84 protein-coding genes and 15 pseudogenes (2 of these 99 running past the window's edge) are annotated in these 115343 nt (G+C 55.4%); 59 read left to right on the top strand and 40 right to left on the bottom strand.

Annotated elements, in window-relative coordinates:
* The 4 genes from pstC to JCM17844_RS00980 form a co-directional block, all read left to right on the top strand.
* Positions 1 to 404, top strand: partial view of a phosphate ABC transporter permease subunit PstC gene (pstC, locus tag JCM17844_RS00995; RefSeq protein WP_210431094.1) — the end only. It extends 454 nt beyond the left edge of the window; only the last 404 of its 858 coding nucleotides appear in the window; its start codon lies off the left edge, out of view; the stop codon is at positions 402 to 404.
* Positions 401 to 1252, top strand: a complete 852-nt coding sequence (gene pstA, locus JCM17844_RS00990) for a phosphate ABC transporter permease PstA (protein WP_149999259.1) — start codon at positions 401 to 403, stop codon at positions 1250 to 1252. The genes pstC and pstA overlap by 4 nt, the downstream gene beginning before the upstream one ends.
* Positions 1242 to 2030: a phosphate ABC transporter ATP-binding protein gene (locus JCM17844_RS00985; protein ID WP_149999258.1), complete on the top strand. Its 789-nt coding sequence runs from the start codon at positions 1242 to 1244 to the stop codon at positions 2028 to 2030. The genes pstA and JCM17844_RS00985 overlap by 11 nt, the downstream gene beginning before the upstream one ends.
* 61 nt (positions 2031 to 2091) lie before the next feature.
* Positions 2092 to 2391, top strand: coding sequence for an ArsR/SmtB family transcription factor (locus tag JCM17844_RS00980; RefSeq protein ID WP_149999257.1), 300 nt, complete (start codon positions 2092 to 2094; stop codon positions 2389 to 2391).
* A 44-nt stretch (positions 2392 to 2435) separates the two neighbouring features.
* Here JCM17844_RS00980 and JCM17844_RS00975 read toward each other — a convergent pair whose 3' ends face one another.
* Both JCM17844_RS00975 and JCM17844_RS00970 read right to left on the bottom strand, forming a co-directional pair.
* Positions 2436 to 3266: a purine-nucleoside phosphorylase gene (locus tag JCM17844_RS00975; RefSeq protein WP_149999256.1), complete on the bottom strand. Its 831-nt coding sequence runs from the start codon at positions 3264 to 3266 to the stop codon at positions 2436 to 2438.
* Between the two features lie 50 nt (positions 3267 to 3316).
* The gene (locus JCM17844_RS00970; protein ID WP_210431093.1) at positions 3317 to 4012 is read right to left on the bottom strand and encodes a GntR family transcriptional regulator; all 696 of its coding nucleotides are present in this window, start codon (positions 4010 to 4012) and stop codon (positions 3317 to 3319) included.
* Between the two features lie 332 nt (positions 4013 to 4344).
* On the opposite strand from JCM17844_RS00970, the gene JCM17844_RS00965 reads away from it, so the two are divergent.
* The 13 genes and pseudogenes from JCM17844_RS00965 (at position 4345) to JCM17844_RS00915 (ending at position 21583) form a co-directional block, all read left to right on the top strand.
* Complete coding sequence (locus tag JCM17844_RS00965; RefSeq protein WP_149999254.1) at positions 4345 to 5556, top strand: phosphopentomutase; 1212 nt, start codon at positions 4345 to 4347, stop codon at positions 5554 to 5556.
* Between the two features lie 98 nt (positions 5557 to 5654).
* Positions 5655 to 6601: pseudogene (gene deoC, locus JCM17844_RS17000) on the top strand (deoxyribose-phosphate aldolase).
* Between the two features lie 9 nt (positions 6602 to 6610).
* A pseudogene (locus JCM17844_RS16995) lies at positions 6611 to 8013 on the top strand (aldehyde dehydrogenase family protein); the annotation flags it as partial.
* Positions 8014 to 8055: 42 nt separating this feature from the next.
* Positions 8056 to 9000 carry an aldehyde dehydrogenase family protein gene (locus tag JCM17844_RS16990; RefSeq protein ID WP_371864733.1) on the top strand — a complete coding sequence of 315 codons (945 nt, stop codon included), beginning with the start codon at positions 8056 to 8058 and terminating at the stop codon, positions 8998 to 9000.
* A 196-nt stretch (positions 9001 to 9196) separates the two neighbouring features.
* Positions 9197 to 10666 carry an AMP nucleosidase gene (locus tag JCM17844_RS00950; RefSeq protein ID WP_149999563.1) on the top strand — a complete coding sequence of 490 codons (1470 nt, stop codon included), beginning with the start codon at positions 9197 to 9199 and terminating at the stop codon, positions 10664 to 10666.
* A gap of 266 nt (positions 10667 to 10932) precedes the next feature.
* A pseudogene (locus tag JCM17844_RS00945) lies at positions 10933 to 14406 on the top strand (indolepyruvate ferredoxin oxidoreductase family protein).
* Between the two features lie 92 nt (positions 14407 to 14498).
* Complete coding sequence (locus JCM17844_RS00940; protein WP_149999253.1) at positions 14499 to 15617, top strand: Glu/Leu/Phe/Val family dehydrogenase; 1119 nt, start codon at positions 14499 to 14501, stop codon at positions 15615 to 15617.
* A gap of 102 nt (positions 15618 to 15719) precedes the next feature.
* A pseudogene (gene speB / locus JCM17844_RS00935) lies at positions 15720 to 16657 on the top strand (agmatinase).
* Between the two features lie 33 nt (positions 16658 to 16690).
* Positions 16691 to 17035 carry a tRNA-binding protein gene (locus JCM17844_RS00930; protein WP_149999252.1) on the top strand — a complete coding sequence of 115 codons (345 nt, stop codon included), beginning with the start codon at positions 16691 to 16693 and terminating at the stop codon, positions 17033 to 17035.
* 57 nt (positions 17036 to 17092) lie between these two features.
* Entirely contained in the window at positions 17093 to 18700 is a 1608-nt protein-coding gene (locus JCM17844_RS00925) for a carboxyl transferase domain-containing protein (RefSeq protein ID WP_149999251.1), read from the top strand.
* Between the two features lie 56 nt (positions 18701 to 18756).
* Entirely contained in the window at positions 18757 to 19299 is a 543-nt protein-coding gene (locus JCM17844_RS16260; RefSeq protein ID WP_210431084.1) for an enoyl-CoA hydratase-related protein, read from the top strand.
* Positions 19202 to 19552: an enoyl-CoA hydratase-related protein gene (locus tag JCM17844_RS16255; protein ID WP_210431083.1), complete on the top strand. Its 351-nt coding sequence runs from the start codon at positions 19202 to 19204 to the stop codon at positions 19550 to 19552. Before JCM17844_RS16260 ends, JCM17844_RS16255 begins: the two co-directional genes overlap by 98 nt.
* Positions 19553 to 19558: 6 nt before the next feature.
* The gene (locus tag JCM17844_RS00915; protein WP_210431082.1) at positions 19559 to 21583 is read left to right on the top strand and encodes an acetyl-CoA carboxylase biotin carboxylase subunit; all 2025 of its coding nucleotides are present in this window, start codon (positions 19559 to 19561) and stop codon (positions 21581 to 21583) included.
* A 138-nt stretch (positions 21584 to 21721) separates the two neighbouring features.
* On the opposite strand, the gene prfB is transcribed toward JCM17844_RS00915, so the two are convergent.
* The 4 genes and pseudogenes from prfB to JCM17844_RS00895 all read right to left on the bottom strand — a co-directional run bounded on the left by prfB (position 21722) and on the right by JCM17844_RS00895 (position 26759).
* Positions 21722 to 22850, bottom strand: a protein-coding gene (gene prfB / locus JCM17844_RS00910; RefSeq protein WP_149999250.1) for a peptide chain release factor 2 whose coding sequence is annotated in 2 segments (ribosomal slippage) — positions 21722 to 22780 and positions 22782 to 22850 — 1128 coding nt in all. Because the reading frame shifts where the segments join, the coding sequence is not laid out codon by codon here.
* Between the two features lie 41 nt (positions 22851 to 22891).
* Positions 22892 to 25283: pseudogene (locus JCM17844_RS16985) on the bottom strand (penicillin-binding protein 1A).
* Between the two features lie 250 nt (positions 25284 to 25533).
* The gene (locus JCM17844_RS00900) at positions 25534 to 26544 is read right to left on the bottom strand and encodes an N-acetylmuramoyl-L-alanine amidase (protein WP_149999249.1); all 1011 of its coding nucleotides are present in this window, start codon (positions 26542 to 26544) and stop codon (positions 25534 to 25536) included.
* Positions 26541 to 26759, bottom strand: coding sequence for a hypothetical protein (locus tag JCM17844_RS00895; RefSeq protein ID WP_149999248.1), 219 nt, complete (start codon positions 26757 to 26759; stop codon positions 26541 to 26543). The genes JCM17844_RS00900 and JCM17844_RS00895 overlap by 4 nt, the downstream gene beginning before the upstream one ends.
* Positions 26760 to 27312: 553 nt before the next feature.
* Here JCM17844_RS00895 and JCM17844_RS00890 point away from each other — a divergent pair.
* The 5 genes and pseudogenes from JCM17844_RS00890 to JCM17844_RS00870 all read left to right on the top strand — a co-directional run bounded on the left by JCM17844_RS00890 (position 27313) and on the right by JCM17844_RS00870 (position 33988).
* Positions 27313 to 30272: pseudogene (locus JCM17844_RS00890) on the top strand (Rne/Rng family ribonuclease).
* 185 nt (positions 30273 to 30457) lie between these two features.
* Positions 30458 to 31816, top strand: a complete 1359-nt coding sequence (locus JCM17844_RS00885) for a M48 family metalloprotease (protein WP_149999247.1) — start codon at positions 30458 to 30460, stop codon at positions 31814 to 31816.
* A gap of 12 nt (positions 31817 to 31828) precedes the next feature.
* On the top strand, positions 31829 to 32626 hold the full coding sequence (locus tag JCM17844_RS00880; RefSeq protein WP_149999246.1) for a DsbA family protein: 798 nt from the start codon (positions 31829 to 31831) through the stop codon (positions 32624 to 32626).
* A 123-nt stretch (positions 32627 to 32749) separates the two neighbouring features.
* Positions 32750 to 33205, top strand: coding sequence for a MaoC family dehydratase (locus tag JCM17844_RS00875; RefSeq protein WP_149999245.1), 456 nt, complete (start codon positions 32750 to 32752; stop codon positions 33203 to 33205).
* Positions 33206 to 33215: 10 nt separating this feature from the next.
* Positions 33216 to 33988 (top strand): annotated as a pseudogene (locus tag JCM17844_RS00870) (SDR family NAD(P)-dependent oxidoreductase).
* Positions 33989 to 34066: 78 nt separating this feature from the next.
* Here JCM17844_RS00870 and JCM17844_RS00865 read toward each other — a convergent pair.
* A complete protein-coding gene (locus JCM17844_RS00865; RefSeq protein ID WP_150001866.1) occupies positions 34067 to 35116 on the bottom strand; it encodes a 1,9-bis(guanidino)-5-aza-nonane synthase in 1050 nt (349 codons plus the stop codon).
* A 22-nt stretch (positions 35117 to 35138) separates the two neighbouring features.
* Entirely contained in the window at positions 35139 to 36392 is a 1254-nt protein-coding gene (locus JCM17844_RS00860; protein ID WP_149999243.1) for a type III PLP-dependent enzyme, read from the bottom strand.
* 560 nt (positions 36393 to 36952) lie between these two features.
* On the opposite strand from JCM17844_RS00860, the gene JCM17844_RS00855 reads away from it, so the two are divergent.
* Complete coding sequence (locus JCM17844_RS00855; RefSeq protein WP_149999242.1) at positions 36953 to 37969, top strand: isoaspartyl peptidase/L-asparaginase family protein; 1017 nt, start codon at positions 36953 to 36955, stop codon at positions 37967 to 37969.
* Here JCM17844_RS00855 and JCM17844_RS00850 read toward each other — a convergent pair.
* From JCM17844_RS00850 to JCM17844_RS00835, 4 genes are all read right to left on the bottom strand, one after another.
* The gene (locus tag JCM17844_RS00850) at positions 37957 to 38886 is read right to left on the bottom strand and encodes an MFS transporter (RefSeq protein WP_149999241.1); all 930 of its coding nucleotides are present in this window, start codon (positions 38884 to 38886) and stop codon (positions 37957 to 37959) included. The genes JCM17844_RS00855 and JCM17844_RS00850 overlap by 13 nt on opposite strands.
* Positions 38865 to 39221: an MFS transporter gene (locus tag JCM17844_RS00845; RefSeq protein ID WP_149999240.1), complete on the bottom strand. Its 357-nt coding sequence runs from the start codon at positions 39219 to 39221 to the stop codon at positions 38865 to 38867. Before JCM17844_RS00845 ends, JCM17844_RS00850 begins: the two co-directional genes overlap by 22 nt.
* A gap of 140 nt (positions 39222 to 39361) precedes the next feature.
* Entirely contained in the window at positions 39362 to 39853 is a 492-nt protein-coding gene (locus tag JCM17844_RS00840) for an RNA polymerase sigma factor (protein ID WP_188873353.1), read from the bottom strand.
* A 262-nt stretch (positions 39854 to 40115) separates the two neighbouring features.
* Positions 40116 to 40706, bottom strand: coding sequence for a superoxide dismutase (locus JCM17844_RS00835; RefSeq protein ID WP_149999238.1), 591 nt, complete (start codon positions 40704 to 40706; stop codon positions 40116 to 40118).
* Positions 40707 to 41090: 384 nt separating this feature from the next.
* Here JCM17844_RS00835 and JCM17844_RS00830 point away from each other — a divergent pair, with 384 nt between their 5' ends.
* Both JCM17844_RS00830 and JCM17844_RS00825 read left to right on the top strand, forming a co-directional pair.
* The gene (locus JCM17844_RS00830) at positions 41091 to 41375 is read left to right on the top strand and encodes an ElaB/YgaM/YqjD family protein (RefSeq protein ID WP_149999237.1); all 285 of its coding nucleotides are present in this window, start codon (positions 41091 to 41093) and stop codon (positions 41373 to 41375) included.
* 2 nt (positions 41376 to 41377) lie between these two features.
* Complete coding sequence (locus tag JCM17844_RS00825) at positions 41378 to 41827, top strand: hypothetical protein (protein WP_149999236.1); 450 nt, start codon at positions 41378 to 41380, stop codon at positions 41825 to 41827.
* On the opposite strand, the gene JCM17844_RS00820 is transcribed toward JCM17844_RS00825, so the two are convergent.
* From JCM17844_RS00820 to folK, 6 genes are all read right to left on the bottom strand, one after another.
* Positions 41824 to 42597: a M48 family metallopeptidase gene (locus JCM17844_RS00820; protein ID WP_210431075.1), complete on the bottom strand. Its 774-nt coding sequence runs from the start codon at positions 42595 to 42597 to the stop codon at positions 41824 to 41826. The two genes, JCM17844_RS00825 and JCM17844_RS00820, sit on opposite strands and share 4 nt — an antisense overlap.
* Positions 42598 to 42701: 104 nt before the next feature.
* Positions 42702 to 43439, bottom strand: a complete 738-nt coding sequence (locus tag JCM17844_RS00815) for a 2-oxo acid dehydrogenase subunit E2 (RefSeq protein ID WP_149999235.1) — start codon at positions 43437 to 43439, stop codon at positions 42702 to 42704.
* Positions 43440 to 43471: 32 nt separating this feature from the next.
* Positions 43472 to 43957 carry a biotin/lipoyl-containing protein gene (locus tag JCM17844_RS00810; RefSeq protein WP_149999234.1) on the bottom strand — a complete coding sequence of 162 codons (486 nt, stop codon included), beginning with the start codon at positions 43955 to 43957 and terminating at the stop codon, positions 43472 to 43474.
* 11 nt (positions 43958 to 43968) lie between these two features.
* Positions 43969 to 44946: an alpha-ketoacid dehydrogenase subunit beta gene (locus JCM17844_RS00805; RefSeq protein WP_149999233.1), complete on the bottom strand. Its 978-nt coding sequence runs from the start codon at positions 44944 to 44946 to the stop codon at positions 43969 to 43971.
* A complete protein-coding gene (pdhA, locus tag JCM17844_RS00800; RefSeq protein ID WP_210431074.1) occupies positions 44939 to 46102 on the bottom strand; it encodes a pyruvate dehydrogenase (acetyl-transferring) E1 component subunit alpha in 1164 nt (387 codons plus the stop codon). Before pdhA ends, JCM17844_RS00805 begins: the two co-directional genes overlap by 8 nt.
* 110 nt (positions 46103 to 46212) lie before the next feature.
* Entirely contained in the window at positions 46213 to 46743 is a 531-nt protein-coding gene (gene folK / locus JCM17844_RS00795) for a 2-amino-4-hydroxy-6-hydroxymethyldihydropteridine diphosphokinase (RefSeq protein ID WP_210431073.1), read from the bottom strand.
* A gap of 120 nt (positions 46744 to 46863) precedes the next feature.
* Here folK and JCM17844_RS00790 point away from each other — a divergent pair, with 120 nt between their 5' ends.
* Together JCM17844_RS00790 and JCM17844_RS00785 are read left to right on the top strand one after the other, a co-directional pair.
* A complete protein-coding gene (locus tag JCM17844_RS00790) occupies positions 46864 to 47484 on the top strand; it encodes a LabA-like NYN domain-containing protein (RefSeq protein ID WP_149999232.1) in 621 nt (206 codons plus the stop codon).
* Entirely contained in the window at positions 47481 to 48155 is a 675-nt protein-coding gene (locus JCM17844_RS00785) for a uracil-DNA glycosylase (protein WP_149999231.1), read from the top strand. Before JCM17844_RS00790 ends, JCM17844_RS00785 begins: the two co-directional genes overlap by 4 nt.
* Before the next feature lie 49 nt (positions 48156 to 48204).
* Here JCM17844_RS00785 and JCM17844_RS00780 read toward each other — a convergent pair whose 3' ends face one another.
* The 4 genes from JCM17844_RS00780 to proB all read right to left on the bottom strand — a co-directional run bounded on the left by JCM17844_RS00780 (position 48205) and on the right by proB (position 52853).
* Complete coding sequence (locus JCM17844_RS00780; protein WP_149999230.1) at positions 48205 to 48870, bottom strand: CGNR zinc finger domain-containing protein; 666 nt, start codon at positions 48868 to 48870, stop codon at positions 48205 to 48207.
* A gap of 290 nt (positions 48871 to 49160) precedes the next feature.
* Positions 49161 to 50330, bottom strand: coding sequence for an LL-diaminopimelate aminotransferase (locus JCM17844_RS00775; RefSeq protein WP_149999229.1), 1170 nt, complete (start codon positions 50328 to 50330; stop codon positions 49161 to 49163).
* A 79-nt stretch (positions 50331 to 50409) separates the two neighbouring features.
* Positions 50410 to 51699 carry a glutamate-5-semialdehyde dehydrogenase gene (locus tag JCM17844_RS00770; RefSeq protein WP_149999228.1) on the bottom strand — a complete coding sequence of 430 codons (1290 nt, stop codon included), beginning with the start codon at positions 51697 to 51699 and terminating at the stop codon, positions 50410 to 50412.
* On the bottom strand, positions 51696 to 52853 hold the full coding sequence (gene proB, locus JCM17844_RS00765; RefSeq protein ID WP_149999227.1) for a glutamate 5-kinase: 1158 nt from the start codon (positions 52851 to 52853) through the stop codon (positions 51696 to 51698). Before proB ends, JCM17844_RS00770 begins: the two co-directional genes overlap by 4 nt.
* A gap of 111 nt (positions 52854 to 52964) precedes the next feature.
* On the opposite strand from proB, the gene JCM17844_RS00760 reads away from it, so the two are divergent.
* The 12 genes and pseudogenes from JCM17844_RS00760 to JCM17844_RS00715 all read left to right on the top strand — a co-directional run bounded on the left by JCM17844_RS00760 (position 52965) and on the right by JCM17844_RS00715 (position 63572).
* On the top strand, positions 52965 to 53147 hold the full coding sequence (locus tag JCM17844_RS00760; RefSeq protein ID WP_149999226.1) for a hypothetical protein: 183 nt from the start codon (positions 52965 to 52967) through the stop codon (positions 53145 to 53147).
* A gap of 76 nt (positions 53148 to 53223) precedes the next feature.
* Complete coding sequence (gene ilvD, locus JCM17844_RS00755) at positions 53224 to 54912, top strand: dihydroxy-acid dehydratase (protein WP_149999225.1); 1689 nt, start codon at positions 53224 to 53226, stop codon at positions 54910 to 54912.
* 4 nt (positions 54913 to 54916) lie between these two features.
* Positions 54917 to 55933, top strand: a complete 1017-nt coding sequence (gene ilvC, locus JCM17844_RS00750) for a ketol-acid reductoisomerase (RefSeq protein WP_149999224.1) — start codon at positions 54917 to 54919, stop codon at positions 55931 to 55933.
* Positions 55930 to 57641: pseudogene (gene ilvG / locus JCM17844_RS00745) on the top strand (acetolactate synthase 2 catalytic subunit). Before ilvC ends, ilvG begins: the two are co-directional and overlap by 4 nt.
* Complete coding sequence (locus JCM17844_RS00740; RefSeq protein WP_149999223.1) at positions 57638 to 57973, top strand: ACT domain-containing protein; 336 nt, start codon at positions 57638 to 57640, stop codon at positions 57971 to 57973. Before ilvG ends, JCM17844_RS00740 begins: the two are co-directional and overlap by 4 nt.
* Entirely contained in the window at positions 57970 to 58719 is a 750-nt protein-coding gene (locus tag JCM17844_RS13960) for a hydroxymethylglutaryl-CoA lyase-like TIM-barrel protein (protein WP_210431072.1), read from the top strand. Before JCM17844_RS00740 ends, JCM17844_RS13960 begins: the two co-directional genes overlap by 4 nt.
* Entirely contained in the window at positions 58716 to 59546 is an 831-nt protein-coding gene (locus tag JCM17844_RS13955) for a homocitrate synthase/isopropylmalate synthase family protein (protein WP_210431071.1), read from the top strand. Before JCM17844_RS13960 ends, JCM17844_RS13955 begins: the two co-directional genes overlap by 4 nt.
* Positions 59543 to 60508, top strand: a complete 966-nt coding sequence (locus JCM17844_RS00730; RefSeq protein ID WP_371863772.1) for a branched-chain amino acid transaminase — start codon at positions 59543 to 59545, stop codon at positions 60506 to 60508. The genes JCM17844_RS13955 and JCM17844_RS00730 overlap by 4 nt, the downstream gene beginning before the upstream one ends.
* Before the next feature lie 12 nt (positions 60509 to 60520).
* A complete protein-coding gene (gene leuB / locus JCM17844_RS00725) occupies positions 60521 to 61417 on the top strand; it encodes a 3-isopropylmalate dehydrogenase (RefSeq protein ID WP_149999221.1) in 897 nt (298 codons plus the stop codon).
* Positions 61414 to 61584, top strand: a complete 171-nt coding sequence (locus JCM17844_RS13950; protein WP_210431070.1) for a hypothetical protein — start codon at positions 61414 to 61416, stop codon at positions 61582 to 61584. The genes leuB and JCM17844_RS13950 overlap by 4 nt, the downstream gene beginning before the upstream one ends.
* Before the next feature lie 55 nt (positions 61585 to 61639).
* The gene (locus tag JCM17844_RS00720) at positions 61640 to 62980 is read left to right on the top strand and encodes a homoserine dehydrogenase (RefSeq protein ID WP_149999220.1); all 1341 of its coding nucleotides are present in this window, start codon (positions 61640 to 61642) and stop codon (positions 62978 to 62980) included.
* Between the two features lie 79 nt (positions 62981 to 63059).
* A complete protein-coding gene (locus JCM17844_RS00715) occupies positions 63060 to 63572 on the top strand; it encodes a lipid-binding SYLF domain-containing protein (RefSeq protein ID WP_210431069.1) in 513 nt (170 codons plus the stop codon).
* Between the two features lie 142 nt (positions 63573 to 63714).
* Here the strand turns inward: JCM17844_RS00715 and JCM17844_RS00710 are convergent, their stop codons facing one another.
* From JCM17844_RS00710 to JCM17844_RS13945, 4 genes are all read right to left on the bottom strand, one after another.
* A complete protein-coding gene (locus JCM17844_RS00710) occupies positions 63715 to 65886 on the bottom strand; it encodes a methyl-accepting chemotaxis protein (RefSeq protein WP_149999219.1) in 2172 nt (723 codons plus the stop codon).
* A gap of 165 nt (positions 65887 to 66051) precedes the next feature.
* The gene (locus JCM17844_RS00705; RefSeq protein WP_149999218.1) at positions 66052 to 69429 is read right to left on the bottom strand and encodes a TonB-dependent receptor; all 3378 of its coding nucleotides are present in this window, start codon (positions 69427 to 69429) and stop codon (positions 66052 to 66054) included.
* A 617-nt stretch (positions 69430 to 70046) separates the two neighbouring features.
* Positions 70047 to 71711, bottom strand: a complete 1665-nt coding sequence (locus JCM17844_RS00700) for a TonB-dependent receptor (RefSeq protein WP_210431068.1) — start codon at positions 71709 to 71711, stop codon at positions 70047 to 70049.
* Positions 71702 to 72355 (bottom strand): TonB-dependent receptor, encoded by a 654-nt coding sequence (locus JCM17844_RS13945; protein ID WP_210431067.1) that lies wholly within the window; start codon positions 72353 to 72355, stop codon positions 71702 to 71704. Before JCM17844_RS13945 ends, JCM17844_RS00700 begins: the two co-directional genes overlap by 10 nt.
* A 403-nt stretch (positions 72356 to 72758) precedes the next feature.
* On the opposite strand from JCM17844_RS13945, the gene JCM17844_RS00695 reads away from it, so the two are divergent.
* The 8 genes from JCM17844_RS00695 (at position 72759) to cdd (ending at position 82560) form a co-directional block, all read left to right on the top strand.
* Positions 72759 to 74120, top strand: coding sequence for an NAD(P)-dependent oxidoreductase (locus JCM17844_RS00695; protein ID WP_149999217.1), 1362 nt, complete (start codon positions 72759 to 72761; stop codon positions 74118 to 74120).
* A 2-nt stretch (positions 74121 to 74122) separates the two neighbouring features.
* Entirely contained in the window at positions 74123 to 75403 is a 1281-nt protein-coding gene (gene preA / locus JCM17844_RS00690; protein WP_149999216.1) for an NAD-dependent dihydropyrimidine dehydrogenase subunit PreA, read from the top strand.
* Between the two features lie 61 nt (positions 75404 to 75464).
* Positions 75465 to 76784 (top strand): omega-aminotransferase AptA, encoded by a 1320-nt coding sequence (gene aptA / locus JCM17844_RS00685; protein ID WP_149999215.1) that lies wholly within the window; start codon positions 75465 to 75467, stop codon positions 76782 to 76784.
* On the top strand, positions 76781 to 78277 hold the full coding sequence (locus JCM17844_RS00680; RefSeq protein WP_149999214.1) for a CoA-acylating methylmalonate-semialdehyde dehydrogenase: 1497 nt from the start codon (positions 76781 to 76783) through the stop codon (positions 78275 to 78277). The genes aptA and JCM17844_RS00680 overlap by 4 nt, the downstream gene beginning before the upstream one ends.
* A 30-nt stretch (positions 78278 to 78307) precedes the next feature.
* Positions 78308 to 79177 (top strand): nitrilase-related carbon-nitrogen hydrolase, encoded by an 870-nt coding sequence (locus JCM17844_RS00675; protein ID WP_149999213.1) that lies wholly within the window; start codon positions 78308 to 78310, stop codon positions 79175 to 79177.
* 32 nt (positions 79178 to 79209) lie between these two features.
* Positions 79210 to 80703 carry an NCS1 family nucleobase:cation symporter-1 gene (locus tag JCM17844_RS00670; protein WP_149999212.1) on the top strand — a complete coding sequence of 498 codons (1494 nt, stop codon included), beginning with the start codon at positions 79210 to 79212 and terminating at the stop codon, positions 80701 to 80703.
* A 2-nt stretch (positions 80704 to 80705) separates the two neighbouring features.
* Positions 80706 to 82148 (top strand): dihydropyrimidinase, encoded by a 1443-nt coding sequence (gene hydA / locus JCM17844_RS00665; RefSeq protein ID WP_149999211.1) that lies wholly within the window; start codon positions 80706 to 80708, stop codon positions 82146 to 82148.
* Between the two features lie 10 nt (positions 82149 to 82158).
* Positions 82159 to 82560 (top strand): cytidine deaminase, encoded by a 402-nt coding sequence (cdd, locus tag JCM17844_RS00660; protein WP_149999210.1) that lies wholly within the window; start codon positions 82159 to 82161, stop codon positions 82558 to 82560.
* Positions 82561 to 82620: 60 nt separating this feature from the next.
* Here the strand turns inward: cdd and JCM17844_RS00655 are convergent, their stop codons facing one another.
* Positions 82621 to 83724 (bottom strand): LysM peptidoglycan-binding domain-containing protein, encoded by a 1104-nt coding sequence (locus JCM17844_RS00655; RefSeq protein WP_210431066.1) that lies wholly within the window; start codon positions 83722 to 83724, stop codon positions 82621 to 82623.
* 192 nt (positions 83725 to 83916) lie between these two features.
* Here JCM17844_RS00655 and JCM17844_RS00650 point away from each other — a divergent pair, with 192 nt between their 5' ends.
* Both JCM17844_RS00650 and JCM17844_RS00645 read left to right on the top strand, forming a co-directional pair.
* Positions 83917 to 84501, top strand: a complete 585-nt coding sequence (locus JCM17844_RS00650) for an LOG family protein (RefSeq protein ID WP_149999208.1) — start codon at positions 83917 to 83919, stop codon at positions 84499 to 84501.
* Between the two features lie 147 nt (positions 84502 to 84648).
* Positions 84649 to 85863: an NADP-dependent isocitrate dehydrogenase gene (locus tag JCM17844_RS00645; RefSeq protein ID WP_149999207.1), complete on the top strand. Its 1215-nt coding sequence runs from the start codon at positions 84649 to 84651 to the stop codon at positions 85861 to 85863.
* A gap of 69 nt (positions 85864 to 85932) precedes the next feature.
* Here the strand turns inward: JCM17844_RS00645 and JCM17844_RS00640 are convergent, their stop codons facing one another.
* The 3 genes from JCM17844_RS00640 to JCM17844_RS00630 form a co-directional block, all read right to left on the bottom strand.
* Complete coding sequence (locus JCM17844_RS00640) at positions 85933 to 86355, bottom strand: class I SAM-dependent methyltransferase (RefSeq protein WP_210431065.1); 423 nt, start codon at positions 86353 to 86355, stop codon at positions 85933 to 85935.
* A gap of 384 nt (positions 86356 to 86739) precedes the next feature.
* Positions 86740 to 89481, bottom strand: coding sequence for a M16 family metallopeptidase (locus JCM17844_RS00635; RefSeq protein ID WP_210431064.1), 2742 nt, complete (start codon positions 89479 to 89481; stop codon positions 86740 to 86742).
* Between the two features lie 132 nt (positions 89482 to 89613).
* Entirely contained in the window at positions 89614 to 90543 is a 930-nt protein-coding gene (locus tag JCM17844_RS00630) for an agmatinase family protein (RefSeq protein WP_210431063.1), read from the bottom strand.
* A gap of 88 nt (positions 90544 to 90631) precedes the next feature.
* Between JCM17844_RS00630 and hutI the strand changes: the two genes are divergently transcribed.
* The 9 genes and pseudogenes from hutI to JCM17844_RS00585 all read left to right on the top strand — a co-directional run bounded on the left by hutI (position 90632) and on the right by JCM17844_RS00585 (position 101639).
* The gene (hutI, locus tag JCM17844_RS00625) at positions 90632 to 91861 is read left to right on the top strand and encodes an imidazolonepropionase (protein ID WP_149999205.1); all 1230 of its coding nucleotides are present in this window, start codon (positions 90632 to 90634) and stop codon (positions 91859 to 91861) included.
* Positions 91858 to 92124 (top strand): GntR family transcriptional regulator, encoded by a 267-nt coding sequence (locus tag JCM17844_RS00620; RefSeq protein WP_149999204.1) that lies wholly within the window; start codon positions 91858 to 91860, stop codon positions 92122 to 92124. Before hutI ends, JCM17844_RS00620 begins: the two co-directional genes overlap by 4 nt.
* Positions 92091 to 92591 carry a UTRA domain-containing protein gene (locus JCM17844_RS00615; RefSeq protein WP_210431062.1) on the top strand — a complete coding sequence of 167 codons (501 nt, stop codon included), beginning with the start codon at positions 92091 to 92093 and terminating at the stop codon, positions 92589 to 92591. The genes JCM17844_RS00620 and JCM17844_RS00615 overlap by 34 nt, the downstream gene beginning before the upstream one ends.
* Before the next feature lie 105 nt (positions 92592 to 92696).
* A pseudogene (gene hutU, locus JCM17844_RS00610) lies at positions 92697 to 94368 on the top strand (urocanate hydratase).
* Positions 94369 to 94371: 3 nt separating this feature from the next.
* Positions 94372 to 95907 (top strand): histidine ammonia-lyase, encoded by a 1536-nt coding sequence (gene hutH / locus JCM17844_RS00605; protein ID WP_149999202.1) that lies wholly within the window; start codon positions 94372 to 94374, stop codon positions 95905 to 95907.
* Between the two features lie 94 nt (positions 95908 to 96001).
* Entirely contained in the window at positions 96002 to 96460 is a 459-nt protein-coding gene (locus tag JCM17844_RS00600) for a hypothetical protein (protein WP_149999201.1), read from the top strand.
* 1 nt (position 96461) lies between these two features.
* Positions 96462 to 97307, top strand: coding sequence for a sterol desaturase family protein (locus tag JCM17844_RS00595; protein ID WP_210431059.1), 846 nt, complete (start codon positions 96462 to 96464; stop codon positions 97305 to 97307).
* 248 nt (positions 97308 to 97555) lie between these two features.
* Positions 97556 to 100422, top strand: a pseudogene (gene uvrA, locus JCM17844_RS16980) (excinuclease ABC subunit UvrA).
* A gap of 176 nt (positions 100423 to 100598) precedes the next feature.
* The gene (locus JCM17844_RS00585) at positions 100599 to 101639 is read left to right on the top strand and encodes a methyltransferase domain-containing protein (RefSeq protein WP_149999200.1); all 1041 of its coding nucleotides are present in this window, start codon (positions 100599 to 100601) and stop codon (positions 101637 to 101639) included.
* A gap of 87 nt (positions 101640 to 101726) precedes the next feature.
* Here the strand turns inward: JCM17844_RS00585 and JCM17844_RS00580 are convergent, their stop codons facing one another.
* The 10 genes and pseudogenes from JCM17844_RS00580 to JCM17844_RS00540 all read right to left on the bottom strand — a co-directional run bounded on the left by JCM17844_RS00580 (position 101727) and on the right by JCM17844_RS00540 (position 114519).
* On the bottom strand, positions 101727 to 102449 hold the full coding sequence (locus JCM17844_RS00580) for an RNA methyltransferase (protein ID WP_149999199.1): 723 nt from the start codon (positions 102447 to 102449) through the stop codon (positions 101727 to 101729).
* Positions 102442 to 103783: pseudogene (gene cysS / locus JCM17844_RS16975) on the bottom strand (cysteine--tRNA ligase). The gene JCM17844_RS00580 and the pseudogene cysS overlap by 8 nt, the downstream one beginning before the upstream one ends.
* Positions 103780 to 105119: pseudogene (gene gltX / locus JCM17844_RS00570) on the bottom strand (glutamate--tRNA ligase). Before gltX ends, cysS begins: the two co-directional pseudogenes overlap by 4 nt.
* A pseudogene (locus tag JCM17844_RS00565) lies at positions 105110 to 106797 on the bottom strand (NAD+ synthase). Before JCM17844_RS00565 ends, gltX begins: the two co-directional pseudogenes overlap by 10 nt.
* 42 nt (positions 106798 to 106839) lie before the next feature.
* Positions 106840 to 108227 (bottom strand): annotated as a pseudogene (locus tag JCM17844_RS15625) (class II 3-deoxy-7-phosphoheptulonate synthase).
* Between the two features lie 87 nt (positions 108228 to 108314).
* A complete protein-coding gene (gene gor, locus JCM17844_RS00555; protein WP_149999198.1) occupies positions 108315 to 109673 on the bottom strand; it encodes a glutathione-disulfide reductase in 1359 nt (452 codons plus the stop codon).
* A 97-nt stretch (positions 109674 to 109770) separates the two neighbouring features.
* A pseudogene (locus JCM17844_RS00550) lies at positions 109771 to 111743 on the bottom strand (BCCT family transporter).
* A gap of 259 nt (positions 111744 to 112002) precedes the next feature.
* Complete coding sequence (locus JCM17844_RS00545) at positions 112003 to 113292, bottom strand: ATP-binding protein (protein WP_210431050.1); 1290 nt, start codon at positions 113290 to 113292, stop codon at positions 112003 to 112005.
* Positions 113187 to 113813, bottom strand: coding sequence for a hypothetical protein (locus JCM17844_RS13905; RefSeq protein ID WP_210431049.1), 627 nt, complete (start codon positions 113811 to 113813; stop codon positions 113187 to 113189). The genes JCM17844_RS00545 and JCM17844_RS13905 overlap by 106 nt, the downstream gene beginning before the upstream one ends.
* On the bottom strand, positions 113767 to 114519 hold the full coding sequence (locus JCM17844_RS00540; protein ID WP_210431048.1) for a tetratricopeptide repeat protein: 753 nt from the start codon (positions 114517 to 114519) through the stop codon (positions 113767 to 113769). Before JCM17844_RS00540 ends, JCM17844_RS13905 begins: the two co-directional genes overlap by 47 nt.
* Positions 114520 to 114761: 242 nt before the next feature.
* Here JCM17844_RS00540 and JCM17844_RS00535 point away from each other — a divergent pair, with 242 nt between their 5' ends.
* Positions 114762 to 115343: the 5' portion of an HAD-IA family hydrolase gene (locus tag JCM17844_RS00535; protein WP_149999195.1), read on the top strand. Its footprint extends 114 nt past the window's final position; the window shows 582 of its 696 coding nt (coding positions 1-582); its start codon is at positions 114762 to 114764; the stop codon falls past the right edge of the window.

Here is a 115343-nt window from a genome sequence, read left to right as displayed (position 1 = left end):
TCGCCCCCACCTTGACGGTGTTTTCCCTGCTGGCCATTAAAAGTGTGCCAATGGCAACGGTGCAAAGCGGGCGCGCTCTCGGACTGGGGCGCGGCACAATCCTGCGCACCATCATTCTGCCCCAGGCCCGCCCCGGTATTGTTACCGGCATATTATTGGCCCTTGCCCGCGCTTTGGGAGAAACCATGGCCGTGATGATGGTGGCCGGCAATGTGGTGCATATTCCCGCATCGCTTTTGGACCCTGTCCGCACATTGACCGCCAATATTGCCCTTGAAATGGGCTATGCGCTGGATGCACATCGCGCGGCTTTGTTCATGAGCGGGCTTTTGGTGATGCTGATAACATTGATCATTGTCATGGCGGCAGGATTTAAAAGCGACGGTACGGACAAAGCCCCATGAAGCGCTCTGTTTCCAACCGCATTCTTGCCACCTCTTTTGCCGGCGGAGCGTTCTTGCTGGCGGCCTTGTTCCTGTGGATTTTGGGCGACATTTTATGGCGTGGTCTGGCGGGGATCGATCTGGCGTTCCTTATCCAGAACCCGCTCAATGCCGGACGCAGCGGCGGCATCCGCAGTGTGCTGGTGGCGACCCTCTATATCATCAGCCTCAGCATCGTGATTGCGGCCCCTTTGGGGTTGCTTGCGGGCATGTTCCTGAGCGAATTATGCCATGTCTATCCGCGCATTTCCCGATTGATCCGCCAAAGCCTTGATACCCTTGCCGGTGTGCCCTCCATCATATTCGGGCTGTTTGGCAATGCTGTCTTTGCCCAATATCTGGGGCTTCGCGTTTCCATCTTGACGGGTGCTTTGACTTTGGCAGTCATGATTTTGCCGTTTCTCATCCGCTCGGTTGAACACAGCTTGCGCAGCCTGCCCGCTTATTATCACCGCTCGGCGCAAGCCTTGGGATTATCGCGCACCACCATAATGGGGCACATCTTGCTGCCTGCCGCCCTGCCCGGCCTTGGCACCGGGCTTGTTTTAGGCATTGGTCGGGCTTTGGCGGAAACCGCCGCCTTGGTGTTTACCAGCGGCTATGTTGCCCGCATGCCCGGATCGGTGTTCGATTCCGGCCGCGCTCTTTCCGTCCATATTTTCGATCTGGCCATGAATGTGCCCGGAGGATCGACCAATGCCTATAAATCTGCTGCTGTATTGGTGGCACTGTTGCTGATCATCAATCTGGCGATCATGGCCCTTGGCCATATGCGCAATCGCCGTCGTGGAGAGCCCAATGGTTGCTGATGCCCCCGCCGGTCCTTATGCACTGGAAACCAGCGCGTTAAATGTTGCCTATCACGGCAAACGTGCATTGTGCGATGTGTCTTTAAAGGTGCGCCCCAACAGCATCACCGCCATTGTCGGGCCTTCGGGCTGCGGCAAATCCAGTTTTCTGACGGCACTGAACCGCCTTGATGAAACGGTGCCGGGCTGCACGGTTAGCGGCGATGTGCGGTTGTTTGGCACCTCTTTGCACGATCATCCCATGCCCTTGGAGGATCTGCGCAGGCGGGTGGCAATGATCTTCCAAAGACCCACGCCTTTTCCTTTGTCCATCCGCCGCAATATGGAAATCCCCATTTTTGAACATTTCGGGCCCAATCGCGCCCATTGTGCCCAGCGGATGGAAAGCGCACTTGAAGCCGTGGGGCTGCTGGATGAAGTGAAAGACCGCTTGGATTGTAACGCCACCCTTTTATCCGGCGGCCAACAACAAAGGCTGTGTCTGGCCCGCGCCTTGGCGTTAGAGCCGCATATCCTTTTGCTGGATGAACCATGCAGCGCGCTCGATCCCTTGGCCACGGAAAAGGTGGAAACGCTGCTGAAATCGCTTAAACAACGGTTGAGCCTGGTGTTGGTGACGCATAACATGGCGCAGGCTCAGCGCCTTGCCGACGATATGGCATTATTCTGGGTGAAAAATGGCTGTGGATATGTCGCAGAAGCGGGGCCGGCAACGGCTTTACTCCACACCCCTCAAAGCGCCGAAGGTCGGGATTATTTTTCGGGCCGCCTTGGCTAATGTCATGGCCAACCGGGCGACATAATCGGGCGGATGCGCCCTATGAAAGAACGGGAACCTGATGACAACACCATCCCTGCCCACCACTGCCTGCGTTGATCGGCTAAAGCTGCTGGCCGATCCCACCCGCCTTGCCATTGTGCGGCTATTGACCGATGGCCCGATGATCGTCAAGGACATCAACGAACATCTGGCGATGGAACAGAATTTGCTGTCCCACCACCTGAAGGTTTTGCGTGAAGGCGGGTTATTGGAAAGCGAACGGCAAGGAAAAGCCGTGGCTTACCGCCTGACCAAAGGCGTCCATAATGCAACCGAAGGCGATGCCATTGATCTGGGCTGCTGCAAACTCAGCTTCTAGCATCAAATCCCAGCTCCCTTCGGCTTCATCCTTCCCTGTGCCGATTACGCAGCCTTATGGCCATCGGCAAAGAAACGCGCCAAAAGACGCTGCATATTTTCAAAGGCCTTGTTGGCTTCCGTAATGGTTTCATCATGGCTCAGGGCATGTTTGGCAATGCCTGCGGCCAGATTGGTCACCACTGAAATGCCCGCCACTTTCATCCCCGCATGATGGGCCACAAGACATTCCGGCACTGTGGACATACCAATGGCATCGGCCCCCCATTGCGCGAACATGCGCACCTCTGCTGGCGTTTCAAAATTCGGCCCCGCCACTTGCAGATACACACCGGAATGAAGCGTTACATCTTCGGCTTTTGCCGCCGCCTGCAACTGGCCGCGCAAATCGGCATTCCACGCATCGGACATATCGAAAAACCGGTCGCCAAAACGATCATCATTGGGGCCGATCAACGGATTCTGGCCCGAAAAATTGATATGATCCTCGATCATCATCAAAGACCCCGGCCCCATATCCAGATGGGTGCTGCCCGCGGCATTGGTGATAACGATCTGTTCCACCCCAAGGGCCTTCAACGTGCGGATGGGAATGGCCAGCCGATGGGCCGGATATCCTTCATAAAGATGCATGCGCCCCTGCATACATACCAGCGGCGCCCCATTGATCGAGCCAATCAGCAATTTGCCCGAATGGCCGGCCACGGTGGACACGGGAAAACCGGGAATGTCGCCATAAGGAATGACGCTATCCATCTGCATGGTTTCGCCAAAGCGCCCCAATCCACTGCCCAAAATCAGCGCGGATTTGGGAAAAGGCCCGGAATGGCGTTCACGAATGGCACGCACGCAGGCGTCGATATCATAGTCTGTCATAGGGAATGTCTCCAAAAGCAGTGGTCTTGTGGGCCACCGAAGATCCGGCGTTATGAAGAAAGAGTGTTGTAATGGCGCTGGTCCATAAAAATAGACCGAAGGTCGGTGCTGTCATTTTCTTCTGCAAAAGACAGGCTGGAAAGGCAGGAATCCAGATGGGCGCAGATGCGCTTCACAGCGCTTTCTGAATCTTTTTGGGCAATGGCTTCTACAATGCGCGCATGGTCATCATCGCACAGACTTTCATCATTTTTGCCATAAAGGCTGATGATCAGCGATGTTTGCGCCACCAATTCCTCTAGAAAGCGCCGCATCCGGCTGTTTTTGGTGATATTTGCCAATTCCAGATGAAACGCGCCGGACAGACGAATCACATGCAGCCGATCGCCAGACCGTCTGGCCTCTGCCTCCATCGCAACATGGGCGTGCAGATGCTCGATATCCGAAGGACCGGCGCAGGCCACACACTGGCGCGTGATCCATTCTTCAACGGCACGGCGGGCTTCAAAAATCTGGCGGGCATCTTCCGGGCTTGGGCTGGCCACAAAGGCCCCGCGATTGGGGCGAATATCCACCAGAGTTTCATAAGACAAACGCATCAGGGCGCGGCGGATCACCGGACGATTAACGCCGAAAATCTCGCACAGCATCTGCTCTCCCAGCTTGGTGCCCGGTTTCAAGCGCTGTTCGAAAATAGCGTTAGAAATATCAAGATAGACCCGTTCCGACGGTTCTTGCTTACCCATTGTCTCTTTTTTGATCACCATATCCGGGCTGCGTGCAGATTGTTTCAGGGGTGGTAAATCCCTCTCCTCACGCTTTTCCATGGTTCAAATATCCGTTCGCAAATAATTTTGCTGTCAAAACTCTCAAAGATTGTTAACAAAAAAACGGTTCTCTGGACAAGCCTTGTGTTTTGGGCGCACATTTGCGAGATCGTGAACTCATAAATAGCGATAACCGTGATTGCCCTTGGCTTGACGCTGCATTGACTGTGCGAATCCAATTTTGACTTTTCGGTCAAATTTTGGCACTGTTCGGTATTGTCGCTATATTTTTCTCGTTGCAAGGAATTGATGTGCGCGCGATCGTGGCTGTTCTTGACTCATTTGGCATCGGCGAAGCGCCTGATGCCGCCCAGTTCGGTGATGTGGGGGCGAACACCTTTTGCCATATCGCCGCCCAATGTGCCGAAGGCCACGCCAATCAGGCCGGCTTGCGACGTGGCCCCTTGAATATCCCCAATTTGCTGGATCTTGGCTTGGGCCATGCGGCCCGAAATGCGGGGGGGCAGCTGCCCTTTGATCTGCCCACAGCCCCCAAGGCCCGCTACGGTGCTGCGGCAGAGCGCAGCCGCGGCAAAGACACACCCAGCGGGCATTGGGAAATGATGGGCCTGCCCGTCCTGTTCGAGTGGGGATATTTTTCGGAAGAGGTCCCCTGTTTTCCCGATGCGCTGATTGAAGCGCTGGTGCGTGAAGGGGATCTTCCCGGCGTTTTGGGCAATTGCCATGCCTCTGGCACCACCATCATTGCCGAACTGGGGGAAGAGCATATCAAAACCGGCAAGCCCATCGTTTATACATCGGCTGATAGTGTGTTCCAGATTGCGGCCCATGAAACCCATTTCGGGTTGGACCGGCTTTATGATCTGTGCGCCATCGCCCGGCGTCTGGTGGACGAGTATAATATTGGCCGCGTCATTGCCCGCCCCTTTTTGGGGGAAAGCCCGGAAACATTCGAGCGCACAGGGAACCGCCGCGATCTCGCCACCCCGCCCCATGAAGATACGCTTCTTGATATTGGCAAAAAAGCGGGCCGCGAGGTAATTTCCATTGGCAAGATCAGCGATATTTTCGCCGGGTCCGGCATCACCCGATCCGTAAAGGCCCATGGCAATGATGCGGTGTTCGATGCCTTGATGGCGGAAATGGAAACCGCCCCCGATGGCGCGATCATTTTTGCCAATTTCGTCGATTTCGACATGCTTTATGGCCATCGGCGAAATGTGGCGGGCTATGCCGCTGCTCTGGAAGCCTTCGACAAGCAGTTGCCCATCTTGAAAGCCGCCATGAAGGACGACGACATCGCGGTGCTGACCGCCGATCATGGCTGCGATCCCACATGGCCCGGCTCGGATCACACCCGCGAATATATTCCGGTCCTTGCCTTTGGGCCACATATTGCCCCTGCCGATATTGGCTTGCGTGAAAGCTTTGCCGATATTGGACAATCTTTAAGCCAGCATCTTGACCTGCCGCCTCTGGCCGCAGGCAAAAGCTTTTTGTGACGACCGCCAAGGAAAGGTCTGCTTTCGTGAGTGAACAAAAGGTCACGCATCTGACACCCCATGACAATCGCCAACCCTATGGCGTTGGGCATAACCTTATTGTCCGCAATGAAGGCATTCCCTTTGATGCCGGTCTTGTGGAAGATATCCGTATCAACCTGTCGGCGGTGGAACGCCGCGTCGCAAGCCTGAAGGGCCGCCGGACCGTCAAGAAAGACTGGCAGGCCGCATGGCTTTTGAAGGCGATCAGCTGCATTGATCTGACCACTTTGTCTGGCGATGACACGCCGGGCCGGGTGCGCCGCCTGTGCGCCAAGGCCAAAGCGCCGATCCGCGCCGATCTGGTGGAAGCGTTGGGCGTTGCCGATAAAAACATCACCGTTGGTGCTGTCTGTGTTTATCATGAAATGGTGGCCACCGCTGTTGAGGCTCTGGCGGGCACCAATATCCCTGTAGCGGCGGTTTCCACCGGCTTTCCGGCGGGGCTTTCGCCCTTCCATCTGCGGCTGGCGGAAATTCAGGAATCCGTGGCGGCAGGGGCGAAAGAAATTGATATCGTCATCACCCGCCGTCATGTGCTGACCAGCAATTGGCAAGCGCTTTATGAAGAGGTGAAAGCCTTTCGGGATGCCTGCGGCGATGCCCATATCAAGCCATTCTGGCCACCGGCGAATTGGGCTCGGCCAGCAAAGTGGCGAAAGCCTCGATGGTGGCAATGATGGCCGGGGCGGATTTCATCAAAACCTCGACGGGCATGGAAAAAGTCAACGCCACGCAGCCGGTCAGCCTGATCATGATGCGCGCCATCCGCGACTATTATGAACGCACCGGCTTCAAGATCGGATATAAGCCCGCAGGCGGCATTTCCACAGCCAAGGATGCGGTGCAATATCTGATTATGGTCAAAGAAGAATTGGGCACGGATTGGCTCGATCCGGATCTGTTCCGTTTTGGCGCCTCCCGCCTGCTTACCGATATCGAGCGTCAGCTCGAACATTTCGTCACTGGCCGTTATTCGGCCGCTCACCGTCACCCGATGGGATAAGGGCTCGTTATGTCCACAAAAGTAGCCGAGATTTTTGAGACCATGGCCTATGGTCCCGCGCCGGAACAATCGGATTATGTGCAAGAATGGCTCGATGGCCATCCCGATGGTTTCGATCTGTTCATTGGCGGCAAATGGGTTGCGCCCGAAGATAAGAAAAAAACCATTGAAAGCCGAGATCCGGCCACAGGAGAGCCCTTGGCGCGCTTTTCTATCGCCGGCAAGGCGGACGTGGATAAAGCCGTTGAAGCGGCTCAAAAAGCTTTGCCAAATGGTCGAGACTTTCCGGCCATCAAAGGGCGCGGCATCTTTATGCGCTGGCCCGCCTGATCCAGAAAAACAGCCGCTTTCTAAGCGTTCTGGAAAGCATGGACAACGGCAAGCCGATCCGCGAAACCCGCGATCTGGATATTCCGCTGGCCGCCCGGCATTTTTATCATCATGCGGGCTGGGCGCAATTGATGGACAGCGAACTGGCGGGCTATGAACCGCTGGGCGTTGTGGGCCAGGTCATCCCGTGGAATTTCCCGCTTTTGATGATGGCGTGGAAAATTGCGCCTGCCATTGCCGCGGGCAATTGCGTGGTGCTGAAACCCGCCGAATATACCAGCCTCACTGCTCTTTATTTTGCCGAAATGTGCCGCGAAGCGGGCCTGCCCGATGGCGTTGTAAACATCATCACCGGCGCGGGCGACACCGGCGAAATGCTGGTCCGCCATGAAGCAGTGACCAAAATCGCATTTACCGGCTCCACCGATGTGGGCCGCCTGATCCGCAAGGCCACCGCAGGCACAGGCAAAAAGCTGACACTGGAACTGGGCGGAAAATCGCCATTTCTGGTCTTTGACGATGCGGATCTCGACAGCACCGTTGAAGGGCTTGTGGATGCTATCTGGTTCAATCAGGGGCAGGTATGCTGCGCCGGATCGCGGCTGCTTGTTGAAGAAGGTGTGGCAGACCGGCTGATTGAAAAGGTAAAACACCGGCTCAATCATTTCCGGCTGGGGTCGCCCTTGGATAAGGCGGTGGATATGGGGGCCATTGTCGATCCCGTCCAGCGGGACCGCATCGACAGTCTGGTGAACCAGTCGGTTACGGAAGGCGCCGTCAAATGGCAGCCCGATGTCTCCTGCCCGACGGAAGGATGCTATTATCTGCCCACCCTTCTTACCGATGTGTCACCGGCCAATGTGGCGGCACGGGAAGAAATTTTCGGCCCGGTTCTTACCGTCACCACCTTCCGCACCTTGGCGGAAGCCACCGAGCTTGCCAATAATTCCCGCTATGGCCTGTCTGCCAGTGTCTGGTCGGAAAATATCAACCGGGCTTTGGAAATTGCCGGTATGGTCAAGGCGGGTGTGGTGTGGATCAACTGCACCAACCAGTTCGACGCCGCGTGCGGTTTCGGCGGCTATCGGGAAAGCGGCTTTGGCCGGGAAGGCGGCCGGGAAGGCATGTTTGAATATCTCAAACGGTCTGATGAATGGCGCAAATCCGGGTCCGACATTATAGACAAGGCCAAACTGCCGGAAATTTCCACAAAGCATGTGGATGTGATCGACCGCACGCCGAAAAATTATATCGGCGGCAAGCAAAAACGCCCCGATGGCGGCAATAGCCTTACTGTTGCGGGCCATGACGGAAAATTTGTGGGCCGCGTTGGCGATGGTAACCGCAAGGACATCCGTGATGCGGTGGAAGCCGCCTTCAAGGCCGAGGGATGGTCGAAAGCCACCGCCCATAACCGCGCACAAATCCTTTATTATATTGCGGAAAATCTATCGATCCGCGAAGAGGAATTTGCCCGGCGTTTAAGCCTGTTGACCGGTGCATCTGCCAAGGCCGCCAAAGCCGAGGTGGACGCCTCTATCACCCGCTTGTTCAGCTATGGGGCATGGGCCGATAAATTCGATGGGCTGGTACACACACCGCCCATGCGCAATATCGCCCTTGCCATGAACGAGCCTTTGGGTGTGATGGGCGTTGTTTGCCCCGATACCGCCCCGCTTTTGAGCTTCATTTCGCTGATCGCGCCCCATCTGGCCATGGGCAATCGCTCGGTCGTGATCCCGTCCCAGCGCTATCCGCTCATCGCCACCGATTTCTATCAGGTTCTGGAAACATCGGATGTGCCCGGTGGGGCCATCAATATCGTTACCGGGGACCGTGAAGGGTTGGCAAAAGTGCTGGCCCAACATGATCAACTGGATGGCATCTGGTATTTCGGCAGCGCAGAAGGCAGCGAAATGGTGGAACGCCTGTCCGCCGACAATTTGAAACGGACATGGGTGAACAATGGCAAGGCCCGCGACTGGGCTTCAAGCAACCAAGGCGAAGGCCGCCAATTCCTGCGGGAAGCGACGCAGGTGAAAAATGTCTGGCTGCCCTACGGCGATTAAGACCATTCCAGCTATAGGCTTGGGCGGGCATGTTCGTGAATGAATGTCCGCCCAAGCAATGAATATCGCCATCCGTGTCCACATGATCGGGGGATATGGTCAAGCGGATAGAGCATGGCTCTTGCCAGCATCCTGTTATCACTTTAGCACTCATAAAAAGAGGCCTAGAGCTTAAAGGAATAGCGTGATGGATCTGATGCCGACTGACGATGCGCTTTTGAATACCTTTCCGGCTACGGAGCTTGTCCGCTGCAACACGGCAGACGAAGCGATGGATCAGCTGACCGCGCTCTATGAAGATGCGATCGCCCTGATCAAGGAAGATTTCGAAGCCTTTCAGGAAAATCGGCTGGAAGGCCCGTCACGCCCCGCATTCTATCCGTATCTGGCCGCCATTGTTAAGCCGGAGTCTTTATCGCGCACAAGCAATCTGGCTTTCGGCAATATCAACGGGCCGGGCTTTCACGGCATGCAGATCACCCATCCGCATGTGTTCCGTGATTATCTGATGGATCAGATGTCCTCTTTGATCCGCAAACATGATGCTGTATTTTTTGTGGGGAAAAGCACCACCCGTATTCCGCTGACCTTTGCTTTGGAACGCGCCGCTTCTGCCCTCACACCCGAACGCCGGGTCGAGATCAAAAGCCGCTTCAATCTGCCCAATCTTATTGCCACGAATGACGATATCGTCGATGGCAAACGCATTAGCGGGGTAGAAAGCGTTGCCCCTCTGTCGCTGTTTTCCGCAGAGCGCATTGATTATTCATTGCACCGCATCCGGCACTATACCGCCACCGATCCGCAGCACTTCCAACATTTCGTGTTGTTTACCAACTATCAGCGCTATGTGGATGAATTCATTGAGTTTGGCCGCGCGGAGGTGGAAGCAGGACGCTATCAGATGCTGATAGAACCGGGGGAGCGGATCACGCGCCGCGGCAAGCCCCCATCGAAAGATGTGATCGCCAAGCCGCCGCAAATGCCGGCCTATCATCTGGTACGCGAAGGGCGCACCGGCATCACCATGGTCAATATCGGCGTTGGTCCGTCCAATGCCAAAACGGTCACCGATCATCTGGCGGTGCTCCGCAGTCATGTCTGGTTGATGGTGGGCCATTGCGGCGGTCTGCGCGGCAGCCAAAGGCTGGGCGATTATGTGCTGGCCCATGCCTATCTGCGTGACGATCATGTGCTGGATGGCGCTTTGCCCACCGCCATTCCCCTACCCACCATCGCCGAAGTGCAAGTGGCGCTGGCCGCCGCTGTATCCAGTGTTACCGGATTGAACGGGCGGCTGTTGAAAGAACGCCTGCGCACCGGCACCGTTGTCACCACCGATGACCGGAACTGGGAATTGCGCATTGACGAATTGGCCTTGCGGTTCAATCAATCCCGCGCCATTGCCATCGATATGGAATCCGCCACTATCGCAGCCAATGGATATCGCTTCCGCGTTCCCTATGGCACCTTGCTGTGCGTGTCGGACCGCCCTTTGCATGGCGAGGTCAAGCTGCCCGGTATGGCCGATGCCTTTTACGAACAAAGTGTCAGCCAACATTTGCAGATCGGTATCCGGGCCATGGAGCTATTGCGGGACGAAGCCGCCATAGGAACCCTGCATTCACGCAAATTGCGCAGCTTCGACGAGCCGGGCTTCCGTTAAACAAAGAACGCCGCATACTGGCTTTCTTGCAGTCTGATTGCGGCTGGAAACCTTCTGTCCGTCCTTGAATTTCAGGGGCGGGCATTTTTTTGCAGTGCCCTATATTTCAAATATTGCGTCTGCGGGATACATTATTACGCATATTCCCCCCAAACAACGAAAGCTCATTTCGAACACCACATGGCATAATGCACTTTGATCGGGCTTCCAGGATTTGTTGCCCGAAGCGCAATAGACAAGGCTCACACAGGCCCGGGAACCCGTCGATGTATATGCAAAACGTCACACTTGACGACAAATACCAGCTTAAATCCGGCCGGGCATTTTTGACCGGCATTCAAGCATTGGTCCGCCTGCCCATCGTCCAGCGCTGGCGGGATATGGAAGCAGGGCTGGATACCGGCGGCTTCATTTCAGGCTATCGTGGATCACCCCTTGGCACCTATGATCTGGAACTGATGCGCGCCAAGCGGTTTCTTGATCCCTTGAATGTGCATTTCGAGCCGGGCTTGAACGAAGATCTTGCCGCCACCTCTGTTTGGGGCAGCCAGCAATCCAATCTGGCAGGCCAAGGCAAGCATGATGGTGTCTTCGGCATCTGGTACGGCAAAGGCCCCGGCGTGGACCGCTCCATGGATGTGTTCAAGCATGCCAATGCTGCAGGCACCATGGAACATGGCGGCGTTTTGGCCATTGCGGGCGACGATCATGCGGCCAAATCCTCCACCCTGCCCCATCAGACCGATCATAATTTCATGTCGGCAATGATGCCGGTTCTCTATCCTGCCGGGGTGCGGGAATTTGTGGAATTCGGCCTTTTGGGCATCGCCATGTCGCGCTTCACCGGCGCATGGGTGGCCTTCAAAACCACCTCCGATACGGCAGAAACATCGGCCTCCATTGATTTGAATGGTGAACGCCGCAAGATCATCATGCCAACGGATTTCGAGATGCCCCAAGGGGGCCTGCATATCCGCTGGCCCGATCCGTGGCGCGGTCAGGACACCCGTTTGCAACGCTATAAAGGCTTTGCCGCCCATTCTTTTGCGCGCGCCAATGGTATTGACAAGATGATCTGGGACAGCCCCAATGCCCGCTTTGGCATCATTGCTTCGGGCAAGGCATATCTTGATGTGCGCCAAGCCCTTCATGAAATGGGCATCACCGAAGACGTGGCCCGCGAGATCGGCCTGCGTCTTTACAAGGTGGGCATGGTATGGCCGCTAGAGCCGCAAGGCGCGCGCCGCTTTGCCGAAGGGCTGGATGAAGTTCTGGTTGTGGAAGAAAAGCGTGAGATGATCGAGTATCAACTCATGCAGCAACTTTACAACTGGAAGGAAAATGCCCGTCCGAAAATTGTTGGCAAATACGACGATGAAGGCCGGTGGCTGTTGCCTCCCGATAACGAGCTGGATATTTCGCTGGTGGCACATGCCATTGCTGCCCGTCTGGCACGGTTCCACGACACACCATTGATCCGCGACCGTCTTGCCTGGTTTGAAGCGCGGAAAGCGGCGGCGGAAAGCTATGAGCCGACAACGGCGCGCACGCCCTTCTTCTGCTCTGGCTGTCCCCATAACAGTTCCACCAGATTGCCCGAAGGCAGCCGGGCACTGGCGGGCATTGGCTGTCATATCATGGCCATCAATATGGATCGCCATAATGAAACCTTCACCCAGATGGGCGGCGAAGGAACACCGTGGATCGGCACCCACCGATTCACCAATGAAAAGCATATTTTTGCCAATCTGGGCGATGGCACCTATTCCCATTCGGGGATCTTGGCCATTCGCGCCTCTGTGGCCGCCAAGGTGAACATCACTTATAAAATCCTTTATAATGATGCGGTGGCCATGACCGGCGGTCAGGAAGCCGAAGGACATCTGAGCGTGCCGCAGATCGCCGCTCAATTGGTGGCGGAAGGTGTGGGCCGTGTTGTGATCGCGTCGGAGCGCCCGGAAATTTACACAGAAGCCAGCCTGCCCGCGGGTGTTGATGTGTTCGACCGCAGCCATATGATGCGCCTGCAGACAGAACTGCGCGACGTCAGCGGTGTGACCGCCATCATTTACGATCAAACCTGTGCCGCGGAAAAGCGCCGACGCCGCAAACGTGGCAAGATGGAAGATCCCAATAAGCGCGTGGTCATCAATGAACTGGTCTGTGAGGGCTGTGGCGATTGCTCCGTTCAATCCAATTGCGTCTCGATAGAACCTTTGGAAACGGAACTGGGCCGCAAACGCCAGATCAACCAATCCACCTGCAACAAGGATTTCTCCTGTGTGAAGGGTTTTTGCCCGTCTTTTGTTACCGTTGAAGGCGGGGCTTTGAAAAAATCCAAAGCGGGCGGCTCCGGCACCGATCTTCCCGATGTGCCACTTCCCACCCTGCCCGCATTGGACGACAGCTACTCCATTTTGGTGACCGGCATTGGCGGCACCGGTGTTCTCACCATCGGGGCACTGCTGGGCATGGCCGCGCATCTGGAAAACAAGGGCTGCTCGGTTCTGGATATGGCCGGTCTTGCGCAAAAAGGCGGGGCGGTTCTATCGCATATCCGCCTGTTCGCCGATGCTGACCGCGAAGCCAGCGCCAAAATCATCACAGGAGGCACCAATCTTTTGCTGGCTTGTGATAGCGTGGTGGCTGCAGGCAAGGATGCCCAAACCACCTTGTCGGAAGAGCGCAGCCATGCGGTGATCAACACCACCCTGACCCCGGTTGCGGATTTCGTGCGCAACCGCGATCTGGATTTCAAGGAATTGGCGGTTCAAAAAGCATCAAGGACCGTACTCTGGAAGGTGGCCGATACAGCCTTCCCGCTACCGAATTGGCCTCCGCTTGATGGGGGATTCCATTGCCACCAATATTTTCATGCTCGGCTATGCGTGGCAAAAAGGCCTGATCCCGCTCACTTTGGAAAGCATCACACAAGCCATTCATCTCAATAAAGTGGCCATCGAAAGCAATCTGCGCACCTTCCATTGGGGCCGTGTAGCCGCCCATGATCTGGACGCCATCAAAACCGTGATCGACGCAGTTGATACCGGAGCCACGCGCTTCAAGGCCGAAACGCTGGATGATGCGATCAATTACCGGGCAGATTTCTTGAAAGGCTACCAGAATGGCCGCCTGGCCAAGCGCTATCGCGCCTTGGTGGCTTTTGCACGCAAAGCGGAAGAAAAAGCCCGCCCCGGCTCAACGGCATTGACGCAGGCTGTTATGCGGAATTACTTCAAGCTGCTGGCCTATAAGGATGAATATGAAGTGGCCCGCCTTTATACATCGGGCGATTTTGAAAAACGGATCAGCGCCCAGTTTGAAGGCGATGTGCGCTTGAAATTCCATATGTCGCCGCCCATCTTTTCGCGCCCCGATCCCTTGACCGGGCGCCCGAAGAAAAGCGAATTCGGACCGTGGATGTTCAAAGGCTTCAAGCTGCTGGCCAAATTCAAGGCCTTGCGCGGCACGCCCTTTGATCCATTTGGCTATGCCGATGAACGCAAAATGGAACGGCGCCTGATCAAAGACTATGAAGCATGATGCAAGATGTTCTGGCGCGTATGGATAATGACACGCTGGATGTGGCTGTGGCCCTTGCCTCCGTTCCCGACCAAATTCGCGGTTATGGACCGGTGAAGGCAGACAGCGTGGCAATCGCGGAAAAGAAAAAAGCCGAACTTCTCGATGCCTTCCGCTCTCCCGGGGCGGAAAACGCACGGATCATGGCTGCGCAATAATTTCGGACAAGATAATTGATCCAAGGCCAATGAACGACATTCAGACGCAGCATGAAAGCATATGGCTGCGCACATTATGGAAAGGGAGCTCCATGCCTGTATTTTCGACACGCGCCTTCAATAAACACGAGCAGGTCGTGTTCTGCAGTGATCCGCTCACCGGGTTACGGGCGATCATTGCCGTTCATTCTACCGTGCTTGGCCCGGCCGTTGGCGGCTGCCGCTTTTGGGATTATGCAGCAGCGCACCGCAATGCCTCTTTGGATGTGGCGGATGTCCGCGCGGAAGAAGATGCCATTTTCGATGTGCTGCGCCTGTCGCGGGGCATGAGCTATAAAAACGCCATGGCCGGCTTGCGTTTGGGCGGCGGGAAATCTGTAATCATCGGTGATCCGAAAACCATCAAGACCCCTGAGCTTCTGCAATCCTTCGGAAACTATATCCAACGTTTGGGCGGGTCTTATTACACCGCCGAAGATGTGGGAACGAAGCCGCAGGACATGGAAACCATCCATGGCACCACCGATTATGTGGTTGGCCTTGAAAGCGGGGAATTCGCCACGGGCGATCCCTCTCCCCATACTGCCAAAGGGGTGTTCACGGGAATTCAGGCCGCTGTTCGCCACAAGCTGGGCCGCACGGATCTTGACGGCCTTACCGTGGCCATTCAGGGCGTCGGCAATGTGGGCCGCGATGTGGCCAACCATCTGCGCGCCGCCGGGGCCAAAATCATCATCACCGATATCGTGCAGGAAAATATCGAGCGTGTTCTGGCGTCCGGTGAAGCCGAAGTGGTTGCAGGCGACAAGATCCACGCCGTGGATGCCGACGTATTTGCCCCTTGTGCGCTGGGTGGTGTGTTGAACGCCAAAACCATCCCGCAGATCAAAGCCAAAATCATCGCAGGGGCCGCCAATAATGTGCTGGATGATGAAGTTGCCGATGATCGGGAATTGATGAAGCGCGGCATTCTTTATGCCCCCGATTATATCATCAATGCCGGCGGGATCATTTCGGTGGAATCAGAGGTGCATAAAGAGCATCTCGACGATGCGGCGCGGGCCCGCAAAGTTGCTCATATCGCAGAGACGCTGACCGAAGTTTTTGAAGCCAGCGACAAGCAAAAACAGCCCACTGGAAAAATCGCCAATGAACTGGCTGAAAAACGCATCGACGATAAACGTCGGGCCTTGCGTTCAGCAGCCGAATAAGGCGCAATACGGAGGGCACGGCCTCTTGCCTATTTGATCGACTGTTGTAGATAGCCATGCAGAATGCCGCTGCATGGCTTTCTTTTCCAAAGGATTCTTGTGATGACAGACCTTCGTTACCTTCCTTCCGAAGACGGCTTTTTAGGCCTTGACGATGAAGACGGCATAGCGCTTGAAAATGCTCGTGCGGTCATCGTCCCTTCGGGCTTGAGGCTACGGTTTCCTACGAAGGCGGAACCGCAAAGGGACCACAGGCCATGCTGGACGCCAGCCACGAGGTCGAGCTCTTTGATGAAGAATTCTGGATGGAGCCGGTGCACCATTATGGCGTGGCCACATTGGAGCCGCCGGTGATCGAAAAACCGGTGGAAAAGGCTCTGGATCAGTTGGCTGCCATTACCGGAGAAATTCTGGCGCAAGACCGTTTCCCCATGGTGTTTGGCGGGGAACATTCCATCACCCCCGGTGCCATCCGCCCGTTTCTGGAAACGGTGCCGGATCTGGTGATCCTGCATTTCGATGCCCATGCGGATCTGCGCGATGGGTATGAAGGCGAACGCTTCAGCCATGCTTCGGCCATCCGCCGGGTGCTGGATGATCCGTCGGCAGAAGTGGTGTCGGTGGGTATTCGCAATATCTCCCAAAGTGAAATCCCGTTTCTGGAAGAAAACCGCCACCGCATCCACATGCACTGGGCAAAAGACAAAGCCTTATGGACATTGGATAAGATTGTCGAACCCTTGCGTGATCGCCCAATTTATCTAACCTTTGATCTGGATGGCTTTGATGGATCGGTGATGCCCGCCACCGGCACGCCGGAACCGGGCGGATTGTTCTGGGACGATGTGATGGCCATCATCCGCAAAGCCGCCGAAGTCGGCGATATTATCGGGGCGGATATCAATGAACTATCGCCCCGCCCCGGCCTGCATGGATGTGATTTTCTGGCCGCCAAACTGGCTTATAAAATCCTGTCCTATGCCCATTTGGGAGCACCGCAGAACAAAGGCTCTCGCCCGGCCAATCAATCGATTCATTAAGCCAGACAGCCGCCATATTGAGAAAGGCACCCTATGACCACCAAAGATCTCAGTTGGGATGATTTCATGCGGGTTGATCTGCGTGCCGGAACAGTGGTCAGTGCCGAGCCATTCCCGCAGGCCCGCAAACCCGCCTATAAACTGGTGGTGGATTTCGGTCCGGAGATCGGAATGCGTAAAACAAGCGCACAAATCACCGATCATTATCAGCCGCAGGATCTGGTGGGGCGGCAGGTTCTTGGTGTGGTAAATTTTCCGCCAAAACAGATTGGACCGTTCATGTCGGAATGTCTTGTGACCGGAATTTATGCCGAAGATGGCTCCGTGGTGCTTGCGGTTCCCGATAAACCGGTCCCCAATGGAGCCCGTCTTGGATAGCTATAAGCCAAGGTTCACGCGACAAGACCGCATTTTCGATCAGGCAAAGAGTGATTTATGACCCGTCTCAAAACATCCATTCAGCCCGGCACGGACGCGTTTGAGGCCAATGCCGACCATATGCGCGGCCTTGTGGATGATCTGTCCAAGCTTTGTGAAAAGATTGCCAAAGGCGGCCCCGAACGCGCCCGCGACAAGCATCTGGCACGCGGTAAATTGCTGCCCCGTGATCGCATTGCCACTTTGCTCGATCCCGGATCACCCTTTCTGGAACTGTCGCAGCTTGCAGCATATGGCATGTATGACGCCGATATTCCGGCGGGCGGTATCATCACCGGCATCGGGCGAGTCTCCGGCGTGGAATGTTTGATCGTATGCAATGATGCCACGGTAAAGGGCGGGACATATTTCCCTATTACCGTGAAAAAGCATCTGCGGGCCCAGGATATTGCCCGCGAAAACAACCTGCCCTGCATTTATCTGGTGGATTCCGGCGGGGCCAATCTGCCCAATCAGGACGACGTGTTCCCCGACCGCGATCATTTTGGCCGGATTTTCTATAATCAAGCCAATTTGTCTGCCATGGGTATTCCGCAGATTGCCGTGGTTATGGGCAGTTGTACCGCAGGCGGGGCCTATGTCCCTGCTATGGCTGATGAATCCATCATCGTCCAAAATCAGGGGACCATCTTTCTGGGCGGCCCGCCTTTGGTGAAAGCGGCAACAGGCGAAGAGGTTTCGGCGGAAGATCTGGGCGGCGGCGATGTGCATGCCCGCGTTTCCGGTGTCAGCGACCATCTGGCCGCCAATGACAGCCAGGCCTTGATGCAGGCACGGCGAATCGTTGCCAATCTAAACCGGCGCAAAACCCCCGATCTGGATATCCGCGAGTCCCGCCCGCCCCTTTACGACCCCCGTGAGATTTACGGCATCATTCCCAAAGATACCCGCCAACCCTATGATGTGCGCGAAGTGATCGCCCGCCTTGTGGATGGCTCGGAGTTCGACGAATTCAAAAAGCTCTACGGCACCACATTGGTCACCGGCTTTGCACATATTCACGGCTATCCCGTTGGAATTATTGCGAATAATGGTGTTTTGTTTTCGGAATCCGCCTTGAAGGGTGCGCATTTCATCGAACTGTGCTGCCAGCGCGGCATCCCTTTGGTGTTCTTGCAAAACATCACCGGCTTCATGGTGGGCCGCAAATATGAAACCGGCGGCATCGCCAAGGATGGCGCCAAAATGGTAACGGCGGTGGCCTGCGCCAAGGTGCCGAAATTCACCGTGCTTATCGGCGGCTCTTATGGCGCGGGGAATTACGGCATGTGCGGACGTGCCTATAGCCCGCGCTTTATGTGGATGTGGCCCAATGCCCGCATTTCCGTGATGGGCGGCGAACAGGCCGCCAATGTTCTCGCCACCGTGAAGCGCGATTCCATGGCCGCTCGTGGCGAAGACTGGAGCCAAAGCGCCGAAGAGGCCTTTAAAGCGCCCATCCGCGATACCTATGAAGCGCAAGGCCATCCCACTTATGCTTCAGCCAGATTGTGGGACGATGGGGTCATTGATCCCGCCGATACCCGTACCGTGCTGGGCCTTGGCTTGTCAGCGGCCCTGAACGCCCCCATTGAAAAAACCCGTTTCGGCATTTTTCGTATGTAGGACATGGCCCACAGGGCTAATGACGAAAAAGCACCCACAACTGAAAGGACCGCGCCATGTCCGCCAATATTTTGATCGAAAAAGATGATCGCGGTGTTGCCATGATCCGTATGAACCGAGCACAGGTTCATAATGCCTTCAATGACGCACTGATCCGCGAACTGACCCATGCCTTCAAGGACGTCAGCGATGATGATGATGTGCATATGGTGATGTTGCGCGGGGAAGGCAAAAGCTTTTGCGCCGGGGCGGATCTGGATTGGATGAAAACCGCCGCCAGCTATTCCGAAGCGCAAAACCATGCGGATGCCCAAAGGCTTTCGGAAATGCTGCACCATGTAAATACCTGCCCGAAACCCGTTATTGCCCTTGTCCAGGGGGCAGCCTTGGGCGGAGGAGCCGGTCTTGTGGCCTGTGCCGATATTGTGCTGGCCGTGCGCGATGCCCGCTTTGGGTTTTCCGAAGTCCGTCTGGGGCTGACACCGGCCACCATCAGCTTATGTGCTGGCCAAAATTGGCGAAAGTGCCGCCCGGCGTTATTTTCTGACCGCCGAACGATTTGGTGCCGAGGTTGCCCGGGAAATCGGGCTTGTGCATGAAACCGTCGGCTCGGAAAACGATCTGAATGGGGCAGCCGACCGCGTTGTCGATCAGCTTTTGGCAGGCGCACCCAAGGCGCAAAGCGCCGCCAAGGATCTGATCTTTACCGTTAAAAACCGGACCATCGACACCGCCTTGCGCGATGAAACGGCGGCACGGATTGCCGCACGACGCACATCCAGAGAAGCGCGAGAAGGCATGGCGGCGTTTTTTGAAAAGCGCAAACCGTCATGGACAAAAGAAGGGCAATGACCTGATATGACCCGTTTGTTCAACAAGATCCTTATTGCCAATCGCGGCGAAATCGCTTGTCGCGTTATCCGGACAGCCCGCGCCATGGGTATTGGAACGGTGGCCGTTTACTCTGATGCCGATGCGCATGCGCTGCATGTGGAACTGGCCGATGAAGCGGTACATATCGGGCCTGCCCCCGCCGCACAAAGCTATCTATGCGCCGATAAAATTCTGGATATAGCCAAGCGCTTGCATGTGGATGCCATCCATCCCGGCTATGGATTCCTATCGGAAAATGCCGATTTTGCGCAGGCTTGCGAAGATGCCGGGATTGTCTTTATCGGCCCCACCGCCGATAGCATCCGTAAAATGGGCCTCAAAGACGAAGCCAAACGGCTGATGTCGCTGGCCGGTGTGCCGGTGGTCCCCGGTTATTTAGGGGCAGATCAAAGCGAAGCCCATCTGAGCGCGCAAGCCCGGGAAATCGGCTATCCGGTGCTGATCAAAGCGGTGGCCGGCGGTGGCGGTAAAGGCATGCGCCGGGTTGACAATGAAAAGGATTTTGCCGCCAGCCTGAAAGGGGCCAAGCGCGAAGCTGCCGGGGCCTTTGGCAATGATCATGTGCTGATCGAAAAATATATCCAGAAACCACGCCATATAGAAGTGCAGGTCTTTGCCGACGGGCGCGGCCATGGAGTGTATCTGTTCGAGCGCGATTGCTCCCTTCAGCGCCGTCACCAAAAGGTGGTGGAAGAAGCTCCGGCACCGGGCATGTCGCCCGCATTGCGCCGCAAAATGGGCGAAGCAGCCGTGGCCGCAGCCCAGACCATCGGCTATCACGGTGCAGGAACGGTGGAATTCATTGTTGATGTGGAACACGGCCTGGACGGTGCCCCCTTCTATTTCATGGAAATGAATACGCGGCTGCAGGTGGAGCATCCCGTCACCGAAATGATCTCGGGCGAAGATCTGGTGGAATGGCAGATCCGCGTGGCCGCAGGAGAGCCTTTGCCGCTGGATCAGGGCGATCTGGCCATTGACGGCCATGCCATAGAGGTGCGGCTTTATGCCGAAGACCCCAGCCGTGACTTTTTGCCCGCCACCGGCACATTAAACCGTTATCGTCCGCCCATGGATGAAGATTTCACCCGTGTAGATACCGGCGTGCGCGAACATGATTCCATCAGCGTGCATTATGACCCGATGATTGCCAAGATCATCACTTGGGGCGAAGACCGTGAAGCCGCGCTTCACCATATGGCCCAAGCACTTTCGGAAACGGAAATCGCGGGGCTTGCCACCAATCTGCCGTTCCTGAAGCAAGTGATCGCCCATCCCGAATTTGCGTCCGGCAATGTGGACACCGGCTTTATCCCGCGTCATGCCGATGCGCTATTGCCCGAAGCGGCACCCGCCAGCGACATTTGCCTTGCCCTTGCCACCCTTGGCATTCTGGCCGCCCGTGAAGATCGCGCTTTCGATGAAGCGGCCCGATCCAATGATCCTTTCTCGCCCTGGCATGATCCCAGCGGCTGGCAAGCCAATCTGGCCTCATGCGAATGCCAAGACTATATAGACGGAACGGGCGCATCCCGGTCTGTCAAGATCACCATCACGGATCAAGGCTATCGGCTAGAGATCGACGGTCAACGCTATGATGCGCAAATCCGTGCCCATATGGAAGAAGGCAAGATTGAAACCGAGATTTCCGGGCAGATCTATCGCGCCACCATTTTGGTAAATCCCGAACAGGTGCAGGTAATTTTCGCAGGCAATACGGAAAGCCTGAAACGCCTGTCCGCCAAATTCGATCCGGAAGAAGATGCCGATGGGCCGGGTGCCATCACGGCCCCCATGCCGGGGAAAGTTCTCGATATTCTGGTGTCCGATGGGGATACTGTGGAAAAGGGGCAAGCCTTGCTGGTGCTGGAAGCCATGAAGATGGAACACACCCTTACCGCGCCACGCGATGGAACGGTCTCTAATCTGTCAGCGAAAACAGGCGACCAAGTGTCGGATGGTGCGGTGCTTGTCACCATCAGCGATTAAGGGCGACCCAATTAGAAAACCGGATTCCCGGATCAAGTCCGGGAATGACGACGGGGTGTATAAGTCCGGGAATAACGAGAGGGATAAAAGCCCTGCCCCTTATCCGTCACCCCCGGGCTTGACCAAGCATTCACCAGCCTAATCCACATCCTCTACCGCCGCATCACTCCCGTGGATACGGGCCGCAAGGGCAGCAGCAAGGAAGGCATCAATATCGCCGTCCAGCACTTTATCGGGCTGGCTGGTTTCCACGCCGGTGCGCAAATCCTTCACCATTTGATAGGGCTGCAACACATAAGACCGCAATTGATGCCCCCATCCGATATCCGATTTGGTGGCATTGGTGGCGGCGGCTTCGTCCTCGCGGCGTTGCAATTCCCGTTCATAAAGACGGGCTTTCAACATCGACATGGCGCTGGCGCGGTTTTTATGCTGCGAGCGTTCGCTTTGGCAGGCCACCACGATCCCGCTTGGGATATGGGTGATGCGCACCGCACTATCGGTGGTGTTCACATGCTGGCCACCAGCCCCCGAAGAGCGATATGTATCCACCTTCAGGTCTTTGTCGATGATATCCACCTCGATATTATCATCCACCACCGGATAAACCCAGACAGAGGCAAAGCTGGTATGGCGGCGGGCCGAGCTGTCATAAGGCGAGATCCGCACCAAACGGTGCACGCCGGATTCGGTTTTCGCCCAGCCATAGGCATTTTCCCCCTTCACCAAGAGGGTGGCCGATTTGATCCCGGCTTCTTCGCCTGCGGAATATTGGATAATCTCGCCTTTAAAGCCGCGTTTTTCCGCCCAGCGCATATACATGCGCAACAGCATTTCGGCCCAATCCTGACTTTCGGTGCCACCAGCGCCGGAATGCACTTCGATATAGCAATCGGACCCATCGGCCTCGCCCGAAAGCAGGCTTTCGATTTCTTTCTTTCCGGCAAGAACCGCCAAATCCTCCAGCACGGAAATGCTTTGCGCTTCCAGATCCTCGTCACCTTCTATTTCGGCGAGTTCGATCATCTCAATGGTGTCATCCATCTCGCGCTGAATGTCTTTGCATGCAGAAATGGAATCTTCCAAACGCGTGCGTTCGCGCATCAATGTCTGGGCGCGTGACGGATCGTTCCAAAGCTCGGGATTTTCTACTTCGGCGTTCAATTCTTCAAGTCGGTCCAGGGCAGCATCCCAGTCAAAGATGCCTCCTCAGCAGTGCGAGCGACTGCTTGATTTTATCGACCAATGTTTGGGCTTCTGCGCGCATAAAGTCCTCATATCTTCATCACGGAAACAGGCACATCCAGATCAATATAATCCGCCCGTGCCTTTTCTCAGCCTGCCGTCTAACGCCAGAGAACCCGGTCCGTCAAGCACGGCGACTTGCCCGGGGACGGGTTCGGTGCCCGGGATAAAGGCTTCCAATATGACATTATTGTCCCCGGGGCGGGCTGGAACGCCGGTTTGCGCATCAACCCGCACCAACCGGACCCCTTCGGGAATACGGAAAGGAATACCGGTTTTTCCTTCAAAGGCTCCGGCCATGAAATCCTTGAAAATGGGCGCAGCAGCGCTAGAGCCCTCTTCTCCCGGCCCCAAAGAGCGTGGACGGTCAAAGCCCACAAACACCCCCACGGCCAAATCCGGCGCAAATCCCACGAACCATGTATCGAACGATTCGTTGGTGGTGCCGGTCTTGCCTGCAAGGGGAATACCAAGCGACCGAATACGGCGACCGGTTCCACGCTCCACAACACCTTCCAGCATGTGCGTTACCTGATAGGCAATGCGCGGATCGATGATCTGTTCACGATTGTCGGGCAGATCGGGCGGTGCCTGGCCTTCCCAAGCCTCGGCCTCGCAGCCGGTACACGGGCGCATATCATGGCGCATAATGGTTTTGCCATAACGGTCCTGAATACGGTCGATCAAAGTCGGCTCGATTTTCTTGCCGCCATTGACCAGCATGGCATAGGCCGCGGTCAGATCCAGCGGCGTCACCTCTCCGGCTCCCAGTGCATGGGCCAGATTGGGCTCCATCCCAACATCAAGGCCAAAGCGCCGCGCCATATCCATCACCCGGCCCATGCCGATATATTGTGCCACCCGCACAGTCATCAGATTGCGGCTTTTCTCCAGCCCCAAACGCAAGGTGGACGGGCCATAAAAACGGTTCGATGAATTGCGCGGTTTCCACTTGCCCTGCCCGTCTCCCTGATCGATTACAAAAGGCGCATCCAGCACCAGAGAAGACGGTGTAAAGCCCTGCTCCAAGGCTGCTGCATAGACAAAGGCTTGAACGCCGAGCCGGGCTGGCGATGGGCCTGCGTTGCACGGTTGAACTGGCTGGCGGTAAAATCGAAACCGCCAACAAGCGCCAGAACACGCCCTGTATGAGGGTCCAGCGCCACCAGCGCCCCCTCGATATTCGGCACCTGACGCAAACCATAAGAGGCCACCAACCCCACCGGGCGGCCATCCTCGGTGAAAAAGCTATCCAGCCGCATCTGCTCGCTTTGATCGGCCAAACGCTCCACCGCAATCACATCGCCGGTTTTCAGCACCTGATCGGGATCTTCAGGGGGATGCGTTACCCGTTCACCGGGCAACCAACGCCGCGCCCATGCCATTTCCGAAAAAGGAATAAAGCCATAGCTTCCATCGGTCAAGCCTACCACGGCCCCTTCGGCCCGCACATCATGCACAAGAGCCAATTGCCAGCTTTCAATGCCAAGCGGCGTTGGCACATTGGACAACCGTGTCACCCAATCGCCTTCAATGGACCGACTCGTTATTGCGCCGCGCCAACCATGCCGCCTGTCATAGGCGACCAAGCCATCACGCAAGGCTTTTTCGGCAATAGCTGCAGTTTCGGTTCCAAAGTGGTGCGCACAGACAGGCCGCCGCCATAAAGTTTTTTGCTGCCATAGTCCTGCGCAAGCTGGCGGCGCACGGCTTCTTCAAAATAATCGGCACGGAAGCTGGCTTCACCGCTGCGGGGCCGCACATCCAAAGGAGCCGCCTGCGCTTCGCGCATTTCTTCTTTTGAAATATAGCCGTTTTCTTCCATCTGGGACAAAACCCAATTGCGACGGGCAATCGCCGCTCCTTTGCGGCGGATGGGATGGTAATTATACGGAGCCTTGGGAAGGGCCGCCAGATAGGCGCTTTCCGCCAAGGTCAGTTCATCCACCGACTTATCGAAATAATTGAGCGAGGCCGCCGCCAGACCATAAGACCCATATCCGAACAGAATCTCGTTGAGATACAATTCCAGAATGCGGTCTTTTGAAAATGCCCGCTCGATACGGAACGCCAAAATCGCTTCCTTGATTTTGCGTTCGTAGGACACTTCATTGGTGAGCAGGAAATTTTTTGCCACCTGTTGGGTGATGGTAGACGCCCCCACAGGCCGGCGGCTGGTAAGCACATTGCGGACATTGGTGGCCATGGCCCGGGCAATGCCGAAAAAATCCACACCGGGATGGTGATAGAAATTTTTATCTTCTGCCGACAAAAAGGCATGGATAATTTGCTTGGGCACCACATCAATGGGGATGAACAGGCGCTTTTCAGTGGCAAATTCCGTCACCAAAGACCCGTCGCCTGCATGCACCCGTGTCATCACCGGCGGTTCATAATCGGCCAATTGGGTATAATCAGGCAAATCGCGGCCATAGGTCATCAGGGCAAAAAGCATTGCCCCGCCCACCAACAGCAAACCCAGGAAAAAAGCACGCCTGTGCCTGCCAAGCTCCAGACAATAATCCGTTTTTTACGACTCATCTTTGCCTGTCATTCCATATCAGTCCGTTTCGCCCCAAATGCCGTCCACAGACCACAGTTCCATTGAACGCCACAATCGGTTCGACAATAAAGACGCAATATGGCTCCTCTATGTCCATAAAAGACATTGATTTTTTGCCTTGACCGCCATTCTGGGCAGTTTATCAGAATTGCTCGCGATCCACCGATTCAAAATACCGGTCGATCCCGGATAACAAGCCGCTGGCCAGCCGCGCCTGTCCCTCTTTCGAGCCAAGCATACGCGCATCCTGTATATTGGACATATAGCCCATTTCCACAAGAACCGACGGGACATCCGGCGCCTTGAGCACCACAAAGCCCGCAAAGCGGTGCGAATTGCGGCGCAAAAGCACGCGTTTTTTCAATTCGGGGATCAGATAATTGGCAAAGCGTGCGGAATAATTCATCGACTCACGCTGGGCCAAATCAATCAGGATACTGGCAACTTCCGGCGCTTCATCAGCCAGATCCATGCCGGCCAGAATATCCGCTTTGTTTTCACGTCGGGCAAGAGCTGCCGCCTCCCGGTCAGAAGCGGTTTCAGACAATGTATAAACCGTGCCGCCTCGCACACTGCGATTATCCAGACTATCCGCATGCAGCGAGAGGAAAAGATCGGCTTTCTTGCGCCGCGCAACCTCGACCCTGTCCCGTAAACGCAGATAAATATCCCGATCCCGGGTCAAGACCGGCTGATAACGCCCCGATGCCTTGATCTGGCGGGCGGTTTCCATTGCCACGGCCAGCGTGATGTCTTTTTCGGGCCGCCCCGCCGCACCGGGAGCTCCGGGGTCATTCCCCCCATGCCCCGCATCGATCACGATAACCCGCTTGTCTTTAGACCTGCGCACCGATTGGCCCGGTGCCAGCACGCTTTGGGTCGGCGCACGATGTGCAACGGCAACGGGTTTGCGCACATTGGCAAGAAAATCGGCACGGCTGGTGGGGCGAATATCAAACACCAGACGATACCCATTGCCCCCTTGCGGCGGCAGGGTAAACATCCGGTCAAGGCTTCCCGGGGCTTGCAAATCCAGCACAAGTCGCGAGGTGTCATTGTCAAACAGGCCGTAGCGATAACGCTTTACCAGCCCTTTGCCTTCCCCGATCCCCTGACTATCAATATGAAATTCAACGGCGGGAAGGTCGATCACCAGCGATAAGGATCGGAAAGAGTAAACACCTCGGCCTGGATATCGCTATCCACATCCACCACAAAGCGGGTGCGGTCGCCATTTTCTCCCAAGCGCAAGCCGGTAACATCCGGCGCGGCCAAAAGTCCACCCACAGGCGGAAAAAGGAAAAGCGCCAGAACCGCCAGCAGGCAGCGAATCAAGAGAGTCTGTTCGCCCGGTTTCTTTTTTCCCACGCCTGTTTTCTCATATCTTGAGGACGGCATGTCCAGTTTCAGTCCCCTTATCCGATCATGCCAGAGTTAATGAATTGCCTATAGCGCAGAAAATGTCGTTTTTCCATCTTTGGGAACCATTTGTGCCATAACACCCACAAAAGATTGCATAGTGATGAAAATCAACACACAAAATGATTGTAACGGGCTTGGCAAGTGACTAGATTAAGAACACAAGTTCTCGCAGCCGCATGCTTTTACAATCCAGAGTATGCGACTTGCGCCGGTTCTGAAATGCCGAATTCTACGGCAAACGGCCTTAACCCTATGGGGCGAACGTCCTACAGAATCGGTGACTTGCCTTACGGCCCAAACCAATGGTTACAAATAACGTGTCATACCAACTCTCATCCCCCAAAACGCCTCGACAGGCGCGGGATGTTTGCGCCTTGGCCGCCAATGACAACCGGACCATTTGGGCTTCTCCCTTCTCACATACTCAATCTTACCCGCCCGCCAGCGCGCCCGGACAATTCCGGAAGTCGGCGCGGCGCGGCGTTCGGAGAATATATCAATGTCAACGCGCATGCTTATCGACGCGCGCCACCCGGAAGAAACCCGGGTCGCCGTTATCAAAGGCAACAGGTAGAAGAATTCGATTACGAAAGTGTCGCCAAGCGGCAATTAAAAGGAAATATCTATTTGGCAAAGGTGACGCGCGTCGAGCCGTCCCTTCAGGCCTGCTTTGTCGATTATGGCGGAAATCGCCACGGCTTCCTTGCTTTCAGCGAAATTCATCCCGACTATTATCAAATCCCCACCGAAGACCGGGAAGCCTTGCTGGCTGAAGAAGCTCAAACCGAGACATCCAAAACGGATGAGACAGAAGCACCTGCTTCCGAAAGCAAGGCCGACTCCGCCTCTGACAATGCGGAAACATCAGAACTGGACGACGATTCCGAACCGGAAGTCGAACAAATCTCTGGTGAAGACGACTATGAAGATGTGGGCCGCCGGCGTGCACAGGCTTTGCGTCGCCACTATAAAATTCAGGAAGTAATCAAGCGCCGCCAGATTTTGCTGGTGCAAGTGGTCAAAGAAGAACGTGGCACCAAAGGCGCCGCGCTGACCACCTATTTGTCTTTGGCCGGGCGCTATTGCGTGCTGATGCCCAACAGCCAAAATGGTGGCGGCATCAGCCGGAAAATCGCCAATTCCGCCGATCGGAAAAAGCTCAAGGATGTCATGGCGTCGCTCAATGTGCCGGAAGGCATGGGCTGCATCATCCGCACCGCAGGCCTTAACCGCACCAAGGTCGAGATCAAACGCGATTTCGATTATCTGGTCAGGCTGTGGGATGGCATCCGCGAACGGACCCTTAAATCCGTTGCTCCCGCTTTGATCCATGAAGAAGCCGATCTGATCAAGCGATCGATCCGCGATCTTTATTCCCGGGAAATCGACGAAATCCAGGTGGAGGGCGAAAACGGCTATAAGCTGGCGAAATCCTTTATGCGCCTGTTGATGCCCAGCCACGCCAAACGCGTTCAACATTATAAGGATCGCATTCCGCTGTTTCACCGCTATCAAGTGGAAAACCAGCTGGAGGCCATGTATTCGCCCATCGTTCAGCTGAAATCGGGCGGCTATATTGTCATCAATCCCACAGAAGCGCTCATCGCTATTGATGTGAACTCCGGTCGCTCCACCAAAGAGCACAATATCGAAGAAACCGCCTATAAGACCAATCTTGAAGCCGCTGACGAAGTGGCGCGGCAATTGCGCCTGCGCGATCTGGCCGGTCTTGTCGTCATTGATTTCATCGATATGGAAGACCGCGGCAATAACCGTTCCGTTGAAAAACGCATGAAAGATGCGCTGAAATCGGACCGGGCGCGTATTCAGGTAGGTCGGGTCTCGTCCTTTGGCTTGATGGAAATGTCGCGCCAGCGCCTGCGCCCCAATCTTCTTGAAGCCTCCATGAGCACCTGCCCGACCTGCAATGGCACGGCGGTGGTGCCGTCTGTTGAAATGGCCTCGCTCAATATCTTACGGGGACTGGAAGAAGAAGGCATTCGCGAGCGCAGCGCCGAACTGACTGTGCGGGCTCCCGCTTCTGTGGCCTTTTACCTGCTCAATCAAAAACGCGACATGCTGATTGATCTGGAGCAACGCTATGGCTTCACACTCAGCATCACAGCCGATGCCAATCTTGGGGCCTCCCCCTGGGAGCTGGAACGCGTTGCAAAAGATCCCGATCAGCCCGTCTCTTCTGGCAAGGATCAAACTGCGGTCCATGCCCAACAACAGGCCGAAGCGGTGGTGCAAAGCCAGCCCGCCGTCTCCGACGGGCCAAGCGAACCCCGGGATAATCGGGCAAGCTCTGATGAAGATGATGAAAGCGGTCGCAAGAAAAAGCGGCGGCGGCGGCGGCGTGGCAGGCGCGGTCGCGGCGGTGACGATCAGCAGCAATCCGCACAAAGCACCAATGGCACCGATCAACCCTCGATTGCCAACGATGACCAAGCCCATGCGGCTGACGGTGAACAACCCTCTGTATCCGAGGTGACGGAAGCATCCGCGCCACAGACAGAGGAAACAAAGGCTGGTTCGGACACAGAAAATGGCGAGCGGCCCCGGCGGCGTTCACGGCGGCGGCGGTCCCGCACATCATCCGAGCAACCGGAAAACCGCGAGGAAAAAGAACCAGTGCAGGCCAATGCTGCAGACGATGCGCCAATGGCAAGTGTCGAAGCGGATGGCTCGTCAAGCCAGAATGAAGAGGCTCTGGCCAGCAAAGCAACATCAAACGGCGATGATACCGCCGAGGCCAAGCCCCGCAAACGCCGCCGCGTAAGGCGCAGAACACCGGCAGCAGCAGCTGCAGCGGGCGACCAAACCGCTGAATCCACTGAAACCACCGATGCGCCCCAAAGCACCGACATGTCCCAAGGCAATGTCGAAGCGCCGGCAGACAAAGTGGCCGAAAAAGCCGATGCACCGGATGCGGAGGTTGAAAAACCACGCCGGCGGCGCAAAGCGCCTGTCCGCAAGACCGCCGCCAAGGAAAAGGCTGCGGCAACGGATGAAAGCACGCCCCCTGCATCTGATGCGACAAGCAAAGATGACGGAGACGAAAAGCCCAAGGCTCGGCGTACGCGGACGAGAAAACCTGCCGCACCGAAAACAGCCCCCGATGCCGCGCCTCAAAAAGAGGCTTCCCAAAGCGGCAAGGATGAGCAGAAAGGTACGGAAAAACAAAACCCTGCCCCCTCTGCGCCGGTTACCCCTGCGGCTGAGGTTGAAGCGAAGGCTGCGGCAGTCAGTGATGCCCCCGCTTCCGCATCAAAGCCCCGGGAAGATGCCAGAGGAGAATCAGCTGCGCTGTCTGCTCCGGCACCGATGAAAGAAGACGTGATCGAACGTCAGATCATCACCCCCGAGGGTAAAGAACACAAAAAAGTCACCACGACCGACAGTTCGGAAAAAACGGAACGCAAGCGGGGATGGTGGCAACGCGCCCTTGGTCGCTAAAGCCCCGAAATACGCTACAAGACGACCGACAAGGCGGGAGATGCATGCCATCATCCCGCCTTGTTGCTATGCTGAACTATGTTTCCCAGTAAGCGCATAAGGCCTGCCTGCCATTCTGATTGCGTTGACGGCACTTATGTCGCCCTTCTAAGATTGCTGCGAATTTTACGGTGTGGAGCCAGTGTGTGTCGTTGATCATCAGACTGTCTGTTTTAGCCATCTTCCTGCTTTCGGTGACCATGCGCCCGGCCGCAGCTCAGGGGATCCGAACCCTGCGCGATGCGGAATTCGAGCATTTCCTACATGAAATTTCCGATCCGATTTTCGAAGCAGGCGGCCAACGCCCCGAAGACGTGCAGATCTTTATCGTCGACGACACCAATCTGAATGCATTTTATGCTGGCGGTCAGGCGATTTTCGTACATACGGGCCTGATCTTGCAGACCGATAATGTGGATCAGGTGATCGGCGTTATCGCCCATGAAACCGGCCATATGACCGCCGGGCATGTGCAACGGTTCGATGAAGCCTTGGCCCCTGCCGGAAATATCTCGATCCTTGGTCTGGTCTTGGGGGCTGCAGCCATTGCGGCAGGGGCACCGGAAGCCGGCATTGGCCTCATCACCGGCGGTCAAGGGGTTGCGCAACGGACAGTTTTGAAATTCCGACGCGTACAGGAAGCCTCGGCCGATCAGGCGGCCATGCAGTTTTTGAAAACGACCAAAATGTCGGGACGCGGACTTTTGGAAGTGTTCGAAAAATTCCGCTATCAAGAGCTTCTACGATCCCCCAATATCAATCCCTATGTTCTGACCCATCCCCTGTCCGGTGATCGTATCGCCAATGTGGAGGAAAGGATGAAGGCCTCTCCTTATTGGGATGTGCCGACTGATCCCGTCCTGCAGGCCAAATACGAACGGATCAAAGCCAAGCTGCAAGGCTATATCTGGCAACCGGAAAGCACCCTTGGCCGGTATCCTCCCAGCGATACCAGCGTTCCGGCGCGCTATGCCCGTATCTATGCCTATAACAAGGCGCTGGAATGGGATATGGCCATGGCAGAAGCCGACAGCCTGATCGCAGAATCGCCGGACGATCCCTTTTATCACGAAATAAAAGGCCAGATATTGCTGGAAAACGGGCATGTTGATGATTCTTTACCCGAATTGAAGAGAGCCGCTGAACTGGCCCCCTTCGAGCCTTTGATTCTTACTTTATATGCGCAAGCTCTGGTGGCCCGCGAACAGCCCGACACCGACAAGCTTGCCATGCCCATATTGGAAAAATCGGTCCGGCTGGACCCATATAACAGCTTTGGCTGGTATCAATTGGCGATCATCTATACCCGCAATAACATGCCCGCCTTGGCGGATCTTGCCACAGCAGAACGCTATATGCTGTTGCGCAATCCGGGCCGGGCCGCCATGCACGCCAATCAAGCCGTCCAGGGCCTTGAACCGGGAACGCCCAAATGGTTGCGCGCCCAGGATATTCGTCAGGCCGCGGGCCTTGCGCTTGAGCAAAGCGCCAACCGCCGCCGCTAAAGGATCACGTTCATGCCACATGCACCCGACGCCCAAAAGGGCAGTCGCCTTCCACTTTTTCTTGCGCTTTTTGCCCTTTTTCTGGCGATCATTGGCGTGGGCCTATCGCTTGTAACTTTCCGTGCCCTCGCGATGATGGACGGTGGCGACAAGGCCCAATTGGAACAGACCATCCGCGCCTATCTTCTGGAAAATCCGGAAATTTTGCCCCAAGCCATTGCTGTTTTGCGGCAACGCGAAGAACGCGCCGAACAGCAACGCTTGCAATCTTTTGCCACCGATCGCTGGGAAGATATCAGCCAAGACCCCTTCTCGCCGGTGGTTGGCGATGAAAACGCGCCGGTAACAGTGGTGGAATATTATGACTATCGCTGTTCCTTTTGCCGGCGGGCCCATCCCGATATGGTTCGGCTGCTTGACGAACATGGCGACACGATCCGCTATGTGTTCAAGCAATTCCCGGTGCTTGACCGCGAAGGGCCGGATGGCGTGTCGCACTTTGCGGCCCGCGCCGCCATTGCCATGTCGCGGCAAGGCGATTTCCTTGAATTCCACGACAAACTGATGACCCATGAAGGCCGCTTGCACAAAGGGGCCGTTCTGGATATCGCGCGGGAATTTGATGTTGATATGGCGCAGTTCCGCAAGGATATGGATGATCCGGCCATCATGGATTATTTCAACAGCACCATTCAATTGGCGCGTATGATCGGCATCACCGGCACCCCCACCTATGTGATCAATGGCAAGGTTTTGGCGGGCGCCCAAGGCTATGATGCCATTCTGGCGCTTGTTCAGGATCAAAGCTGACAAAGCCAAAGATCCCATTCTTGCGCCAAAATAGGGGCCCGCCGGTGATGGCGGCTTGCCCCTTGCCTCCAAACGCGACAAAGTTTGCCGTGTTTTTCCCCTCTCATCTTCAGGGATATTTTTATGGCCGACCTCCCCTTTCCCGAACTTTGCAGCAAAGTTGGACAAGAACTGGCTCTATCCGACTGGTATGATGTGACCCAAGAGCGCATCAATGCCTTTGCCGATGCCACAGGCGACCATCAATGGATCCATATTGATGTGGCCCGCGCCAAGGCGGAAAGTCCCTTTGGCACCACCATTGCCCATGGATTTTTCACCTTGTCTTTGCTGCCGGGACTGATGGGCGACTTCTTCGGAGATTATGCGGTACGCCAAGGCATCAATTATGGCTGCGATACGGTGCGTTTTCCCGCCCCCGTGCCATCTGGTTCAAAAGTACGCGGACGGTTTGTTCTGAAAGCCGTAGCGCAAGGGCCGCAAGGCTCTCTCAAATGTATTGTCGGGTCCACGGTCGAAATTGACGGCAGCGACAAACCCGGCTGCGTTGCCGATCAAGTTTTTCTGCTGTTTCCCTGAAAGGATCACCATGACCGCCCTTTTTTCGCTGCAAGATAAAGTCGCTATCGTTACCGGATCATCGCGGGGCATTGGCCGTGCCATCGCCCTTTCCATGGCCGATTGCGGGGCCAAAGTGGTGGTGTCGTCACGCAAGGCCGCCTCTTGCGAGCCGGTGGCCGAAGAAATCCGTGCAAAAGGCGGCACAGCGGCGGTGATTCCGTGCAATATCTCGGACAATGCCCAATTGGCCAATCTTGTGGAAGAAACCCGCAAGATCTTCGGACGCATCGACATTCTGGTATGCAATGCCGCGTCGAACCCGGTTTATGGCTCTATGGCCGATGTCTCTGACGATGCGTTCGACAAGATCATCGGCAATAATGTGCGGTCGAACATCAAACTCTCCCATATGGTCCTGCCGGAAATGGCAGAACGCGGCGACGGGGCCATTGTCCTTGTTTCCTCTATTGCCGGCCTTTCAGGCAGCAAGAATCTCGGTGTTTATGCCATTTCCAAAGCCGCGGATTTTCAGGTGGCCCGCAATCTGGCGGTGGAATGGTCTCCCAAGGGTGTGCGCATCAATTGCCTGGCACCGGGCTGATCAAAACCGATTTTGCCAAAGCGCTGTGGGATGATCCGAAGTCCCGCGCCTATGTGGAAAAAATCACGCCCGCTGGCCGCATTGGCGAGCCCGAGGATATGGCCGGTGTTGCTGTTTTCCTGGCAAGCCCTGCGGCGCGTTATATTACCGGCCAGACCATCATCGCCGATGGCGGCGCCACCATTGCCGATGTTTTCTAAGCGATAGCTTCCACCCATCAAAAAGGCCGCACCCGATCGAGGGGCGCGGCCTTTTTATTTGAATGATTTACGAACGGATCAATCAAACAGACGGTTGAAGTGGCGCGGTTTGCGGCCCTTCCAATGCCCTTGATGATAAGCATCCGATGCGATCAGCGGCACCACGGTGGTGGCTTCGGCGAACACCATCTGTTCATAGACTGTTTCCACCTTGCCCCAGCTTGACGCTTCTTTCAGCGTTGAAGAGGAACAGGCCCCGTCGCGGCTGTCGGCCACGGTGATCTGGATGGCGTATTTGTGCATTTCCGCATCCACACCGAGAATTTCGGCACATACCACCGTATCTTGCACAAAATTCTTCGGCACACCCCCGCCCACCATGAACAATCCTGTAGAACCGGCTTCAATCTTGATATCCGTCAGTTCGCGGAAATCAGCGATGGAATCGATGGTCAGATAAGGCTGCTTTTCCTTCATCCGTTCCACCTGATGCTTCACAAGGCCAAAGCCTGCGGAGCTATCGGTGAAGGCCGGACAGAAAATAGGCACATCATGATCAAAGCATGTTTCGATCAGGCTGTCTTTTTTCTTGGCATTGCTTTTCAGCCAGCGCCCCATTTCATGGATGAATTCACGGCTGGAATAAGGCCGGGTTTCCAAGCTGTTGGCGATTTCCAGAATGGTATGATCGCAGGCTTGCAACTCTTCTTCATCGATAAAGGTATCATAGATGCGGTCGATATACATGCCGCGCAATTCGTTATCATCAAGGGTGGAATCCCCTTGATAATGCTTGAAGCCCAACGCTTCGAAAAAGTCCATATCGATGATCGATGCACCGGTGGAAACGATGGCATCCACCATCCCCGCCTTTACCAGATCGCGGTACACATGCATGCAGCCCCCCGCCGACGTGGAACCGGCCAGTGTCAGGATCACCGAACAATCCTTATCCGCCAACATGCGGTTATAAATTTCAGCCGCGCGTGCCGTATCGCGTGAGGTAAACGACATTTTTCCCATGGCCGCAACCAAAGGCCGCGCATCAAAGGCGGTGATGTCGATATGTTCCACCGGCTTTGACAAAAGCTCGGCCTTGCGATTGGTATTGATCTCTGTGTCAGCCATGCTGCGTCCTCTTTTGACTTTACTATGCATTAGCCATTGCGGTCCCAAGGGTCAGTGGCAAGGGCACCACATTGGTGCCTTGCGCTTCCCTGGGGCCAACGGCCACGGTCAGGTCGGAATGAAATCCGTTAAAGCGGGTGCGCATGGAAATGCCATAAGCTCCCAAATGCCCGATCTCGATCCAATCCCCTTCGCCAATATCGGCGGGCAACAAAAACGGCCCTTCCATTACATCCATGCTGTCACAGGTGGGCCCGAAAAAGCGAAAGGCTTCCATGGTTTCCTGGCCATGTGCCGCCTCTTTTCTGTTTCGCACATCCACCCGCCGCACGGGATAGCGCCAGCCAATGGACCCGGCATCGAACAATGCACCAAAAGTACCATCATTCAAATAAAGTGCATTGCCTTTGCGCAATTCCACCTTCACCAGAACAGAGCCGCCCTCGCCGACCAAAGCCCGCCCCGGTTCGCACAAAAGATCCGTGTCGCCAAAACCATTGTCCACCACTGCCTCCGTGATCGCCTCCATGAAAGCCTCCAATGGTGGCGGCGTCATGTCCGGATAAGCCACCGGAAAACCGCCCCCCACATCAAGGCTATCAATGGTCACACCGGCCTGATCCACAAGGGCGCGCACTTTTTCAATCGCCCGCGCATAGCTTTCCGGATTCATACATTGCGACCCCACATGAAAGCTCACGGCCAGAGATTTCGACGCTTTGCGGGCCGCACGCAATAAAGACACCGCCTCATCGCCTGCAATGCCGAATTTGCCCGACAAATCCAGCGCCGCATCCCCTTTGGGCAAGCCCAAGCGCACAAACAAGGACAGGTCCGACGCCTGAGTTTCTTCCAGAATTTTGGCCAGCTCGTCTTCGCTATCCAATGCGAAATCCCGCACACCGGCAAGATAAGCATAACGGATGGCGCGACGGCTTTTCACCGGGTGCATGAAATACAAACGGGCCGAATGGTCGATCCGGCGCACGGCATCGATTTCCTCGATCGAGGCCACATCGAAATTGCGAATACCGGCCATGCTCAAGGTTTCCAGCACCGCAGGGGTGGGATTGCACTTCACCGCATACATCACCTGACCGGGAAAGCCGGTCAGAAAGGCCCGCGCCGCCGCTTCTATGGTTTGGCGATAAAGCACATGAATGGGCTGATCGTCGGCAATGGTCGAAACCACTTCTTCGACGGTCGAAAACATCGGCACAGCCGTATCAAAGCCGGTTTCGACAGCAGGGGGTGCAAAAGCATAAAGGGCGGTCATGGCATCAGTCCTGAGTGAACGCGAAGGGCTCGCTACCAAAAGATACGCGAACGAAAAGTTCACCAACCGCATGCCCGCTCATAAATGCAGAGACGGAACAGGCGGCAACGGCAATGCTCCTTATAGGGGAGCTATTTCCGTCTCGGACTATGTTTGTCGAGAACCATAAATCTGAATCGCCAGAACCCTCGGTCACTGGCGAGTATCTTAAGCCCGCGAGAGGAAATTCCACCCGGGCAACGCACTTCGTTGGAGGCCATTGGCGACTCCCTTTATCAATCAGTGCTGGCTCATTGAAAAAGGCCGCCAGCCCAACCAACAAAAAGAGCACGCGTCGTTACGTAACCAATCCAACGGGACAGAGGCACGTGCGCGTACGTGACGCCCATATGACTGATCCTTTCCGCATTTACAAGCGGCAATTTTCAAAAATTGAAATCCGGGATCGCATCACGGCCTTTCCTCCCCTGCCCAAGCTGCCAGCAGACTTGCGAAGACCTGGTGAAAGCGTAGACTATCCAATCGAAAACAAGCCTGAACCAAGCCACCGGGAGACAGCCATGTTTTGTCGTCATATTCTTGTGAGCTTAGGGGTTTTGGGGGTGATTTCGGCCCTCCCCCAAGCGGCCTCTGCCCAGGACCATATCTATTCTTTGGTGATCCATGGCGGTGCCGGCACCATCACCCGTGACAGCATGACCGATGAAACCGAAGACGCCTATCGGGTCGCCCTTAGCGATGCCCTGATGAAAGGGCGCGCGGTGCTGGAAAGCGGTGGCACCGCCCTTGATGCCGTAACCGCAAGTATCATGGTGATGGAAGACAGCGATCTTTTTAACGCCGGTAAGGGGGCGGTGTTCACCCATGACGGGCGCAATGAACTGGACGCCGCCATCATGGATGGCCGCACCTTGAATGCCGGAGCCATCACCGGCGTGACCCGGGTGCGCAATCCCATCACGCTGGCCCGCGCCGTGATGGAGCAATCGCGCCATGTGATGCTGGCCCGTGAAGGGGCGGAAGCCTTTGCCCGCGACCATGATATCACGCTGGTTTCTCCCACTTATTTCTATACGGAACGCCGCTATCAGCAACTTCTGGCCGTGCAAAAGAAAGACAAGGAAGCCTTGCTGCTATTGAACACGCCCGGCGATCATGAATTCGGCACCGTTGGCGCTGTGGCGCTGGATAAAGACGGCAATATCGCCGCTGGCACCTCCACCGGTGGATTGACCAACAAAATGTGGGGCCGCATTGGCGATAGCCCGATCATTGGTGCGGGAACCTATGCCAACAACAAAAGCTGTGGCGTATCGGCCACCGGCACAGGTGAATATTTCATCCGCGCAACGGTGGCCCGCGAGATCTGCGCCCTGATGGAATACAAAAGCTATTCCGTGCAACAAGCCGCCGATCAGGTTATCCACCAGAATCTCACCCGATTGGGCGGCGATGGCGGGGTGATCGCCCTCGCCCATGACGGAGCCATTGCCTATAGCTTCAACACGGAAGGCATGTATCGCGGCCAATTAACCAGCACTCATCCCGAACCAAAGGTCGAAATCTATAAAGACTGAGCCTCGTTATGCTCATCTGACGGCGGCGTCGGTTCGTCATGATCGTGCAACTGAAAGGCCGCCATGGTGGTGCGCGGCGTTAGCTGGAAGTCTTCCTTCTCGGCATCCGGTGTCGGGGCCCGCAACATCCGCAGGTAAAAAATCGACAAAGCGCCAAGTCCGTGTACAGCGGCAATGAAAACAAACAGCATTTCCGCCCCATAATGGTCGATCAGAAATGCCGTGGCCAAAGGCCCGAATAACGAACTGGCCCCATAAAGAAACAACAACCCTCCGGAAATGCCGACAAAATTTTCCGGTCTTGCATGGTCATTGGCATGGGCGATGCAAATTGGCTGAATGGTGAAGGCAAAACCACCGAACAAACACCCAAGAGCCAATGTTCCATAAAGCGATTTCCCCGCCACCAGAACAAGCCCAACACCGCAAACAAAAGCCCCCGCGCTGATCAGCCCTGCCACCAACCGCCGGTCATGGCGATCAGACAAATATCCCATGGGCCACATCAGTACCGCGCCCCCGAACAAAGTCAGCGCCATGAACAGGCTGATCTGATCCACATTCATGCCGTTACGGGCCGCAAAAATCGGTCCAAAAGCCCAAAAGGCACTATTTGCAAAGCCCACCGCAATGCTGCCCGCCACCGACACCCGCGACACATTCAGCAAAGAGCGCATCCGAAGGCGTGGTTGCGGTACGGGCACGGGTAACGGGGCCCGCGTCAGGGCAACCGGGATAGCGGCCAAAGCCGTGAATATGGCGACCAGTGAAAAAAGCTGAAAACCGCCTATTGGATAGGCCATCAGTAAAAACTGGCCAGCCGCCAGCATGGTCATGCCGATCAAGGCATAAAGAGACAGCACCGCGCCGCGTGCAGAATTGGGGGCCCGTTCATTCAGCCAGCTTTCAATGGCCATATAGCAATGGCCAGACAAACGCCGGTCCCCACACGCGCCAGCATCCAAAACACTTCGCCAATGGCCAAAGGGTAAAGCAAGGCAAAGGCACAAATACCCGCCAGCACGGCCGTGAGCACCCGCACATGCCCCACGCGACCAATCAACGGGGCGCCGATGATGCAGCCGATCAAATAGCCAGCGAAATAGCCCGATCCCAAAAGCGCGATGGCAAGATCACCGAAATTTTCTGCCTCGGCGCGCACAGGCACCAGCGTAAATTGCAAGCCATTGGCCAATTGCAAAATTGCCGCACATAAAAGCAGTGCAAAAATAGAGAAAACAACCGGGCGCATAGAACTTGCAGCTTTCACAGAAATCACCTGTTCCTATCAACCGTCCTATCCGGTCCATTGATAAGATGCAATTTCTGTAACGCCGGTTTCACACTATTCAGGCAAGAACCGAACCCCACACAGCCCGATCCGGTGCGGTTTTAATGTTTGGTGCTGCCGTTCATTTCCCGCAATGACAAACGGGCGCGGAACAATCTGCTTTTAACGGTGCCCACAGCCAGCCCAAGCCTTTGGGCCGCTTCTTCATATTTAAAGCCATGCACCCCCACCATCATCACCACATTCTGCTCCGACTGGCTCAGACGATCAAAATCGCGGACAAATTCCCGCGCTTCCATATTCCAAGGCTGCGGAGCCGGATGCGACAATCCTTCCGTCCAATCCTCCACGGGCACATGGACCCCGCGTCGTTTGGTGCTCCGGCACCCGTCAATATGCAGATTATGCATGATCGTGAACATCCACGATCGTAAATTCGACCCTTCCCGGAAGCGGTCCACCCGGGTGATCGCGCGCTCCAGTGAATCCTGAACCAGATCTTCGGCTTGATCCAGATCCCGTGTCAGAAAGCGGGCATAGCGGCGCAGATGCGGTATCTCGTGCTTCATCTGGTCGAGAATAGCGTGTTCCATCGTCCGTTCTCCCATCTTGAACAGAGACAGTAGATGAAAAAATACGTCAAAAGAATGGTAATTAATTTTTAGTTAAATTCAATGTATTAATAAGCACAGGAAGCGCTGATCTCTCGTTCTTATCAGACATGTTCATGAAACATTCTATCTTGATAAAAACACAGGGCTTGATTTTTTCAGGGAACAAAAAAGGCGCATGACAAAAGCATGCACCTTTCTGATTTTCCGCTCGTCGTATCAAAGCCCGATGGGCTTTTTCGGCTTAGGCTTTGGCCAGATTTTCCGCCACATAGTCCCAATTCACCAGCTTTTCGATGAAGGTTTTCAAGAAATCGGGACGGCGGTTCTGATAATCCAGATAATAGGCATGTTCCCAAACATCAGCCACCAAAAGCGGCGTGGCACCATGCACCAGCGGGCTTTCCGCATTGGCTGTTTTCATGATTTCCAGCTTGCCATCTTTCAAAACCAGCCAAACCCATCCAGAGCCGAATTGCGCGCCCCCTTCGGCCACAAATTTTTCCTTGAAGGCATCCACAGACCCAAACGCCTCCACAATTTTGGCTTCCAGCGCCGCAGGGATCGCGCCCCCGCCATTGGGAGACATGCACTTCCAGAATTCGTTATGATTGAAAATCTGGCCGGCATTATTGAACAGCTTGGCATCCTTGCCAAAGCTGGACACGATCAACGACTCGAGCGACTGCCCTTCTTTATCGGTTCCCTTGATCAGATCATTGGCAACTTCAACATATTTCGCATGATGCTTGCCATGATGAAATTCGAGGGTTTGTGCTGACATATGCGGCTCAAGCGCATCTTTTGCATAAGGGAGTTTGGGCAATTCGAACATAAATCGTCTCCGATCAAAGAAATCCAAAACACAATGCCGGCCACCGTTTCATGCCATGATTGCCGCCGAAACCCCGGGGCAAAACCACATGCAGAAACAGAAGACCCAAGCATCATCACCGACAGAAACCTAACGGCTCAGAGAACACATTGTTCACAATGCCGTAGCATACAAGGGATAATTCCCGAAGACATGAAAAAAGCGCCTCATCTTTCCCGATAAAACAAGAATTTAGTCGGATTGATCTGGCTCAATCACAAAAGCCCCGCCTGGCCCTAGATTGCTTTTCGCCAGCAGATGCTTTGCAATAGATTCGGAACGAATATCTGTGCGAACCGTTAGCTTGAAATACGCCCGAACCATCATTCTTCAGGAGATCGAAACATGGCCACAGAAAAAAAATATACCGATGAAATGGACGCCCTTAAAACCGATGTCCAGAAACTGCGTGCCGATATTGCGGCTCTTGTCGGAGCCTTCGGTGACGATGCCAGCGCCAAAGGCCAGGAAGCCCGTGAAGCCGCCGCACGGCATTTGCGTGAAGCCCGTGCAAAAAGCGAAGCCGGTTTAAAGCAGATTGAAGGCAGCATCGAACAGAACCCGCTTACCGCTTTGGCGATTGCTTTGGGCCTTGGCTTTCTGGTCGGCGCACTTTTGAACCGGCGCTGACAATGATTGGGGGCAATCTTTTCAGAGCCGCCGCTGCAGATGCCGCCAAGCGTTTGTTGCTGATCCTGGTCGCCGCTGTGTTAATCGCCGTCGTTGCCATTTTATTATGCGGGGCGTTGGTGGCGGCTTTGGCTTTATATCTACCCATCTGGGCAGCCCTGTCCATTACCGCTGTAATTTTGCTGATACTGGCCTTGGCTGCGGTGCATATGGCCCTTGGCCAGGAAAAAGAAAAAACCAAGGGGCACGATCAAGCGTCCGCAGCCTCTCCCGCCAGTGCGCAAGCGGTCGATATCGGGGAAATGATCGGCAAAAGCATGAAGGATCGTCCGAAAACGACCCTTGGCGTTGCTTTGCTTATGGGCGTGGCATTGGGGGCCAATCCATCTTTGCGGCGGGATCTGATCGACCAATTAAAGAATTGGGATGGCGGATCGCCCCCCGTTCATTAATTGCCTTTATAAAAAACCAGCGCTTCAGGCAGATGCTTCTTGATGCGCTCGATGCGGTCTTCCGGCAAGGGGTGAGTGGACAGGAATTTCGGGGGCCGCTCACCGCCTACTGCCGCAAAATTTGCCCAAAGATCAACTGCAGCACGGGGATCATAGCCTGCTTTGGCCATATAAATCAGGCCAATGCGGTCGGCTTCGGATTCCTGGCTGCGATTGAACGGCAAGCTGACCCCCAAAGTTGCCGCATTGGATACCAGCCCCACCATTTCCTGACTTTGGGTGGCGGCACCCAAAACCGAAAGACCAAGCTGCGTTGCCATATCGCGGCTCATGCGCTCGGCGGAATGACGCGCCATCACATGGCCAATTTCATGGCCCAGAACGGCGGCCAGCTGCGCCTCTGTTTTGGCAACATCAAACAGGCCTGTATTCACCCCCACCTTGCCACCGGGCAGCGCAAAAGCATTGGGTGTTTCATCGCGGAACAAGGTAAATTCCCATTCGAATCCCTCTGCCCCTTCCACCACCTTGCTGATGGCTTCCCCCACACGCTCTACCATCCGGGCTTCTTGCGTTCCGGTAACAATCGGCGTTTGTTGCTTGATCTGTTGATAGGCTTCCAGGCCCAAGGCCGTGCTTTGTTCTGGAGACACCAGAATCAGTTGCCGCCGACCGCTTACAGGAGCGGTGGTGCACGCCGTCACCAAAAGCACCAAACCAAGCGCACCGCACAGGCTATATGTCCCAAACCGGCCATTTCTCAACATCATCTCACCCTTTGGATAATCCCACAGTCTCCAACACTATCCGCAACGGACATCAGGCAAAAGAGGATTGATCATATCGGCTTGTAAATGATGCAGAAAAAACCCCGTCACATGGTCAAGGCCATAGCATCAGGGTCGGTCAACACAGACCGGACCGTGGATAAGAACCGCGCCGCATCCGCCCCATCATTCAGGCGATGATCAAAGCTCAACGAAAATGGAACGATAAAGCCCGCTTCCACATGATAATGGTCCAGATCACCGATAATCACCGGTTCGATCTTGCCCCGCCCCATGCCCAATATGGCCGATTCAGGATAGTTGATGATGGGGAAAAAGCCGGTCCCCCCCAATGCACCCATATTGGTGATGGAAAATGTCCCGCCCTTTAAATCGGCAGGACCGGCTTTGCCCGCCCGCACCCGCTCCGACAGCTCTTTCAAGGCTGCGGCCAATTCAACAATGCCCAGCCGATCCGCATCCCGAAGCACCGGCACCAACAGGCCACGATCGGAATCCATGGCAATGCCCATATGGATATAGTCTTTTTCGACAATCTCTTCCCGGACCATATCAAGGCTGGCATTGAAACGCGGATGCTGCTTCAAGGCGATGGTCACGGCCTTTACCACAAAGGGCAATAAAGTAAGGGGCGGCCCGCCTTTTTCCACCAAAGCCATTGCGTGGCGCTTACGCCGGCGTTCCAACCCGGTCAGGTCGATGCGTTCTTCCAGCATCACATGGGGGATTTCCGCCCATGCCTTTGCCATATGCCGTGCTGTGGCCTTGCGGATCGATTGCAAGGCTGTGCGGCGCACCGGCCCGAATTGTGAAAAATCCGGCAAGGGGGATGCTGTGATGCTCCCCTGTCCTTCCCTTATCTGCGTGCCTTTTTCATAAGCCTCCACATCGGCGCGCGTGATATGGCCCTTGGACCTGTGGGCCTTATATCAGCAAGGGAAATATGGCGCTCTTTTGCCAAGCGGCGCGCTGTGGGCGCTGCCTTTATGGAGCCAGTATGGGCGGGCGCATCGTCCCTCTTTTGCGCAGATGGTCCCGCTTCATTTTCCTGCTTGATTGAAGGGGCGTCAGACGCAGCCTCTCCCTTTGATGCAACCGCCTTTTCATCGGTTTCTACGGTCATCAAAACATCGCCCACTCGAACGATGTCCCCGATTTTTACGGGAATATCAGCCACCGTTCCGTGATAAGGAGAGGGAAGCTCGATGGCGGCTTTATCAGATTCCACCACAAAGGCGGTGTCGCCATCTTCCACCACATCGCCGGGCTTCACCAATATGTCCTGAACCTCAACCTCGTGAATGCCTTCACCGGGGTCTTGCAACCTGAAATCCTGTCGCATGGAGCCTCCGTTCAGATAGTTAGGGTTTCGCGCGCTTCATCATAAATCCGCAAAACGCTGGGCAGATAATGCTGTTCGCGGGCGAAAAATGGTGGGTGAATGTCATAGCCTGTGACCCGTTTCACTGGCGCTTCCAGATGGAAAAACGCCTTGTCATTGATCCGCGCACATAGCTCCGCCCCCACCCCGAAACTGCGCGATGCTTCATGCACCACCACAGCCCGGCCGGTTTTTTTCACCGATTGGATGATGGTCTCTTCATCCAAAGGCGAAATGGTCATCAGGTCGATCACCTCGGCCTCGATCCCGTCACCGGCCAGCTTGGTTGCCGCGTCCACCGCCCGGGGCACCATGGCCCCATAAGCAATCAGCGTAAGATCCTTACCCACACGCACCACATCCGCCTTGCCGATCTCGATAGGCTCGGCCACATCGGGAACGTTTTCTTTAAAGGCGCGATAAAGGGCTTTGGGTTCATAGAAAATCACCGGATCGGGATCGCGGATCGCCGCAGCCAAAAGCGCCCGCGCCTTTATGGGGCCAGACGGGATCACCAATTTCAGACCCGGCGTGTGCGCCCAATAGGCTTCGCGGCTTTCGGAATGATGTTCCAAGGCCCGCACCCCCGCGCCATAAGGCATGCGGATAACCATAGGGACAGAAAAACGCCCATTGGTGCGCCAGCGAAACCGCGCCACATGATTTTCAATCTGGTGAAACGCCTGATAGGAAAAGCCGGAAAACTGCATCTCGGCCACCGGTTTCATCCCGTTCAGCGCCATGCCCACCGCCATGCCAATGATACCGGCCTCAGCCAATGGCGTGTCCAGCACGCGGGCCGCCCCGAAATCTTCTATCAATCCTTGGGTGGCGCGAAAAATTCCGCCATCCACCCCCACATCTTGCCCCAGCAAGATCACAGCGTCATCCTCTGCCAATGCTTCGCGCATGGCCAGGTTTACCGCTTGAATCATCGTAAGTTCAGCCATGGGCCCGCTCCCGTTTCAAACGTTCACGGAAATAGGCTTTCTGCTCGGTAATATGTGGATAATCCTGCGCATAAAGCGCATCGAAAATGCCCATCGGATCGCCGGCATCCAGCTCTTCGATCCGTTCTTGGGTTTCTTGCCAATCATGTTTCAACGCATCGCGGAAGGTTTCGCGCATGCCCTCCAATGTTTTGTCATCGATCAGCCCCTTTGCCTTCAGATATGTCTCGAAGCGGCTGATGGGGTCGCGCTTGCGCCACGGGGCCACATCGTCTTCCGTGCGATATCGGGTGGGGTCATCGGCGGTGGTATGCACCTCCATGCGGTAAGTCACACATTCCAGAAGTGTGGGAATCTGTTCATTTCGGGCGCGGTCCACCGCTTCTTTCGCAGCAACCCATACCGCCAATATGTCATTTCCATCCACGCGCAGGCCGGGAATACCGTAAGCGACCGCTTTTTGGGCGATGGTTTTGGATCGGGTTTGTTTGGCTAAAGGCAAAGAAATTGCCCATTGATTATTCTGGCATACGAATACTACCGGAAGATCTAAAACACCGGAAAAATTCAATGCCTCGTGGAAATCGCCTTCCGATGTGGCGCCATCCCCATGGAACGTCATCACGATATCATCTTCACCGCGATATTTTGCGGCATAGGCCACCCCGGCGGCATGGAGCAATTGTGTGGCCACCGGTACGCAAAGCGGCAAATCCCGCGCGTCTTCCGGGATTGCCACGCCTTCATTATATCCGGCGGCAAACAACCAAAGGTCGCGCGGCTTTGCCCCGCGCCAAATCTGGGCGGCAATTTCACGAAAAGACGGCACCAGCCAATCGGACGGGCGCAAATGTGCCGCCGCACCGATTTGCGCCGCTTCCTGACCTTTGATCGGCGCAAAGGTGCCAATGCGGCCTTGCCGTTGCAGCTTCAACATGCGTTCGTCAAAGCAACGGCCATACAGCATGGCCCTGTGCATTTCCAAAAGGTCGGTTTCTGATATATCGGGCTCGAGCGCTTTATCAACCGCACCGGTTTCATCCAGAATGGACAGATGCGTGACAGTGCCAGCCGCTCCACGGCGTGCCTTGGCATAACGATCCTCCGAAAAGTCCCCAAAATGGAAGCGGCTTATATGTGCCGCTTTCCTTTTCACGACTCCATCTTGGCCTTTATCGGCACAGACCTCAAGACATCAAAAAAAGCCGCTATTTTGCCGGGCTTTTCAGGATTTGCGCCGTTAAATCATCAAGCAGGAAAGCCATATCAGTCCAGGCGGCGAACATTTTGATCCGGCAATGCCGCCAAAAGCTCGGATATGGTGCACTTCAGAACCGGATGAACCCACTCCGGCGCGATATCCGAAAAAGGTTGCAATACAAATTGTCGCTGATGCAATCTTGGATGCGGAAGGATCAAGCCATCCGGAGCCTTGGATGTACGCCCTGCCCGCTCCCAAGTATCCGCATCGGGGACCACCAAACTGTCAAAGTCCAAAAGATCCAGATCCAATGTGCGCGCCTGCCATCTTTGGGTGCGCTCTCGTAAAAATAAAGCCTCGACCTTATGTAATTGATTTAAAAGACTCCGAGCATCCTTTTCCCAGATAATATGTGCCACTGCATTGACATAATCAGGCTGTACAAAAGGACCGATAGGCGCTGTGGTGTAAAAAGGGGAAATTGTCTTGATAGTAACGCCAAAGTTGGGAAGAAGAGAAAGCGCAGAACGTAATGTTTTTTCAGAATTGCCCGCTTTAGTAGAAAGATTACTGCCTAACCCAATATATGCCATCATTTGCCCGATTATTCTTCCCAGATAGTTTCTGTTGCAGGTTGATCAAAAAATTTCTATGCCTTGCTGCCGGTCACTTTATGGTCTGCATCATTCAGGCACTTTAAAAACGGACGTAACCTCATGATATTCTACCCTGACGAAAAAATCGGCGTTTTTATCGACGGTGCCAATCTTTATGCAACGGCCCGTTCTTTGAACATGGAAATCGATTATAAAAAGCTAAAAACTTTTTTTGCAGAGCAAGGACGCCTTGTTCGCGTTTTCTACTATACCGCGATCATGGACGATCAAGACTACTCTCCCTTGCGTCCGCTGATCGACTGGCTGGACTATAATGGCTTCACATTGGTCACCAAGCCCACCAAAGAATTTACCGACGAACACGGACGCCGCAAGGTCAAAGGCAATATGGATATCGAAATTGCCGTTGATATGCTGGCGCTTTCGGAATCCCTTGATCATGTGGTGCTGTTCTCGGGCGATGGCGATTTCCGCCGCCTGATCGAAGCGATCCAAAGAAAGGGCGTGCGGGTAACCGTGATTTCCTCCAACACCACACAGCCTTCCATGGTGGCTGATGAATTGCGCCGTCAGGCAGATCAATATGTGGATCTTGCCAGGATCCGTGATCATTTCTCGCGTCCCCGCCAAGCACAGCAAGATGCGGATATCGGCGACCCCTATGAGGACGACGACGGCTATTACGATGATGACGAGGATTATGAAGACGATCCTGCATGAGCAAAGCGGACCCGGGCGTGACAGCGAACCTGAACGAATCCTATCCTGCCGATCCGCCAGCCGATTGCGCTCTGTGTCCTCGTTTGGTGCAGTATCGGGAAGATAACAAGCGTAAATTTCCCGATTTCTTCAATGGCGCCGTCCCCAGCTTTGGCGATCCGGATGCAGAGATTCTGATTGTCGGCTTGGCCCCCGGTGTGCGCGGGGCCAACCGCACAGCCCGGCCTTTTACCGGGGATTATGCAGGCAATCTTCTATATCCCACCTTGGTGAAATTCGGCTTTGCCACAGGCACCTTCAAAGCCGATCCCGAAGATGGACTGCGTTTAAAACGCGCCATGGTCACCAATGCGGTGCGCTGCGTGCCGCCGGAAAACAAACCAACCGGGGCCGAGGTCCGCACCTGCCGTCCTTTTCTTTTAAGTGCGATGGGTGCGCTGCCCAATCTCAAGGTGCTGTTCATTTTAGGCCGCATCGCCCATGACACGGTTCTCACAAGCCTTGGGCAAGTGCGCTCAAAACATCCCTTTGGCCACGGCGCTGTGCACCGGATTGATGATCTTGTCCTTGTGGATAGCTATCATTGCTCGCGGTATAATGTGAATACCGGTAGGCTCACCACCGAGATGTTCGAGCAGGCCTTTGAAAAAGCCGTCGAGACTGTCGACTAAAGAGAGTGGCGTCAGGTAAAAAAGCGGCGGTTAAAGAGAAATCGTGTCCTCAACCGGCCTCCGCCTGTTTTGATTTGCAACGCCGGTGATAACGTGCTGCCTTGGCGCGGTTGCCGCAGCTGTGCATGGAACACCATCGCCGCCGTCCCGCCTTGCTGCTATCCAGAAACAGCCAGTGGCACCGGTCATTTCCGCAAGTTCGCAGGCGGTCATGGTCCGCTTGAAAAATCAAATCCATCACCGATTGGGCCACCGGCCAAAGCGGTCGTGCAAGACTTGCCCCCTCCTTCCAGCACCATTTTGGCCCTTTATCACCCCAGACCAGGGTTTGAGCCGCTTGTGCCTCCATGTGCCAGACATTGACCACGGCAATGCTGTCCGGATCCGGCGCGTGCCCTTGTGCGCAGGCACTTATAATTGCCTTGATCCCCTTTCGCAAAAGACGAGCCTGTTCCATGATTTGCCCGACCTCTTCCGCATTATCTTGCGCCATATCGCGCAAAGCGTCCACCTCCCTATCAAATAGAGAACCGGCTGCGACGCTCCAGCGCATCAATTCCATATAGCCATCGAGCCTGTCTTCGGCCTGCTCCGCCTTACGTCGTAGCGGTGCGGAATTAACGAAATCCAACGCCACGGCACCACCGATAAAATCATCCTCGCCCCATATATGCAGCGACTTGGACGCGTCATCAGGCATGTGTGTTTCGGTCATTACAATATCTAACCTTTAAAGATAATTTTATTGGTTTGAGCTCCTCATGGACTCAATATATAACCTGTATATGGCTTTTTAAAGGTGGAGACACTCAATGCCCTGCGCAACAGACAAGACGTTCACCGCTCCCACGCGCCACGCACAGGCTGAGCGCCGCTGGCGGCGTTTAAGCCGCAACCGGCCTTCCAGCCTTCGCCATGGCGGATTCTGGATCACATGAGGCTGGGAAATGAACCAAAGGGTGCCGCCTGAACACTTTCAACGGCACCCTACTTTACGTTTTATTCTTAAAACAAGCACTTCAAATTCCGCGCCGCTTGACGGATGCGGTGTTCGTTTTCCACCAGTGCAATACGCACATGACCGTCGCCATATTCCCCGAAGCCCAAACCCGGCGACACCGCCACCTGCGCTTCATTAAGCAAGAGCTTGGAAAAACCCACCGACCCCATATGGCGATATTTTTCCGGGATCGGCACCCATGCAAACATGGTCGCAGGCGGTGATGGCACGTCCCAGCCAATGCGGGCAAAAGATGAAACCAGCACATCCCGTCGCGCCTGATAAATTGCCCGATGCTTGGCCACACAGTCCTGCGGGCCGTTCAAAGCGGCTGTGGCCGCCACCTGAATGGGGGTGAACGCCCCATAATCCAGATAGGATTTCACCCGCGCCAACGCCCCGATAAGCTTGGGGTTTCCAGCGGCAAAGCCGATACGCCAGCCGGGCATGGAATAGGTTTTGGACAGGGAAGAAAATTCCACCGCCACATCTTTTGCGCCCGGCACCTGCAAGATCGACGGCGGTGGATTGCCATCGAAATAAATCTCCGCATAGGCGATATCAGACAGGATATAAAGCCCCTCACGCTTGGCGAAGGCCACCATGTCCGCATAAAAATCCAGATCCACTATTTTTGCCGTGGGATTGGATGGAAAGTTCAGGATGAGGGCCGATGGGCGTGGCACCGAATGGCGGCAGGCCTTTTCCAATTCCCCCACGAAATTATCCAATGGCAATAGCGGCACATTGCGTACCGAGGCGCCAGCAATAGTAAAGCCGAAGGCATGGATGGGATAGCTGGGATTGGGGCATAAGATCACATCGCCGGGGGCTGTGATGGCCTGCGCCAGATTGGCCAGCCCTTCCTTTGATCCCAATGTGACCAATGTTTCCTTGTCCGGGTCCAGATCCACCCCGAAGCGGCGCTGATACCAACCCACCAGCGCCTTACGCAGCCCCGGAATACCCCGGCTGGTTGAATAACGGTGGGTTTTGGGGTCTTGCACCGCTTCGGTGAGTTTGTCCACCACATGGCGCGGTGTGGGCAGATCGGGATTGCCCATCCCGAAATCAATCACATCTTCCCCGCGCGCCCTTGCCGCCGCCTTTAACGCATTCACTTCGGCAAAGACATAAGGCGGCAAGCGCCGGATGCGGTAGAAATCGGATGTCATGGCGTCATTCTTTCACGATGGCTTGTGCGCTGCCCATTCGGGCCTTTTCGAAAAAGGCAGCGCGGAAATGGGAAAGCATTCAGGGGCGGATATGGCCCGTTCCCCGAACATGATAATGATAGCTGGTCAGATGTTCGGCCCCCACCGGCCCGCGAGCATGCAGGCGACCTGTGGCAATGCCAATTTCAGCACCAAAGCCGAATTCGCCACCATCGGCAAATTGGGTGGAGGCATTGTGCATGACAATCGCGGCATCCACATCCCGCAAGAAGCGATCGGCCACCTCCTGATCGCTTGCCAGGATACATTCCGTATGGCCGGTGCCATGTTGGTCGATATGCTGAAGGGCTTCATCCACCCCGTCCACCACATGAACGCCGATCACAGCATCCAGCCATTCCTGATCCCAATCGCTTTCATTTGCCGCTTCGATTTCGGGACAAATGCTTTTGGCCGTTTCATCACCGCGCACCCGACATCCGGCCGCGCTCAAGGCGTGAACAAGACCGGGAAGCATCTCGGAGGCAATGGCCCGATCAATCAGCATGGTTTCCGTGGCTCCGCAGACGCCGGTGCGGCGCATCTTGGCGTTCACCACCACCTCTTGCGCCATTTTCGGGTCTGCAGAGGCATGAACATAACTGTGATTCACCCCCATCAGATGACCAAGAACCGGCACCCGGCTTTCCTCTTGCACCCGAGCCACCAAAGACCGGCCACCGCGCGGGATCAACAGGTCTATATGCTCGGTCATACGGAACAATTCGCCCACGGCGGCACGGTCCTGTGTCGGCACGATATTCACAACTTCAGCAGGAAGTCCGGCTTTTTCCAGCCCGTGGCGCACCGCCTGTAATATCCGTTCCACCGAGCGACGGCTTTCGCTGCCCCCACGCAAGATGGTGGCATTGCCGGACTTCAAACACAGCGCGGCCGCATCCGCCGCCACATTGGGACGGCTTTCAAAAATCACCGCAACAACCCCCAAAGGCACCCGCACCCGGTCAAAGTGCATGCCATCGGCCCGGTCCCAGGATTGATCGATGGCACCCAGAGGATCAGGCCGTTCCGCAATGGCATCCAGCCCTGCGGCCATGCCTTCGATCCGCCCTTCATCCAGGGCCAACCGGTCAATGAAGGCGTCATCCTTTCCCATCTCGCGGGCTTGCGCCACATCGGCAGCATTGGCTTCCAAAAGATCGGCTTCGGCCTCACGAATGGCGGCGGCGGCCGCTTTCAAGGCATTCTGGCGCACCGCATGGGAACTGCGTTGCAAGATTTTCTGGGCGGCCTTTGCAGCATCTCCCAAAGCGATCATCTGGTCGTGCAGGTCAAGATCAGTCACAGTTTTCTTCACACTCCTACTCATTGGGCTTCCTCCATCGCATCTTGATGAATGGTCATGGCGAGATTGTCTCGATGGATCAGCGCGTCCGGGCCTTGATAGCCTAACAATGCCTCAAAATGCTCTGACCGTTTTCTGGCGATAATTCGGGCATCATCTGAATCATAGCTGATCAGGCCAATACCAATATCTTGCCCCATTGCACTGCGGACACGCACGGGATCGCCGAGCGAAAATTCACCTTCCACCGCTGTGACCCCAACACTCAAAAGGCTGTTTCCCGCATAAAGCGCTTTGACGGCTCCGGCATCCACTATAATGGTTCCGCTGGGCTCTACGGTGGCAGCGATCCACTGCTTGCGCACGGTCAATGGTTCAGACGAAGGGACAAACCATGTGGCGCGCGCCTCTCCCCGCGCTAAAGCCCCCAAAGCACCATTCTTTTGCCCATTGGCAATGGCCATATAAGACCCGGCCCCAAGCGCAAGGCTGGCCGCCGCAATTTTTGCCGCCATTCCACCGGTGCCAAGGCTGCTGCCTGCACGGCCGGCTTTCGCTTTAATTTCCGGCGTAATCGCCGTCACCACCGGAATATGGGCCGCATCGGGCACCGAACGGGGATCAGCTTCATACAGCCCATCCACATCCGATAACAACACCACCAGATCGGCACTGATCAATTGCCCGACCCGTGCCGCAAGGCGGTCATTATCGCCGAATTTGTGTTTATCGAAGGCCACCGTATCGTTTTCATTGACGATCGGGATGATCGACCGGGTCAACAGCGCTTCCATTGTGGCCCGCGCATTCAAATGGCGCAGCCGGTCTTCCGTATCGCCCGGTGTCAATAACATCTGCGCCCCAACGGCCCCATGCCGCGCCAGCGCACGGCGATAAGCGTCAAACAACCGGATTTGCCCGACGGCTGCAGCGGCTTGTCGGTCCGACAAATCACGGATCACGCCGCCTAATGCCGCCCGTCCAATGCCCACAGCCCCGGATGTAACAAGGGCCACCTGCTGCCCCCGCGCCCGCATCGCCACAATATCGGCGGCCAACGCATCCAGCCAGCGACGACGCAAACGGCCACGCTCCACAAGCAAGGCCGAGCCAACCTTGATGACCACACGCTTTGCTTTCAAAAGCCTGTCTGTTGGGACTTCTTGTTCGTGCTGCATGCGCGAAATTCCTCGCCTTTCCTTCTTCATCTTGCTAAATTTTAGCTTCTTTTGGTAATTTTTATCTATTATCTGTGTTGACAGCGACAGAAACATGCATATCCTGCACTCATGATTATTGCAACGCACACAAAGCGCTCAGAAGCGCATTTCCTGACAATGGCCGGTGATGAAGCGGTGGCCTTCATGCCCCCTATGACGGCACGCTTTCTTCCAAGCCTGTTCTCTCAGACCCTACTTGTGGGGATTACCGTGGTGGTGCTTTTCAGCACCATAATGGGGATGCCTTCCTGACAACCTGCGATCAGACAAGGAACACCAGCCCCGCCTCGCCATCGCAGCGGGGCTTTTCTTTGCCCAAGGACGAAAGATGACGGACAAAAAACGACCAAGTGATGCAATCACATCCCAAGCCCCGGCCCGTGCCATGTTGCGTGCCACCGGCATGGACGACGAGGCTTTGGCGCGGCCCATGGTGGGCGTGGTCAGTACATGGACGGATGTTTCGCCCTGCAATCTGCATCTGCGCACCCTAGCCCTGCCCTTGAAAGACGGTATCCGCGAAGCGGGTGGAACCCCGGTCGAGTTCAACACCATCGCTGTTACCGATGGCATCGCTATGGGAACGCCGGGGATGCGCGCCTCTTTGATTTCCCGTGAAGTGATCGCTGACTCCATTGAACTTGCGGTTCGTGGTCATTGTCTTGATGCGGTCGCGGTGCTTGTCGGCTGTGACAAAACCATTCCGGCGGCAGCAATGGCGCTTGCGCGTCTCGATTTGCCCGGCATCATTTTGTATGGCGGCTCCATACATCCAGGCAGACATAAGGGGGCCTTCATCACGGTTCAAGAGGTGTTCGAAGCCGTTGGCGCACGCGCAGCGGGAAAAATCGAACAATCCGAGCTGGATGAGATCGAGCGGGTGGCCTGCCCCGGTGCCGGGGCCTGCGGTGGCCAATTCACCGCCAACACCATGGCCATGGCCCTGACCATGCTTGGTCTTTCACCCATGGGAGCCAATGACATTCCCGCCACCGACCCCGAAAAACCGGCGGCGGCGAACCGTTGCGGCAAACTGCTGATGGATATGGTCAACAAGGACATTCGTCCCAGCAGCCTGATCACCCGCGAAAGCATTGAAAATGCCGCCACCATTGGCGCAGGCACCGCAGGATCCACCAATCTGGTGCTGCATCTTCTGGCTATTGCGCGGGAAGCCGGCATCACCATGCCCATTGATCGCTTTGACGAAATTTCAACGCGCACACCGGTGATCACCGATCTCAAACCGGGCGGCCGGTTTTCGGCGGTGGAAATGAGTGAAGCAGGCGGCACAGCGCTTGTGGCGCGGCGTTTGATGGAAGCGGGCCTGTTGTCCGATGGCCCCACCGTCAGCGGCAAAAACCTGTTTGCGGAAATAGAAAAGGCCCCCGAAACCCAAGGGCAAGAGGTGGTCCGCACCGCAGACAATCCGTTCAAACCACGCGGCGGCTTTGCCATTTTGCGCGGCTCCCTTGCCCCTGAAGGGGCCATCGTCAAGCTGGCGGGTCATGACCGCGACAGCTTCACCGGCCCGGCCCGGATATTCGATGGCGAAGAGGCCGCCTTCCAAGCGGTGCAGGATGGAAAGATCAAGGCTGGCGATGTGGTGGTGATCCGCAATGAAGGACCGAAAGGCGGCCCCGGCATGCGCGAGATGTTGGCCGTTACCGCCGCCATTCAAGGTCAAGGGCTTGGCAATGATGTGGCACTGATCACCGATGGCCGCTTTTCCGGTGCCACCCACGGCTTCATGGTCGGGCATGTGGCCCCCGAAGCGGCCACCGGCGGGCCCATCGGTCTTTTGGAAGAAGGCGACCCCATCACCATTGATGTCACCAACCGCCGCCTCGATGTGGAAGCCGATCTTGCGGCCCGCCGCATCGGCTGGAAAGCCCCGCCACCCGCGGTCTGGACCGGCACTTATGCAAAATATGCGCGTCTCGTTTCTTCCGCATCCGAAGGAGCCGTGACGGCGTTTCCCTACTCCGCCATGCAAATGCAAACACAAGAGGACTGAATCCATGAAAATGTTCCATGATAGTGATGTCGACCACACCGCGCTCAAAGGCAAAACCATTGCGATTATCGGTTATGGCAGCCAAGGCCGCGCCCATGCCTGCAATCTCAAAGACAGCGGCCATAAAGTGGTTGTTGGCGTGCGTGAAGGCGGCAAGGGCTGGCAAAGGGCGCGGCAGGATGGCCATGATGTGGCCGAGCCCGCTGATGCGGCAAAAGCGGCGGATCTGATCGCCATTCTCACGCCCGATATGTCCCAAGAAGCGCTGTACCGCGATGTGATTTCCGATGCCTTGCAGCCAGGCGATACCTTGCTGTTCGCCCATGGCTTTTCCATCCATTATGGCCGCATCACCCCACCTGAAGGCATTGATGTTGTAATGATTGCCCCCAAGGCACCGGGCGATCTGGTGCGCCGCGAATATGAACGCGGACGCGGTGTCCCCTGCCTTTTGGCCGTGCATCAAGATGCAACGGGGTCGGCAAAGGCCCGCGCCCTTGCCTATGCACATGGCCTTGGCGGCACCCATGCAGGTGTGCTGGAAACCACATTCCCCGAAGAAACCATCACCGATCTGTTCGGCGAACAGGCGGTTCTGTGCGGCGGCATGAGCGAACTGGTTTTGAAGGGCTTTGAAACCCTGACCGAAGCCGGATACCAGCCGGAAGTGGCCTATTTCGAATGTCTGCATGAACTGAAATTGATCGTTGATCTGATGCAGGAAGGCGGCCTTGCCAAAATGCTCAGCTTCATTTCCGAAACGGCAAAATATGGCGATTTCGTCTCCGGCCCCCGGGTGGTGGACGACAGCACCAAAGAACGCATGAAAGCGGTGCTTACCGATATTGAAAACGGCACCTTTGCCCGCGAATGGATTTTGGAAAATCAAGCGGGCCTGCCGCGCTACAAGGCGATGCAGCAAAAGGATCTGGATCATCCGATCGAGAAAACCGGCAGTGCCTTGCGCGCCCGCATGGCTTGGTTGAACCCTCAACATAACGCAGAAAAACAAGCATCATGACCCACACCGCCTCCGCCCCTTTGGCACCTCCTATGCAGGAAACAGACCGTTTCACGGGTGCGCATATGCTTGTACGCGCTTTGGAAGCGCAAGGGGTGGAGGTGGTTTTCGGCTATCCCGGCGGGGCGATCATGCCGGTTTATGATGCCCTTCCCGGTTCAAAGTTGACCCATATTCTAACCCGCCATGAACAAGGTGCTGCCTTTGCCGCCGATGCGTATGCCCGCGTTACCGGCAAGCCTGGCGTGTGCCTTGCCACATCTGGCCCCGGCGGCACCAATCTGGTCACTGGCCTTGCCAATGCGTGGCTCGACAGCGTGCCGATGGTGGCCATCACCGGCCAGGTTGCGCGGCCCTTGATGGGCACAGATGCCTTTCAAGAAGTGGATATATTCGGCATCACCCTGCCCATCGTAAAACATAGTGTCATTCTGGACGATCCCGCGCAGATCGGCGAAGTGGTGGCGGAAGCCTTTGCCATTGCAGCTTCTGGCCGGCCCGGTCCGGTTTTGATTGATCTGCCAAAGGATGTGGCGGCCAGTGTCGTGGTGCCGGCCAACGCGCCTTATGGAGAGCCGATGCCCCTGCCCCGCGCCGATAAGGATGCCCTTGAGCGCGCGGCCGACATGATCCGCAAGGCCCGGCGACCCCTTGTTTATGCAGGGGGCGGCATTGCTTTGGGAAAGGCCACCACCGCCCTGCGCCGCTTTATTGCCCGCACCTCCATCCCTGTTGTTGCCACCTTGAAAGGCTGGGCGCCCTGCCAACGGATGCGCCGGAATTTCTCGGCATGTTGGGGATGCATGGCAGCAAAGCCGCCAATCTGGCGGTCCAGAATTGCGATCTTCTGATTTGCTGCGGGGCGCGTTTTGATGATCGGGCCACCGGCCGTCTTGAAGGCTTTGCCCCCCATGCACGCATTTTACACATGGATGGAGACTGGACGGAAATCAGCAAGCTCAAGACGGCCGATCACGGGCTTGTGGGGGATCTTGCCCATATGCTGAACAGCCTGCATCCCGGTGCCTTGGCCATCAATGACTGGATCGATGATTGCGCCCAAGACAAAAAAAACCACGCATGGCCCTATGATGCCCCCGGCGAAGGGGTTTATGCCCCTGCGCTTTTAAAAGACTTGTCCCAAGCCGCCGGTGACGATCTGATTGTCACCTGCGATGTGGGACAACATCAGATGTGGGCGGCGCAGCATTGCCGCTTTTCCCGCCCCGAAGCGCATCTGACCTCTGGCGGCCTTGGGGCCATGGGGTATGGCATCCCCGCAGGGATCGGCGCGCTTTATGCCGAACCGGATGCGCAGGTGGTCACCATCACCGGCGATGGCTCTATCATGATGAATCTTCAGGAGCTGGCCACACTCAATCGCTATCACCTGCCCTTGAAGATCGTGCTGCTGGATAATCAGGCGCTGGGCATGGTGCGCCAATGGCAGGAACTGTTTTTCGACGGAAATTACAGCGAGATCGATTTATCGGACAATCCCGATTTCGCCGATCTGGCCCGCGCCTTCGGGCTGGAAGCCTTTACAGTCCGCACGCAAGCATCCGTGCCCGCTGCGATCAAACGCTTGTTGAGCAGCGATGGCCCGACATTGATGCATGTACAAATCGACTCCAAAGCCAATGTGTGGCCGCTTGTGCCGCCCGGCGCCGACAATCACCAAATGATGCAAGAAGAGGTGACCCCATGACCCTGAATATGTTGTTGATGCTCGATCCATCCCACGGGGCACTTCTAAGGGTTCTTGGCACCATCGAGCGACGTGGCTGGGTCGTGCGCGACATGACCATGCGCAGCACCGACTGTGAAGAGCGGGCCGTTCGTATCCTTGCACAGCGCAAAGCCCTCCATGCAGGCTCGGCAGAAACCCTTGTGCGGCATCTTGCCAAATTGATCTGCGTGCGCGAGGTTGCCCAAGAAACACAGACGCAGCCTTTGGCTGCCGCAGCGGTTACGGCCCTTGGCAACCGGACCTCATCGGGAACACAAAGCCAACATTATGCGATCGGAGCGGTACGATGACTGCAAATGACAAGGTTCTGATTTTCGACACCACCTTGCGCGATGGTGAACAGGCTCCGGGTTTTTCCATGGACCATGATCAAAAGCTTCGCATGGCCCGTGCTCTTTCCGAATTGGGGGTGGATATCATCGAAGCCGGATTTCCTGCCGCATCAAAGGGCGATTTCCGTGCAGTCAATGACATCGCACGCCAAACCTCCGGGACAACCATCTGCGGTCTGGCCCGCGCTGTAGAAGGCGATATTCGCGCCACCGCCGAGGCTGTGGCCCCTGCCGCCAAAAAGCGTATCCATACCTTTATCGCCACCAGCCCCATCCACCGCGAACACAAGCTCAATATGGATAAGGCCACCGTTTTGGCCCGTGCCGTTGAAGCGGTGCGTATGGCACGATCATTTGTGGATGATGTGGAGTTCAGCGCCGAAGATGCGCTACGTACCGAGCCTGATTTTCTCATCGAGGTGTTTTCTGCCGTGATCGAGGCGGGTGCGCGCACCATCAATATCCCCGATACGGTGGGCTATGCCACGCCGGAAGATATATATCGGCTGTTTTCCGATCTGCGTCTGAAAGTAAAAGGCGCGGAAAATGTGGTGCTGTCCGCCCATTGCCATGATGATCTGGGCTTGGCTGTCGCCAATTCCCTGGCTGCGGTGCGGGCCGGAGCACGGCAGGTGGAATGTGCCATGAACGGCATTGGTGAACGCGCGGGCAATTGCGCCACCGAAGAAATCATCATGCATTGAAAACCCGTGCCGACAGCTATGCGCTGGGAACCGATATCAACACCAGGAAACTTTATGGCGTATCGAAGCTGCTGTCCGGCCTTACCGGCCATGCGGTGCCGCGCAATAAAGCGATTGTCGGTGAAAATGCCTTTGCCCATGAATCCGGTATTCATCAGGATGGCATCCTGAAGAATGTGGAAACCTACGAGATCATGAAGCCCGAAGATATTGGCGTGCCCAAAAGCCAATTGGTACTGGGCAAGCACAGCGGGCGGCATGCCTTTGCCGAACGCGCCCGCGCCTTGGGCCATGACCTTTCCCCCGACCAGATTGACGAGGCCTTCACAGCCTTCAAAACGCTGGCTGACCGCAAGAAAGTCATCACCAATAGCGATATTGAAGGGCTGATTTTGGGCAAGGAAATGGGCACACAAGGCCCATGGCACTTGAAAACCCTACAAGTTTCTACCGGATCGGGTGACGGAGCCTTGCATATGGCCGCCGTTCATCTGGTCCATGATACAGGCCGCGCCGTACGCGAGGCATCCATGGGCAATGGGCCATTAGATGCCGCCTTCAAAGCCATCAAGCGGGCCACCAAAGCCTCGGCCACTTTGGCGGATTTTTCCGTGCGTTCCATTGGCGCCGGGGCCGACGCGCAAGGCTGGTCAGATGTCCGGCTTGTGCATGACGATGTCTCCGTGCATGGCTCCGGTGTGGATACGGACATCGTCCATGCCGGAGCGAAAGCCTATCTGGATGCCCTCAATCGTTTAATCCGCGAAGCAAAACCCGATCCGAAAACGACCGCGCCCGCCTCATCCGCGCGCGCCCTGTCCGCATAAGGAAGACCATCATGGCCCTCACTCCCACCCGCTTCATATGGAAAAACGGCTCTCTCACCCCTTGGGAGAACGCCACCACCCATATTCTCACCCATGCGCTTCATTATGGCTCCGCTGTGTTCGAGGGCATCCGCTGTTATGAAACCCCCGATGGGCCGCGCGTCTTTCGGTTGGGCGACCATATCACCCGCATGTTCCAATCGGGCCGGGTGTATCATATCGATATCCCCTTCACCCATGAGGAGCTGTCGGCGGCCTGCAAAACCGTTTTGTCCAGCAACGAACTGGCCAGCGCCTATATCCGCCCCATCGCCTATAAGGGCTATGGCTCCATCGGCGTTGTCGGATTGGATAGCCCCATCGATGTGGCCATCGCCGCATTCCCTTGGGGTGCCTATCTGGGCGAAAGCGGTTTGGCAGACGGCATTGATGTGTGCATTGCAAGCTGGCAGCGCATGGCTCCCAACACGGTTCCCACCGGATTGAAGGCTGCGGGCAATTATCTTTCCAGCCAATTGATCTCCATGGAAGCCAAATCGCGCGGCTTTGCCGAAGGTATCGGCCTTGGCACCGATGGATTGGTCAGCGAAGGGGCCGGCGAAAACCTGTTCGTCGTTCATAAGGGCAAGCTTTTCACGCCCCCCGCTGCCGCCTCGATCCTTGCGGGCATCACCCGCGACACCATTATCACCTTGGCGAAAGATCGCGGTATCGAGGTTGTGGAACAGGCCATCCCGCGTGAGATGCTCTATATCTGCGACGAGATGTTCTTCACCGGAACGGCGGCGGAAGTAACGCCTATCCGCTCCATTGACCGCTTTTCCATTGGCAGTGGCGAACGCCCCATCACACGGCAAATCCAAGACGCCTTCTTCGGGTTGTTCAATGGCCAAACCGAAGACCGCTGGGGCTGGTTGGACCCGGTGAAAACCAGCGTTCAACCCGCCTCTGCTGCCATATAGGGTCAGGGTTTCATGTCACATCGTATATTGCTTTTGCCCGGCGACGGTATCGGCCCCGAAGTGGTCGAGGCCGGCTGTCATGTGCTCGACCATCTGGCCACCGCCACCAATTTTGATATTTCCTATGAAACCGGCCTCATTGGCGGTGCCGCCATTGATGCCACAGGCGTGCCCATGCCCGCCCAAACGCTGGAAGCGGCCCGCCGCGCCGATGCTGTGCTTTTGGGGGCTGTGGGAGGGCCGCAATGGCATGGCCTGCCCGGCGACAAACGCCCCGAAGCCGGGCTTTTGGCCCTGCGCGCCGCCTTGGGCGTATTTGCCAATCTACGCCCCATCCGCGTGCGCCCGCAAGCCGTTGAACAGTCCCCCATCAAGCGTGAAATTGCTGAAGGCAGCGACATTTTATTCGTGCGCGAACTGACCGGAGGGCTTTATTTCGGCGACAAAGGCACCGAGGGCGATGCCGCCTATGATGTTTGCCGCTATAGCCGCACCGAAATCGAACGGGTGGTGCGTCTGGCCGCCGATGCGGCATCCAGCCGCCGTGGACGCCTGACATTGGTGGACAAAGCCAATGTGATGGAAACCAGCCGCCTGTGGCGTGCCGTGACGGAAGAGATAATCGCGCAACATTATAAAAATCTGGATCTGGAAATTTTGCTGGTGGATGCCGCCACCATGCATCTTCTTACCCGCCCGCGGGATTTCGATGTGATTGTCACGGAAAATCTGTTTGGCGACATTCTCACCGATGAAGCCAGTGTGTTGACCGGCTCCATCGGGCTGATCCCGTCTGCCTCTCTTGGAGCGACCGGTGCCGGACTTTATGAACCAGTGCATGGCTCGGCCCCCGATATTGCAGGGCAAGGAAAAGCCAATCCCATCGGCATGATCGAAAGCATTGCATGATGCTGGAATCAAGCCTGAACCGCGCACCTGAAGGGCGGCTTTTACGCAAGGCAGTGGGCGATGCGCTGGGACATGCGACCACAGCCGATCTGGGCGGCACGGCCAGCACCATGGACATGGCCCGTGCGGTTACAAAAGCGCTGGATAAGGCTTTTGCTGCCCAATAAGCCCCATTCATCCGGCTTTTCCCTGCTTTTTACCCGTTGATACGAAAGACAGATCATGACCGAGAATGTGCTCGACACCCGATCCGAAGACGACGACAAACCGAAAAAACAGATCAAGCTGGGCATTGCCGGTCTGGGCACGGTGGGCTGCGGCCTGTTGGCCGTTCTGGAGAAAAACGGCGATCTGATCGCCAATCGGTCCGGATGCGAATTTACCATTGGCGCTGTCACCGCGCGGGACAGACAAAGAAAACGCGAGGTGGATATCAGCGCCTATCACTGGTGCGACAATCCGGTGGATATGGCCGACCCCGATAAAGTGGATGTGGTGGTGGAACTGATCGGTGGGTCCGATGGCCCCGCCCTGGCCCTTGCCCGCGCAGCCCTTGGCAAAGGCCTGTCTTTTGTGACGGCCAATAAGGCGATGATCGCCCATCATGGGGCTGAATTGGCAAGTTTGGCAGAGCGCACCGGAGCATCTTTGCGGTTTGAAGCCGCCGTGGCGGGGGGCATCCCCATTGTCAAAACCATAAAGGAAGGGCTGGCGGCCAACCGTATCGACCGCATGCACGGTATCTTGAACGGCACGGGCAATTACATCCTTACCATGATGGAAGAAACCGGGGAAAGTTTCGAGAATGCCTTGGCCAAAGCACAGGCGCTTGGCTATGCGGAAGCCGATCCCAGCTTCGATATCGACGGGGTGGATACGGCGCATAAAATCGCCATTCTCACCAGCCTTGCCTTTGGCACGCCGCCCACCATGAACGATTTGCCCATAGAAGGTATTCGCAATATCAGTGATATCGACATTGCCTATGCCAAAGATCTGGGGTTTCGCATCAAACTGTTGGGCATTTCCCGCCTGACCAAAGAAGGAAAACTCGATCAACGGGTTCATGCCTCGATGGTGGAAGCCTCGGAAGCGCTGGCAAAGGTCAGCGGGGCGTCCAACGCCATTGAAGCCCATGGCGATTTTGTCGGCCCGTGCATGATCGAAGGTTTGGGGGCCGGTGCTGGCCCCACGGCCTCTGCCGTGATGGCGGACCTTATTGAATTGGCGCGGGGAAATACCGGCTCCACCTTTTCTCTGCCTGCGTCCAAACTCGCCCCCCTGCCCCTTTTGGAAAGCGGCGAACGGACAGGCGAATTTTATGTCCGCCTGCGGGTAAGCGATAAAACCGGTGTCATGGCCGACATTGCCTCGGCCCTGCGCGATGAAGGCGTGTCGGTGGAACGCCTGATCCAGCGAACCCGCGCTTCCGATGACAGCGTGCATCTGATCATGACCACCCATGAAACATCAGAATCGCGGATGGCTTCCGTTCTTGAGCGTTTTTCCGGCCTTTCTTCCGTATTGGAAAAGCCATGTATGCTGCGTATCGAACCCATTTGATTGCATCGTCGTGTCCATGAAATGGCCTTTTTTCGGTGCTTGGCTTTTTGAATCAATTCAAACAAGAAGGGGATCTCATATGACCATCGGAAAGACCATGCGCACATTGGCCGGTGCGTTGAGCCTTATCGGTCTGTTGGTTGGTATATCTACTTTCACAGCCCATGCGGCATCGAAAGAGAAAATCGACCGCCGCGTTACCGAGGTCATGAGCAAATTCCGCGAAGATGTGAACGGCGCAGACTCCTTACTTGCCAAAGCATCGGCTGTGCTTGTCTTTCCAAGCATCAAAAAGGCCGGAATTGGCATCGGTGCCGAATATGGCGAGGGGGCGCTTTTGATCGATGGGAAAACGGTGGATTATTATTCCACCGCAGCAGGGTCCATCGGGCTTCAGCTTGGCGGGCAAGTACGCAGCCAGATCCTGTTATTCATGGCGCCAGAAAAACTTGATGCGTTTCGTAAAAGCGATAAATGGGAAGTGGGCGTGGATGGCTCCGTTGCCGTTGCCACGGTGGGGGCTGGCGGCTCCATTGATAGCACCAATATCGATGCGCCGATCCTTGCTTCATCTTCAACAATAAGGGGCTGATGTATAATTTGTCCCTTGAAGGCTCAAAAATGTCGCGTATTGAACGCAATTAAAGCCCTGATTGAACGAAGACCCCATCACACTCATAGAAAGAAGGCGGCTCGACACCGCCTTCTTTTTTATTCCGGTCCTGCCAAAAGCTTTAAGCTGCTTTGATATCCAGCAGGAATTTCTCGATATCCTCTTTGATCGCTTCTGAAACGGCTGAAAGCTCTTTCGACGCCGCTTTCACTTGGTCTGCTGCGGCCCCGGTTTCACGACTTCCTTCCGCAACTGTTCTGATCCGCGCCGTCACATTATGGGTCAATTGGGCCGCCCGCTGGGCACCAGTGGAAATATCAGCTGTCGCAGCATTTTGCTGCTCCGCCGCCGAAGCAATTTCCACAGCAATCGCCCCCATTTCATCAATGGATTTGGCAATTTTACTAATGGCCAAAACTGCGCCATCTATCGCCGCGCGCATACCACGAATCTGGCCTGCAATATCTTCCGTTGCACTGCCGGTCTGTTTTGCCAGATTTTTCACCTCGCTGGCGACCACGGCAAAGCCTTTTCCGGCCTCACCGGCCCGTGCGGCTTCAATAGTGGCATTCAACGCCAGAAGATTGGTCTGTTCGGAAATTCCAACAATGAACGAAAGGACTTCATCAATCTTTTCGGCACTGGCATTCAATTCCTGCACAGATACATCCGAGCGATTGCTTTCCTCTACAGCATTATCTGCCGCTTGTTTAGCGCGATCGACCTGGCGAACGATTTCATTGATGGACGCACTCAGTTCTTCCGTGGCGGCAGCCACCGTCTGTACCGTAGATGATGTTTCTTCAGAGTTGTTCGCAACTTCTGCACTATCGCGATTTGAAACGGATGCCGTATCGACAAGGGTGTCAGCTGTGGAATCCAGCTCTGTCGAAGCAGATGCCAAGGTATTTAAAATACTGGCAATTTTAGATTCGAAGCCGGAAATCAAGCTCTCGATCCTTTGGGTTCTCGCCATCCGTGCCTCGTTTTCAGCGCGTTCGCGGGCCAGCTCCTTCTCTGCAGCCTCCCTTTCCGTCGCCTCACGGGCCAATCGGTCCTGCTCTTGGCGTTCGGCGGCTTCTTTCGCCTCCTGATCAAGCCGTTCCTTTTCGATGGCATTTTCCCGAAACACCTCAACGGCCCGCGCCATTTGACCGATTTCGTCTTTCTGGTCTGCACGCGGGACTGTCACATCTTTATTGCCATTGGCCAGTTCATGCATCACCGAAGTCATCTGACCAATCGGGCGCACGACCCGACGCAAAATAAGGAACATGCCCCCGCCAGAGACAAACAATGTTGCAATCGCCAGAAAAAGGGCCGTCAAAAACCGCCATGTGCTGGTTCTCTCAAATTCTTGAGCATAAGCTTCTGTTATGGAAGCAGCCTCGCCGGAAATCGCAAGCAAGGTGTCAATTGCATCCGTGGATTGCTTAATCCATTGATCCCCTGAAAGCGAATAAGGCCGTCCCGATATACCCGCTTCATAAACAGATGAGCGCACATCATGAAAGCGATCGAAGAAATGTTCCTTCGCATTTTCCACTGAGGCGCCTAGATCATCCGTTGCGAAATCGTTCTGCGTTAATGTTTGTACCTGCTCCCATGCAAGCTCCACCTGACCACGATAACGTTCCAGAATTTGCAATTCCTCAAATTCGATCGGGGAATTTCTTGCTAAATGTGCGCCAATCATTGCACGTTCACGCCCGGCATACTCGCCCATGATCCATGAAAAATGCCGCAAGGCCAGTAAATTGGAAAGGGTTTCAGCGTCGGAGATTTTTCGATTGACCTCAAACCCCAAATCCTTACTGCTTGCGATCAATGCTATCATCGTAGGAACCCATCTTTCTCCTACACTCGCATCGCGGCGATCCGCTTCCTGCTGAATTTGATAATCGGCACGGTTACGCAAGCTTTCCACAGATCGAAAAGCAAGCGCAATATTTGAAAGCGCAGTCTTATGGCCTTCCATATCCAGTTTGGACACTGCATCTATCGCCGCCATATAAGCCGCATCCGCCGTTTTACGGCGTGCATCGATAATTGCTGTACGTTCAGGAGTAATCGGACTATCGCTGCCGAACGCCGTATTCACGACGCTACGCTCCACCGCCCAATTTTGCGCAGCAATCAGCAAATTCTGACCGATGCGATTAATAGAGAGATACTCATTTGCCCGTTGCTTATCACGCCAGGCAGACGACAGGTCCGTACCTGCCAAGACAATCAACCCACATGATAGAAGAGCAACGAGTGCAATCAGGATGGTCTTAACCGAAATACTCATATTCAACTACCCTAAATAACGCTCCCATCCTCGGCGTTATCCCTATAGCAATATATATTAATAAACAATAAATATTGTAATAATTCATTTTATAACACTTAAAGGCGAGTGAAAAAGAAAAAGGCGGCCGAAGCCGCCTTCTTATCACTGAGCTGATCTTTCAGATCAGAATTGGTAGCGCACACCGAACTGAATGGCCCAAAGCGAGCTGTTCACATCAATGTCATTGTTCAGACCCGGATCGAAATCACGGAAAACGAACTGCGAACCATCATCGCTCAAGCCCACACCAAGAATGGGAACACCTTCACCCACATTGCCTCGGTCGAACCGGCGCGACACATTCGAGCCACTGTCGATGAGGTTCAGGAAGTTTTCGATGTCGACAAAGACTTCGAAGCTGTCATTCCCGAAGAAGCCAGGCAGATCTTGCGAGAAGCGGATATCCATATCCTTGATCCAAGGATCGCGGAACTGGTTACGCGGTGCAATCTCACCGGCAAACTTGCTCAAGCCGCTGGTTGCGATCAGATCAAACAAGGCTTGCTGATCTTCGGCGCTCAACTGGCTCAAATCCACGCGGGGATCATTGGGGCCGGTTGGCACATAGAAAAGATGCCGTGCTTCATCATCGCTATCACCAAAGACTTCATCTGCATCAGCATCGAACACATAGCTGAAGGCTCGGCCCGACCGGGCACTGAAGAACATGGAGAAGGTACTCTGCAATCCTTCAAAGAACTCTTCAGTCACGCTCGCCGCAACCGTAATATTATGCTTGTTGGCGAATTGCGATGGCCCCAAAGGTGGTTGGTTGATGACACTGACCGCGACTTCTTCAAAGTTGGAAGAGGCCGTAGAGCTGGTGGACGGGTTCACTTCCGACGCATCTGTATAAGCATAACCGAACGTCAGGTTAACCGAACCAGGTACGTTGAACATGTCATGCTCGAACAGCTTGGACAGAATGACAGACGCTGTGGTTGAGCTGCCGTCTTTACCATCCACATTGGTGAGAACGATATCTTCATCATCGCCACCAGACGCACAAGCCGCCAGATCGACATTGGAGAAGCCACCCCGAAGATCGCCATTGAACGTGGCATTACAGCCGGGCAGAAGCGGATTGATCGGGCTGAAGATCGGGCGGCCATCCGGTGCCAATTCGCCTGTCGGTGTCAGCGCCAGATTCACGAAATCCGGTGCATTGCGACGCTTGCTGTAGATCAGGTCAAACTGGAGATTCCAGTCGTCAAAGAACCCGCCTGCCACATTATCAAAGTCCGTATAATGCGAAAAGCCAGCATTGAAACGAACCAGCGACGGAATGCTGAAATCAGGGTCAACCGCATTCACAGTACCATTATTGCCCGTTGCCTGAGCAATCTGGTCTTGCGTGATACAATTTGGAACACCCGTGAAATTACCATTGGCATCAAGAACTTGAAGGTCCGCATCCGTACAACTTGGTGACGTTCCAAATCGCGTATTAACCGTACCGATGGCACCGCCGAAATTCTGGAAGTTATTGGCGAACCACACGGTCGGATCACCGCCGGAGAAGATACCAACACCACCGCGGAATTGCGTATCACCCCAAAGGGTTTCACCGGCATCATAGCTAAAGCCAAAGCGTGGCTGCAAGATATCAAGCCCGTTGAAAGCCTGCGTATTATCGAAGCCGAACTTTTCTTCAAACTTTGGATTGCGCAGCGGACGATCGCTGGAAGCATACCAATCGTAGCGCAGCCCGAATTGAAGTGTAAGACCGTTCAGCGCTTCCCATTCATCCTGAACATAAAGCGTGTGAATGGAACGGCTGAATTCCGCCGCCGCATCATTGATATCGCCGGTAAAGGAACCGCTCCCTGAAATATTGCGGGCAATTCCGGCTTGGAAATTTTCAAGGCCATCGAAGGTAATTGTTCCCGTTGCATCCTGTGCAAACAGGTTGAACACATCCAGCTGATCCAGTTCATAGCCAGCGGTGAAATAATGATCTCCCCACAGATAATTGGCTTTGAACTTCAATTGGTCCGTTTGAACTTTCAGATCATTGGCAGAGCGGCTGAAACCGGGGCCACTAACGATGGACCCGCTTGCCCCATTGGCAGGATTGACCACATTGAGAATTTCAATACGCGGAATGGGATTTGCATCTTGTGCTTCCCCGCCACCGACCGGGCCTTGGATATCGGTGATATCAATGCGCGATGCCCGGATTTCCGTTGAGAAATTGTCCGTCCAGTTGGAGAACACCCGAGCCGAATAGGATTCCGTTTCCGACCCTTCAATTTCAAAATTGTCGAGGAAGGTGAAATCCGTAAACCGGGTGAAGGCATCATCGGGATCCTGACGCTCTTCCCGCAAACGGGAATAGGTAAAGGAAGCGCGATGATCATCTGTGATTTGCCAATCCAAGCGGCCAAGAATACGGCGGCTTTCATCAGGAAGATTGCGGGCAACGCCCAACGTATCGCGATCGTAAACGGTTTCAAGCGTATTGGCGATGCTATCGGCCATTGCTTCGGTCAGGAAATCCAGTTCCTGCGCAAAGCCCGCACCGGACGGGCCGGTATCAACGATCACGCCGCCATCTTGCACTTCTTCATAGGCACCGAAGAACCACAGCTTGTCTTTGATGATCGGTCCACCAAGCGTTGCGCCCCAGTTCCAATCGCGGAAACCACCCTCACGAGCCTGTCGCCCATCAATTTTGGAACCGGTCAAACCGCCGGAGTTGAACACGCCAAAGGCAGAGCCGTGGAATTCATTATCACCGGATTTGGTCACCACATTGATGTTACAGCCGGTAAAGGAGCCATATTCCACATCGAAAGGTGCGAACTCAACGGCCGTTTCCCGAACGGCGTCGAAGGGAATTGGCATATTGTTACGGCTGGGGAAGCCCGAGGCATTCAAGCCAAAGCTATCAGAGGTCCGCACACCATCAATGGTGAAGCTGTTGAAGCGGTTATTGCCGCCAAGACAGCTGATGCTGTCATTATTGCCGCCATCAATAGTGACGCGCGGATCGATGCGGATCATATCGCGGATATCGCGGTCGATGGACGGGAAGTTTTCAAGCGTATCAAGCCCGAATGCAGCGCTCGGACCCAAGGCCAATTGCGTCACAACAGAGGCCGCGGCCGTAATCACGATCTCTTCGATATCGCCGGAGCTCAGCTGAATATTCAGATTGGCGGCAGAAGACAGGCTGATAAACACGCCCTCGATCTGTTCCGTTTGATAGCGGTCGGATTCGATCAGAACCGTGTAAGGACCACCCACTTCCAATCCGGAGAAGGAAAAACGCCCTTGCCCCGCCGTGGTGCCGGTCGCTGACCGCCCGGTGCGCGTATTGGTGATGGTGACACGCGCGCCAGATACGGCGTCACCATTTGGCGATGTGACCGCACCTTGAATGGCAGAGGTCGTTTGCTGCGCCTCCACCTGTTGCACGACCATCATGGCCGGCACTGAGGACGTGAGCAAAAGCAAAGCCTTTGCCGCCCCCATATAGTTTTTCCTGAACCCGTTCATTTGGACGTTTTCCTCCTGCTTGATACGTCGTGTCGTGAGAACTTTTACGAACGAACACGAAATGTCCCCGTGGCCGATGAATGGACCATGCGCAGATTTTTTTTACAGATCCATGACATGCCAACATTCCGATCTAACGGCTGCATTATTTTTATAACCGTTTGGGCAACCTATCGTCTAACTATCCCCACATACAACGACTTTTCTATGCCTCTTATTACCGGCACGCGCCCTATTTGATGGCGATGCAAGACAACATTTTCGCGAAAAATGGCGTGAAAATAAACCAGATGGAAAACAAAAAAGCATTTTTTTGTTGTTTTATAGAATGTTACAAACCCTATATCCTCTCGTTTTAGAAAAATGTGGCGCAACGGGCCTTTTCATTGAAATCGGTTTCATTTTCTTGAGCCTCCCACCCCAGACATCGCAATTTCTCAGCATCTGTTGCCAAATTCCCACAGTCATGGATAGGCTCGAAACCACCGCCCCTCCCCACCGGAACCCGGCCAAAAACCGCCAATAAATGAGCCAAAAACACAAAAGAAGACCCGGCCCTTTATAAAAAAGGCCGGGCCGTTGATTCGTCACCCCTGACGGGGGCTATGCAGAAGTGCTCAGAAGCGCTTGGAGAATTTCACCCCGAATTCGCTGCGATCATTATTGCGGATAATCTCGGTGAAACCGGAAAATGCCTGGTCCAGACGGCCCACATCATATTGTTCATTGAATACATTGTCGCCGTAGATGGTGGCTGACCAGTTGTTCGCCGCATTTTCATAGCGGATTGAGAAATTCACCAGATCGCGAGCATCCAGCTTGTTCTGTTCATTATTGACCGACTGGCCGAACATGGAACTGCGATAGGAATAATCAGCCCGCATGGTGATCAAATCGCCATTGCCCATGAAATACTGATATTGCGGCCCAACATTCACAGTCCATTCCGGTGTCAGGGACGGTGTATCGCCCACAGCCACGCCAACGGTGCCCGGCTCGATGCGTTTGATTTCACTATCCAGATAGCCCACCGAGGTCTGAAGGCTGAAACCGCCGAACTGCAAGGTATTCTCGAACTCGAACCCCAACGCTTCCGACTTCCCGGCATTGGCGGTGATGGTCACGAAGCCGGCAGGGGATGGGCTGGAGAACGGCAAGGCCAAATCGGTATATTCAGTAAAGAACACCGCGACAGAAGACTGCATGAAATCGAACGGACGGCCCTTGAAACCCAGTTCATGATTGCGGGCAATCGTGGGATCGAAATCCACAAAAGTATTCGGACCACCGAACGGACGCGGCGGGAAGCCACCACTTTGATAGCCTTTCGATTCCGCATAATAAACATTCAGATTATCGGTCAGATCAAAGGTTGCGGATGCATCCCAAGTGACCTCGTTCCAGTTTTCCGAACGGAACACACGCTGCGCCGATCCCGGATTGCCATCGCCCGTTCCATCGGGGGCCGGCAAGAACCATGGGAAGTTGGTGAACAGGGCATCGGCACTCTTTTTATCATAGGTATAGCGAATACCACCGGCCAGTTTCAGCCGATCTGTAACCTGATAGCCCACATGGGCAAACCCGGCATAGCTGTTGGTTGTCTGGTTGATGTCAAAGGTATCGCCCGGCGTGATGAAGGTATTGGGGCCGGAGAAAGTGTCCCCTTCCTCGCGGAAATAATAAAACGCCGTCACGAAATCGAACTTGCCATATTCGCCGTTCAACTGGGCTTCAAAGGAGAACTGGTCCGCCTCGCCTTCTTCGGGGAAGGATTGGAAATCCTGGAAGGCGGTTTCATCGTCCAGGCCGCCCGTATAATCCGAATAACGATAGCTGCCCAAAATCTTGAAGCTGAGATTGTCATCAATAAGGAAATCAGCCGTCAAAGAAGTGCCGAACCCCGAATTGGACTGATTGAGCAGATTGCCCTCGGCGGTGTTGGTATCATCGGGATCGGCCGTAATATCGCCAGCGCTGATGGGGCCACCGGGCAGATCAACAGCCGGACCGATGGGATCGGTAAAGAAGCCAAGGCCGGTTTCCGCGAACACGCCGGGACGATCAAGGCCGGGAATGATTTCCGCTGTGGAGGGTGATTGTCCATTTTCCCCCTGAACCGCATCGGCAGTCCACATCAAAGACAGGCGGTCGCTGGCTTTCCAGTCGATCGCCACGCGCCCCGATGCCTCGAACAATTCGCCGATTTCCCGCGTCGGCTCAACGATATTGAGCGCTTTGCCAAATCCGTCACGCCGGGTGATATTCCCGGTCACCGACATGCCAGATTGTCTGCCAATTTGAAGTTTCCATAGAAATTACCAGCAACACGGGCACGCGTACCGGCCTGGATTTCAAACTGGAAGGTTTCTTCATCACCCGGTTTCTTGGTGATGATATTCACCGCACCACCGATGGTGTTCCGGCCATAAAGCGTGCCTTGCGGACCGCGCAAAACCTCGATGCGTTCCACATTGGTGAGGTTAAGATTGGCGCCCATCTGGCGGCCAAGATACACCCCGTCCACATATACGCCAACGCCCGGATCGGTGGTGATGATATGATCTTGCAAGCCAATGCCGCGAATGAAAATAGCCGCATGGGCGGGATTGCCGACCCCGAAGCGGGTGACGTTCAAATTGGGAACGGCGCGGTCGATATCCGACACGCTGTCAAGGCCGCGCATGGCCATTTCGTCGCCGGAAAGAGCCGTGATGGCCATGGGCGTCGAATATACCCCTTCCGACCGGCGCTGCGCCGTCACGACAATTTCTTCCAAGGTAAAGACCTTCGGCGCGTCGGACGCCTGATCGTCCTGGGCCATGGCCCCGCCTGTAAAGGCCAGACTGGCAACGGACAGGCTGGCGGATGCAACCGATCCCAATAGCGCGCTGCGCAAGGCATGCCGCGAAACAACTGTCTTCATAGCGTTTTCTCCCATGAATTGTTTTGGCGGCATTCGCAATTTGACTGGTGCAAAATAATCACGCGCCGCAGCCCTGATAGACTTCCCGGATGGACCGTAATGTTTCTTTATCTTTCAGCAATAATTTTATCAAGAAGCAAAAGGTATACCGCAAAGACGACCATGCGCAATCGCTCCGGCATGAAAAGATCCCCCGGCCCCGAAAGCGTGAGACTGGCAATGCTCTTGCGTAATTTTCTGATCAAATGGCCAAAAATTTCTTGAATAGGCCAAAAACTTGTTCAATGCTGTATCCATGGCTTCGAAAGCATGGGTCCATAAGACAATGGCAATCCATAATGGATCGTCGAAAAAGCAATCCGCCCTTGCCCACTGTTCGCCCCAAAGCCGTCGAGGAAAGAGCATGACTGCCAGTAGACCGAACCGCCCATCTTCCCCATCACGCGCGGAAAAGATCGACGCAGCATTCCGTGATCTTCATCCCGCATTGACTTCCGGTGCGGCTGTCACCGAAGCCAGTCGCTGCCTTTATTGTTATGATGCGCCGTGCATCCGCGCCTGCCCCACAGGGATCGATATTCCCACCTTCATCCACCAGATCCGGTCAGGCAATCTGGAAGGTTCTGCGCAAACCATCCTTTCTGAAAACATCATGGGCGGCACCTGCGCCCGCGCCTGCCCCACAGAAGTGCTATGCGAAGAAGCCTGCGTGCTGAACAAAGGGGAAGACAAACCCATCCAGATCGGTGATCTGCAACGCCATGCCGTTGATCATCTGATTGAACAGACCCATGCCGGCGCACCCCATCCCTTTCAACGCGCCGCTGCCACCGGACGATCCATTGCAGTGGTGGGGGCAGGCCCTGCAGGTCTTGCCTTCGCGCATCGGGCGGCCATGCTGGGCCATGATATCACCATTTATGAATCGCGCCTCAAGCCCGGCGGATTGAATGAATATGGGCTGGCGGAATATAAAATGGTGGATGATTTCGCCCAGCGCGAAGTTGCATTTCTGTTGGGCATCGGCGGCATCAAAATTCGGTATGGCCGGGCTTTGGGTGAAGATATCCAGCTTGAAGCCCTGCGTCAGGCCTATGACGTAGTATTTATCGGCATTGGCCTTGGGGGCGCGGCCCGGCTTGCTATCGCCGGCGAAGAACTGGAAGGCGTGGAAGATGCGCTGAGCTTCATTGAAACCCTGCGCCAGACAAAACCGAAATCCAAAGTCTCCGTGGGCCGCACGGTGGTGGTCATCGGCGGCGGCAATACCGCCATTGATGCTGCCATTCAGGCGAAAAAACTTGGGGCAGAAAGTGTTACCCTTGTTTATCGGCGCGGCGAAGATGCCATGAGCGCCACCGGTTTTGAACGCAATCTTGCCCGGCTCAATGATGTGCAGATCCGGCTCTGGTCGCGTCCCAGTGCCATTGAAGGCAATGACCGGGTGGAAAGCATCGTATTTGAAAAAACCACCCTCAATGGCGGACGCCTGCAAGGCACCGGCGAAGTCTACCGTTTGCCCGCCGATCATGTGCTGAAAGCCATCGGCCAGAAATTGCGCCCCATGGGACTTGATGGGCTGGCGGCAGAAAACGGCAAAATTCAAATCGGGCCTGATTATCGCACATCCCTTGACGGCGTCTATGCGGGTGGAGACTGTGTTTCAACGGGCGAAGATCTCACGGTGCAAGCCGTTGAAGATGGAAAGCGCGCCGCCGAAGCCGTTCATCAGGCTTTGGCCGCACAATCAGTGGAAAGGGTCTGATCATGGCCGATCTTTCATGTACAATCGCCGGAATTCCCAGCATCAATCCCTTCTGGCTGGCCTCTGCGCCCCCGACAGATAAAAAATACAATGTGGTGCGGGCCTTCGAGAAAGGCTGGGGCGGCGTGGTATGGAAAACGCTGGGGGAAGATCCGCCCGTGGTGAATGTGACCAGCCGTTACGGGCTGCACAAGGATTTCAAGGGTGCAACCCTTGGCATCAACAATAATGAGCTGATTTCCGACCGGCCCTTGGCGGTCAATCTGCGCGAAATCGAAGAATGTCGCCGCGAATGGCCCGACCGGGTGATCATCGGCTCGATGATGGCGGTGATGGAAGAACGGGCATGGAAAGATCTGGCCATCCGCATCGCCGCATCCGGCGTTCACGGGATCGAGCTGAATCTGGGCTGTCCGCACGGCATGTGCGAGCGGGGCATGGGGTCCGCCATCGGTCAGGTGCCGGAAATGGTGGAAAAAACCACCCGCTGGGTGCGCGAAGTGGTGGATATTCCGGTCTTCACCAAACTCACCCCCAATATCACCGATATTTTGGTGCCTGCCGAAGCTGCGCTTCAGGGCGGTGCCCATGCGGTATCTTTGATCAATACGGTTAATTCCATCATTTCGGTGAATCTGGACCATATGGCCCCCAATCCGATGATTGACAACAAGGGCACCCATGGCGGTTATTGCGGTTCGGCGGTAAAACCCATTGCGCTCAATATGGTGGCGGAAATCGCCCGCAATCATCAAACCCGCGATCTGGAAATCTCGGCCATTGGCGGCATCAATACATGGCGCGATGCGGCGGAATTCATCGCCCTTGGCGCTTCCGGTGTGCAAGTCTGCACGTCGGCGATGCTTTATGGCTTCCGCATCGTGGAAGATATGATTGACGGGCTATCCAACTGGATGGATGAAAAGGGCTATCGCACGCTGGATGATTTCCGCGGCAAGGCGATCCCCAACACCGTCAATTGGAACGAACTGAATATGAACTTCGATCTGAAAGCCCGGATCGATGAAGAAAGCTGCATTGAATGTGGCCGCTGCCATATCGCCTGTGAGGATACCTCGCATCAAGCCATTCGTATCGAAGCCAAAGATGGTGGCGGACGGCGCTTTGTGGTGATTGATGACGACTGTGTTGGCTGTAATCTGTGCCAGCATGTCTGCCCGGTGGATGGATGTATCAACATGGAAGAGGTGAACAACGGCTTGCCTGTCCTGACATGGCCCGACCATCCAAAAAATCCGGCCAATAAAGCCGCAGCAGAATAAGGCGCCAACCATAATGGCCCGTCCATATATGGAAGACCGCCTTTAATTTTGGGGAAGAGTGATGGATTTACCACCGAACAATAATCTGGACGCCTATTGGATGCCTTTCACGGCCAACCGGCAGTTCAAGGCGCATCCCCGCATGTTCGTGGGCGCCGAAGGCATGTATTTCAAAACCAGCGATGGCCGTGATGTTTTGGATGGCATTGCCGGGCTGTGGTGCTGCAATGCCGGACATAAGCGCCCGCGCATCATTGAAGCGGTGAAAAATCAGGTGGAGGAGCTGGATTATTCCCCCGCCTTCCAGATGGGCCATCATAAAGCCTTTGATCTGGCAGACCGGTTGGCGCGGTTGATGCCCGGTGATCTCAACCATGTCTTTTTCACCAATTCCGGCTCTGAATCGGTGGAAACGGCGCTCAAAATGGCCATCGCCTATCACCGGGCGCGCGGGGAAGGCCACCGCACCCGCCTGATTGGCCGGGAAAAAGGCTATCATGGGGTGAATTTCGGCGGCATGTCGGTAGGCGGAATGCCCGCCAACCGCAAGATGTTCGGCTCATTGGTCAGTGGCGTCGATCATCTGCGCCACACCCATGGCATTGCCGGCAATGAATATAGCCGGGGCGAACCGGAACATGGCGCAGAACTGGCCGACGATCTGGAGCGTCTGTGCCAATTGCATGACCCTTCCACCATCGCCGCGGTGATTGTCGAGCCGGTGGCCGGTTCTGCTGGCGTGATCATGCCGCCCAAGGGCTATCTGAAACGCCTGCGTGAAATCTGCACCAAGCACGGCATTTTGCTGATTTTCGATGAAGTCATCACCGGTTTTGGCCGCCTTGGCACCCCCTTCGCTGTCAATTATTTTGGTGTCCAGCCTGATCTTGTCACCACCGCCAAGGGATTGACCAACGGCGTTGTGCCCATGGGGGCGGTGTTTGCGTCCGACACCATCCACGATGCCTTCATGACTGGCCCGGAAAACATGATCGAATTTTTCCACGGCTATACCTATTCCGCCAATCCCATGGCCTGCGCCACCGCCCTTGCCGCCCTTGATACCTATGAAGAAGAGGGCCTGTTCACACGGGGCGCGGATCTGGGCGATTATTGGGCCGATGCCATGCACGGCTTGCGCGGTGCGCCTTATGTCAAAGATATCCGCACCATGGGATTGATCGCCGCTATCGAACTGGACCCCATTGAGGGGGCTCCCACAAAACGCGCCTTCAACGCCTTTTTGAAAGCCTATGACAAAGGCCTGTTGATCCGCACCACCGGCGACATCATTGCCCTGTCTCCTCCCCTGATCATTGAAAAGTCGCACATTGATATGGCCGTTGAAACCGTGCGCCGTGTTTTGGAAGAAATCGAATGACACCCATTCCCCATCTGATCGGCGGAAAGCCGTATGTTCTTGAAAACACACAGACCGTTCCTGTGTTCAACCCCGCGACCGGTGAGGAAACGGCCCGTCTCGCCATGGGCGGCAGTCATGAAGTGGATGCGGCTGTAAAAGCGGCACAAGAAGCCTTGGATGACTGGTCGCAAATGCCGCCGGCCCGCCGGGCGCATGTGTTGTTCGCCCTTCGCGATGTGATGCACAAACGCCGCGACGACATTGCCCGTACCATCAGTGCCGAACATGGCAAAACCCATGATGATGCCTTGGGCGAAGTGGCCCGCGCTTTGGAAGTGGTGGAATTTGCCTGCGGGATTCCACATCTGTTGAAGGGCGATTTCTCGCGCCATGTGGCCCGCGATCTGGATGCCTGTTCGGAACGCCAGTCCTTGGGCGTGGTGGCGGGCATCACCCCGTTCAATTTCCCGTCGATGGTGCCTTTGTGGATGATCCCCATGGCGCTGGCCTGCGGCAATTGCTTTATCCTGAAACCCTCGGAACGCGATCCTTCCAGTGCCAATCTGATCCATGACCTGTTTGAAGCGGCGGGCCTGCCCGAAGGCGTTTTGAATGTGGTGCATGGTGGCAAGGAAGCGGTGGATGCCATTTTGGACCATCCGGGCATTTCCGCCGTCAGCTTTGTCGGCTCCACCCCCATTGCAGAATATGTCTATTCCCGTGGTTGTGCGGCTGGAAAGCGGGTGCAGGCGCTGGGTGGCGCGAAAAACCACATGGTCATCCTGCCCGATGCGGATCTGGATCAAGCCGCAGATGCCTTGATGGGCGCAGGCTTTGGCTCGGCCGGGGAACGCTGCATGGCCATTTCCGTTGCCGTGCCGGTGGGGGAAGAGACAGCCAATCGTCTGGTGGAAAAACTGACGCCCCGTGTGCAGTCCCTGAAAATCGGCCCCAGCACCGATAAAGATGCGGAAATGGGGCCCCTGATCACAAAAGCACACCGCGACAAGGTGGCGGACCTGATCTCGAAAGGCGAAGCAGAAGGCGCGCGCGTAGTGGTGGATGGCCGCGGCTATAGTCTGCAAGGCTATGAAGGCGGTTTCTGGATGGGCGGCACCTTGCTTGATGGTGTCACAAAAGACATGACCGTTTACCGCGAAGAGATTTTCGGCCCGGTTCTGTCCGTTTTGCGGGCCAAAAATTATGATGAAGCCGTGGGCCTGATCAATGACCATCAATATGGCAATGGCACCGCCATTTTCACCCGTGACGGTGATGCCGCCCGCGATTTCACCCGCCGGATCGAGGTGGGGATGGTGGGCGTGAATGTGCCTATTCCTGTGCCGGTGGGCTATCACAGCTTTGGCGGCTGGAAACGCTCGATCTTTGGCGCACACGGCATTTACGGCCCGGAAGCCGTGCATTTCTATACCCGTCTCAAAACCGTTTCAGCACGCTGGCCCACGGGCATACGGGCCGGTGCCGAATTCACCTTTCCCAGCAATGGTTAAAACGACAGCATCTTTCAAGGAGCACGCTTTATGACTAAATTGCGCGGCGGACTAATTCAGATGGGGCTGAAGGCCTCAACCGATAAAGACCCGGAAACCATCCGCAAAGCCATGATCGAAGCCCATATCCCGCTGATCGAAGAAGCCGGTGAAAAGGGCGTGCAGGTTTTGTGCTTTCAAGAGGTGTTCACACAGCCCTATTTCTGCCCCAGCCAGGATACCAAATGGTATGATGCGGCAGAGGCCATTCCCGATGGCCCAACCACAAAGCTGATGCAGGACTATGCCAAGAAATACGAGATGGTCATCGTGGTGCCCATCTATGAAGCCGATGAAGTAACCGGTGTTTATTACAATACGGCAGCGGTGATCGATGCCGATGGCACCTATCTTGGGAAATATCGCAAGACCCATATCCCGCAGGTTTCCGGTTTCTGGGAAAAATTCTTCTTCAAGCCCGGTTCATCCGATTGGCCGGTCTTTGAAACCCGTTATTGCAAGCTGGGCGTTTATATTTGCTATGACCGCCATTTCCCCGAAGGCTGGCGGGCGCTGGCGCTGAATGGCGCGGAATATATCGTCAATCCTTCGGCCACCGTTGCCGGATTGTCAGAATATCTGTGGAAGCTGGAACAGCCCGCCTCTGCGGCCGCCAATGGCTGCTATATCGGTGCCATCAACCGGGTGGGCACGGAAGCGCCGTGGAATATCGGTGAATTCTATGGCCAAAGCTATTTTGTCAATCCTCGGGGACAGATCGAAGCCATCGCAAGCCGTGACAAAGACGAATTGATCATCCACGATATGGATATGGACAAAGTGCGCGAGGTGCGCAATTTGTGGCAATTCTTCCGCGACCGGCGACCGGTTAGCTATTATCCCCTTGTTGCAGAAGAATAAACCGAACCAAATAGCAAGCGGGGGCACGCCATATGGATGCAGAGAGTTCGCCACAGACTGACAAGCCGGGGGCCCTGTCCCACGATCAGCACGATCCGGCCTTATGGAATGCCGATCTTGCGCCCAGCGCCCCCGATGAGCGCACATGGGACTGGAAAGCCTTTGCGTCTTTATGGGTCGCCATGGTGGTCTGCGTTCCGGCTTATCTTTTATCTGGCAGCCTTGTCAGCGAGGGGATGAGTTGGTGGCAGGCGGTTCTCACTGTCTTTCTTGGCAATCTGATCGTTCTGGTTCCAATGATTTTAGTCGGGCATGCCGGTGCAAAACACGGCGTGCCCTTTCCCGTTTTGCTGCGCTCGTCTTTCGGGACGGTGGGGGCGCGGCTGCCTGCTTTGTTGCGTGGCTTTGTGGCTTGCGGCTGGTTTGGCATCAATACCTGGGTGGGCGGATCGGCGATTTATGTGATCCTCAACACCCTTACGGGCGAGGCACTGAAAGGCACAGCCCTGCCCTTTCTTGGGATCGATCTGGCGCAAACGCTGTGTTTTCTGGCCTTTTGGGCTTTGCATGTGTGGTTCATCCGGCACGGCACGGAATCCATTCGCTGGTTGGAAATGCTGGCGGCCCCTTTCCTGATCGCCATGTCTGTGGCGCTGTTTGTCTGGGCATGGGTTGAAGCGGGAAGCCTGAGCGCCATGCTGTCCACCAAATCGCAATTCGTGGAAGGCGGGGCCAGAGAAGGACAATTCTGGCCCATTTTCATTGCCAGCCTTACGGCAATGGTGGGATTTTGGTCCACCATGGCGCTTAATATTCCCGATTTCACCCGCTATGCTAAAAGCCAAAAAGACCAGATGCTGGGGCAGGCATTGGGATTGCCTTTGCCCATGGCCCTCTTTGCGCTGATTTCCGTGGCCGTGACCTCTGCCACCACGGTGATTTACGGAGTGGCCATCTGGGACCCGGTGCAACTGGCCGCACGCATGGGCGGTATGGGGGTGGTATTTGCACTGGCGGCGCTTGTTCTGGCTACACTGACCACCAATCTCGCGGCCAATGTGGTTGCTCCGGCCTATGGCTTTTCCAATCTGGCCCCCAAGCGCATTTCCTTCCGCATGGGCGGCTATATCACCGCCGGTATTGGCATCGCCATGTTCCCTTGGAAGCTGATGGAAAGTGCCGGCACCTATCTGTTCACATGGCTGGTGGGCTATTCGGCGCTCTTGGGGCCTGTAGTGGGTATTTTGATCGTCGATTATTTCCTGATCCAGAAAACCCGGCTGAAAGTGGATGATCTGTTCGCATCCGACGGGATTTATAGCGCCAAAAGCGGCTGGAATTTGGCAGGGCTTGGCGCTTTGATCATCGGGGTGCTGCCGTCCCTGCCCGGCTTTTTATCGGCCACGGAAATTGTCGCTAATGTGCCTGCCCTGTTCCAGTCCATCTACAGCTATGCATGGTTCGTCGGAGCGGGCACAGCCGGCCTCGTCTATTGGATTTTATCCCGTTTGCGTAAAGGAGTTTGACCATGTCTATCTTGATCAAGGGCGGAACCGTTGTCACCGCGGATCAAACGCGGCGGGCCGATATATATACGGAAGATGGTGAGATCAAAGCCATCGGCCTTGATATCGACGTCCCCCGAAATGCGGAAATCATCGATGCAGTCGGGCACTATGTGATGCCGGGTGGCATTGACCCCCATACCCATATGCAGCTTCCCTTCATGGGCACCGTGGCGTCGGAAGATTTTTATACCGGCACCGCTGCAGGTCTTGCAGGCGGCACCACGATGATCATCGATTTCGTGATCCCCAACCCGCAGCAACCCTTGATGGATGCCTATAAGCAATGGCGCGGCTGGGCGGAAAAAGCCGCCGCCGATTACAGCTTCCATGTGGCGGTCACATGGTGGGACGACAGCGTTCATGCGGATATGGGTCGGTTGGTCACCGAAGAAGGCGTCAATAGCTTCAAACATTTCATGGCCTATAAAAACGCCATCATGGCCGGGGATGATATTTTGTTCCCCAGCTTCAGCCGTGCCATGGAATTGGGTGCCATCCCCACCGTGCATGCAGAAAATGGCGAGATGGTTTATCAACTTCAACAAAAGCTGCTGGCCGCAGGCATCACCGGCCCCGAAGGCCATCCCCTCTCTCGCCCGCCAGAGGTGGAAGGCGAAGCCGCCGCCCGCGCCATCCGCTTTGCCAATGTGATCGGCGTGCCGCTTTATATCGTGCATGTATCGGCCAGCGATGCGTTGGAAGAAATCACCCGGGCGCGCAATGCGGGCCAACGGGTCTTTGGCGAGGTATTGGCCGGTCATTTGCTGGTGGATGACAGCGTCTACCGCCATCCCGATTGGCAGACCGCCGCCGCCCATGTGATGAGCCCCCCCTTCCGTGACAAAAAGCATCAAGACGCCCTGTGGCGTGGCCTGCAATCGGGCAATCTGCAAACCACCGCCACCGACCATTGCTGTTTTTGCGCCGATCAAAAAGCCATGGGCAAAGATGATTTCTCGAAAATCCCCAATGGCACCGCCGGTATCGAAGACCGCATGGCCGTGCTATGGACCCATGGCGTGAACACAGGCCGCCTGACCATGGAAGAATTCGTTGCCGCCACCTCCACCAATGCGGCAAAAATCTTCAATATCTACCCCCGAAAAGGCAGCATCGCCGTGGGGGCCGATGCAGATATTGTGATATGGGATCCGGAAGCGACAAAAACCATTTCGGCAAAAACCCATCATCAAAATATCGACTTCAATATCTTTGAAGGCATGGAGGTCAAGGGGCTGGCCGCGCACACCATCGCCAATGGCAAGCTGGTCTGGTCCAATGGCGAACTGCGCACTGAAAAAGGCGCGGGCCGCTATGTGAAACGCCCGGCCTATCAATCCATGTTCGGGGCCCTTGGAAAACAGGCGGATTTGGCCCGACCATCAAAAGTAGAACGCGAATAGGACCGTGACCATGAGCACCGACGACAGTTTGTTTGACAGCGCCAAACGCGCCCGCGACAAAGCCCATGCACCTTATTCCAGCTTTCATGTGGGGGCCGCCGTTCTGGATGAAAATGGCCGCATCCATGCAGGCTGTAATGTGGAAAATGCGGCTTATCCTGAAGGAATTTGTGCCGAGGCCAATGCCATCGGATCCATGGTGACGGAAGGCGGCACCCGGATCAAACGCATTGCCATTCTGGGCGGACTGGCTGGAAAAGGGCTTGAAAATTGCACGCCCTGCGGCGGCTGTCGCCAGAAAATTCTGGAATTCGCCGATAGTGAGACCGTGATTGTCCTGGAAGGCGAAAACGGCCAAAGGCGCAGCTTTACCATCAAAGACCTGCTGCCGGAATCGTTCCGCCTTTTATAAGCCATGCGCGACATCTGCCGATCCCCGAAGAAGGGTCGGCAGGCCATTTATGCTTTCCGGTCAAGGAGTCGGCGGTGTTGTCTCGTCGTCTTTTTCAGCGGTGCCGCCCGGCGCGCTTTCCACTTCGCTATCGGGAAAACGGAATAACTGACCGGGATAAATCAGATCGGGATCGACGATCTGTTCGGAATTTTCCTGAAAGATCATGGTGAAGCGGGTACCACGCCCATAAAGCTTGCGGGCGATCATCCAAAGCGTATTGCCCGGCTGCACCACCACACGGCTTTCTGCCAAAGCCGGATCCAGCGCCTGACCGGTGGTGAAGGGTTGTTCCACCCGCAATTGCACCTCGCCTTCGGTCAAAACCTGATCCACGCGCAGCACATGATCCCCGTCCGCCAATGCATCCGCACTATTGGCTGTCCAGCGGCCATCGTCATTGCTGCGCACTTCCACAAGGAAGCTGTTATCCAGATAGATACGTATGGTGGCACGGGGCAAAGAACGGCCCGAAAGCACCGTTTGACCACTGGCACCGAAATCAATGGTATCAACGGCAAGGCTGTCCCCCACCTCACCGGGTGCGGCCAAACCGGGCTTTTGCATCACCCGACTGCCCCCTTCACCGGATTTAGGGGTCAAGACCGCAACCACGCCTTCACCTTCACGCTCGGCAAAGCGTTCGGGAACCAGCGGCTCAGGGATGGCCACCACCACAACATCCTTGGAAGATACGGCCTGCTGCCCGTCCAATGTGGCGCGCAGGGACATTTCCGCAATGCCCGTTCCAAGCGGCTCTTCCAAAATCATGACCCATTCGCCATTGCGGTCGGCGCGCACATCCGCCACCACTTTGCCGTCTACCAGCACTTCCACAAGGCTATCGGGCGCGGCGCGGCCAGCCAGAACGCCTGTACCACCACGAGAAATCCGCACCACATCAAAAGATGGGGCGTTTTCGGCTAGGCTGACAGACTCGCTCGCGCTTTGCTGGCTGTCTTGTTCGGGGGCCACGGTCACGTCATTTTTGGGGCCGCTTAGATTATAAACCGCCAAAGCGACAATCACCGCCACGGCGACAATCATGGCAAGCATCGGCATCCATAGACGACGGGAGCCTCCGTCTTCAGTCTGCCAGTCTGGAGATTTTCTGGGTCTGTTCAAGCTCTGCTCTTTCCAGCGCGTGCGGTTATCGTTCATGCTATATGAGAACGTATCTTACACCATTAAACTGTCTGTCACATGAATGTGCCCGACAACTTGGCTACTTTCACGAAAAATCAAAACAAAATGAGCATAATCCACCCTATGTCCCCATCCTACCTTTAAAATTCCTATCCCTCAAAAGGAGACCATATGGCAAAGGTTAAATCCGTTTGTATCTATTGCGGCTCACGATCCGGGGCGCAACCCGGCTATGCCGATCTCGCAAAAGCCACCGGTGAAGCCATTGCAGGCGCAGGACTAACGCTTGTCTATGGTGGCGGACAAGTGGGTCTGATGGGCATATGCGCGCGCTCTGCCACAGCCATGGGTGGCCGGGTGGTGGGCATCATCCCCGAGCATTTGGACAAGGTGGAAATCGCCCAGACCGGCCTGACTGAATTGCATATCGTAAGCGACATGCACAGCCGGAAGCGCATGATGTTCGATCGCTCCGATGCCTTTATCGTTCTGCCCGGCGGCATGGGAACATTGGACGAATTTATCGAGGTGCTCACCTGGTCGCAGCTCGATCTTCATGACAAGCCGATTTTCCTGCTCAATCATGATGGATATTGGGAGCCGCTTCTAGCGCTTTTGAACCATGTTGTGGATCAGGGATTCGCCAATTCCACAAATCTCAGTCTATTTAAAACTGTGGCTAGCCTTGATGATGTGTTTCATGAACTGGGCCGGATGGCCGGCTCTGAACATACCGCACGCGCCGACCTGTTCTGATCACGATCTGCCTTGAAGCATCTTTTCGGATCGCACGACAACTGCTAGGGTGCGCGCGAATTTACCGGGAGGCCGCCTTTTGCAGCCGCCCGATGGTTGCTCTTGTGCGCAACCTATTCTGTTAAACACCAGCCAAGGACAGACTTAATGGCAAAAATCAAAGTCAAAACACCTGTTGTCGAGCTTGATGGCGATGAGATGACCCGGATCATCTGGAAATGGATCCGTGAGCGTCTTGTTCAGCCTTATCTTGATGTGGACCTGAAATATTACGATCTTTCGGTTCAAAAACGTGACGAAACCAACGACCAGATCACCATCGATGCGGCCAATGCCATCAAGGAATATGGCGTTGGTGTGAAATGCGCCACCATCACCCCCGATGAAGCCCGCGTTGAAGAATTCGGCCTCAAGAAAATGTGGCGGTCGCCCAATGGCACCATCCGCAACATCCTTGGCGGTACGGTGTTCCGCGAACCGATCATTATCCAGAATGTGCCGCGCCTTGTTCCCGGCTGGACACAGCCCATGGTCATCGGCCGCCATGCCTTTGGTGACCAATATCGCGCCACGGATTTCAAGGTGCCCGGCCCCGGTCGCCTCACCATGACCTACACCCCCAAGGATGGCGGCGAGCCGGTCGAATATGAAGTGTTTGAATTCCCTTCAGCCGGTGTGGCCATGGGTATGTACAATCTGGACGATTCGATCCGCGATTTTGCCCGCTCTTCGTTCAATTACGGCCTGCAGCGCGGCTTCCCGGTCTATCTGTCCACCAAAAACACCATCTTGAAAGCCTATGACGGGCGCTTCAAAGATCTGTTCCAGGAAGTGTTCGACGCCGAATTCAAATCGCAATTCGATGCCAAGGGTCTCACCTACGAACATCGTCTGATTGATGACATGGTGGCTGCCGCCATGAAATGGTCTGGCGGCTTTGTTTGGGCTTGCAAAAACTATGATGGCGATGTGCAGTCCGATACCGTGGCGCAGGGCTATGGCTCTTTGGGCCTGATGACCTCCGTGTTGCTGACTCCCGATGGAAACACCGTGGAAGCCGAAGCGGCCCATGGTACCGTCACCCGCCATTATCGCCAGCATCAGCAAGGCAAAGCCACCTCCACCAATCCCATTGCCTCGATCTTCGCATGGTCACGCGGCCTGAAATATCGCGGCAAGATGGATGATACACCGGCGGTGGAAGACTTCGCCGATGCGCTGGAAAAAGTGTGCATTGAAACCGTTGAAAACGGCAATATGACCAAGGATCTGGCGCTGTTGATCGGTCCCGATCAGAACTGGCTGACCACAGAACAGTTCTTTGAAAAGATCGATGAAGGATTGAAAGCCAAGCTTTCCTGAACGGCTTTCAAAAGCATATGAAACGGGTGGGAGGCACATGCCTTCCACCTGTTTTTTTATGGAGAAACCCTATCGGGGGCGCGCACTGCCGATATAATTGAAACCCAGTGTTTTCGGGGTTTTGGGCAAATAAAGGCGATCGAGATGCTCCAGCGAAAACCCCGCTTCTGTGATAAGCTGATCAGGCCGCCGCGTTAAATGGCATCCACCGGCGATTTTTGGCCAGAACCAACGTTCCAATCGTCCTTGCCAGTGGGCCACCGCCTCATCGGGAGCGGCGCCATGTTCGGCAAAAAATAACCTGCCGTTTGGGCGCAACACCCGGCGCATTTCCAAAAGCGCCTGCAAGGGATCGGGGATGGAACACAGGCTGTAAGTGACCAACACCGTATCCATACTGGCATCTTCAAACGGCAAATTTTCTCCCGAAAGTGCGGCCATTTCCACCGGAAAGGCCACTTGACCGGCACGCTGTTTTGCCTTTTCCAGCATTTCCCCCGCAGGTCCACGCCCACCACCGACGACACCTTATCAGGGTCGTAAAAGGGCAGATTGTGCCCCGTCCCCAGACCGATTTCCACCACCCGTCCCGAAGCCCGAGGCACCAGCTTCTGACGCTGCACCCTTACAGGATTGGCAGCGCAGGCATGTTCGATCAAAACCGGCAGAATATGTGTGTTGTAAAATCCCATCCAGAAACGCTGCCATAAGGGGCGCAAATACGCCAATAAAATCCCTTGAGGAGTCATCAATCATCGCGTTGGTCTCGATAGGCCAAGTCGCCGCCTGTTTGGGGCTGCAAGGTCTGGCGTTGATCATAAAAAAGCCCCGGTGCCTAATGGCACCGGGGCTTTCATTTCTTTTAAAAGCCGTGGCTTATTCGCCGACGCTTTTCACCGTGATTTCACCCAGATCAAGGGCACGGATGCTGTCTTCAATTTTGGCGCGATCGCCAATCACCATCCATGTCAGTTTATCAGGATGCAGCACCTCGCTGGCGGCACTTTCCACATCCCCAAGGCCAAGCGCTTCATAACGGCCTTTCAGGCTTTCCTCATAATCCAAAGGACGGCCAAAACGCGCATTGGACAACATGGCATTGAGCACATTGCGCGCTGTTTCAAACTGGCCGGGAAGGCTGCGCACATTGTTACGCACAACCATTTCAAGCTCGGTATCACTTGCAGGCTTGTCGCCGGTGATGGCGTTCAGTTCCCGAACCAATTCGGCCATTGAATCAGCGGTTCTATCGGTTTGCACCGGTGCATACACAAAGAAAGGCCGCTGACCGCGTGCATCCTGCATGAAGGTATAGGCACCATAGGCCCAGCCCTTTTCTTCCCGCAGATTCATATTCACGCGCGCCGTAAACTGGCCACCCAGAATGTCGTTCATGGCCGTGATGGCGATATTGTTGTCCACGCCAGTGGGCGGTGCCAGATGGCCAGCCAAAATCAACGATTGTGGCGAGCCGGGACGATCAACAATGATTATCTGGCTTTGATCAGGCAAGGACACCTGATTCAGCGTTTTTGTGCCCTTTGCAGTGGAAGGAGCCTTCCAATCGCCGAATGCCTTTTCAAGCACAGGGCGAATCTCTGCCAAAGTGGTATCCCCCACCACGAAGATGGTTGCATTGTCCGGGCGCAACCACGCGCTGTGGAAGGCCTGCAAATCTTCGCGGGTCATGGACATAACAGCGTCGATGGTTCCCGTTCCGGTGAAGGGAATGCCATAGGCGTTGTCTTTGCCATACATGATCGGCGGAAGTTGGCGCAAAGCAATAGAGATCGGCTGGTTTTCTTCTTGCCGGATGCCAGCCAAACGCTGCTGACGGAGCCGGTCCAACTCGGCCTGATCAAAGGCCGGATTGCGCACCACATCCGCCATCAGATCAATAGACGCTTTCAACTCCGTTTTGAGCGCATTCATGCTCACTGTCGAGGTATCGAGATTAGAGCCAGTGCGAAGCACGGCTCCCAATCCTTCAAGCTCTTCCGCGATATCAAGAGCAGAGCGCTTTTTGGTGCCTTCATCCAGCATAGCAAGCGTCAAGGACGCCGTGCCCAGCTTTTTGCCCTGATCCGCCGCATAGCCCGCATCGAACATCATGGCGATATTCACCAAGGGCACCGTGGGGCGATTGGCCACCACAAGCTCGATCCCGTTCGACAAACTTGCGGTTTCCACAGCCGGGAAATCAAGCTCTGGCGTATCATCCACAGCCGGAACGCCGGTTGAACGATCCACGCCTTCGCTGGCCGCAGCAAAATCCCCAAACGGAATCACATCAAGCTGGAAGTGATTGCGCCCCAACCATGTGCGGGCCGTTTGAGCAACACTTTTGGCGCTTGCATCGGCAATATAGGCCATACGTTTTTTGTAAAAGCCCGGATCGTCGGCATAAAGCGCACCTTCGGCCAAAGTCACCGCTTTGCCGCCAAAGCCGCCCACTTTTTCAAGACCGCGCACTTCACCGGCAATCAGGCCGATTTGCGCCCGTTCAAGCTCGGCTTTCGATGGGTCTTTTGCCAAGAAATCCGCCACAATCGCATCAAGGCGATCGCTGACTTCCTGTACGGATTCGCCATCTTTCACATCCACTTGAATGAAAAACAAGCTGGAAAGTTCGAACGGAAACAGGCCCACCTGAACATTGGTGGCAATCTGGCGATTATAGACCAGATCCCGATAGAGCCGCGAGGTTTTGCCGCCGCCCAGAATTTCCGCGGCCACATCCAGAGTATTTGCAGCCTCGGTGGTGCGCCCAGGAACCGCCCAAACCCGGTAGATACGGGCTTGCGGAACACGATCTTGCATCACTTCATGCACATTGGAAGCCAGTTCGGGAATACTGGACTTGCCCTTTACCAGCGGCGGTCCGGCGGGGATATCGCCGAAATAGCGTTCCACCATGGGCCGGGCTTCTTCCACATCGATATCGCCAGCCAAAACCAGAACGGTATTGTTCGGACCGTAATAGGTATTGAACCATTCTTTCACATCATCAAGAGATGCGGCATCCAGATCTTCCATCGAACCGATGGTGCTGTGATGATAAGGGTGGCCAACGGGGAAAATGCCCGATTGCAGCGTCTCGAAGGCGCGGCCATAGGGTTCATTTTCACCTTGGCGTTTTTCATTTTGCACAACGCCGCGCTGATTATCGAGTTTTTCTTGGGTCACGGCTCCCAAAAGATGCCCCATGCGATCGGATTCGAGGAACAGAACCCGCTCCAACGCCGGGGTTGGCACCGTTTCGAAATAATTGGTGCGATCAAGCCATGTGGTGCCGTTTACATCGGTCACCCCCACTTCCTGAAGTGGCTCGAAAAATTCGGCATCATGATTTTCAGAACCATTGAACATCAAATGTTCAAACAAATGCGCAAAGCCGGTCTTCCCGGCAGGCTCGTCCTTGGACCCCACATGGTACCAGACGGACACCGCCACCAAGGGCGCTTTGCGGTCTTCATGCACAACAACCGTCAGGCCATTGTCTAGTGTGAAACTTTCATAGGGTATCTCCACATCGGGCATCTCGACGGCCAATGCGGGTAAGCCAAAGCACAGCGATGCAGCAAGCACCGTGCGTTTGGCCAGTGAATATAATCCCATATTATCCCCTTTCATTCTATGGCCGCGCTCAAGACGCAACCTGCGCTTATACTGCTCTTTCAAAGCCCATAAAAACAAGGTTTCCAATACATTCTAAACTTTTGTTCGAGCCAACCGCACATGGCATCCCATCTATATCACACGCCTTAAAGCCACACCGGCAAGAATCTCCGCCAACCACCGCGCCGCCACAAGGGCTGTTATGTCGCTGATATCCAATGAGGGATCGAATTCTGTCAGATCCACGGCCCGCACTTTTTTGTGCCGTGCAATCTGCCGGGCTGCTTTGAAAAACGCCGCAGCACTTAAGCCTCCGGGCCGCGCGCCGGGTGCGCCGGGGGCTTCGTTACGGGCAATCACATCAATATCGAAATCCACATAAATCACATCCACATGGCGCTCCAGATGGTCCAGCGCCCGTTCAAGGCAAGTGCTCATGCCATCAGCTAAAATCTGCCCCATGCTTTGCACATGGATACCCGCTGTTTTGGCCTTTTCGTGCATACGCCTGGTATTGGCAAAAGGCTGCAAGCCGATCTGGGCGATGTTTTTTCCAGGCAATCCATCATCAAGCAAAGCCTGCACCGGATTACCATTGGTCAATCCGCAATCGGTATCACGCAGATCGAAATGGGCATCCAGCGTCAGCAGGCCCACATGATCCAGCGGCACACCAAGCCCTTGCGCCAATCCCAAAACACCGGGACGGGTGATGGCATTATTGCCGCCCGCTAAAATGCTCAGATCGTGGCGAGTGCACAAATCGGCCACAGCTTTGCGCACAGGCTCGAAGGCATCAAGGGGGCTGGTGACCTTCAACATCAGATCCCCCGCATCATGCACCGCCAAATCGCCCAGATCGAGGCCACTTTCCAGATCATAGCTGCTCAGACGCGGCAGGGTTTTTCGCAGCACCGCCGGTCCCAGATCGCAGCGCCCCGGTGTCAAAGACCGTTCCCCCAAAGGAACGCCCAGAAACGCCACAGCCGCCTCCGGCTGGTCGCCCAACAGGCTTGCAATAGAGTGCCAGCCTCTGGCTTCTGATGCCATATTTGTCATCATTGTTCCTTTCCCTTTATGTTTTCTGTGGGGATGTTTGACCAATGGCCCGCCATCTGTATAGCTGTCTATAACAAGGGATGAAGATAGCATGTGGGACCGGCTTTATACCAATGGCCATGTTGCAAGCATGGACCCGAATAATAGCACTGCTTTTGGGGCGATCCATGATGCAGCGCTTGGCATAAAAGATGGGCGCATCATATGGATCGGCAAAGGCGCGGATCTGCTGGATAAGCCCGACGCATTGGCCCATATGGTCACGGATCTTGACGGCGCATGGATCACGCCGGGGCTGATCGATTGCCACACCCATCTGGTTTTCGGCGGCAACCGGGTGCGCGAATTCGATCTGCGCCTCAATGGTGCCAGCTATGAAGACATCGCCAAAGCGGGCGGCGGCATTGCCGCAACGGTCAAAGCCACCCGCGCAGCAACGGAAGATGATCTGTTCGACAGCGCCCTAGCCCGCCTTGACCAGATGCGGGCGCAAGGGCTGACAAGCATCGAAGTCAAATCCGGCTATGGGCTGGATCGGGATACCGAGCTTAAAATGCTGCGGGTGGCGGGCAAACTGGCCAATGCGCGCCCCATAACCGTGCGCCGCTCCTTCCTTGGCGCCCATGCTGTACCGCCTGATGGACCGATGGATGCCAATGCCTATATTGATTGGCTGTGCACCCATATGATCCCTGATATCGCTCGACAAGGCTTGGCCGATGCGGTGGACGGCTTTTGCGAAACCATCGGCTTTACCCCCGAACAGATCGACCTGCTGTTTAAAACCGCCAAAGCCCATGGTTTGGCAGTAAAGCTGCACGCAGAACAGCTCAGCAATCAACAAGGAGCCGCCTTGGCAGCACGGCACGGAGCCTTGTCTGCCGATCATCTGGAATATCTGGATCAAACTGGTGTGGCAGCCATGGCAAAGGCAGGCACCGTGGCGGTGTTGCTGCCCGGTGCCTTTTATGCCTTGCGCGAAACAAAGCTGCCGCCGGTGGATGACTTGCGCCGCCATAAGGTGCCCATCGCCATCGCCAGCGATTGCAATCCCGGCTCGGCACCGCTTTTATCTCCCCTTCTGGCGCTGAATATGGCTTGCACCCTGTTTCGCCTCACCCCTTATGAAGCACTGGCGGGCATGACCATCCATGCGGCTCGCGCCCTTGGCCTTCAGGCCGACACCGGCATGCTGCGTGTGGGCATGGCGGCGGATCTGGCCATTTGGGCGATCTCCGAACCGGCAGAGCTTTGCTACTGGATCGGCGGCAATCCCCTGATGAGCAGCCTGCACCATGGCAAGGAAAGCATCGCCCCATGACCAAAGCCCCCGCCCCCTCCACACAGCAGGCCGGTCAGCCGCTTTACAAGCAGGTCAAATCCCACCTGCTGGACCTGATCGACAGCGGCACCTTGAAGCCCAATGATCGTGCTCCATCGGAAGCCGATCTCGTGGCGCAATTCGGGGTGTCGCGCATGACCGCCAACCGCGCCCTCAAAGAACTGAGCGAGGCGGGATATGTCAAACGGGTGCCTGGCTTGGCACCTATGTGGCCGAGCGCCGCGCCCATGGGGCCTTGCTGACCATCCGCGATATTTCCGACGAGCTTTCAGAGAAAGGAGCCCGGCATCGCGCCCATGTGTTGCTGCATCAGCGCGAAGCAGCCGATGAGGCCATTGCCGCGCAGTTCCACATAAAGCCCGGCACGGCGCTGTTTCATGCAAAAATCCTGCATTTGAAAGACGACCTGCCGATTTTGCTGGAAGACCGCCATGTGCTGCCTGCCATCGCACCGGATTATCTTTCGCTCGATCTGGAACAGGAAACCTCTTATCGCTATCTGATGACCGTGGCTCCTCTGCAAGAAGTGGAGCATGAAATCCGTGCCATTGCCGCCACTCCCGATCTACGCACATTGCTTGAACTGGCACCCAATGAGCCTTGCTTGTTTGTGCGGCGGCGCACATGGACACGGGGCAAGGTCGCGTCCTGCGCCGATCTGATCCATGCCGGGTCGCGCTATGACATCACGGGCCGCTTCAAACCCTGACGCGAAACACAAACGGGGCCGACCAGACACCGGATTGCATTTTTCGAGAAAGTATATACAGGTATAGACAAGCATCGATCGACCGCCACAGCAGGAGCATCCGCCATGAATTCGGACATCCGCCATAACAGCCGCATCGTAAAAGCCCCCACAGGAACGGAATTGCAGGCGAAAAGCTGGCTTACCGAAGCGCCCTTGCGCATGTTGATGAACAATCTCGACCCCGATGTGGCGGAACATCCGCAATCCTTGGTGGTCTATGGCGGCATCGGACGGGCGGCGCGCAATTGGGCGGCCTTCGATAAAATCGTTTCTGTTCTGAAACGGTTAGAGGAGGATGAAACCCTGCTGGTGCAATCCGGCAAGCCGGTGGGCGTGTTCAAAACCCATCAAGATGCCCCGCGCGTTTTGATCGCCAATTCCAATCTGGTGCCCCATTGGGCCACATGGGAGCATTTCAACGCCCTCGACCGCCTTGGATTGATGATGTACGGCCAGATGACCGCCGGATCATGGATTTATATCGGCTCCCAGGGCATCGTGCAGGGCACCTATGAAACCTTTGTGGAAATGGCCCGCCAGCATTATGGCGGCGACCTGTCTGGCCGCTGGATATTGACCGCCGGCCTTGGCGGTATGGGCGGCGCGCAACCGCTGGCTGCCACCATGGCGGGCGCCTCCTGTCTGGCGGTGGAATGTCAGGCGGACCGCATCGAAAAGCGGTTGCAAACCCGCTATCTGGATCGCCGTGCCGACACTTTGGATGAGGCATTGGCCATGCTGGAAGATGCCCGCAAATCGGGCAAAGCCGTTTCCATTGGTCTCTTGGGCAATGCCGCAGAGATACTGCCCGATCTGGTGAAGCGCGGCATAAACCCCGATGCGGTCACAGACCAGACATCGGCCCATGATCCCGCCAATGGATATTTACCCGCTGGCTGGTCCATAGAACACTGGACCAAAAAGCGCGACACCGCCCCCCATGAGGTGGAAGCCGCAGCCCGTGCCAGCATGGCCCTTCATGTAAACGCCATGCTGGCTTTTCACGATCAGGGCATCCCCACCTTCGATTATGGTAATAATATCCGTCAGGTGGCCTTGGATGAAGGGGTGGAACGCGCCTTCGATTTCCCCGGATTTGTGCCCGCCTATATCCGTCCGCTTTTTTGCAAAGGCATCGGGCCATTTCGCTGGGTGGCTTTATCGGGCGATCCGGAAGACATTGCCCGCACCGATGCCAAGGTGAAAGAGCTGATCCCCGATGATCCGCATTTGCACCGCTGGCTGGATATGGCTGCCGACCGCATTGCCTTTCAAGCTTACCGGCCGCATTTGCTGGGTAGGCTTGGGCGATCGCCACCGCCTTGGCCTTGCCTTTAACGAAATGGTGCGTAAAGGCGAATTGAAAGCACCCGTGGTGATCGGCCGCGACCATCTTGATTCCGGTTCCGTGGCCAGCCCCAACCGGGAAACCGAAAGCATGAAAGACGGCTCCGATGCCGTATCCGATTGGCCCTTGCTGAATGCGCTTTTGAACACCGCTTCGGGGGCAAGCTGGGTGTCTTTGCATCATGGTGGCGGCGTTGGCATGGGCTTTTCCCAACATGCGGGCATGGTCATCGTCTGCGATGGCAGCGTGGATGCCGATAAAAGGCTGGAACGGGTATTGTGGAACGATCCGGCCAGCGGCGTGATGCGCCATGCGGATGCGGGCTATGACAGCGCCATAGCCTGCGCCCGGGATCACCATCTTGACCTGCCATCGCTGGAGGATTGAGCCATGAACGCCCTTAAAATCACCCCCGGCCGCACATCTTTGGGCCAATTGCGCCTTTTATGGGCGGGCGGCCATATCCCCGGCCTTCCCGATGATGCGTGGCGCGCGATTGATGACTCCGCCGCAGCCATCACCCGCATTTTGCAATCGGGCCGCACGGTCTATGGCGTCAATACCGGCTTTGGGCTGTTGGCGCAAAGCCGCATCGATGGGGATCATCTGGCCGATTTGCAAAACAATCTGGTGCTGTCCCATTGCTGCGGTGTGGGAGAGCCATTGGACGGCGCTGTTGTGCGTCTTGCCATGGGTCTCAAGATCATCGGTTTGGCACGCGGGCTTTCAGGTGTGCGCCCGCTTTTGATCAAACGGCTTTTGGCGCTTTTAAACGCCGAAGCCATGCCTGTGATCCCGGCACAAGGCTCGGTGGGCGCATCCGGTGATTTGGCCCCCCTTGCGCATCTGACCGCAGCAAGCATGTTGGGTGTGGGTGAAATCATGCTGAAAGACGGCACCCGCCTGCCCGCCGAAGACGCCCTGAAAATCTTGGGGCTTTCCCCTATCGAACTTGGCCCGAAAGAAGGGCTGGCGATGATCAACGGCACGCAGATCTCCACCGCCCTTGGGCTTGACGCACTGTTTCGTGCCGAACGGGTATTCGATACAGCGCTTGTGGCCGGGGCCATGTCGGTGGACGCATTGAAAGGCAGCGATGTGCCCTTCGATCCGCGCATCCATGAAGGCCGGGGGCAACCCGGTCAAATCCGCGTTGCCGCACGCATGCGGGCTTTGCTGGAAAAGAGCGACATTCGGGCTTCCCATGCCGATTGCGACAAGGTTCAAGACCCGTATTCCCTGCGCTGCCAACCGCAAGTCATGGGCGCTTGCCTTGATATGCTGGAATTTTGCGCCCGTATTCTGGAAACCGAAGCCAATGCGGTCACCGACAATCCGCTGATTTTTGCCGATAGTGATGAAGCCCTTTCCGGTGGCAATTTCCACGCCGAACCGGTGGCTTTGGCCAGCGATGCCCTCGCCAATATACTGTGCGAAATCGCCTCGATCTCCGAACGGCGGCTGGCCATTCTGGTCGATCCCAAGATGAGCGGCCTGCCCGCTTTTCTGGTCAATAATAGCGGCCTCAATTCCGGCTTCATGATCGCACAAGTCACAGCGGCTGCACTTGTTGCGGAAAACCGGATGCTAGCCCATCCCGCCAGTGTGGACAGCATCCCCACATCCGCCAATCAGGAAGATCATGTGTCCATGGCCACCCATGGGGCGCGGCGCACCATTGCTTTGGCCAAGAATGCCGCATCGGTGATCGCCATCGAGCTTTTGGCTGCCGCCCAGGGCCTTGATTTTCACGCACCGCTCAAACCGTCGCTGCCCTTGCAAGCCGCCCATGCCGCTGTGCGCGCCCAAATCCCCGCTTATGATAAGGATCGGTATTTCGCTCCGGATATTGATAAGATCCGCGCAATGGTGGAAAGCGGCGGCCTTGTGCCTGCGGATCAGGCCATCGCCAACCGCAGCACATGATCAGGCCGTGCAACCACCCTGCCGGTTTCAACACTTGTATCTTCTGCCACATAAAGGAATCCTGAGACTCTTATAAATTCGGACAGGTCTTGAGATGGACAATCCCTATATCGCCCTTGGATCGCTTCTGGCCATTTCGGCCCTTGTGCTGCTGAACTGGCTGCTGGGCGGCTGGAGCCGGGCAAAGATTACGACCAAAGATCAGGCGGTCGCACGCTATGGGCAGGATTTCTGGGAGCAGACCCCCAATGAAGCGGTGCTGGATCAGGAAGGCCGGGCGGCCCTGCTGACGCTTTCGGGCACATCGGCCCTGGGCCTTGTGGTTGCACAAGGTGGGCATTTCATCACCCGTCATCTGGATATCCATTCGCTGCGAGCCGTTCAAAAAGACGGCGACTCCGGCCTTGTCATCCAGCTTCAAGACTTTGCGCTGCCCCGCATCCGCATTATATTGGAAACGCCAAAGCAACAAGATCTATGGCATGATCGCTTGATCATGCTTGTGCACCAAAAGCACCCGATGCCCACCCCTCGAACAAAAGGGGCTGCCTGATATGATGGACCTTCCCAATCCCGTTCTTTATGCCATCCCGGCCTTTGTGGTTCTGATCATTGCCGAAATGGTCTATGGCCGCCTGACCGGACGCACCCTGTTCGAGCCAAAAGACACGGCCACCAGCCTTGCCATGGGCCTGGGAAGCCAAATCGCGGGATTGATATTCGGTGGCCTTGTGCTGGCTCTTGGTTTTTATATCTGGGAGCATTATCGCCTGTTCGATCTGGGCTTTCACTGGTGGACGTTCCTTCTCGCCTTCATTCTGGACGATCTCGCCTATTATGTCTTCCACCGCGCCAGCCACCGTATTCGCTGGTTCTGGGCTGCCCATGTAATCCATCACACAAGCCAGCATTACAATCTGTCCACCGCCCTTCGCCAAACATGGACCGGCGCCCCTGCCCTCACCTTTATTTTCAGCCTGCCGCTGTTTGTGCTGGGCTTTCATCCTTTGTTGATCGCCTTTATTTCCGGCATCAATCTGATTTATCAATTCTGGATCCACACCGAAGCCATCACCCGCATGCCCCGCTGGTTTGAAGCCATTTTCAATACGCCGTCCCACCATCGGGTGCATCACGCCACCAATCCGCGTTATCTGGATGCCAATTATGCAGGCGCCCTGATTATCTGGGACCGGATGTTCGGCACCTTCGTTCCCGAACTGGATGAAGAAAAATGCCGCTACGGCACTGTCAAACAGCTTGGCACCTTCAATCCTTTGAAAGTGGCTTTCCATGAATGGGTCGGTATTTTTTCCGATGTGATCCGAACGAAAAACTGGCGGCACTGGCTGGGCTATGCCTTCGGCCCGCCGGGCTGGAGCATGATGGCTCACGCATGACCTCTGACCAGATCAAGGAAAGCTGGGCCGCACATCAAAACCGCCAGACACAACCGGATCAACAGGTGCGGCAGTCACCGGAGAATAGCCCCGCAAAGCCCGTCCCGGCGGAATAACATCTCTGGCGGCCTTTCCACGCCATTGCCCTTGTTTCCTGTTTTGTTCTCATTTATCCTGAGGCCCATGCTTGACATGGCCGGCTAATCGCGCCACCTGCCAATCTCCTCCTCTTCTGCGTATAGGGCAATATGTTAAAAACACTTTCCGTTCGCGGCGCCCGTGAACACAATCTCAAATCCGTGGATGCGGATATTCCCCGCGATAGCCTTACGGTGATCACCGGCCTTTCGGGATCGGGGAAGTCCAGCCTTGCCTTTGATACCATTTATGCAGAAGGCCAGCGGCGCTATGTGGAAAGCCTGTCAGCCTATGCGCGACAGTTTCTGGAGTTGATGCAAAAGCCCGATGTGGATCATATCGAAGGGCTGTCTCCGGCCATTTCCATCGAACAAAAAACCACATCGAAAAACCCCCGCTCTACCGTGGGAACGGTCACGGAAATCTATGATTATATGCGCCTCCTATGGGCGCGGGTGGGTATTCCCTATTCCCCTGCGACCGGCGAGCCGATCACCGCACAAACCGTATCGGATATGGTGGACAAGGTGATGGCGCTTCCCGAAGGAACGCGGCTTTTCCTGCTGGCCCCCATCGTGCGTGGCCGCAAGGGCGAATATAAAAAAGAATTCAAAGACCTGCAAAAACGCGGCTTTCAGCGGGTAAAGGTGGATGGGGCCTATTACGAAATTGATGAAGCGCCAACGCTGGATAAAAAATACAAACACGATATCGATGTGGTGGTGGACCGCATCGTGGTCCGCGACGGGCTGGAAACCCGCCTTGCCGACAGCTTTGAAACCGCGCTTGAACTGGCCGATGGGCTGGCTTTTGCGGAATATGCTTATCGGGATGGCGAAGAACCGAAAGACGGGCCGGAGCGCATCACCTTTTCCGCCCGCTTTGCCTGCCCTGTTTCGGGCTTTTCCATTGCCGAAATCGAACCGCGTCTGTTCAGCTTCAACAGCCCGCATGGCGCCTGCTCCATCTGTGACGGCTTGGGAATAAAGCTGATTTTCGATCCCGATCTTGTGGTGCCCGATGCCACGAAAACCCTTGCATCGGGGGCAATTGCCCCTTGGGCAAAGTCCATTGCGCCTTATTATAAACAAACGCTGGAAGCGCTGGCAAAGCATGGTGGCTTTACCATGCGCACCCGCTGGGATGATCTGGATGATGCCCAGAAATCGCTGATTCTTTATGGTTCGGGCAAGGAAGATGTGACCATTCGCTATGATGATGGTCACCGCAATTATACCGTTGACCGCCCCTTTGAAGGGGTCATCAAGAATATCGAACGGCGCTGGCGCGAAACCGAAAGCTCTGCGGTGCGTGATGATCTTGCGCGTTTTCAAACCAGCGCAATATGCGAAGCCTGTCAGGGACACCGCTTGAAACCGCAAGCACTGGCCGTCAAAATCAATGGCTGCCATATCAGCGAGGTTACGGCCCTTTCCATCGCCAAAGCCCATGACTGGTTCGGCAATCTGCCTGACTATCTAAACGAAAAGCACAAAACCATCGCTGAAAAGGTGTTGAAGGAAATCACCGAACGGCTGGGTTTTCTCAATAATGTGGGGCTTGAATATCTGACCCTTGCCCGCTCGTCCGGCACCTTATCGGGGGGAGAAAGCCAGCGCATCCGGCTGGCTTCGCAAATCGGATCGGGGCTGACAGGCGTGCTTTATGTGCTGGATGAACCCTCTATCGGCCTGCATCAGCGCGATAATAACCGCCTGTTGGAAACGCTGCGCAATTTGCGGGATATGGGCAATACGGTCATCGTGGTGGAACATGATGAAGATGCCATCCGCACCGCCGATTATGTGATCGATATGGGCCCCGGTGCCGGAGAACATGGCGGACGCATTGTGGCACATGGCACGCCCGAAGCATCATGGCCTCCAAACGCTCCATGACCGGTGCCTATCTTTCCGGACGCAAAAACATTCCCGTGCCCGACAAACGCCGCAAAGGCAACGGCAAGTCATTGAAAATAAAAGGGGCGCGTTCCAACAATCTCAAGAATGTGGATGTATCCATTCCTTTGGGTACGCTCAGCTGCATCACCGGCGTATCCGGTTCGGGGAAATCCACCCTCACCATCGAAACCCTGTATAAAGCGGTGGCACGGCATCTCAATAATGCCCGCGCCCATCCCGGCGACCATGATGCCATCAAGGGCTTGCAGCATCTGGATAAAATCGTCGATATCAACCAAAGCCCCATCGGGCGCACACCGCGCTCAAATCCCGCTACCTATACCGGCGCGTTCACCCCCATCCGCGACTGGTTTGCCGGCCTGCCTGAAGCCCAAAGCCGTGGCTATAAGCCGGGCCGCTTCTCGTTCAACGTAAAGGGCGGGCGCTGCGAATCCTGTCAGGGAGACGGTGTGATCAAGATCGAAATGCACTTTCTGCCCGATGTTTATGTCACGTGCGACCAATGCAAAGGCAAACGCTATAACCGCGAAACACTGGAAATCACCTTTAAAGACAAATCAATCGCTGATGTTCTTGATATGACCGTTGAAGACGCGGCGGTGTTTTTCAAGGCGGTGCCATCGATCCGCGACAAGATGTTGATGCTGGAACGGGTGGGCCTTGGCTATATCCGCGTGGGTCAGGCGGCCACCACTTTATCGGGCGGTGAAGCGCAACGGGTAAAGCTGGCAAAAGAGCTTTCAAAACGCGCCACCGGAAAAACCCTTTATATTCTGGATGAGCCCACCACCGGCCTGCATTTTGAAGATGTGCGCAAATTGTTGGAAGTGCTTCAGGCATTGGTGGAGCAAGGCAATACGGTGGTGGTGATCGAACATAATCTGGAAGTGATCAAAACAGCCGACTGGCTGGTGGATATGGGGCCGGAAGGCGGCGATGGCGGCGGCGAACTGGTGGCCGAAGGAACACCGGAGGCGGTGGCCGAAATCGCCCGCAGCTATACCGGTCAATATCTCAAACCCTTATTGGAAGGCGACCACGCCGCCGCACAATAAACCGCTTATAAAACCCGATCGTTTTCAACCTTTGGTCCGTATTGAAAGCCCCTATCCGGCTCAACCGTCTTCATCTGTCGAAAAGGTGAGCGGTTGGGGCTTGCGATGGGCTTGAGTTGCACCACATCTTGCGGCACAAGAGACAGAGTTTTTCAAAGAGCCGCAAGGAACGATACATGGCATTTGCGACCCAAGACGCCGTCAAGGAATATTATGGTCAGGATCTTAAAAGCAGCGCCGATCTGAAAACCAGCGCCTGTTGTCCGGCAGAAGCCATGCCACCCCATGTGCGCCGCCTGTTGGCCAATGTGCATGAAGAGGTCCGCAACCGCTTTTATGGCTGCGGCTCGCCCATTCCGCCTGTTCTGAAAGGCGCACGGGTTCTTGATCTGGGCTGCGGAACCGGCCGGGACAGCTTTATCCTGTCACAACTGGTTGGCGCGGATGGCGAAGTGATCGGCGTTGATATGACCGACGAGCAGCTTGCCGTGGCCCGCCAGCATTTGGGCTGGCATATGGACCGCTTTGGTTATGACCGCCCCAATGTCCGCTTTGAAAAAGGCTATATCGAAGATCTGGCCGCCCTTGGCCTGCCCGATAACAGCCTTGATGTGGTGGTGTCCAACTGCGTGATCAATTTGTCGGCGGACAAAGAAGCGGTGTTCCGCGAGATTTTCCGTGTTCTGAAACCGGGCGGCGAGCTTTATTTCTCCGATATTTTCGCCGGTCGCCGTATTCCCCAAGCCCTGCGCGAAGACAAAGTGGTGGTGGGCGAATGTCTTGGCGGGGCGCTTTATACAGAAGATTTCCGCCGCATGATGCGCAAGGTGGGCTGCCTTGATTATCGGGTGATGAGCCGTGCGCCGGTCGATCTCAACGACCCAGAAATCATTGAAAAAGCCGGGATGATCGATTTCTGGTCCATCACAGTCCGCGCCTTCAAACTGCCTTTGGAAGATCTGTGCGAGAATTTCGGACAGGTGGCCTGGTATAAAGGCACCATCGAAAACCATCCGCACAGCTTTGCGCTTGATGACCATCATCTGTTCCAGACCGGCCTTCCCATGCCGGTCTGCGGCAATACGGCAATGATGCTCAAAGACACCCGCTTTGCGCCGCATTTCCGTGTGGATGGCGATATGTCCACCCATTATGGGCCGTTCGATTGCACAACATCGGCAGCGACCACAGAAAAAGATGTGGGAAGCTGCTGCTAAAAGCGCCTTCTGGCATCATCAAAAAAACAGGGCCGCGGGATCATCTCCCCGGCCCTTTTTCGTCGCTTGAATACAGCCGCAGATGCTCTATTTCCGCTCGGCCCAAGTAAGGGATTTGATCACCCCACGCAGGGTCTGGATTTCCTGAGTGGTAAGAGACGCATTCTGGAACAGGGATTTCAGCGCCCGCATTTGCGTCGGCTTGCGGTCTGCCGAACGGAAATAGCCACGTTTATCCAACGCCTCTTCAAGCTGGTCATAAAGCCCTTGATAATGGGCTTTGGGGGCCGGGTCTTCTTGCCGGCTGTCCATGCGCGGCTTTGTATCATCCTTCGCCTTGAACCATTCATAGGCTGCCAGAATCACGGCTTGCGCCAGATTGAGGCTGGAAAAATCCGGATTCACAGGCACGGTCATCACCGTATCCGCCAAGGCCACATCTTCATTATCAAGGCCAGAGCGTTCCGGCCCGAACATCAGCCCGGCCCTCCTTTCCAATCCACGGATTTCAGCCACCGCCTGTTGCGGTGTCACCACCGGTTTCACCATATCGCGCGGGCGCACCGTTGCCGCATAAACCCGGCCGAGATCGCCAATGGCATCGGCCACCATGTCATAAACCTTCGCCCCATCCAGAACGCAATCCGCACCAGATGCCGCAGGGCCAGCCGCCGGATTGGGCCAGCCATCACGGGGCGCCACAAGCCGCATCTCGGTAAGGCCGAAATTCAGCATGGCCCGCGCCGCCTTGCCGATATTTTCGCCAAGCTGCGGACGCACCAAAATCACCACGGGCGCAAGATCAGTCATTGCCGGTCCGTTCCCAATCGGTGGTGCCATCGGGGCGATCCAGCAAACGGATACCGGCGGCATCCAGCTGATCGCGCACCTTGTCGGCGCGGGCGAAATCGCGGGCTTTGCGTGCCTCTTTCCGTTCCAGAATCAATGCCTCGACCGCATCTGCGTCCAAGCCGCCTGCCCTGTTGCCCTTGAACCATTGGTCCGGGTTTTCCAGCAACAATCCCATGAACTGCGCCCCGGCCAATAATTGATCCACGCTTTCCGGCTTTGCCAAGGCTTCCAAAGCGGCGATGGCCCTGGGGCTGTTAAGATCATCCTCTAGGGCTGCAACCACCGTTTGCGGTACGATTTGCGCAGGCTGAACTCCTGCAATCAAGCGGTACCAACGATCCAGCCGACGCTTGTTTTCCGCAATACCGTCTGTGGTGAAATCCAGCGGCTGGCGATAATGGGCCGACATAAGCGTCAGCCGGATAGCCTCGCCGGGGAAATCCGCCAACAGATCATGGACCGTATGGAAATTCCCCAGTGATTTCGACATTTTCTCGCCGCCCGACAGCACATAGCCATTATGCACCCAAGTGCGCACAAAAGGATGGCCGTGGCAGCATTCGCTTTGCGCCAATTCGTTTTCATGATGGGGAAAAATCAAATCCTGTCCGCCCCCATGAATATCGATTTCCGTGCCAGATGCGCCTTGATCATGGCCGAACATTCCAGATGCCAACCGGGGCGTCCCTTGCCCCACGGGCTATCCCAACCGGGCTGATCCGTATCACTGGGTTTCCACAGCACAAAATCCGCCGGGTCTTTTTTATAAGGGGCCACCTCCACCCGCGCACCCGCCACCATTTCATCCCGCGGGCGATGGCTAAGCTTGCCATAATCGGGCATGGCGGGCACATGGAACAGCACGTGCCCTTGGGCCGCATAGGCAAAGCCTTATCCATCAGATCCGCGATCATGGCGACCATCTGCGCGATATGATCGGTGGCATGGGGCTCGATACTGGGCGGCAAGACATGAATGGCCGTCATATCCTCGCGGTAAATGCGGGCGAATTTTTCGGTGATCGTCGCAATGGGGGTGCCGCTTTCAGCAGCGCGGGCGATGATCTTGTCATCAATATCGGTGATATTGCGGGCATAGGTTACATGCCCCTCGCCATAAACATGGCGCAACAGCCGAAACAGCAAATCGAACACCACCGGCGGACGTGCATTGCCGATATGGGCAAAATCATAGACCGTTGGCCCGCACACATAAAGCCGCACATTTTTGGGATCGATGGGCTGGAACGGCTCTTTCTTGCCGCTCATGCTGTTGGTGAGATGAAGGCTCATGCCTGCTCCCCTTTGAGCCGCGCTTGCACCCGTGCACGCCCGATCAAGGGCAAAAGCGTTGCCATTTCCGGCCCGTGATCCTCACCGGTCAGTGCCTGCCGTAAGGGCAAGAACAGCGTTTTTCCTTTGCGGCCTGTTGCTTGCTTGATGGCACCGGTCCAAGCCTTCCAGCTATCCCCCGCAAGGTTTGGGGCAAAAGCTCTGCCGCCTCCGCCAGAAAGGCGCGGTCATCATCCATAATCACCGGGTTCAACGGCCCCAAAACCACCTTGCGCCAGCAAGCCACATCGTTGAAATGTTCCAGATTGCCGCGCACGGCCAACCAGAAATCTTCCCCCAAATCCGCCAAAAGCGCCCGATCCTTCACATCCTGATAGGAAAGCTGATGCAGAATTTTGGCATTCACCTGATCCAGTTCGTCTTCATCGAAAATGGCCGAAGATTTCGAGAATTTTGAAAATTCGAACCCATCACGCAAGGGAGCAACATCCACAAATGGCTCGATAGGATCAGAAGACCCAAGACGGGCGATAAAGCTGATGATGGCCTGCGGTTCCAATCCGGCTTCATCGCGCAAGGCGGCAATGGAGCCACTGCCCGCACGCTTGGAAAATTTGTCGCCGCCTTTGCCCTTCAACAAAGGATAATGGGCAAAAAGCGGAGCCGTGCCGCCCAGTGCTTCAAAAATCTGGATCTGCTGGCCGGAATTGGTCACATGATCTTCACCGCGCACCACATGGCTGATGGAAAAATCCATATCGTCCACGGTTGAGGGCAGCATATAAAGGAAAGTGCCATCGGCCCGGATCAGAACCGGATCGGACAGGCTTGCCGGATCAATGGATTGCGGCCCACGGATCAGGTCCATCCACTCCACCCGCTGATCGGTATCCAGCTTGAAGCGCCAATGGGGTTTCTTGCCCTCGGCTTCCAGCTTTTCCCGATCCGCCTGTGTAAGCTTCAAGGCCGCCCGGTCATAAACCGGCGGCTGGCCGCGCCCAAGCTGCAAGCGGCGCTTGATGGACAGTTCTTCCGCCGTTTCATAGCAAGGATAAAGCCGCCCTTGCTCCTTCAAACGCTCGGCCGCTGCATGATAGCGCTCCAGCCGTTGTGATTGCCGGGCTTCCTGATCCCAATCAATGCCAAGCCAACGCAGATCATGGCGGATCGCCTCGATATAATCATCGCGGGAGCGTTCGGCATCCGTATCATCAAAACGCAACAGAAATTGTCCCCCTTGCTGACGGGCAAACAGCCAGTTCAACAAAGCGGCGCGAACATTTCCCACATGCAAAAGGCCGGTGGGAGACGGGGCGAAGCGTACATTTACAGACATGGGCGTCGGGTTGTCCTGAAACCATTGGTGATTGGGAAGCGGCGATCGCGGCCAAAACTTTTGCGGGTGATTTTCACGCCCGGTGCAGCCTGACGGCGTTTATATTCAGCGACATAAAGCAAATGCTCAACCCTTGCCACTGTCTTTGCATCATGCCACGCGCCACAATTTCGGATGCGGGCATGCTCCGCTCGACCAGACAGGCCAGAATGTCGTCCAACACATCATAGGGCGGCAGCGAATCTTCATCTTTTTGATCGGCGCGCAATTCTGCAGTCGGTGGCTTGGTGATAACACGGGCGGGCATCACCGGACCTTCGGGGCCAAGGGCATGAAGCGGCGTGCGGTGATTGCGCCAGTGCGACAAGGCAAAAACGGTGGACTTGTAAATATCTTTCAGCACCGAATACCCACCGCACATATCGCCATAAAGCGTGGAATAGCCCACACTGACTTCCGATTTATTCCCGGTGGTGAGCACCAGATCGCCAAATTTGTTGGACATGGCCATCAAGATCACGCCGCGCAACCTCGACTGGATATTCTCTTCGGTAATGTCTGGCGCATGGCCTTCAAAAATCGGACCTAACATCTGATCGAAGGCGGCAACGCCCGGCTCGATGGCCACGCTATCAAGGCGCACCCCCAAAAGATCGGCGCATCCTTGCGCATCTTCAAGGCTTTCCGGGCTGGTATAGCGCGATGGCATCATCACCGTGCGCACCCGGTCCTTTCCCAGAGCATCCACAGCGATCGCCGCCGTCAGCGCAGAATCAATCCCGCCCGACAAGCCGATCAGCACACCAGGAAAGCCGTTTTTCCCCACATAATCGCGCAGCCCCAAAACGGTGGCTTGCCAGATCGCCTCCAGATCATCGAACAATGGTGCTTTCCGCCCCTCTTGCGGGCGCAAGGCCAGACTGTCTCCAATCTGTTTTGGAAGACAGTCCACAATTTCCATATCCGTTGAAAAGCCCGCAAGGCGCACCATCACCTCGCCCTGCGCATCCAGGCAAAAGGATGTTCCATCGAAAATCACTTCGTCTTGCCCGCCCAGCTGATTGACGAACATAAGCGGCAATCCGGTTTCGGCCACACGCTTGCGGGCTTCCATCAAGCGCTCGTCGCCTTTATCGGTTTCAAAAGGCGACGCAGTGGGCACCAGCAGAATTTCGGCCCCTGCCTCTACCAAATCGCGCGCCGTATGGGGAAACCACATATCTTCGCAGATCATCACCCCAAGACGGCGGCCGCGCACCATCACCGGCTCTGTCTTTGAAGCGGCAGCGAAAATCCGCTTTTCATCGAAAATACCGTAATTGGGCAGATCGCGCTTGCACACCTTATGGATGACCTCGCCTCCATCCATCACCAAAGCGGTATTATAAAGCCCGTCATCAAACAGCCAGGGCGACCCCACGATCAATGCCGGGCCGCCATCCGCTGTTTCTTTGGCCAGCATCTCGGCGCACTGCATGGCGCTACGCTGGAAGAATGATTTCAGCACCAGATCTTCCGTGGGATAGCCCACAAGGCTCAGTTCAGGAGTGATAACAAGATCAGCCCCCAAAGCAGCCGCTTTGGCCCGTGCCGTGCGAATTTTTTCCACATTGCCATCAATATCCCCCACCACAGGGTTCAATTGCGCAAGTGCGATGCGAAAGGGATGTGCGTTCATGCAGGCTTGTTTAGCCCTTCATCGCAACCGCCACAAGATGGCTCAGGCGCTTTCACGTACCTCGGCCCCTTGCTCCACGGCGCGCCGCTCCTCTTTCAACAATTCCGCAATCTGGAAGGCCATCTCGAGGCTTTGGTCCGCATTCAGCCGGGGATCGCAATGGGTGTGATAGCGCGAAGACAATTTATCTTCGGTAATGGCCATGGCTCCGCCGGTACATTCGGTCACATTCTGCCCCGTCAGCTCCAGATGAATACCGCCCGGATAGGTTCCTTCGGCGCGGTGAATGGCAAAGAACTGCCGCACTTCCCGCATCAACTGGTCAAAGCCACGGGTTTTCAGCCCCACCGAGCTTTTCACCGTATTGCCGTGCATGGGATCGCAGCTCCACACCACCCGACGGCCATCGCGCTTCACCGCACGGATCAAATTCGGCAAATGCTGCTCGACCTTATCGGCGCCAAAGCGACAAATCAGGGTCAGGCGGCCCGGCTCGTCAAAGGGATTGAGCAGATCCACCACCCGCAGCAATTCATCCGGCTGCATGCTTGGCCCCACCTTTACAGCGATGGGATTTTCAATACCCTTCAAAAATTCCAGATGCGCCCCGTCCAATTGCCGGGTGCGATCACCGCACCACAGCATATGGGCCGAGCTATCCACCCATCCGCCGCCCGATGGTTCATGGCGGGTCATGGCTTCTTCAAACCCCAGCAGCAAACATTCATGACTGGTGAAGAAATCCGTGCCCTTCAGTTCATGGGCCGCATCGTCCCCGACCCCACAAGCGCGCATGAAAGCCAATGATTCGCCAATGCGGTCCGCCAAATCCTGAAAGCGTTCCGCCGCCGGGGAATTGGCTACAAATCCAGATTCCAGCGATGCACCCGATGCAGGTCCGCATAGCCCCCACTGGCATATGCCCGCAAAAGATTAAGGGTCGCCGCCGATTGATTATAGGCGCGCATCAAGCGATCCGGATCGGGCATCCGGGCCGTCGCATCAAACTGGATGCCATTCACATTATCGCCGCGATAGCTGGGCAGTTCCTGATCGCCTTGCCGTTCCATATCGCTGGAGCGCGGCTTGCCAAATTGCCCGGCCATGCGCCCCACCTTCACCACAGGGCACGCCGCCCCGAAGGTAAGGATAACCGCCATTTGCAGCAAAACCCGGAAGGTATCGCGGATGGTATCGGGGTGAAATTCTGCAAAGCTTTCCGCGCAATCCCCACCCTGAAGCAAAAAGGCACGACCATCGGCGACCCGGCCAAGCTGGTGCTTCAAAGCCTTTACCTCACCCCCGAAAACCAAAGGCGGATACCGTGACAAATCGCTTTCCACAGCGGCCAGTTTATCCTTGTCGGGATAATTGGGTTGCTGGGCTGCGGGGCGGTTACGCCAACTATCAGGGGTCCAGCGTGTTGGCATATTTCAAAAACTCCACTCAAAACGCATGATCATAACAAGCGGCCATCATAAGCAAGCCCGCCGAACTTGTCAGCCCTGCCAAAGGCCTTAATTGCGTTTTGTGCTCATCAAAACCAGTTCTTCGGCGCTGCTGGGGTGGATGGCCACGGTTTTATCCAAATCGGCCTTGGTAAGCCCCATCTTGATCGCAACGGCAAATCCCTGAATGATCTCAGGACTATCGGGGCCGATCATGTGGATGCCCACCACCTTGTCGGTTTTGCAATCGACGATAATCTTGGCATAGGCCCGTTCATCGCGCCCGGCCAGCGTGTTTTTCATGGGCCGGTAATCGGATTCATACACATCCACATCACCCAGCTTGTCCAGCGCCTGATCCTCGGTCATGCCAACAGTGCCAATGGGGGGATGGGAAAACACCGCCGATGCCACATTATGATGATCGGGAGAAACCGGCGTGCCTTTAAACCGGGTCAGGGCAAAGGCATGGCCTTCCTTGATGGCCACGGGCGTCAGCGCAATGCGATCCGTCACATCGCCAACAGCATAGATATTCTCCACATTGGTGCGGGAATAATCATCCACCGTCACCGCCCCATTGGTATCAAGAGCAACCCCGGCCCGTTCCAATCCCAAACCTTCGGTATAGGGGCGGCGGCCAATGGCATACATCAACTGGTCGGTTTTCAAATTCTCGCCGGAATTCAGCGTTAGCGACAGCCCGTCACCGGTTTTTTCGATGGCCTCCACATCCGTGTGGCACAAGATCTTGATGCCTTTATCCTGCATGGCTTTTTGCAGCCGGATCCGCAAATCCTCATCAAAACCACGCAAAATACGGTCCCGCCGATAAATAAGGGTCACATTGGACCCCAGACCATTGAAAATTCCGGCAAATTCAACGGCAATATAGCCGCCCCCAACGATGACGATGTCTTTGGGCAACTCTTTCAAATGAAACGCTTCATTAGAGGTGATGGCATGCTCCACACCGGGGGTGCGCGGCAGATTCACCGTCCCGCCGGTGGCCACCAGAATCGTATCCGCCGTGACGGTTTTATCGCCCATCCGCACGGTATGCGCATCCTCAAGCGTTGCCCGGCTTTCAAACACCTCGACAGTATTAGACGCCAGCATTTTCTTATAAAGCCCGTTCAGCCGGTCAATTTCCGCATCTTTTGCTGCGATAAATTTCGTCCAGTCAAAATTCGGCGTTACAGCATCCCAGCCAAAGCCCACCGCATCTTCAAAATCTTCATGGAAATGCGCCGCATATGTCATCAATTTTTTCGGAACACAGCCGCGAATGACGCAGGTTCCGCCCACGCGATATTCTTCTGCAACAGCGACCTTCGCGCCCAGGGATGCGGCAATCCGGCTGGCGCGTACGCCGCCTGATCCGGCGCCAATTACGAAAAGATCATAGTCATAAGGGCTCTGTGTCATATACCGATCCTGCAGTTGGGCTTGTGCTGTGCGCAAACAGATAAGAGACCGCGCTCATAATGACAATCACATCGAAGTGAATTCATATGCGGCCACGCTAACTTACCAAATGCAGATAATAGCGATGGCGATCATACTGAGCGATCACATCGGCAATAATCTGTTCCTTGGAATAGCTGATCACATCATAGGGATCGCTGCCCTCGCCTTGATAAACTTCGGCACGATAAAAGCGCGATGCTTTCGATCGTTTTGGTTCAAATTCCGGAAAGGCAAAGCTGGGTGTTTCATAACTACGCAAATGCACAGCATATTCAAAAGGATAGGCTTGCCCCGCATCTTCTTCCACCAACAGGCTTACCCGATCCTCTTGGTGATTCACCGATGATTCAACCCCGCGCAATGAAAGTTCACGCGCCACTTCCAACAATGCAGGATGGGCAATGTCGGCCATAAAAACAATGGCCTGCACCCGTTTGGGATAATGCAAAATGCTACGAAGTCTTTGCTTCCACGGCACACCAACGCCATCCACCGCCAAAGATGACGCCACGCGGTGGCTGGCTTTCCGCGCCCGTTCATCGCGCAGCCCGCGATAAAGCCCCCAACACACCACCAGAATAACAAGGGTAAAAGGCAAAGCGCTGGCCAAAGACGCCGTTTGTAGCGCACCCAGCCCCCCGGCCAACAGCAAGACAGCCGCCACGATGCCTTCCGTTACCGCCCAGAAGATCCGTTGCCAAACCGGCGGCTCCTTATCCCCGCCCGAAGTGATGATATCGATCACCAATGACCCAGAATCCGAAGAGGTGACAAAAAACGTAATCGCAAGCGCCGTGCCTAAAATCGAGGCAATGCTGGAAAAGGGCAAGGCTTCCAAAAACTGGAACAATGCCACCGGCATATTGGTGGTAACCACTTCCCCCAATTTAGAAATGCCTTCCATATCGAAAAAGATGGCTGAATTGCCAAAGACGGTCATCCACAAGAAGGTGAAGCCCGATGGCACCAACAACACATTGATCACAAATTCCCGAATGGTTCGCCCACGGGAAATCCGGGCAATGAACATGCCCACAAAAGGCGACCAGGCAATCCACCATGCCCAGTAGAACAAAGTCCAATCGCTGATCCAATGGTTTGGCTCATAGGCAAATAAGGTGAAGGTCCGGGTCACCAGACTTCCCAGATAACCACCGATATTTTGAACGAAAGCCTGCAGCAAAAACAAGGTTGGGCCAGCCAGCAGAACAAAAACCAACAAGCCAATGGCCAGGATCAGATTGATTTCGCTCAGCCGTTTGATGCCTGAATCCAGACCAGCCACCACAGACGTGGTGGCCGCCCCTGTAATCAAGGCAATAAGCAAAAGCTGCATCCATTCATTTTCCGGCACGCCGAACAGATGATTCAGCCCGGCATTCACCTGCATCACCCCCACACCAAGGGAGGTCGCAACGCCGAACATGGTGCTCACCACCGCCAGAATATCCACCGCATGGCCGATGGGGCCGTGGATGCGCTCCCCCAAAATGGGATAAAGGCTGGACCGGATGGTTAGGGGAAGCCCGCGTCGATAGCCGAAATATGCCAAAGACAGGCCCACCACGGCATAAATCGCCCAAGCATGAATACCCCAATGGAAGAAGGTGATTTCCATGGCCTCGCGGGCCGCCTGTGCGGTTCCACCTTCAATGGTGGGGGGCGAAAAATAATGGGAAATCGGTTCTGCCACGCCGAAAAACATCAAGCCGATGCCCATGCCTGCGGAAAACAACATGGCCATCCACGAGGCATAGGAAAAATCCGGTTCAGAAGAATCCGGCCCCAACCGGATATCCCCGAAAGAACTCATGCAAGGCCAAGAACAAACACCAGAAAGATTGCCACCGACAGCACATAAAACCAGCCGAATCGCTCGACAATGCCGGATTGCAGCGTTTTGAATATGGTTGAAGCATCTCCGGAATCCAGCGCGGCAAAGCATAGAGTTGCGAAAATGATCAAGGCCGAAATAAAGAAAACCGGCTTATTGACAGACTCAAATATCTTCCAGTTCCAAAACGCCACAGAAGCCCCTCTTGTGCGCAAAAAAAGATGATGGCGCTATGTACGACAGAAAAGGGTCCGTGTGCAAATCTATGGAAATATTTATCCTTATCTCCCTCAGTGACAACGATATTATGCAAGATCAAACCGCCATGATCGCTGATCCATAAGGAATTTGACGAATTATTATCCGTGGTCTTTTCAAAGCCGATCCTATGCACCGATCCCATGCGACCGGCACCAAAGAATATCAATAAGGACAGGCGGGCCTTGGAAGATTTTAGCCCGCGCCTACCATGGGCTTTAAGGTGGTCTTTCCACCATGGCTCCCAGCCAGAAATGTCTCGATCAGGCCGATGAGCTTGATTCTGTCGATGGGTTTGGAGATATAATCGTTCATCCCGCCACTGATAAGCTGATGGCGGTCTCCCTCCATGGCATCCGCCGTGATGGCAATAATCGGTACCTGCGCTTTTTTTGTGCCAAGGGCGCGAATTTCCCGCACCGCCATAGGCCCATCCATCACCGGCATATGCACATCCATCAAAACCAGATCAAAGGATTGCGTAGCCACCAGTTCCAAAGCCTGTGCGCCATCTTCCGCAAACACCAGATCATAGCCCTGACCATGCAACATCTCGCGCATCACCAGCCGATTTGTTTCATTGTCTTCCGCAATCAAAAGCCGCGCCCGGCTCGCTTGCTCATCCCTGGCAGTCGGCGCATCTTGCAAAACCGCGCCCTTTCCGTCCCCGTCCGATCCAGTCACATTGATTTCGGCATCCACCAAAGGCAAGGCAAACCAGAAATCCGTCCCTTCACCCAAGCGGCTGACAAAATCGATCTGCCCGCCCATCAAGCCGACAAGATGCCGGCAGATAGATAATCCAAGGCCCGTGCCCCCATATGTCCGGGTTGCCCCGGTTTCCACTTGGGTGAAAGGCTCGAACAACTGCGATTTATGCGCTTCGGAAATTCCAATGCCTTGATCTTTCACCCGAAAAACCACGGCTGGCGCCTTTAAAATCGTATCGTCTTTACACACGGAAACGCGCACCGCCCCATGGGACGAGAATTTAATGGCATTGGAAATCAGATTGGACAACACTTGGCGAATCCGGCCCGGATCCCCCACAATATGCAATGGCAGATCCGGGGCAATCTGCATTTGAAGCGCCACCCCTTTATCATTGGCTTTCGCTTGCCAAAGGTCGGCCAGATCCGACACCAGATCCCGTAAAGCGAAGGTTTCCACCTGAATATCCAGCTTTCCGGCCTCGATCTTGGACATGTCCAGGATATCGTTCAAAAGCGCCAGCAGCATATCCGCTGAATTGAGAATGGTTTCCACCTGCCGTTTTTCTTTCGGCTCCAGCCCGGCTCTCAAAAGCACTTGCGCCATGCCCATAATGCCATTGAGCGGTGTGCGCACTTCATGGCTTGTCATTGCCAAAATATTGGATTTCACTTCATTGGCATGCTCAAGCTCTTGTTGTGCCAACAACAATTCGCCACTTCGGATCTCGGCCTCTGCGGTGGCGCGGGCCTTGGCGCGCAGCAAAATCGCCAAGCGACAATCACTCCCAAAAGCATGAACGTGCCGATCAAGGCGGCTCTGCGCCATGTTGATTCCGAAGCAAGCCGCAAGGCGCTGATTTCCTGATCCCGTTGCAGCAGGGCAATTTCCTGCTCTTTACGTTCCAGATCCATTTGCGCTTCCAAAACCTTGCCCAATTGGTTCACTTCCGCCGTATTGATGGCTTCCCTGAATTTCTGGCTTTGGCTTTGGTGGTCATAGGCTAATTTATAGTCACCGTTTGCCGCGTATAATCGCGCAAGAAGCCCGTGCAAATCACGCAACCGCGCCCGTTCGTGATTTTTCTGGGCTTGTTCAAGACCGCGCATGGCATAATCGACAGCCAGATCCACTGAGCCCTTTGCTTCATGAACGCGCGCCATATTCAGCCACGCATTGCTCACCAAAGACCCGACCCCAAGCGCATCGGCTGCCGTGATGCCGCGCTCGATATATAGAAGGGCATCATCATATCGGCCCAGATTGACCAGCTTCGCCAATATTGTCATCGACATAGGCAGACACCAAAGGGTTGTTCAGTTCCTCGATCAACGGGCGTGCGGATATCAAAAGGTCATAGGCTTTCTGCGCCTCACCACTGGTGACATAGGCATAGGCCAGATTATTGATAATGCGCGCGCGTAAAAACGTGTCGCCAGTCTGTTCGGCCCGCACCAAAGCCCGCTGGTAATTGGAAATGGCATTATCCCATTGGCCGATTTCCTGATAAATACCCGCCCCGCTAGCATGGGCGGCGGCCATGCCCTCATTATCCCCAAGCGCATCAAAAACGCCCCAGGCGGCGAAATAATCGGTCAAAGCCGACGCCATATCACCCAAATGTTCATGCGCTCGTGCTTTTGCCATCAACAAATCCGCATGAAGTTTGGATTGGGGATCCAAACCGGCCGCCTCGAACAACCCAAAAGCGCGTTTTGCAACCCTTAATGCCTCATTGTTCTGGCCAAGGCGGCTCAAAATCAGGGATTTGAGCATATACAAGCGAATGATATTGGCATCCGCATCCTGTGTTGCCGGCAATATCGAGATTTGCTCATCAATCAGCGCCATGGCCCGCAAAGGCTCGCTATCCACAAGCCGGGATGCCTGTTCAATAACCGTCATTGAAATGCCGGACGCGGGTTCGTCAGAGCTTTCAACTTGGGCATGGGCCGGATGGTCAATGACCGGCGATCCAGCGATCACCGCATATGCCAGCATGCATAAAATTGCGCGAAACCAATGTATTTTCATTTACAACACCTGGCGGCCCATGAATATTTTATCTGCTCTAATATACACAGAGACATATCAGGCGCAGGTAAACGAAATACAAAGACTGCCCAATGCTCTTTTTTCTGCCGCCTTTCAATTTCAACGGGCTAAGAATAGAAACGTGCAGATATTCATATCTAAAATCTGACAGGCCCCTTTGATGGGGTGGTGCAAAAATCCGAGGACCAATGAGCAAGAAGATCTTTCACGTCGATACAGTCATCTTCGATCTGGATGGAACCCTTGTCGACACGGCCCCCGATCTATGCGCCGCCATGAACCATGTGCTCGAAGGTCTGCGTCGTCCTCACCTTGAGCTTCAGGCCGTGCGGCATATGGTCGGCCACGGTGTGCGCAAGCTGATCGAAACCGGGCTCAACGCCACAGGCGGCATCCCGCAAGAGCGGGACATGGATGCGGAACAGGCGCTCTTTCTGACCCATTATCGGCACAATATTGCCCGCCTGAGCCAACCATTCCCCGGTGCTCTGGATCTGATAAAGCGCTTGAAAGACAATGATATCGCTCTTGGCCTTTGCACCAACAAACCGCAGGATTTGACCGTTCGGCTTTTGGACGCGCTGGATCTTCATCCTTATTTTTCTTCGGTTATCGGCGGCGATACCCTGCCCCATTGCAAACCCCATCCCATGCATATCAATCAGGTTCTGCACGAGCTTGGCGATCAGAGAGACGCCCTGATGGTGGGAGATACCCAAACCGATGTGGATGCCGCGCGCGCCAGCGACATTCCTGTTGCCGTGGTCAGC

Source organism: Iodidimonas gelatinilytica (assembly GCF_008579125.1).
Taxonomy (GTDB): domain Bacteria; phylum Pseudomonadota; class Alphaproteobacteria; order Sphingomonadales; family Rhodothalassiaceae; genus Iodidimonas; species Iodidimonas muriae.
The sequence above is the reverse complement of the archived record's forward strand: the minus strand, read 5'-3'. Positions and strand labels throughout refer to the sequence as shown.

Coding starts and splice junctions, on each gene's coding strand:
- JCM17844_RS13905 (WP_210431049.1), bottom strand. CDS start 113,813: ATGTCGATGACAATATTGGCGAAGCTGGTCAATCTGGGCCGATATGAT.
- JCM17844_RS00720 (WP_149999220.1), top strand. CDS start 61,640: ATGACCGAGAATGTGCTCGACACCCGATCCGAAGACGACGACAAACCG.
- JCM17844_RS00940 (WP_149999253.1), top strand. CDS start 14,499: ATGCCTGTATTTTCGACACGCGCCTTCAATAAACACGAGCAGGTCGTG.
- JCM17844_RS00830 (WP_149999237.1), top strand. CDS start 41,091: ATGGCCACAGAAAAAAAATATACCGATGAAATGGACGCCCTTAAAACC.
- leuB (WP_149999221.1), top strand. CDS start 60,521: ATGTCACATCGTATATTGCTTTTGCCCGGCGACGGTATCGGCCCCGAA.
- JCM17844_RS00760 (WP_149999226.1), top strand. CDS start 52,965: ATGATTATTGCAACGCACACAAAGCGCTCAGAAGCGCATTTCCTGACA.
- ilvD (WP_149999225.1), top strand. CDS start 53,224: ATGACGGACAAAAAACGACCAAGTGATGCAATCACATCCCAAGCCCCG.
- JCM17844_RS00970 (WP_210431093.1), bottom strand. CDS start 4,012: ATGGGTAAGCAAGAACCGTCGGAACGGGTCTATCTTGATATTTCTAAC.
- JCM17844_RS00950 (WP_149999563.1), top strand. CDS start 9,197: ATGCCGACTGACGATGCGCTTTTGAATACCTTTCCGGCTACGGAGCTT.
- JCM17844_RS00985 (WP_149999258.1), top strand. CDS start 1,242: ATGGTTGCTGATGCCCCCGCCGGTCCTTATGCACTGGAAACCAGCGCG.
- JCM17844_RS00710 (WP_149999219.1), bottom strand. CDS start 65,886: ATGAGTATTTCGGTTAAGACCATCCTGATTGCACTCGTTGCTCTTCTA.
- JCM17844_RS00850 (WP_149999241.1), bottom strand. CDS start 38,886: ATGGCCATTGAAAGCTGGCTGAATGAACGGGCCCCCAATTCTGCACGC.
- JCM17844_RS00670 (WP_149999212.1), top strand. CDS start 79,210: ATGGATGCAGAGAGTTCGCCACAGACTGACAAGCCGGGGGCCCTGTCC.
- JCM17844_RS00825 (WP_149999236.1), top strand. CDS start 41,378: ATGATTGGGGGCAATCTTTTCAGAGCCGCCGCTGCAGATGCCGCCAAG.
- JCM17844_RS00695 (WP_149999217.1), top strand. CDS start 72,759: ATGACTGCCAGTAGACCGAACCGCCCATCTTCCCCATCACGCGCGGAA.
- JCM17844_RS00675 (WP_149999213.1), top strand. CDS start 78,308: ATGACTAAATTGCGCGGCGGACTAATTCAGATGGGGCTGAAGGCCTCA.
- JCM17844_RS00820 (WP_210431075.1), bottom strand. CDS start 42,597: ATGATGTTGAGAAATGGCCGGTTTGGGACATATAGCCTGTGCGGTGCG.
- JCM17844_RS00840 (WP_188873353.1), bottom strand. CDS start 39,853: ATGGAACACGCTATTCTCGACCAGATGAAGCACGAGATACCGCATCTG.
- JCM17844_RS13960 (WP_210431072.1), top strand. CDS start 57,970: ATGACTGCAAATGACAAGGTTCTGATTTTCGACACCACCTTGCGCGAT.
- JCM17844_RS00680 (WP_149999214.1), top strand. CDS start 76,781: ATGACACCCATTCCCCATCTGATCGGCGGAAAGCCGTATGTTCTTGAA.
- gor (WP_149999198.1), bottom strand. CDS start 109,673: ATGACACAGAGCCCTTATGACTATGATCTTTTCGTAATTGGCGCCGGA.
- JCM17844_RS00630 (WP_210431063.1), bottom strand. CDS start 90,543: ATGATGACAAATATGGCATCAGAAGCCAGAGGCTGGCACTCTATTGCA.
- JCM17844_RS00865 (WP_150001866.1), bottom strand. CDS start 35,116: ATGGCTGACACAGAGATCAATACCAATCGCAAGGCCGAGCTTTTGTCA.
- JCM17844_RS00805 (WP_149999233.1), bottom strand. CDS start 44,946: ATGGCTGAACTTACGATGATTCAAGCGGTAAACCTGGCCATGCGCGAA.
- JCM17844_RS00980 (WP_149999257.1), top strand. CDS start 2,092: ATGACAACACCATCCCTGCCCACCACTGCCTGCGTTGATCGGCTAAAG.
- JCM17844_RS00620 (WP_149999204.1), top strand. CDS start 91,858: ATGACCAAAGCCCCCGCCCCCTCCACACAGCAGGCCGGTCAGCCGCTT.
- JCM17844_RS00635 (WP_210431064.1), bottom strand. CDS start 89,481: ATGGGATTATATTCACTGGCCAAACGCACGGTGCTTGCTGCATCGCTG.
- JCM17844_RS00790 (WP_149999232.1), top strand. CDS start 46,864: ATGATATTCTACCCTGACGAAAAAATCGGCGTTTTTATCGACGGTGCC.
- JCM17844_RS00715 (WP_210431069.1), top strand. CDS start 63,060: ATGACCATCGGAAAGACCATGCGCACATTGGCCGGTGCGTTGAGCCTT.
- JCM17844_RS00600 (WP_149999201.1), top strand. CDS start 96,002: ATGGACAATCCCTATATCGCCCTTGGATCGCTTCTGGCCATTTCGGCC.
- hutH (WP_149999202.1), top strand. CDS start 94,372: ATGAACGCCCTTAAAATCACCCCCGGCCGCACATCTTTGGGCCAATTG.
- preA (WP_149999216.1), top strand. CDS start 74,123: ATGGCCGATCTTTCATGTACAATCGCCGGAATTCCCAGCATCAATCCC.
- JCM17844_RS00860 (WP_149999243.1), bottom strand. CDS start 36,392: ATGACCGCCCTTTATGCTTTTGCACCCCCTGCTGTCGAAACCGGCTTT.
- folK (WP_210431073.1), bottom strand. CDS start 46,743: ATGATGGCATATATTGGGTTAGGCAGTAATCTTTCTACTAAAGCGGGC.
- JCM17844_RS00810 (WP_149999234.1), bottom strand. CDS start 43,957: ATGCGACAGGATTTCAGGTTGCAAGACCCCGGTGAAGGCATTCACGAG.
- JCM17844_RS00705 (WP_149999218.1), bottom strand. CDS start 69,429: ATGAACGGGTTCAGGAAAAACTATATGGGGGCGGCAAAGGCTTTGCTT.
- JCM17844_RS00640 (WP_210431065.1), bottom strand. CDS start 86,355: ATGCTGGAAAAGGCAAAACAGCGTGCCGGTCAAGTGGCCTTTCCGGTG.
- JCM17844_RS00835 (WP_149999238.1), bottom strand. CDS start 40,706: ATGTTCGAATTGCCCAAACTCCCTTATGCAAAAGATGCGCTTGAGCCG.
- JCM17844_RS00875 (WP_149999245.1), top strand. CDS start 32,750: ATGGCCGACCTCCCCTTTCCCGAACTTTGCAGCAAAGTTGGACAAGAA.
- ilvC (WP_149999224.1), top strand. CDS start 54,917: ATGAAAATGTTCCATGATAGTGATGTCGACCACACCGCGCTCAAAGGC.
- JCM17844_RS00785 (WP_149999231.1), top strand. CDS start 47,481: ATGAGCAAAGCGGACCCGGGCGTGACAGCGAACCTGAACGAATCCTAT.
- JCM17844_RS13945 (WP_210431067.1), bottom strand. CDS start 72,355: ATGAAGACAGTTGTTTCGCGGCATGCCTTGCGCAGCGCGCTATTGGGA.
- JCM17844_RS00780 (WP_149999230.1), bottom strand. CDS start 48,870: ATGACCGAAACACACATGCCTGATGACGCGTCCAAGTCGCTGCATATA.
- hutI (WP_149999205.1), top strand. CDS start 90,632: ATGTGGGACCGGCTTTATACCAATGGCCATGTTGCAAGCATGGACCCG.
- JCM17844_RS00540 (WP_210431048.1), bottom strand. CDS start 114,519: ATGCTGGCATATGCGGTGATCGCTGGATCGCCGGTCATTGACCATCCG.
- JCM17844_RS16990 (WP_371864733.1), top strand. CDS start 8,056: ATGTTTGAATATCTCAAACGGTCTGATGAATGGCGCAAATCCGGGTCC.
- aptA (WP_149999215.1), top strand. CDS start 75,465: ATGGATTTACCACCGAACAATAATCTGGACGCCTATTGGATGCCTTTC.
- JCM17844_RS00595 (WP_210431059.1), top strand. CDS start 96,462: ATGATGGACCTTCCCAATCCCGTTCTTTATGCCATCCCGGCCTTTGTG.
- JCM17844_RS00975 (WP_149999256.1), bottom strand. CDS start 3,266: ATGACAGACTATGATATCGACGCCTGCGTGCGTGCCATTCGTGAACGC.
- JCM17844_RS00770 (WP_149999228.1), bottom strand. CDS start 51,699: ATGAGTAGGAGTGTGAAGAAAACTGTGACTGATCTTGACCTGCACGAC.
- JCM17844_RS00700 (WP_210431068.1), bottom strand. CDS start 71,711: ATGTCGGTGACCGGGAATATCACCCGGCGTGACGGATTTGGCAAAGCG.
- pstA (WP_149999259.1), top strand. CDS start 401: ATGAAGCGCTCTGTTTCCAACCGCATTCTTGCCACCTCTTTTGCCGGC.
- JCM17844_RS00585 (WP_149999200.1), top strand. CDS start 100,599: ATGGCATTTGCGACCCAAGACGCCGTCAAGGAATATTATGGTCAGGAT.
- JCM17844_RS00740 (WP_149999223.1), top strand. CDS start 57,638: ATGACCCTGAATATGTTGTTGATGCTCGATCCATCCCACGGGGCACTT.
- JCM17844_RS00845 (WP_149999240.1), bottom strand. CDS start 39,221: ATGCGCCCGGTTGTTTTCTCTATTTTTGCACTGCTTTTATGTGCGGCA.
- JCM17844_RS00880 (WP_149999246.1), top strand. CDS start 31,829: ATGCCACATGCACCCGACGCCCAAAAGGGCAGTCGCCTTCCACTTTTT.
- JCM17844_RS00915 (WP_210431082.1), top strand. CDS start 19,559: ATGACCCGTTTGTTCAACAAGATCCTTATTGCCAATCGCGGCGAAATC.
- JCM17844_RS00925 (WP_149999251.1), top strand. CDS start 17,093: ATGACCCGTCTCAAAACATCCATTCAGCCCGGCACGGACGCGTTTGAG.
- hydA (WP_149999211.1), top strand. CDS start 80,706: ATGTCTATCTTGATCAAGGGCGGAACCGTTGTCACCGCGGATCAAACG.
- JCM17844_RS00580 (WP_149999199.1), bottom strand. CDS start 102,449: ATGACTGATCTTGCGCCCGTGGTGATTTTGGTGCGTCCGCAGCTTGGC.
- JCM17844_RS00775 (WP_149999229.1), bottom strand. CDS start 50,330: ATGACATCCGATTTCTACCGCATCCGGCGCTTGCCGCCTTATGTCTTT.
- JCM17844_RS00855 (WP_149999242.1), top strand. CDS start 36,953: ATGTTTTGTCGTCATATTCTTGTGAGCTTAGGGGTTTTGGGGGTGATT.
- cdd (WP_149999210.1), top strand. CDS start 82,159: ATGAGCACCGACGACAGTTTGTTTGACAGCGCCAAACGCGCCCGCGAC.
- JCM17844_RS13950 (WP_210431070.1), top strand. CDS start 61,414: ATGATGCTGGAATCAAGCCTGAACCGCGCACCTGAAGGGCGGCTTTTA.
- proB (WP_149999227.1), bottom strand. CDS start 52,853: ATGCAGCACGAACAAGAAGTCCCAACAGACAGGCTTTTGAAAGCAAAG.
- JCM17844_RS00645 (WP_149999207.1), top strand. CDS start 84,649: ATGGCAAAAATCAAAGTCAAAACACCTGTTGTCGAGCTTGATGGCGAT.
- JCM17844_RS00650 (WP_149999208.1), top strand. CDS start 83,917: ATGGCAAAGGTTAAATCCGTTTGTATCTATTGCGGCTCACGATCCGGG.
- JCM17844_RS16260 (WP_210431084.1), top strand. CDS start 18,757: ATGTCCGCCAATATTTTGATCGAAAAAGATGATCGCGGTGTTGCCATG.
- JCM17844_RS00930 (WP_149999252.1), top strand. CDS start 16,691: ATGACCACCAAAGATCTCAGTTGGGATGATTTCATGCGGGTTGATCTG.